At 47.0% G+C, this 112,275-nt stretch carries 124 protein-coding genes, 1 tRNA gene, 6 pseudogenes and 1 riboswitch; of the genes and pseudogenes, 10 read left to right on the forward strand and 121 right to left on the reverse strand.

All coding sequences use genetic code 11. The features are described from left to right. The 16 genes and pseudogenes from LKD71_RS04915 to LKD71_RS04995 all read right to left on the reverse strand — a co-directional run. The coding region (locus tag LKD71_RS04915; protein WP_227614692.1) for a transposase at window positions 1–114 on the reverse strand (114 nt) is incomplete at its 3' end. A gap of 310 nt (window positions 115–424) precedes the next feature. Then, a pseudogene (locus tag LKD71_RS18490) lies at window positions 425–1,173 on the reverse strand (MATE family efflux transporter); the annotation flags it as partial. A 22-nt stretch (window positions 1,174–1,195) separates the two neighbouring features. Beyond that, window positions 1,196–2,536: an MATE family efflux transporter gene (locus LKD71_RS04930; RefSeq protein ID WP_227614589.1), complete on the reverse strand. Its 1,341-nt coding sequence runs from the start codon at window positions 2,534–2,536 to the stop codon at window positions 1,196–1,198. A 58-nt stretch (window positions 2,537–2,594) separates the two neighbouring features. Beyond that, the gene (locus LKD71_RS04935) at window positions 2,595–3,116 is read right to left on the reverse strand and encodes a nitroreductase (RefSeq protein ID WP_227614590.1); all 522 of its coding nucleotides are present in this window, start codon (window positions 3,114–3,116) and stop codon (window positions 2,595–2,597) included. Window positions 3,117–3,614: 498 nt separating this feature from the next. Next, window positions 3,615–4,079, reverse strand: a pseudogene (locus LKD71_RS04940) (ParA family protein); the annotation flags it as partial. 101 nt (window positions 4,080–4,180) lie between these two features. Next, complete coding sequence (locus LKD71_RS04945; RefSeq protein ID WP_055055545.1) at window positions 4,181–4,339, reverse strand: rubredoxin; 159 nt, start codon at window positions 4,337–4,339, stop codon at window positions 4,181–4,183. Between the two features lie 162 nt (window positions 4,340–4,501). Beyond that, complete coding sequence (yaaA, locus tag LKD71_RS04950) at window positions 4,502–5,263, reverse strand: peroxide stress protein YaaA (protein ID WP_227614591.1); 762 nt, start codon at window positions 5,261–5,263, stop codon at window positions 4,502–4,504. After that, window positions 5,263–5,718 (reverse strand): thioredoxin-dependent thiol peroxidase, encoded by a 456-nt coding sequence (bcp, locus tag LKD71_RS04955; protein ID WP_215633475.1) that lies wholly within the window; start codon window positions 5,716–5,718, stop codon window positions 5,263–5,265. Before bcp ends, yaaA begins: the two co-directional genes overlap by 1 nt. A 3-nt stretch (window positions 5,719–5,721) precedes the next feature. Further along, complete coding sequence (locus tag LKD71_RS04960; protein WP_144124063.1) at window positions 5,722–5,934, reverse strand: DUF6219 family protein; 213 nt, start codon at window positions 5,932–5,934, stop codon at window positions 5,722–5,724. Between the two features lie 183 nt (window positions 5,935–6,117). Further along, the gene (locus LKD71_RS04965) at window positions 6,118–6,546 is read right to left on the reverse strand and encodes a hypothetical protein (protein WP_227614592.1); all 429 of its coding nucleotides are present in this window, start codon (window positions 6,544–6,546) and stop codon (window positions 6,118–6,120) included. Window positions 6,547–7,049: 503 nt separating this feature from the next. Next, window positions 7,050–7,421 (reverse strand): metal-dependent transcriptional regulator, encoded by a 372-nt coding sequence (locus tag LKD71_RS04970; protein ID WP_227614593.1) that lies wholly within the window; start codon window positions 7,419–7,421, stop codon window positions 7,050–7,052. 11 nt (window positions 7,422–7,432) lie between these two features. Beyond that, the gene (locus tag LKD71_RS04975) at window positions 7,433–9,169 is read right to left on the reverse strand and encodes an ABC transporter ATP-binding protein (protein WP_227614594.1); all 1,737 of its coding nucleotides are present in this window, start codon (window positions 9,167–9,169) and stop codon (window positions 7,433–7,435) included. 14 nt (window positions 9,170–9,183) lie between these two features. Continuing rightward, window positions 9,184–10,929: an ABC transporter ATP-binding protein gene (locus LKD71_RS04980; protein WP_227614595.1), complete on the reverse strand. Its 1,746-nt coding sequence runs from the start codon at window positions 10,927–10,929 to the stop codon at window positions 9,184–9,186. Beyond that, window positions 10,926–12,440, reverse strand: a complete 1,515-nt coding sequence (locus tag LKD71_RS04985; protein ID WP_227614596.1) for an ABC transporter ATP-binding protein — start codon at window positions 12,438–12,440, stop codon at window positions 10,926–10,928. Before LKD71_RS04985 ends, LKD71_RS04980 begins: the two co-directional genes overlap by 4 nt. Before the next feature lie 5 nt (window positions 12,441–12,445). Next, a complete protein-coding gene (locus tag LKD71_RS04990; protein ID WP_227614597.1) occupies window positions 12,446–13,183 on the reverse strand; it encodes an energy-coupling factor transporter transmembrane component T in 738 nt (245 codons plus the stop codon). After that, window positions 13,183–13,764, reverse strand: coding sequence for an MptD family putative ECF transporter S component (locus LKD71_RS04995; RefSeq protein ID WP_055194979.1), 582 nt, complete (start codon window positions 13,762–13,764; stop codon window positions 13,183–13,185). The genes LKD71_RS04990 and LKD71_RS04995 overlap by 1 nt, the downstream gene beginning before the upstream one ends. A 222-nt stretch (window positions 13,765–13,986) precedes the next feature. Here LKD71_RS04995 and LKD71_RS05000 point away from each other — a divergent pair, with 222 nt between their 5' ends. After that, window positions 13,987–14,727, forward strand: a complete 741-nt coding sequence (locus LKD71_RS05000) for a hypothetical protein (protein WP_227614698.1) — start codon at window positions 13,987–13,989, stop codon at window positions 14,725–14,727. Beyond that, window positions 14,724–14,951: a helix-turn-helix domain-containing protein gene (locus LKD71_RS05005; protein ID WP_255632940.1), complete on the forward strand. Its 228-nt coding sequence runs from the start codon at window positions 14,724–14,726 to the stop codon at window positions 14,949–14,951. Before LKD71_RS05000 ends, LKD71_RS05005 begins: the two co-directional genes overlap by 4 nt. A gap of 60 nt (window positions 14,952–15,011) precedes the next feature. Here the strand turns inward: LKD71_RS05005 and LKD71_RS05010 are convergent. Together LKD71_RS05010 and LKD71_RS05015 are read right to left on the reverse strand one after the other, a co-directional pair. After that, window positions 15,012–15,137, reverse strand: a pseudogene (locus tag LKD71_RS05010) (TnpV protein); the annotation flags it as partial. Between the two features lie 270 nt (window positions 15,138–15,407). Continuing rightward, complete coding sequence (locus LKD71_RS05015) at window positions 15,408–16,820, reverse strand: relaxase/mobilization nuclease domain-containing protein (RefSeq protein WP_227614598.1); 1,413 nt, start codon at window positions 16,818–16,820, stop codon at window positions 15,408–15,410. A 114-nt stretch (window positions 16,821–16,934) separates the two neighbouring features. Between LKD71_RS05015 and LKD71_RS05020 the strand changes: the two genes are divergently transcribed. Then, the gene (locus LKD71_RS05020; protein ID WP_227614599.1) at window positions 16,935–18,347 is read left to right on the forward strand and encodes an ATP-binding protein; all 1,413 of its coding nucleotides are present in this window, start codon (window positions 16,935–16,937) and stop codon (window positions 18,345–18,347) included. A 71-nt stretch (window positions 18,348–18,418) separates the two neighbouring features. Here LKD71_RS05020 and LKD71_RS05025 read toward each other — a convergent pair whose 3' ends face one another. The 25 genes and pseudogenes from LKD71_RS05025 to LKD71_RS05140 form a co-directional block, all read right to left on the reverse strand. Further along, window positions 18,419–18,730, reverse strand: a complete 312-nt coding sequence (locus tag LKD71_RS05025) for a CD1845 family protein (protein ID WP_331466388.1) — start codon at window positions 18,728–18,730, stop codon at window positions 18,419–18,421. A gap of 112 nt (window positions 18,731–18,842) precedes the next feature. After that, a pseudogene (locus LKD71_RS05030) lies at window positions 18,843–19,283 on the reverse strand (ParA family protein); the annotation flags it as partial. Window positions 19,284–19,812: 529 nt separating this feature from the next. Then, a complete protein-coding gene (gene rpsI / locus LKD71_RS05035) occupies window positions 19,813–20,202 on the reverse strand; it encodes a 30S ribosomal protein S9 (protein WP_227614600.1) in 390 nt (129 codons plus the stop codon). A 19-nt stretch (window positions 20,203–20,221) separates the two neighbouring features. Next, window positions 20,222–20,650 carry a 50S ribosomal protein L13 gene (gene rplM, locus LKD71_RS05040; protein WP_178046648.1) on the reverse strand — a complete coding sequence of 143 codons (429 nt, stop codon included), beginning with the start codon at window positions 20,648–20,650 and terminating at the stop codon, window positions 20,222–20,224. A gap of 379 nt (window positions 20,651–21,029) precedes the next feature. Next, window positions 21,030–21,953, reverse strand: coding sequence for an acyltransferase domain-containing protein (locus tag LKD71_RS05045; RefSeq protein ID WP_227614601.1), 924 nt, complete (start codon window positions 21,951–21,953; stop codon window positions 21,030–21,032). 108 nt (window positions 21,954–22,061) lie between these two features. Continuing rightward, entirely contained in the window at window positions 22,062–22,478 is a 417-nt protein-coding gene (locus LKD71_RS05050) for a DUF3887 domain-containing protein (RefSeq protein WP_227614602.1), read from the reverse strand. Further along, a complete protein-coding gene (locus tag LKD71_RS05055; RefSeq protein WP_227614603.1) occupies window positions 22,475–23,155 on the reverse strand; it encodes a YhfC family glutamic-type intramembrane protease in 681 nt (226 codons plus the stop codon). The genes LKD71_RS05050 and LKD71_RS05055 overlap by 4 nt, the downstream gene beginning before the upstream one ends. 4 nt (window positions 23,156–23,159) lie before the next feature. Continuing rightward, window positions 23,160–24,449 carry a sensor histidine kinase gene (locus tag LKD71_RS05060; RefSeq protein WP_227614604.1) on the reverse strand — a complete coding sequence of 430 codons (1,290 nt, stop codon included), beginning with the start codon at window positions 24,447–24,449 and terminating at the stop codon, window positions 23,160–23,162. 12 nt (window positions 24,450–24,461) lie between these two features. Next, window positions 24,462–25,157: a LytR/AlgR family response regulator transcription factor gene (locus LKD71_RS05065; RefSeq protein ID WP_227614605.1), complete on the reverse strand. Its 696-nt coding sequence runs from the start codon at window positions 25,155–25,157 to the stop codon at window positions 24,462–24,464. A gap of 147 nt (window positions 25,158–25,304) precedes the next feature. After that, complete coding sequence (gene truA / locus LKD71_RS05070; protein ID WP_227614606.1) at window positions 25,305–26,042, reverse strand: tRNA pseudouridine(38-40) synthase TruA; 738 nt, start codon at window positions 26,040–26,042, stop codon at window positions 25,305–25,307. Window positions 26,043–26,121: 79 nt separating this feature from the next. Further along, on the reverse strand, window positions 26,122–26,928 hold the full coding sequence (locus tag LKD71_RS05075; RefSeq protein ID WP_178046655.1) for an energy-coupling factor transporter transmembrane component T family protein: 807 nt from the start codon (window positions 26,926–26,928) through the stop codon (window positions 26,122–26,124). Next, window positions 26,925–27,827 carry an energy-coupling factor transporter ATPase gene (locus LKD71_RS05080; protein WP_227614607.1) on the reverse strand — a complete coding sequence of 301 codons (903 nt, stop codon included), beginning with the start codon at window positions 27,825–27,827 and terminating at the stop codon, window positions 26,925–26,927. Before LKD71_RS05080 ends, LKD71_RS05075 begins: the two co-directional genes overlap by 4 nt. Further along, window positions 27,803–28,663, reverse strand: coding sequence for an energy-coupling factor transporter ATPase (locus tag LKD71_RS05085; RefSeq protein WP_178046657.1), 861 nt, complete (start codon window positions 28,661–28,663; stop codon window positions 27,803–27,805). The genes LKD71_RS05080 and LKD71_RS05085 overlap by 25 nt, the downstream gene beginning before the upstream one ends. Window positions 28,664–28,925: 262 nt before the next feature. Then, window positions 28,926–29,957: a LacI family DNA-binding transcriptional regulator gene (locus LKD71_RS05090; protein ID WP_227614608.1), complete on the reverse strand. Its 1,032-nt coding sequence runs from the start codon at window positions 29,955–29,957 to the stop codon at window positions 28,926–28,928. Between the two features lie 135 nt (window positions 29,958–30,092). Next, complete coding sequence (gene malQ, locus LKD71_RS05095) at window positions 30,093–31,577, reverse strand: 4-alpha-glucanotransferase (protein WP_227614609.1); 1,485 nt, start codon at window positions 31,575–31,577, stop codon at window positions 30,093–30,095. Between the two features lie 85 nt (window positions 31,578–31,662). Continuing rightward, the gene (locus LKD71_RS05100) at window positions 31,663–32,502 is read right to left on the reverse strand and encodes a carbohydrate ABC transporter permease (protein ID WP_117767384.1); all 840 of its coding nucleotides are present in this window, start codon (window positions 32,500–32,502) and stop codon (window positions 31,663–31,665) included. Continuing rightward, on the reverse strand, window positions 32,502–33,344 hold the full coding sequence (locus LKD71_RS05105; protein ID WP_227614610.1) for a carbohydrate ABC transporter permease: 843 nt from the start codon (window positions 33,342–33,344) through the stop codon (window positions 32,502–32,504). Before LKD71_RS05105 ends, LKD71_RS05100 begins: the two co-directional genes overlap by 1 nt. Before the next feature lie 112 nt (window positions 33,345–33,456). Next, window positions 33,457–34,869: an ABC transporter substrate-binding protein gene (locus tag LKD71_RS05110; protein WP_227614695.1), complete on the reverse strand. Its 1,413-nt coding sequence runs from the start codon at window positions 34,867–34,869 to the stop codon at window positions 33,457–33,459. Window positions 34,870–35,390: 521 nt separating this feature from the next. Further along, a complete protein-coding gene (locus LKD71_RS05115; protein WP_227614611.1) occupies window positions 35,391–36,536 on the reverse strand; it encodes a 1-propanol dehydrogenase PduQ in 1,146 nt (381 codons plus the stop codon). 203 nt (window positions 36,537–36,739) lie between these two features. Beyond that, complete coding sequence (locus tag LKD71_RS05120) at window positions 36,740–37,051, reverse strand: hypothetical protein (RefSeq protein ID WP_178046664.1); 312 nt, start codon at window positions 37,049–37,051, stop codon at window positions 36,740–36,742. After that, on the reverse strand, window positions 37,038–37,829 hold the full coding sequence (locus LKD71_RS05125; protein WP_227614612.1) for a ParA family protein: 792 nt from the start codon (window positions 37,827–37,829) through the stop codon (window positions 37,038–37,040). Before LKD71_RS05125 ends, LKD71_RS05120 begins: the two co-directional genes overlap by 14 nt. Before the next feature lie 81 nt (window positions 37,830–37,910). Continuing rightward, window positions 37,911–38,612, reverse strand: a complete 702-nt coding sequence (locus LKD71_RS05130; RefSeq protein WP_227614613.1) for a GNAT family N-acetyltransferase — start codon at window positions 38,610–38,612, stop codon at window positions 37,911–37,913. Further along, window positions 38,609–38,920, reverse strand: a complete 312-nt coding sequence (locus LKD71_RS05135) for an Rpn family recombination-promoting nuclease/putative transposase (RefSeq protein WP_227614614.1) — start codon at window positions 38,918–38,920, stop codon at window positions 38,609–38,611. The genes LKD71_RS05130 and LKD71_RS05135 overlap by 4 nt, the downstream gene beginning before the upstream one ends. Beyond that, a complete protein-coding gene (locus tag LKD71_RS18115) occupies window positions 38,913–39,035 on the reverse strand; it encodes a hypothetical protein (RefSeq protein WP_255632938.1) in 123 nt (40 codons plus the stop codon). The genes LKD71_RS05135 and LKD71_RS18115 overlap by 8 nt, the downstream gene beginning before the upstream one ends. Window positions 39,036–39,465: 430 nt before the next feature. Further along, window positions 39,466–41,877: a glycoside hydrolase family 31 protein gene (locus tag LKD71_RS05140; RefSeq protein WP_227614615.1), complete on the reverse strand. Its 2,412-nt coding sequence runs from the start codon at window positions 41,875–41,877 to the stop codon at window positions 39,466–39,468. A 155-nt stretch (window positions 41,878–42,032) separates the two neighbouring features. Here LKD71_RS05140 and LKD71_RS05145 point away from each other — a divergent pair, with 155 nt between their 5' ends. Further along, a complete protein-coding gene (locus LKD71_RS05145) occupies window positions 42,033–42,560 on the forward strand; it encodes a peptidylprolyl isomerase (RefSeq protein WP_408610973.1) in 528 nt (175 codons plus the stop codon). Window positions 42,561–42,633: 73 nt separating this feature from the next. Here the strand turns inward: LKD71_RS05145 and LKD71_RS05150 are convergent, their stop codons facing one another. From LKD71_RS05150 to LKD71_RS05180, 7 genes are read right to left on the reverse strand one after another with little or no spacing between them, the layout of a single operon-like run. Then, complete coding sequence (locus LKD71_RS05150) at window positions 42,634–43,551, reverse strand: aldo/keto reductase (RefSeq protein WP_227614617.1); 918 nt, start codon at window positions 43,549–43,551, stop codon at window positions 42,634–42,636. An 18-nt stretch (window positions 43,552–43,569) separates the two neighbouring features. Continuing rightward, window positions 43,570–45,198, reverse strand: a complete 1,629-nt coding sequence (ptsP, locus tag LKD71_RS05155) for a phosphoenolpyruvate--protein phosphotransferase (RefSeq protein ID WP_227614618.1) — start codon at window positions 45,196–45,198, stop codon at window positions 43,570–43,572. Between the two features lie 22 nt (window positions 45,199–45,220). Further along, window positions 45,221–45,496: an HPr family phosphocarrier protein gene (locus tag LKD71_RS05160; protein WP_227614619.1), complete on the reverse strand. Its 276-nt coding sequence runs from the start codon at window positions 45,494–45,496 to the stop codon at window positions 45,221–45,223. A 5-nt stretch (window positions 45,497–45,501) separates the two neighbouring features. Further along, window positions 45,502–46,341 carry a deoxyribonuclease IV gene (locus tag LKD71_RS05165; RefSeq protein WP_178045243.1) on the reverse strand — a complete coding sequence of 280 codons (840 nt, stop codon included), beginning with the start codon at window positions 46,339–46,341 and terminating at the stop codon, window positions 45,502–45,504. A 15-nt stretch (window positions 46,342–46,356) separates the two neighbouring features. Beyond that, window positions 46,357–47,511 (reverse strand): hypothetical protein, encoded by a 1,155-nt coding sequence (locus tag LKD71_RS05170; protein ID WP_227614620.1) that lies wholly within the window; start codon window positions 47,509–47,511, stop codon window positions 46,357–46,359. Continuing rightward, complete coding sequence (locus LKD71_RS05175; RefSeq protein WP_227614621.1) at window positions 47,501–48,637, reverse strand: DUF58 domain-containing protein; 1,137 nt, start codon at window positions 48,635–48,637, stop codon at window positions 47,501–47,503. The genes LKD71_RS05170 and LKD71_RS05175 overlap by 11 nt, the downstream gene beginning before the upstream one ends. Further along, window positions 48,634–49,572, reverse strand: coding sequence for an AAA family ATPase (locus LKD71_RS05180; RefSeq protein WP_227614622.1), 939 nt, complete (start codon window positions 49,570–49,572; stop codon window positions 48,634–48,636). Before LKD71_RS05180 ends, LKD71_RS05175 begins: the two co-directional genes overlap by 4 nt. 352 nt (window positions 49,573–49,924) lie before the next feature. Between LKD71_RS05180 and LKD71_RS05185 the strand changes: the two genes are divergently transcribed. Then, window positions 49,925–50,524 carry an SGNH/GDSL hydrolase family protein gene (locus tag LKD71_RS05185; protein WP_227614623.1) on the forward strand — a complete coding sequence of 200 codons (600 nt, stop codon included), beginning with the start codon at window positions 49,925–49,927 and terminating at the stop codon, window positions 50,522–50,524. A gap of 280 nt (window positions 50,525–50,804) precedes the next feature. Here the strand turns inward: LKD71_RS05185 and LKD71_RS05190 are convergent, their stop codons facing one another. The 10 genes from LKD71_RS05190 to LKD71_RS05235 all read right to left on the reverse strand — a co-directional run bounded on the left by LKD71_RS05190 (window position 50,805) and on the right by LKD71_RS05235 (window position 61,819). Further along, window positions 50,805–51,485 (reverse strand): ABC transporter ATP-binding protein, encoded by a 681-nt coding sequence (locus LKD71_RS05190; RefSeq protein ID WP_227614624.1) that lies wholly within the window; start codon window positions 51,483–51,485, stop codon window positions 50,805–50,807. Further along, entirely contained in the window at window positions 51,457–52,425 is a 969-nt protein-coding gene (locus tag LKD71_RS05195) for an ABC transporter ATP-binding protein (RefSeq protein WP_227614625.1), read from the reverse strand. The genes LKD71_RS05190 and LKD71_RS05195 overlap by 29 nt, the downstream gene beginning before the upstream one ends. 1 nt (window position 52,426) lies before the next feature. Further along, the gene (locus LKD71_RS05200; RefSeq protein ID WP_227614626.1) at window positions 52,427–53,239 is read right to left on the reverse strand and encodes an ABC transporter permease; all 813 of its coding nucleotides are present in this window, start codon (window positions 53,237–53,239) and stop codon (window positions 52,427–52,429) included. Beyond that, window positions 53,232–54,224, reverse strand: a complete 993-nt coding sequence (locus LKD71_RS05205) for an ABC transporter permease (RefSeq protein ID WP_227614627.1) — start codon at window positions 54,222–54,224, stop codon at window positions 53,232–53,234. Before LKD71_RS05205 ends, LKD71_RS05200 begins: the two co-directional genes overlap by 8 nt. Before the next feature lie 114 nt (window positions 54,225–54,338). Continuing rightward, on the reverse strand, window positions 54,339–56,018 hold the full coding sequence (locus tag LKD71_RS05210) for an ABC transporter substrate-binding protein (protein WP_227614628.1): 1,680 nt from the start codon (window positions 56,016–56,018) through the stop codon (window positions 54,339–54,341). Window positions 56,019–56,331: 313 nt separating this feature from the next. Next, window positions 56,332–56,533: riboswitch (cobalamin riboswitch) on the reverse strand. A gap of 43 nt (window positions 56,534–56,576) precedes the next feature. After that, window positions 56,577–57,809 carry an MYG1 family protein gene (locus LKD71_RS05215; RefSeq protein WP_227614629.1) on the reverse strand — a complete coding sequence of 411 codons (1,233 nt, stop codon included), beginning with the start codon at window positions 57,807–57,809 and terminating at the stop codon, window positions 56,577–56,579. Window positions 57,810–57,871: 62 nt separating this feature from the next. Then, window positions 57,872–58,822 (reverse strand): PHP domain-containing protein, encoded by a 951-nt coding sequence (locus tag LKD71_RS05220; protein ID WP_227614630.1) that lies wholly within the window; start codon window positions 58,820–58,822, stop codon window positions 57,872–57,874. A gap of 29 nt (window positions 58,823–58,851) precedes the next feature. Then, window positions 58,852–59,064, reverse strand: a complete 213-nt coding sequence (locus tag LKD71_RS05225; RefSeq protein WP_117767407.1) for a hypothetical protein — start codon at window positions 59,062–59,064, stop codon at window positions 58,852–58,854. A 6-nt stretch (window positions 59,065–59,070) separates the two neighbouring features. Then, entirely contained in the window at window positions 59,071–59,616 is a 546-nt protein-coding gene (locus LKD71_RS05230; RefSeq protein ID WP_117767408.1) for an HAD family hydrolase, read from the reverse strand. Between the two features lie 151 nt (window positions 59,617–59,767). Next, window positions 59,768–61,819, reverse strand: a complete 2,052-nt coding sequence (locus LKD71_RS05235) for an ATP-binding protein (protein ID WP_227614631.1) — start codon at window positions 61,817–61,819, stop codon at window positions 59,768–59,770. A gap of 334 nt (window positions 61,820–62,153) precedes the next feature. On the opposite strand from LKD71_RS05235, the pseudogene LKD71_RS18495 reads away from it, so the two are divergent. Beyond that, a pseudogene (locus tag LKD71_RS18495) lies at window positions 62,154–63,827 on the forward strand (AAA family ATPase). Window positions 63,828–63,881: 54 nt separating this feature from the next. Here the strand turns inward: LKD71_RS18495 and LKD71_RS05245 are convergent. Beyond that, entirely contained in the window at window positions 63,882–64,097 is a 216-nt protein-coding gene (locus LKD71_RS05245; RefSeq protein WP_227614632.1) for a hypothetical protein, read from the reverse strand. Between the two features lie 338 nt (window positions 64,098–64,435). Between LKD71_RS05245 and LKD71_RS05250 the strand changes: the two genes are divergently transcribed. Beyond that, window positions 64,436–65,146 carry a hypothetical protein gene (locus LKD71_RS05250; RefSeq protein WP_227614633.1) on the forward strand — a complete coding sequence of 237 codons (711 nt, stop codon included), beginning with the start codon at window positions 64,436–64,438 and terminating at the stop codon, window positions 65,144–65,146. 58 nt (window positions 65,147–65,204) lie between these two features. Further along, a complete protein-coding gene (locus LKD71_RS05255) occupies window positions 65,205–65,987 on the forward strand; it encodes a metallophosphoesterase family protein (RefSeq protein ID WP_227614634.1) in 783 nt (260 codons plus the stop codon). Between the two features lie 111 nt (window positions 65,988–66,098). Here LKD71_RS05255 and LKD71_RS05260 read toward each other — a convergent pair. The 10 genes and pseudogenes from LKD71_RS05260 to LKD71_RS05305 all read right to left on the reverse strand — a co-directional run bounded on the left by LKD71_RS05260 (window position 66,099) and on the right by LKD71_RS05305 (window position 76,174). Further along, window positions 66,099–67,335 (reverse strand): annotated as a pseudogene (locus LKD71_RS05260) (IS256 family transposase). A gap of 91 nt (window positions 67,336–67,426) precedes the next feature. Beyond that, complete coding sequence (locus LKD71_RS05265) at window positions 67,427–68,647, reverse strand: PD-(D/E)XK nuclease family protein (RefSeq protein ID WP_227614635.1); 1,221 nt, start codon at window positions 68,645–68,647, stop codon at window positions 67,427–67,429. A gap of 395 nt (window positions 68,648–69,042) precedes the next feature. Beyond that, on the reverse strand, window positions 69,043–69,798 hold the full coding sequence (locus LKD71_RS05270) for a hypothetical protein (RefSeq protein WP_227614636.1): 756 nt from the start codon (window positions 69,796–69,798) through the stop codon (window positions 69,043–69,045). A gap of 21 nt (window positions 69,799–69,819) precedes the next feature. Beyond that, window positions 69,820–71,085 carry a transglutaminase domain-containing protein gene (locus tag LKD71_RS05275; RefSeq protein ID WP_227614637.1) on the reverse strand — a complete coding sequence of 422 codons (1,266 nt, stop codon included), beginning with the start codon at window positions 71,083–71,085 and terminating at the stop codon, window positions 69,820–69,822. Next, window positions 71,082–71,372: a helix-turn-helix domain-containing protein gene (locus LKD71_RS05280; RefSeq protein ID WP_227614638.1), complete on the reverse strand. Its 291-nt coding sequence runs from the start codon at window positions 71,370–71,372 to the stop codon at window positions 71,082–71,084. Before LKD71_RS05280 ends, LKD71_RS05275 begins: the two co-directional genes overlap by 4 nt. Before the next feature lie 383 nt (window positions 71,373–71,755). Continuing rightward, window positions 71,756–72,529, reverse strand: a complete 774-nt coding sequence (locus LKD71_RS05285) for a tRNA(His) guanylyltransferase Thg1 family protein (RefSeq protein WP_227614639.1) — start codon at window positions 72,527–72,529, stop codon at window positions 71,756–71,758. 26 nt (window positions 72,530–72,555) lie between these two features. After that, entirely contained in the window at window positions 72,556–73,398 is an 843-nt protein-coding gene (locus LKD71_RS05290; protein WP_227614640.1) for a TIGR02452 family protein, read from the reverse strand. Window positions 73,399–73,418: 20 nt separating this feature from the next. Then, window positions 73,419–74,234 (reverse strand): SPASM domain-containing protein, encoded by an 816-nt coding sequence (locus LKD71_RS05295; RefSeq protein ID WP_227614641.1) that lies wholly within the window; start codon window positions 74,232–74,234, stop codon window positions 73,419–73,421. Window positions 74,235–74,474: 240 nt separating this feature from the next. Beyond that, window positions 74,475–75,143, reverse strand: coding sequence for a hypothetical protein (locus LKD71_RS05300; RefSeq protein WP_227614642.1), 669 nt, complete (start codon window positions 75,141–75,143; stop codon window positions 74,475–74,477). Beyond that, window positions 75,140–76,174: a DNA polymerase beta superfamily protein gene (locus LKD71_RS05305; protein WP_227614643.1), complete on the reverse strand. Its 1,035-nt coding sequence runs from the start codon at window positions 76,172–76,174 to the stop codon at window positions 75,140–75,142. The genes LKD71_RS05300 and LKD71_RS05305 overlap by 4 nt, the downstream gene beginning before the upstream one ends. Before the next feature lie 148 nt (window positions 76,175–76,322). On the opposite strand from LKD71_RS05305, the gene LKD71_RS05310 reads away from it, so the two are divergent. Then, a complete protein-coding gene (locus LKD71_RS05310; RefSeq protein ID WP_227614644.1) occupies window positions 76,323–76,931 on the forward strand; it encodes a metallophosphoesterase in 609 nt (202 codons plus the stop codon). Window positions 76,932–76,983: 52 nt separating this feature from the next. Here LKD71_RS05310 and LKD71_RS05315 read toward each other — a convergent pair whose 3' ends face one another. The 42 genes from LKD71_RS05315 to LKD71_RS05515 form a co-directional block, all read right to left on the reverse strand. Next, entirely contained in the window at window positions 76,984–77,856 is an 873-nt protein-coding gene (locus tag LKD71_RS05315; RefSeq protein WP_227614645.1) for a metallophosphoesterase, read from the reverse strand. A gap of 446 nt (window positions 77,857–78,302) precedes the next feature. Further along, complete coding sequence (locus LKD71_RS05320) at window positions 78,303–78,728, reverse strand: hypothetical protein (protein ID WP_227614646.1); 426 nt, start codon at window positions 78,726–78,728, stop codon at window positions 78,303–78,305. A gap of 102 nt (window positions 78,729–78,830) precedes the next feature. Beyond that, entirely contained in the window at window positions 78,831–78,965 is a 135-nt protein-coding gene (locus tag LKD71_RS18120) for a hypothetical protein (RefSeq protein WP_255632939.1), read from the reverse strand. Window positions 78,966–78,977: 12 nt separating this feature from the next. Continuing rightward, window positions 78,978–79,196 (reverse strand): hypothetical protein, encoded by a 219-nt coding sequence (locus LKD71_RS05325; RefSeq protein WP_227614647.1) that lies wholly within the window; start codon window positions 79,194–79,196, stop codon window positions 78,978–78,980. A 443-nt stretch (window positions 79,197–79,639) separates the two neighbouring features. Further along, the gene (locus tag LKD71_RS05330) at window positions 79,640–79,924 is read right to left on the reverse strand and encodes a hypothetical protein (protein ID WP_227614648.1); all 285 of its coding nucleotides are present in this window, start codon (window positions 79,922–79,924) and stop codon (window positions 79,640–79,642) included. 272 nt (window positions 79,925–80,196) lie between these two features. Beyond that, a complete protein-coding gene (locus LKD71_RS05335; RefSeq protein ID WP_227614649.1) occupies window positions 80,197–80,331 on the reverse strand; it encodes a metallophosphoesterase in 135 nt (44 codons plus the stop codon). Between the two features lie 254 nt (window positions 80,332–80,585). After that, window positions 80,586–80,653 (reverse strand) — tRNA-Arg (locus LKD71_RS05340). Window positions 80,654–80,780: 127 nt separating this feature from the next. Next, window positions 80,781–81,443: a hypothetical protein gene (locus LKD71_RS05345; RefSeq protein WP_227614650.1), complete on the reverse strand. Its 663-nt coding sequence runs from the start codon at window positions 81,441–81,443 to the stop codon at window positions 80,781–80,783. A 13-nt stretch (window positions 81,444–81,456) separates the two neighbouring features. Next, window positions 81,457–82,128 carry a hypothetical protein gene (locus LKD71_RS05350; RefSeq protein ID WP_227614651.1) on the reverse strand — a complete coding sequence of 224 codons (672 nt, stop codon included), beginning with the start codon at window positions 82,126–82,128 and terminating at the stop codon, window positions 81,457–81,459. Window positions 82,129–82,281: 153 nt separating this feature from the next. After that, window positions 82,282–82,806, reverse strand: coding sequence for a bL17 family ribosomal protein (locus LKD71_RS05355; protein WP_227614652.1), 525 nt, complete (start codon window positions 82,804–82,806; stop codon window positions 82,282–82,284). Window positions 82,807–82,940: 134 nt separating this feature from the next. Then, window positions 82,941–83,900 carry a DNA-directed RNA polymerase subunit alpha gene (locus tag LKD71_RS05360; RefSeq protein WP_178045975.1) on the reverse strand — a complete coding sequence of 320 codons (960 nt, stop codon included), beginning with the start codon at window positions 83,898–83,900 and terminating at the stop codon, window positions 82,941–82,943. A gap of 122 nt (window positions 83,901–84,022) precedes the next feature. After that, entirely contained in the window at window positions 84,023–84,616 is a 594-nt protein-coding gene (gene rpsD, locus LKD71_RS05365; protein ID WP_178045976.1) for a 30S ribosomal protein S4, read from the reverse strand. Between the two features lie 18 nt (window positions 84,617–84,634). Continuing rightward, window positions 84,635–85,030 carry a 30S ribosomal protein S11 gene (rpsK, locus tag LKD71_RS05370; RefSeq protein WP_117767413.1) on the reverse strand — a complete coding sequence of 132 codons (396 nt, stop codon included), beginning with the start codon at window positions 85,028–85,030 and terminating at the stop codon, window positions 84,635–84,637. Between the two features lie 42 nt (window positions 85,031–85,072). Beyond that, window positions 85,073–85,441: a 30S ribosomal protein S13 gene (gene rpsM / locus LKD71_RS05375; RefSeq protein WP_178045977.1), complete on the reverse strand. Its 369-nt coding sequence runs from the start codon at window positions 85,439–85,441 to the stop codon at window positions 85,073–85,075. Window positions 85,442–85,762: 321 nt separating this feature from the next. Next, a complete protein-coding gene (gene rpmJ, locus LKD71_RS05380) occupies window positions 85,763–85,876 on the reverse strand; it encodes a 50S ribosomal protein L36 (RefSeq protein WP_003022746.1) in 114 nt (37 codons plus the stop codon). A gap of 204 nt (window positions 85,877–86,080) precedes the next feature. Continuing rightward, a complete protein-coding gene (gene infA / locus LKD71_RS05385) occupies window positions 86,081–86,299 on the reverse strand; it encodes a translation initiation factor IF-1 (protein ID WP_005428560.1) in 219 nt (72 codons plus the stop codon). 17 nt (window positions 86,300–86,316) lie between these two features. After that, window positions 86,317–86,571 (reverse strand): KOW domain-containing RNA-binding protein, encoded by a 255-nt coding sequence (locus LKD71_RS05390; protein ID WP_227614653.1) that lies wholly within the window; start codon window positions 86,569–86,571, stop codon window positions 86,317–86,319. A 14-nt stretch (window positions 86,572–86,585) separates the two neighbouring features. Beyond that, on the reverse strand, window positions 86,586–87,347 hold the full coding sequence (gene map / locus LKD71_RS05395) for a type I methionyl aminopeptidase (protein WP_227614654.1): 762 nt from the start codon (window positions 87,345–87,347) through the stop codon (window positions 86,586–86,588). Window positions 87,348–87,351: 4 nt separating this feature from the next. After that, the gene (locus LKD71_RS05400) at window positions 87,352–87,996 is read right to left on the reverse strand and encodes an adenylate kinase (protein WP_178045979.1); all 645 of its coding nucleotides are present in this window, start codon (window positions 87,994–87,996) and stop codon (window positions 87,352–87,354) included. 256 nt (window positions 87,997–88,252) lie between these two features. After that, window positions 88,253–89,602, reverse strand: coding sequence for a preprotein translocase subunit SecY (secY, locus tag LKD71_RS05405; protein WP_227614655.1), 1,350 nt, complete (start codon window positions 89,600–89,602; stop codon window positions 88,253–88,255). Further along, window positions 89,602–90,042, reverse strand: a complete 441-nt coding sequence (gene rplO / locus LKD71_RS05410; protein ID WP_227614656.1) for a 50S ribosomal protein L15 — start codon at window positions 90,040–90,042, stop codon at window positions 89,602–89,604. The genes secY and rplO overlap by 1 nt, the downstream gene beginning before the upstream one ends. 31 nt (window positions 90,043–90,073) lie before the next feature. Continuing rightward, window positions 90,074–90,256, reverse strand: a complete 183-nt coding sequence (gene rpmD / locus LKD71_RS05415) for a 50S ribosomal protein L30 (RefSeq protein ID WP_178045982.1) — start codon at window positions 90,254–90,256, stop codon at window positions 90,074–90,076. A gap of 14 nt (window positions 90,257–90,270) precedes the next feature. Beyond that, on the reverse strand, window positions 90,271–90,780 hold the full coding sequence (gene rpsE, locus LKD71_RS05420) for a 30S ribosomal protein S5 (RefSeq protein WP_178045983.1): 510 nt from the start codon (window positions 90,778–90,780) through the stop codon (window positions 90,271–90,273). Window positions 90,781–90,800: 20 nt separating this feature from the next. Next, window positions 90,801–91,169 carry a 50S ribosomal protein L18 gene (gene rplR, locus LKD71_RS05425; protein WP_178045984.1) on the reverse strand — a complete coding sequence of 123 codons (369 nt, stop codon included), beginning with the start codon at window positions 91,167–91,169 and terminating at the stop codon, window positions 90,801–90,803. A gap of 18 nt (window positions 91,170–91,187) precedes the next feature. Beyond that, window positions 91,188–91,727 (reverse strand): 50S ribosomal protein L6, encoded by a 540-nt coding sequence (gene rplF, locus LKD71_RS05430; protein ID WP_178045985.1) that lies wholly within the window; start codon window positions 91,725–91,727, stop codon window positions 91,188–91,190. A 106-nt stretch (window positions 91,728–91,833) separates the two neighbouring features. Then, the gene (gene rpsH / locus LKD71_RS05435) at window positions 91,834–92,235 is read right to left on the reverse strand and encodes a 30S ribosomal protein S8 (protein WP_178045986.1); all 402 of its coding nucleotides are present in this window, start codon (window positions 92,233–92,235) and stop codon (window positions 91,834–91,836) included. A gap of 316 nt (window positions 92,236–92,551) precedes the next feature. Continuing rightward, the gene (locus tag LKD71_RS05440) at window positions 92,552–92,737 is read right to left on the reverse strand and encodes a type Z 30S ribosomal protein S14 (RefSeq protein ID WP_075721580.1); all 186 of its coding nucleotides are present in this window, start codon (window positions 92,735–92,737) and stop codon (window positions 92,552–92,554) included. Between the two features lie 17 nt (window positions 92,738–92,754). Then, entirely contained in the window at window positions 92,755–93,297 is a 543-nt protein-coding gene (rplE, locus tag LKD71_RS05445) for a 50S ribosomal protein L5 (protein WP_178045987.1), read from the reverse strand. 23 nt (window positions 93,298–93,320) lie between these two features. Then, the gene (gene rplX, locus LKD71_RS05450) at window positions 93,321–93,620 is read right to left on the reverse strand and encodes a 50S ribosomal protein L24 (RefSeq protein WP_431835016.1); all 300 of its coding nucleotides are present in this window, start codon (window positions 93,618–93,620) and stop codon (window positions 93,321–93,323) included. A gap of 15 nt (window positions 93,621–93,635) precedes the next feature. After that, a complete protein-coding gene (gene rplN, locus LKD71_RS05455) occupies window positions 93,636–94,004 on the reverse strand; it encodes a 50S ribosomal protein L14 (protein WP_178045988.1) in 369 nt (122 codons plus the stop codon). Between the two features lie 17 nt (window positions 94,005–94,021). Next, window positions 94,022–94,276: a 30S ribosomal protein S17 gene (rpsQ, locus tag LKD71_RS05460; protein WP_117767426.1), complete on the reverse strand. Its 255-nt coding sequence runs from the start codon at window positions 94,274–94,276 to the stop codon at window positions 94,022–94,024. 26 nt (window positions 94,277–94,302) lie between these two features. Beyond that, the gene (gene rpmC, locus LKD71_RS05465; RefSeq protein ID WP_117767427.1) at window positions 94,303–94,503 is read right to left on the reverse strand and encodes a 50S ribosomal protein L29; all 201 of its coding nucleotides are present in this window, start codon (window positions 94,501–94,503) and stop codon (window positions 94,303–94,305) included. After that, a complete protein-coding gene (rplP, locus tag LKD71_RS05470; protein WP_117767428.1) occupies window positions 94,493–94,930 on the reverse strand; it encodes a 50S ribosomal protein L16 in 438 nt (145 codons plus the stop codon). Before rplP ends, rpmC begins: the two co-directional genes overlap by 11 nt. Then, window positions 94,930–95,586 (reverse strand): 30S ribosomal protein S3, encoded by a 657-nt coding sequence (rpsC, locus tag LKD71_RS05475; protein WP_178045989.1) that lies wholly within the window; start codon window positions 95,584–95,586, stop codon window positions 94,930–94,932. The genes rplP and rpsC overlap by 1 nt, the downstream gene beginning before the upstream one ends. A gap of 14 nt (window positions 95,587–95,600) precedes the next feature. Next, the gene (rplV, locus tag LKD71_RS05480; protein ID WP_178045990.1) at window positions 95,601–95,987 is read right to left on the reverse strand and encodes a 50S ribosomal protein L22; all 387 of its coding nucleotides are present in this window, start codon (window positions 95,985–95,987) and stop codon (window positions 95,601–95,603) included. 28 nt (window positions 95,988–96,015) lie between these two features. Further along, window positions 96,016–96,300: a 30S ribosomal protein S19 gene (gene rpsS / locus LKD71_RS05485; protein ID WP_117767431.1), complete on the reverse strand. Its 285-nt coding sequence runs from the start codon at window positions 96,298–96,300 to the stop codon at window positions 96,016–96,018. 34 nt (window positions 96,301–96,334) lie between these two features. Continuing rightward, entirely contained in the window at window positions 96,335–97,177 is an 843-nt protein-coding gene (gene rplB / locus LKD71_RS05490; RefSeq protein WP_178045991.1) for a 50S ribosomal protein L2, read from the reverse strand. A 65-nt stretch (window positions 97,178–97,242) separates the two neighbouring features. Next, window positions 97,243–97,542 carry a 50S ribosomal protein L23 gene (gene rplW, locus LKD71_RS05495; RefSeq protein ID WP_178045992.1) on the reverse strand — a complete coding sequence of 100 codons (300 nt, stop codon included), beginning with the start codon at window positions 97,540–97,542 and terminating at the stop codon, window positions 97,243–97,245. Continuing rightward, on the reverse strand, window positions 97,542–98,162 hold the full coding sequence (gene rplD, locus LKD71_RS05500) for a 50S ribosomal protein L4 (RefSeq protein WP_178045993.1): 621 nt from the start codon (window positions 98,160–98,162) through the stop codon (window positions 97,542–97,544). The genes rplW and rplD overlap by 1 nt, the downstream gene beginning before the upstream one ends. Window positions 98,163–98,192: 30 nt before the next feature. Further along, window positions 98,193–98,828 (reverse strand): 50S ribosomal protein L3, encoded by a 636-nt coding sequence (rplC, locus tag LKD71_RS05505; RefSeq protein ID WP_227614657.1) that lies wholly within the window; start codon window positions 98,826–98,828, stop codon window positions 98,193–98,195. 138 nt (window positions 98,829–98,966) lie between these two features. Then, window positions 98,967–99,287: a 30S ribosomal protein S10 gene (rpsJ, locus tag LKD71_RS05510; RefSeq protein ID WP_117767436.1), complete on the reverse strand. Its 321-nt coding sequence runs from the start codon at window positions 99,285–99,287 to the stop codon at window positions 98,967–98,969. Window positions 99,288–99,717: 430 nt separating this feature from the next. Beyond that, entirely contained in the window at window positions 99,718–101,280 is a 1,563-nt protein-coding gene (locus tag LKD71_RS05515; RefSeq protein ID WP_227614658.1) for a nitrite/sulfite reductase, read from the reverse strand. A 434-nt stretch (window positions 101,281–101,714) separates the two neighbouring features. Between LKD71_RS05515 and LKD71_RS05520 the strand changes: the two genes are divergently transcribed. Next, window positions 101,715–103,160, forward strand: a complete 1,446-nt coding sequence (locus tag LKD71_RS05520) for a hypothetical protein (protein WP_227614659.1) — start codon at window positions 101,715–101,717, stop codon at window positions 103,158–103,160. A gap of 50 nt (window positions 103,161–103,210) precedes the next feature. On the opposite strand, the gene LKD71_RS05525 is transcribed toward LKD71_RS05520, so the two are convergent. From LKD71_RS05525 to LKD71_RS05560, 8 genes are all read right to left on the reverse strand, one after another. Next, window positions 103,211–104,242 (reverse strand): transglutaminase domain-containing protein, encoded by a 1,032-nt coding sequence (locus LKD71_RS05525; protein ID WP_227614660.1) that lies wholly within the window; start codon window positions 104,240–104,242, stop codon window positions 103,211–103,213. A gap of 23 nt (window positions 104,243–104,265) precedes the next feature. Continuing rightward, window positions 104,266–105,279, reverse strand: a complete 1,014-nt coding sequence (locus tag LKD71_RS05530; protein WP_227614661.1) for a transglutaminase domain-containing protein — start codon at window positions 105,277–105,279, stop codon at window positions 104,266–104,268. 21 nt (window positions 105,280–105,300) lie between these two features. Then, window positions 105,301–106,224: an SH3 domain-containing protein gene (locus tag LKD71_RS05535; protein ID WP_227614662.1), complete on the reverse strand. Its 924-nt coding sequence runs from the start codon at window positions 106,222–106,224 to the stop codon at window positions 105,301–105,303. Then, window positions 106,221–107,621, reverse strand: coding sequence for an alginate O-acetyltransferase AlgX-related protein (locus LKD71_RS05540; RefSeq protein ID WP_227614663.1), 1,401 nt, complete (start codon window positions 107,619–107,621; stop codon window positions 106,221–106,223). Before LKD71_RS05540 ends, LKD71_RS05535 begins: the two co-directional genes overlap by 4 nt. Before the next feature lie 12 nt (window positions 107,622–107,633). Then, complete coding sequence (locus tag LKD71_RS05545; protein WP_227614664.1) at window positions 107,634–109,028, reverse strand: MBOAT family O-acyltransferase; 1,395 nt, start codon at window positions 109,026–109,028, stop codon at window positions 107,634–107,636. A 14-nt stretch (window positions 109,029–109,042) separates the two neighbouring features. Then, on the reverse strand, window positions 109,043–109,702 hold the full coding sequence (locus LKD71_RS05550) for a hypothetical protein (protein ID WP_227614665.1): 660 nt from the start codon (window positions 109,700–109,702) through the stop codon (window positions 109,043–109,045). A 27-nt stretch (window positions 109,703–109,729) separates the two neighbouring features. Next, window positions 109,730–110,638 carry a transglutaminase domain-containing protein gene (locus LKD71_RS05555; protein ID WP_227614666.1) on the reverse strand — a complete coding sequence of 303 codons (909 nt, stop codon included), beginning with the start codon at window positions 110,636–110,638 and terminating at the stop codon, window positions 109,730–109,732. A gap of 153 nt (window positions 110,639–110,791) precedes the next feature. Beyond that, a complete protein-coding gene (locus LKD71_RS05560) occupies window positions 110,792–112,204 on the reverse strand; it encodes an amidophosphoribosyltransferase (RefSeq protein ID WP_227614667.1) in 1,413 nt (470 codons plus the stop codon). Window positions 112,205–112,275 lie beyond the last annotated feature (71 nt).

Raw genomic sequence — 112,275 nt, forward strand, 5'->3', positions numbered from 1 at the left:
CTCTTTTGCTCTTTCGGATATTTTGCCATTCCGTACTTTTCTTCTGTATTTTATAACCATCACTAGGTGATAATATAGTAGAAATACTGAATGGGAATTATGATCCAATTCCATTGTGTTTATCACTCTTTTTCTTATATCGACTGATATGTATTTGCGAACTAATGTTCCTTTTCAGTATACTATATCAGGGGATAGAGAACAAGTGTTTCTTTTGTACTATAAGGACTTTTTTGAGCAGATATGCTCAGATGTGCAATTCATCTCACCACCTGAAGAGGTGGGAGAATTCTTGCTACATTTGTTAAAAGAATGAGTAAACATTTAGACATTGTTTGAACAAATCAATTTAAGAAGGACTACAAGCTGGCGATGAAACGTCATCTTGATATTGACCTTCTGGACAACATCATTCGCAAACTGGCAAGCAAGATGGGAACGCAAGATTCAAGGTTGCGGGAATGCCGATGAAGTACAGCTTTATTACCATCTTTTTGCTGAGCAAAATGTACTGCCTGCGGATATGCACGCGAATTGGCCGCACAAAATAAACGACCAGATAAATCGCAAGCGTCAAGGCCTGCCCGATGCCGGTTGCCAGCGCGGCGCCTTCGATTCCCATTTCAGGGAATGGACCATAGCCAAAAATCAAAACGGAGTCTAAGGCAATGTTTGTTATACACCCACACATCAAGCTGATCATGATTGTCTTCATGTTTCCTACAGTTTGGAATAGTTTCTCGAATGTAACATCAACAATGATAATCAATGTAAAATCGAACGCAATAACAGAATAGCGGACGCCAAGTTCAATCACTGTCTTGGATGAAGTGAACATTCCTAAAAAAAGCCGGCATCATTGTAATACAGCAGACTGTCATAACAACGCCGTGAATCATGGCAAGCACAAGTCCCTGCGTGGCAGCTTGATCTGCTTTTTTGTTATCTCCGGCGCCTAGATAGAAGGCGATCACTGCGTTGATTCCAACGCCAAATCCAATTCCAACAGCATTGATAAAATTTTGAACCGGGTAAACCAATGATAATGCCGTCATAGCTTCCTCGCTGATCTGCGCGACGAAAAGGCTGTCGATAATGTTGTATAGAGAAATTAACCAGCATGGATAAAATCAGCGGCAATACCGGTTTTTCTTTCATAAAAGTATCGTTCATCATTTCTCCTCCTTGGAACATGTTATAAGATATTTTTGTGGCGATGCCATGCCATTATTACGAGAGCAATGAGCATAGTGGCGGTTTCCGCAACAGGAAATGCAAGCCAGATTCCGTTCAGTTGGAATAATTTGTCCAGACACCATAAGGCAGGAACAAGGAAAAGCAGTTGTCTGCATAATTGAATCACTATACTGGAACCTACTTTTTCTGTCGCCTGAAAATAGGTGGAAATCATGGTAGAGAGACCGCAAAACAGATAGCTTGCCGCCATAATTCGCATAGCGGATATTCCAAAGGAGCGCATGGCTTCCGACGCTGTAAATAATTCCAAAAGCTGCGCCGGAAAGAAGTTGACGGTCAATGTTCCCAGTATCATCATACCGGAGACCAAAGCGGTTCCGTATCGGAAAGCGGAGTGCAGCCTATCTCTGTTTCCCGCACCGTAGTTAAACCGCATAATAGGCAAACAGCCCTGAATCAAGCCGTTTACTGTCATAACGATCAGTTGCTGCACTTTAAAATACGCACCGAAGAATGCAATCGCCGTATCGGAATACGCCACCAGAAACAGATTGACGAATGTCACCATAAACGAACTGAGGGCATTCATAATGAAAGATGGTAAGCCAAGGGCGAATATACGGGCAATCATCCACTTTTGTATATGAAATTCTTTGATCTTTATCCGCACTTTTTGCTTTTTGCCCAGCAGCAAGGCAAATGCCAAAATCATGGATAGCAAATAGCCCGCAACAGTAGCCACCGCAGCGCCACGGATTCCCATAGCTGGAAAAACACCAATACCGAAAATTAGGAGTGGGTCAAATACAAAATTAACGACCACTCCTGCAATCTGGAACCACATAGGAGCAATCATGTTCCCAGTAGCCTGTATCATCTTCTGGATTGCGATATGCACCATGTTGGGAATTTGCATGAACGAACATACGTTCATATAGGCAAGACTCAACTGATAAATTTCTTCATTATTGGTGAATGCCCCAAAGTAGGGTTTCATAATCAGTAATGACAGAAGATTGAGCAAAGCACCAATTCCAAAGGCCAGTAACAATCCATGTGTGACGGTAGTATTTGCCTCATCCTGCTTTTTCTCCCCAAGATACCCTGCAATCAGTACATTCACGCCAACGCCGATCCAGATAGATGTCGCATTCATCAAAGTTGTAATGGGAAACGACAGGGAAACCGCCGTCAAAGCATTTTCACTCAGCCGTGCTACAAACGCGCTGTCTATCAGATTATAGGAATATTGTAGAAACATGGAAATCAGCGGTGGTATCGACATTTGCCAGATGAGTTTTCCAACGGGCGCAACCGCCATTTTATTATTAGTCTGCATACTTTCCCTCTTCTCCACAAATTGTCCGGCGCAAAAAATTGCGCCGGACAGCGGGACATTAAATCCGAACAATATAGTTTTGTTTGCGTGCTGCGGGCTGACCGGCTTCCTGGGCCGGATAACCCAATGCAATCGCCCCGACGCCACGCAAGGTTTCCGGCAGCTTCCACTCTCGCAGGAGATCCTTGCCGCTTTCGCTGTCAAAAATCTCACGTTCCCGATGTACCCATACGGTTCCCAGGCCAAGGGCATGGGCAGCGAGCATCATATTTTCAAGGACGCAACTTCCGTCCTCAACATAAGTGCTTGCGGAGCCATCTGCCAAAACTAGGATCACGACAGGTGCGCCATAATAAGGGTCTGTGTTGCTCCCCATCACTTCTGCGTTTAGTTTTGCAATCTCCCGCCTATATTTGGGGTCTGTAATTGCAATGATGGTTGGAGATTGATGTCCTCCGCCAGTAGGAGCGTAAGTCCCTGCTTCCAGTACAGCCTCCAAAGCCTTGGAAGGGACAGGTTCCGATTTATATGCCCGTACACTACGGCGCGTCTTGATAAGAGACAAAAAATTTTTTTCCATACAGAATATAGTCCTCCATTCTGCTAATACTTCCGAGATACAGGCAACAAAAAAGCCACACAACTATCACAAGATAGCTGTGTGGCAAAAAGATGACCGAATCCGGAAAAGTCCACTAAAATTTTGCGTTTATTATTATAACGAACTTGAATGAGACTGTCAAGCATCAATCATTACGGAATTGTGGCGGCTACCTGTTGTTTTTTGTGTTACTTTATAGAAAAGCAAAAAAGGGCCGATAACCCGCGCAGCCTATTGGTCTGCGGATTATCGGCCCTGCGTCTATGCGTCCGGCACTCATATTATTATTTAATTTTAACCATGATAATCACCGGTTGCAGAATCCACTGCAACATAGGGGACAACCTTACCATCAATTTCTACATAGACCTGATATACACCATTACCTAAATCCTCGTAATGATCTGGTGTAACACCATAATTTTCCAGTAGACTTTTGTAAAGCGGACATTCGCAATCCGCTTCGCGATCTGTCAGTGGGATTTCCGTTCCAAAGACTTTGATTTTACTTCCATAGGTGTCCCGCAGCAAAGCAGCAATTTCTTTTGCAAAGTTGGTGCGGTTATCCACCACCGTCAGCAGGATACCGTCAATCTGGAGCTTTGGATTGATCTGCCGTTTCACCTTACTGACCGTAGATAGAAGCTGTTCCAGTCCTTTGGCGGGCAGATACTCTGCCTGAACGGGAATTATGATCCTGTTCGCAGCCGCCAGCGCATTGACCGTAAGCATCCCCAACGAGGGCTGACAGTCAATCAGGATGTGGGAATATTGTCCCTTCAGTGTGTCCGGATATTGCCGTAAAATCGTTTCACGGCTCATGGCGTTTACCAGAGAAACCTCCATACCGGAAAGCTGAATATCCGCAGGCATCAGATCAACGCCTTCTGCATGATGCAGAATACCTTCTCCGGGGCGTGAAAACGGCTCTCGTTTGGTCAAATGAGGTCAAACTATATCAGCCCGTTTAATCGGGTAGAAGGTAGATAATTATTTTATCTACCTCCTACCCGATTATCCATGCTTGGAAAAATATTACACTTCTATTCAACTTCTGAAAACTGATCTTTTCCAACATTACATAATGGACATTCGAAATCTTCCGGAACATCCTCCCACTTTGTTCCTGGTGCAATACCTCCTTCAGGATAACCTTTCTCTTCATCATATTCCCATCCACAAACATCACATACGTATTTCATGATTGATTCCTCCTTGTACAATTATTAATAAATAGCTCTTTACTGTTATATCCATAGGAATTATTCCCAATAAGAATTATATATTTTTATTCAAGTAATGTCAATAATTTTATAATAATAATTATTATTATTATAAAATTAGTACTCACAATAAGTCTACTTTTAACGAGTCATTGTTTCTATTTTGCGTTCAAAAATATATTCAGTTTCTGATGATAAATCCGGTCTGAACACATAACCAAGTCTTTTAAATTCCTTAATATCCTCCGGATTTTCAATACTGTTTTCAGCCATGAACCTAACCATTTCACCACGAGCCATCTTCGCATAGGTTCCTTTTGTCACCAGTTTATCTCCTGATAGCTCGCAAAATGAAATTGTAATATACTTATCCTTCAATGTCAGATACTTTTCTATAGATTTAGAATACTCTTTTGAAGCCAAATTAATTATAATCCTGCTACTGTCAATTACCGAGCGATATAACAAATCCCCCCAGTACTCATACAGATTTTTTGTTTCTCCTATTCCAACCTTCGCCTGCATTTCCAAACGATAAGGTGTTACACCATCCCTTGGTTTTAAGACACCATAAAATGCAGATAATATTCTCAAATGGTTTTGTACATACTCGAACTGACTGTCCTCAAACACGGAAGGAGCCATATATTGAAAAGCAATTCCTTCATATGATAAAACAGCTGGAGTAAGTAAATGGTAAAGATCCATGTTTTCCAATCTATTGAAGTTCTGTTCTGCAATTTTGTCATTACATTTCCAAATAGTCTTCAACTCTTCTTTTGACTTACTTTTCAACCACCTTTGTATCTCTGTTGTTTTATCAATAAATTCCGGCAATCCAACTGGTGTTATGCTGTCGGTATCTGTAATCATCTTTTTAGCAGGGGATAATATTATCTTCATTAATCTAATTCCTTAAGCATATTTTCAGGATCATCTGCTGCTTTGACTTTATCATTGGCTTTAATGATAACTCCTTGTTCATTGATAAGATATGTGGTTCTTACCACTCCCATAGAGACTTTACCATAATTTTTCTTTTCTTTCCATACATCATAAGCTTCAATAACTTTCCGCTCTGGATCTGCTAAAAGTGTAAATGTCAATCCATATTTTTCCTCAAATCTCTTATGCGAGAGTACAGAATCCTTACTGACTCCAAGAATAACTGCACCTTTTTCAGTAAACTGAGGGTATCGCTCAGAAAAGCCACATGCCTGTTTCGTACATCCTGCAGTATTATCCTTGGGATAGAAATATAATATTACTTTTTTCCCTGTATAATCTGATAATCTATGTGTTTTCCCATTTTGATCTGGCAGCTCAAAATCAGGCGCCTTACTTCCTACTTCCAGCATTATTTATTCCTCCTTCTCTATAACTTTCTCTTTTTTCACCTTTTCTTTCCTATTCCCGGCGATCATTTTATGACCTGTATATATCGCCATTATCATACATAGCATAGAACTCAAAGCAAAGTATTTGTGACTTGTTTTTAGCTTTTTATATCCAGTGTAAAAAGTCCCAAACATTGTGATTAATGCTCCTGCTGACCAATATTTATGTGCTTTCATGTGATTCCTCCATTTTTCAGTGTATTCAATTGTAATTATACTCTACCGCATTCCTATGTCAATTTTATAATAGATCCTTCCTATAAAATTTTTCAGAATATCAGAGGGTGATTAAAAACTATGTGTTGTTATTCTTTAATCTTTCTTTGAAAATCTGATAAAAGGTTTGCCTACAGGAAATTCTTACTCAATCTCTCGTCCATCTATATATAGTTGAAATTTATCAGGATTATTGACAACGTCATAGTCCTTTCCGTATTCTATAGGCCTATATTCGGCTGTCATTACCGACTCTCCTTCTTCAATATTCTCTTTCCATAAATAAATGTACATATCAAGGCTCGTCGCATATCCATGGTCTGTGGAAAATTTTGTCGAATGAAAAGAATTATCCTTGTACATCTGCAAAAGTTCTCTTGCAAACGCTTCTCTATCTTCAATATTTTCCCGGTTAGCGACCACGGTTATATTTTCATCACAATTTATGGAAAATGTTCCAACTACATCCGGTTCACCTTTCTTATGACCGGATTCAGATTTCATATAAATATTTTTTGCCGCAATTATCAAGATCACTGCTCCTGAGATCACTGCAATTATACTTCTCTTCATATTTCTATTCATTCCCTTCTAACTGTCCTACTGCATAATCTGTTACTTCCTTCAATGCCGATTTGTCTCCATTAAGTGTTCCTTTCTTTCGTTCTTGCTGCACAGATAGATTAACATCTTCAAATCCTGCATTTTGTCTATATCTGTTTTAAGAATTATATATAGTTCTTTAGAACTATCATTGGTATTTTATATATCTTAACTTCCACTTTTTTAACGACTCTTTTTCTTGACCTCTTTGTCTATTGTATCCTGGTTTGTCATATGTGATTACCTCCGATAGTAGTCGGTCCCTTGTGATGCCGTATGCTTTATGTGCGGTCTAGGATCCAACTAATTCTGGTTCCGGTTTTACAGAACCAGTTACTTAATCATTTATCATAAAAAGGCAAAAAAATAGAACGTATAGACTATTTCCATACGCTCTATCTCACATTTCATATTAAATTTTTGAATTCTACAAATCGGAATTGACATATCTCACTTAGATTGCTTATTCGGTTTTAGTTTTGCTCTTGTTCGCCTGCCTCTTTCAGCCGGTCAAAACTCTCATCGCTGATGATGTGTTCAATACGACAGGCATCGGCCTCCGCAGTTTTGGGGTCAACGCCTGCGGTGATAAGCTGCTCGGTAAAGAAGCAGTGACGCTCGTAGATTTTTTCGGCAACTTCCCGGCCAACATCGGTCAGATGGAGAAAGTGATCTTCGTCCATCATAAGAAAGCCGCCGTCCCGCAAGGTAGCCACTGCATGGCATACGCTGGGCTTTGACACCTCCATGTGCCGGGCCACATCTACGGAGCGCACCATAGCGCGTTTCTTTTGGAGAACAATGATGTTTTCCAGGTAGTCCTCCCCGGACGCATGAAGTTTCATCTGAACCTCCTTTACTGAGCCAGCTTCCAGCCGATGGCTTCCTGTCTGGCCGATACAAAATCGGCATACAGGCCCTTTTGCTGGATCAGCTCCGCATGAGTGCCGCGCTGGACGATATGAGCGTTGTCCAGTACAAGGATCTGATCGGCATTGCGGACGGTTTTCAGACGGTGGGCAATCATGATGATGGTCTTGTCATGGGTCAATGCCTCGATAGCCCGCTGCAATTCATCCTCATTCTCCGGGTCAACGCTGCTTGTTGCCTCGTCCAAAATGATGATAGGTGCGTCCTTCAGCATGGCGCGGGCGATGGAAATCCGCTGTTTCTCGCCGCCGGACAAAGTACCGCCTCCCTCGCCAATCACGGTGTCATAGCCATCCGGCAGGGCAGAAATAAAGTTATGGCAGCAAGCCTTTTTCGCCGCTTCAACCACTTGTTCATGGGTAGCATCCGGGCAGCCAAACTTGATATTGTTCTCAATCGTATCTGCAAATAGGTACACGCTCTGGAACACCATCGAAATATTCTTCATCAGGCTGTCCAGCTTGAAATCTCGTACATCCGTACCGCCTATGGTAATCTTCCCGGCATTCACATCCCAAAAACGGGCAATCAGGTTGCACATCGTTGTCTTTCCTGCTCCGGAAGGGCCGACAATGGCCGTAGTCGTTTTTTCGGTAATGGTAAAGCTGACCTGATCTAATATCTTACGGTCTGCGTAGGAAAAATCCACCTTGTTAAACACGATCTCGCTGGACTTCGGCGTAATATCAGCGCCTTTCTCGTCCATTACCGTCGTGTCATCAATGGAGTTTGCCGTATCCATCGAGGCCGCCAGCATTTGCAGCAAAGAGGCCATATTCCCGGCGTTCTCCAAATCGTTGAACACCATGAAAGAAGCAATCACCAAAATCAGACCGTAGGCCAGCGGCAGGGAGCCGTCCAGCCAGAACCAGACCGAGGCCAAAAGCAACAGGACGCTGAACACTCGGACAACAGCCTGTTTGATAGCGTCATAGGGAACGCTGGCCTTTGTCAATTTCAGGTTATCCCGGCAGCTCGCCTTAATTGCACTGCCGATAGACTGCGTGCTGTCCCGTTCCAGTCCAAATGCTTTGACAATCCCCATCCCCTGAATGTACTCCAACACAGACTCCACAAGGGACTCCTGTGTGTGCTGGCGTACACCGCTGAGCGCGGCTGATTTGCGAAGCGCCAGTTCCGCCGCCGCAAGGTAAATCAGGACACCGGCAGTGGCCACAAGACCGATCCGCCAGTCAAATACCAACAGGACGATGACGAGGGCAACCGAGTTGAAAAAACCGCCCAGCACCGACACCAGAACACGAGCTGCTGAGTTCTCTACATCGCCCAAAGTTGTTGTGACAATGGCGGTAATATTCCCGATACTATTCTTGTTGAAGTAGCCCATCGGGATGTAACGCAGCCGATCTCCGATGTGGATACGCTTTTCCGCCACCATGCAATAGCCGGTTTCCGTCTGCTCCATCGTGGAAAAATAGGTCGTGATGATACGCCCAATGAGGGAAACGGCCATAATTCCCAGCGAAATGCAGATAAACTTTCCGTCCCGGTTGTCAGATACTAACGCGCCGATCACTACAAAGAGGGCGGCAAACTGCATGGCTGAAAACAGCCCGGACAGGAATGAGAATAACAGGGATTTTTTTAGAAGCCCTTTTTTGCTGCCTGCAAAAGCAAATATTTTTTTCAATGTTCCATACATCTGACAACACCCCCTTACATCTGGTCTTTCGCGCCGATGTGCGCCTGCCACATATCCCGGTAGAGGGGGCAGGTTTCCAGCAGCTTCTCATGCGTACCCTGTGCGTGGATGGTTCCATCCTTCACCACAACGATGTTATCTGCGCCAACAATGGTAGACAACCGGTGTGCGATCACAATCAGGGTCTTGCCGACAGTTAAAGCGGAAATGGCTTTCTGCACCAGCGCCTCATTCTCTGGGTCGATATAGGCAGTTGCCTCGTCCAAAATGACAACCGGCGCATTTTTCAGCATGGCGCGGGCGATGGCAATCCGCTGGCGTTCACCGCCGGAAAGATGGGAACCGGCACTGCCGACAACCGTATCATAGCCATTATCCAGCTTGCGGATAAAGGCGTCGCAGCCGCTTTGTTTGGCTGCCTGCTCCACCTCTGCGTCCGTGGCACTGGGTCTTCCCATGCGGATATTCTCCCGGATACTGCGGTTAAACAGGTAGTTGTCCTGAGATACATAGGAAATCTGGTCTGCAATTTCAGACAGCGGCATATCCTTCAGCTCATGGCCGCCGAGGGTAATGCTGCCGGATGTAACATCCCAATACCCGGCAATCAGCTTTGCCATCGTAGACTTGCCGGAGCCGGACGGCCCTACCAGGGCGGTCATGGTTCCGGGGTGGATGGCGAGATTCACATCATGCAAAACCTCTGTTGTCCCGTCATAGGAAAACGACACAGACCTAAGAGAAATGCCGGTATTTTCCAGCTTGATCGGCGTTTCTTTATGGTTCAGTTCTTCGGCGTTCAGAAGCTGGCTGATTTCTTCCACATTTGTCCCCAGTACAGCCAAATCGTCCGTAAAGGTAAAGGCCGCAATAATCGGCCCAATCAGCCCCAGCGAGAAAATCACAATGGACAGGAAGGTGGAAAGCTCCAGACTGCCGGAGAGCCAGAATGCAAAACCGCAGGGCAGCACGCAGATCAGCACTGAGGGCAGGATGGCGTTGTAGGCGCTCATGGTTTTCTGGTTTTCCCGCATCCAGTCCACATAGTAGTTGGCGTTATAATTCACCGCGTCAGAATATTTTTTGTAGGAACCGGCGGACTGGCTGAACGCTTTTACCACCTCAATCCCGCCGATGTATTCTACAATGGCGTTTGCCATCTGCTTTCCCGCTTTAACCGCGCCCTCCCATTTGACGGGATAATTCTTCATACCGGCGGACATGACAGCAAGGCCCACCACCAACGTAACAAGGGACAGGAGTGCCATGCGCCAGTCCATAACGAACAGATATACGACAATCACCAAAGGCACCAGCACATTTGCGGTCATTTCCGGGAGCAGGTGTGCGAAGGTCGATTCCATGCCTTCAACCCGGTCAACAATCGTCATTTTGTACTGGCCGGACGGAGTATCTAAAATCGTCCCCATCGGGACACGAGCCAGCTTTGCGGTGATATTCTCCCGCAGATCACGCAGCGTGTAATAGGTCGCTGTGTGGGAAATCGTTGTAGAAAGACAGGAAAACAGCACCTTCCCAAAGTAGCCGCACAGTGCAATAATACCAGCGGTCACATAGCGGGAAAAATTCTGTTCCCCAGACAACATCATTGTGACAATATGCGCCACGCAGAAATAGGGCACCATCTGGCAGGCCACGCCTAATACCGCAAGGATAACACTGCCGATGAATTTCCCGTGATATGGCTTGCCCCATCCCCATAAGACGCCTATGGGCGACTCTTTCTTTTCCTCCTTCATTCTGTGGACACCTCCTTCTTCATATCACTCAGGAAAAACTTTAGCAGGCGTTTTCGGCCATCGCTGTCCTCTATGGAATAACTTTCCTGAATTTGCCCGTTTTCTAAGTGAAGGACATAATTGCAGCAGCGTAGAATAAATTCCGGGTCATGCGTTACCACAAGCGCAGTTCTTCCAGTATTTGCCACTTGATTGACAACATTAGCGACCTGCCTCATGTGAAATAGGTCAAGGCCGCTGGTCGGTTCATCAAATAAAATCAGAGGCCGTCCCGAAGCAATCGCAGAGGCAACCGCCACACGCTGCTTTTGACCGCCGGACAGCCCCATCGGGTGGCAGTCCTCAAAGGAAAGCAAGTCCATCTCCTGCAAGATTTCTCTTGCACTCTGCTTATCCTCGGTTCTCATACTGAGCAGAATTTCATCCAGAACACTTTCAGTAAAGAGCTGGTGGTTTACATCCTGCATGACCATATAGCAGAGTTTCAATCGTTCTTTTCTGGAATAGTTCTTGCTCTGATCCTGCACCGTTCCTTTGAAGTGCTTTTCCAACCCGCAGAGGCACCGGGCAAAGGTGGATTTTCCCGCACCATTATGTCCGATGATGGCCGTGGCGCTGCCGGATGGGAAAGAGGTTTCCGTTATATGCAAGGTTTCCGGCTCATGCTTATAGGCGAAGGACACATTCTTTATCGTCCAAACCGCCTCATTCATTCTCTGCGGCGTGCCTTCAACTTCTGAAAGCCCCGCAAGATCAAGAGGGCGCAATCCCATATCATCGCGCTGTCTTGCCGACAGGCCGCAAAATTCCTCTGCTGTATAATCACCTTCGATTTCTCCATCTTTCAGGTACAGGACACGGTCAAAGAGGCCGGACAGATAATACAGCCGATGTTCAGAGATGATAATGGTCTTTCCCTGCGATTTCAAAGTAAAGAGTAGCTGTCGAAAATCAGCGATAGCGTATGCGTCAAGGTTGGATGATGGCTCATCAAGCACATAAATATCCGGGTCAATCGCCGCTGCCGATCCGCAGGCGATTTTTTGCTTTTCACCGCCGGACAAAGAAAAAATACTTCTATCAAGCAGCGGCTCCAACTTTAGCTGTGCAGCTACACGCTTTACACGGTCACGCACAAGATCTTCCGCTATGCCGTGATTCTCTGGGCCGAAAGCCAGTTCGCTGGTCGTGTCCACATTGAAAAACTGAGAACGCGGATTTTGAAATACAGAACCGACTTTCAGAGAAATATCAAACAGTGACAGGTCACGGGTATCCTTTCCATCCAGATAGACGGAGCCGGTATAAGTCCCCTCATGATAATGGGGGATCAAGCCGTTAAACAACCGGGTCATGGTTGTTTTCCCACAGCCGGAAGTCCCGCAGAGCAGGACAAAAGAACCGTCCTCAATAGTGCAGGAAATATGTTTCAAAGCGCCACCGGCCTGCCTCTCACTGTCGGGAAGGGTACTGGCAGGATAAGAAAAGGACACATCTTGACATTCAATCATTTCCTTCACCCCCTTGCGGCAAGCACATAGATTTGCGCTGCAAATGCTCCCAGACAGATCAGCAGGAAAATAACATCCTGCACATGAAAACCCAGCTTACAGATATTCGTCCGTTTTACCGGGCCTCCCAATCCCCGCGTAAGGGCTGCCTGGGACAGTTCCTCTCCGATTTTGACGGAGCAGATCATCATGGGGACAATCCGATACTCTAAAATCGCACCGACTTTTCCACCACCAAAGCGGACGCCACGCATCCGCATGGCGTCCCCAATAGCGCTCCATTCTTCCGCAACCGTGGGAAAGAAGCGAAACATCACAGACATAGGAATGGTGATCTGCTGCGGCAGGTGGAGCCGTTCCATCGCCGCAACAAATTCGCTGACCGTGGTTGTAGTTACCACGAAATATCCCATGACCACGCTGGGGGTGAATCGCAGAAGAATACCAACGACGGCTACCGCGATGTAGTTTGCTACGCCGGTCAGTCGGGACAGGCCGAACATTTCCAGACACAGGCTGCCTCCGAAAATCAGGATATAGAGAACAGCACCTTTCCATTTTCTGGCTGCTGACAAAAGTAACAGAGGGATCGCCGCCAACACGATGATGTAATACTGCATGATACCTTCATACGAACCGCCTAAAATAAAGACAGCTATGGTAATCAGTACCGCCAGTTTTGTCCGGGGGTCTAATAAAATTCCGCCCTTGTTTTTTTGACTTGCAAGAAGTTCGCGGCTCATTATACAATTCCTGCCCGCTCAAAGTGCTTTTTGAAAATCTTCCGTCCGATCAGGCCGCCGACAAGACCACTGACGAAAGCAGCAATAAGCAGTACCGGCAAAATCCAGTCGGGCATATAAGCCATGAGCGTGTCGGCATATTCCTGACCGTAGCCGGGGAGCAGGCTCTGGTAGTAAGCGTCACGCGTCACAACGATGGGAATAAACGCCCCGATTACCCACATGGAAAAAACGCCGTGGATCAGCACTTCACGCTTGGCGTTCTTGTAGTCACAGGCTTTCATCATAAAATCGGAAATCAGCCCGAAAATCAGCCCGGTAGGGATGCACCACCAGCCCATGCCGGTCAGCAACATAATGATACCGAGCAGCACCCCGCAGATGGTAAGCATACCGAATTTTTTGATTTTGGAGAAGAACAACATCATCGGAATACCGCCCACAAGCGGCACGACCACGCTGATAAGCGGAATGAAAATCGGGATAAAACCGATGGACGCCGCAGCGAAAATGACGATAAAATAAATCGCCGTGAAAATACCGATATTGATGAGATCCTTTCCTTGCAATTTGTTGTTCATTGCGAAACCTCCTAACATGATTGCTTTCTCGGTTAGATCTCGCTAACCAATTCTAATGGTAGCACATATTCAATTATGTTTCTATGCACATATCAGTATTTTAGGCCCGTATAGCAAGGAGTTTTTTCGTTTTGCCAGCATATCCATTGACCGTGAATTTTCTCGCGGGTATAATAATATCAACGATTTTGCGTGATGAAAGGGGCGAAGCAGTTGCGTGATATGATATACAGCATTTTAGAAAACAGCGATACTGTTTCTGGTGTGACTTTGAAAAACAGTCCAAATAGCAGCACATTGCTTTTGGATCGGGCAGATGGCAAGGGACGCATGACATTCCATACGCTCTTTCCGGGGCTGACTTTGGCTTTTATTTTTGTAAATGCTCCCGTATGGCCGGAGTCGGATGAAAATTCAAATCTAAAGCCTTTGCTGATTAACTATTGCGTTTCAGGCAGAAGTGAATTGCTTCTGGATGACGGCTCTTACATTTACCTGAAGGAAAATGATTTTTGTGTCAGTGAACAGACCGCACAGAAAGAATATATCTTTCCTACGAAGCAGTATCAGGGGATAAAAATATATTTTGACCTGTCACTTCTTTTACAGTCCTGCGGTGAACTTTTGAAATCTTTTTCACTTGACCTCCCTACGCTGGAAAAAGTTATTGTGGCAACCATAAAACATATATCAACGAAGCGGACAGCGAGCTGGAAAATATATTTCAAAAACTCTGGCGGCTATCCGAAAGACCCTCGGCCTTCCATTTGCAAATCTATACTCTTGAACTTCTCCACCGGCTTCTTAACATGGAAATCCGGCCTCCGAAAACTTGCGGCTTCTACACGGAAACACAGGTTGAAATTGCAAAAAGGGCAGCGCAAATTCTCTCTGATGATCTTCGCCAGCACATTCCTGTACGGCAGATTGCAGAACGCTTTTCGGTCAGTGAAACCAGTCTGAAAAGCTATTTTAGAGGCGTATATGGACAGAATATATCCACCTGGCTGCGGGAAATCCGTATGAACGAAGCCGCAAGGCTTCTTTCGGACACAAAGCGTCCGATTGCCGAAATATCCGAACAGATTGGCTACTCTAATCAGGGAAAATTTGCAGCCGTGTTCAAAAAGCAGTTTGGTCTTTCTCCGCTGGAATACCGGCGGTCAAAGAATTTGGAAAACCGATAAGAACAAAGCCGGGATTTGACACTTGTCAGCAAAATCCCGGCCTTTCTTATGCCTAAAATCTCATGCGGAAATCAACTCTTGAAAAATTATTTCCTCCGCCTGCGCCTTCAGCGTGTTCATCAACCCCACCTATCGCATGGGGTCACGGGCTTTCAGTTCCTCGGTAACGCCCGCCGCCTCCATCATGCGGAATAGCGAGAACGGTGGTTATTCCGAAATTATTCTGATTCGGGATAATACTGGCAAGCAATGCCTGTGTTAATACACACAGGCCCGCAGGGAAGAAAATCCCTCCGTGATTTTCCTCTCCGCTTGCTTGTTGAGAGCAGCGCCCCCAAGCCCCTTTGAACACAGAATTCATTCTGTGGCTGCGCGGTCTCCGTTCCACTCCGGTCGGCACTAAGCGGACATCCCCCGGATGTCCAGTGCCTGCGAACGCTTTTGACCAGGACCAACTTACCGCTGGCCGTGGTCTTTTTCTTTTTCAACATCCTGTTCTACCTCCATTTTCAGCACTCGATCTACATTCGCTTTTGCAGTCAAAAGCTCCCTCATTTCTTCACGGGAGCGTCGATACTCGGAATAAGTCTTTTTCTTTTCTTCCAGCAATTTTGCGTACTCTGTCTGTAACTCTTTGACCTTTGGCAGCTTCTTGACGCCCATCTCATCAAAGGCATTCTTAGCAGCCTGGTGGAGCAGAATTTCTTCCTCATGTTCCTCCCGGAATTTCTTAGAGTAACCCGCCTTGCGGTATGCCACATAGATCTCACGGGTCTTGGCATAATTTACGATGTGAGTACGCAGAACAGCGATCTCTGCCATGCGCTTTTCAGCCGCTTTGATCTGCGCCGAAAGATCATTGTGATGTGCCGTGGCAGCCGCAGCCTTTTCTTCCAAAACCGCATACTCCAGCAGATTGTTCTCTGACAGGTAATTCATGGTCTGCGCCATTTGCTTCAGATTGAAAACTTTAGCACATCGCGCATAACCAGCACTTTTTCCAGCCTGCAATTTTGCCTGAATGTCCACCAGCAGATTAATCTTCGGCGGCTCTGCCTGTGTGACTGTTTTCTTTCGCGGGGTATGTGCTTTCTTCCCTAAGAGAACTGCCCGCAAATCTTCCAATCCATATCCTTCGCCCAGACTGTCCATACGGGCGGCTTTCTCCCAACCGGGGAGCTTCAAGCGATATGATTTCCTTCGTTTTGACACCTCACAGCCGGATTCTTGCAGCAGCTTCAGCAACGCCTCAAAGTCAGCAGGACTTTGTGATAATGCGTTGTCAATCGCCACACGAAGCAGCTCTCGGTGAGAGGGCTTTGCCTGATCGCCCAGCCATTTGTTATAGCTCTTTCCGTAAGGTTTCGGATTCTCTACAATGGACAGTCCATTCTCAATACAGATGGTGTCACTTAGCCGGCGAACCGCCTTGGTGCTGCCCCAAAAGTTTCGGAATTTCCGGTCATATTCTAAGCTGACCGATGACCAGATAATGTGATTATGAACGTGGGCTTTGTCTATATGAGTGCAGACCACAAAGGCATGATTGCCTTTAGTAAAACGCTTTGCAAATTCTACGCCCAGCCGGTTTGCTTCTTCCGGGGTAATCTCATCGGGGCGGAAGGACTGGCGCACATGATAGGCAATCACACCATCTGTACCACGCACTCGTCCGGTAGCGGCAATGTACTGCCGCTTTGCCAGAAGGAACTCCGCATCCGCAGTCCGGCTGTCACACGCATAACCGGTAATGAGTTTGCCGTTATCTGTTTTCTGTGGATTTGCTACATAGTCGATGACGTCACTGATCGCCCGACTCTCTGTGCGGCCTTTGCCGACATGAAGCGGCATGATTCTTGTAGTTGCCATAAAAAGCCCTCCTCTCAAAATATTTTCTCTGAACTCTTTGTGCCTATCGTTGAAATAAACTCTCCTTATGGGTATAATATAAAGAAACTACCAATACCTCAAAGGAGGGATTTTATGATAGAACAGCTCATTGCTGAAGCAACCGAATGTGATTTCAAAGTTGCACTTGAAATAAAGAAACCCAAAAGCTGGTTAAAAAGTGTCAGTGCCTTTTCTAATGGAATCGGCGGCACTCTGTTTTTCGGAATCTCTGATGACCGGAAACCTATTGGCTTGTTCGATGTTCAAAAGGATGCTGAGGCGATCAGCCGCTTAATCAAAGAACGAATCACACCATTACCTCAGTTTATCTTAAAACCATTACAGGAAGATGGTAAAAATCTATTAGCTCTGGAGGTTTCTCCCGGCCGCAGCACCCCATATTATTACAAGGCAGACGGCGTGATGGAAGCATATATCCGTGTTGGAAATGAAAGCGTAATTGCCCCTGATTACATTGTGAATGAATTGATCTTAAAGGGAACCAAGCAGTCCTTTGATACCCTAACAACAGACGCGGTAAAAAAGGATTACAGCTTTACACTTCTGGAAGCAACCTATCTGGAACGGACCGGTCTCCGCTTTGAGCCATCCGATTATGTTTCCTTTGGTTTGACTGATAAAAATGGACTCCTGACCAATGCCGGAAAACTCATGACTGATCAGCACACAGTCTATAACTCCCGTATGTTCTGTACCCGGTGGAATGGCTTGGAAAAAGGCTCTATCTTTGATGATGCATTGGACGATAAAGAATACGAAGGGAATCTGATTTATCTACTGAAAAGCGGCAGTGAATTTATTCGCAATAATTCCAAAGTCCGTTTTGTCAAAGAGGCACAGTATCGTGTAGACAAGCCGGATTATGCTGAACGAGCTGTGACAGAGGCTCTTGTCAATGCGCTTATCCATCGTGATTATATTGTGCTTGGCAGCGAAATCCATATTGATATGTTTGATGATCGGGTGGAAATCACATCTCCGGGCGGTATGTTTGGCGGCGGCTCAATTCAGGAATATGATATTTACAGTATCCGTTCCATGCGGCGAAACCCTGTGATTGCTGACCTGTTCCACCGCATGAAGTACATGGAACGCCGTGGAAGTGGCCTACGCAAAATCGTCAGTGAAACCGAAAAGCTGCCTGGATACACAGAGGCATATAAGCCCGAATTTTCCTCAACAGCGACAGATTTCAGAGTCATCTTGAAAAATGTAAACTACATCATGTGCGGTGCTTCCGCACATGATACAGCACATGATGCCGCACATGATACATCTGTGATCAGCAAGCAAAACTTGCTATTGGAATTTTGTGCAGACCCTAAAAGTCGAGATGAAATGCAAGCATATATTGATGTTTCCAGCCGTTCTCACTTCAGCAAATATTACCTCAAGCCTTTATTATCTTCTGGTAAACTTGAAATGATGTTTCCAGACAAACCCAAAAGCAAAAACCAGAAATACACTACCGTTCATTCCAAATAACCAAGAAGCAGGGCACTGGGTCTCATCTCCCATTGTCCTGCTTCTTTTCATTCCAGATTTATTCACATCATTTACCCATACATCCAATCCTGGATCGCAAATTTCAAATCCTGCACCTTACCCAACAACCAGATCGCAGCCAGCGGCAGCCCCATCGGACTAATCAAAAATGCCATCAACAACAAAATAAACCCGTTCTGCGGAGAATATGTAATCAACACTGCAACACCTAACAAAGCAAGAATCATGCTGATAAGCCCCAGAACCAGACCGGATACATAAACCAGGCCAAGACATATCCAGACAAAGAGTGTCAATGCGACAACAATTGGCGCAACGGCAATCATCAATAGTAGTTTCAAAATTTTTCGCGCAATCATCATTTCATCAGCTCCTCCTGCAAACGATCCACATATCTCTTACACAGAACCCTAATCTGTTTTTCATCATCTTCTGTCAGTTCACGCCTTCCCTGGGTCAGTTCAACTTCCATATAATCAGGATATGGGAATATTGTCCCTTCAGTGTGTCCAGATATTGCCGTAAAATCGTTTCACGGCTCATGGCGTTTACCAAAGAAACCTCCATACCGGAAAGCTGAATATCTGCAGGCATCAGGTCAACGCCTTCTGCATGATGCAGAATACCTTCTCCGGGGCGTATAGGCTGATCCATCAGAATTTTGCCCATTGCATCCGACAGTGTAAATGGCAGCTTGTCTGGTTGCGGATTTCCCAAGCTGATTGTCAGGCTTCCTTGCGGGTCCCCGTCGATCAGAAGCACTTTCTTTCCGGCCTGTGCCAGACCTATTCCCAAGTTCGCACAGGTTGTTGTTTTGCCAACGCTTCTCCGCTCCCGCTCCGGTCGGTGCTGAACATGTGCCACCGGCACATAGCACCCTTTCTTGTTGGCGATGGCGATGATTTGTGTGTTCATGACTTCACCTCATTTCTGATTGTTGCTGTTGTTTCTGGACGAGATAGCAATCTCGTTATCGCGGTATTCGCCAAATAGATATGCAAGCATATCTGCCCGGCTCATTACTCGCGTAAATAGAAAAAGCCGCCACTTCAAAATTGACAGTGAAGTGACGGCTCTTTCTATCGCCGGAATACGAGTTCCTGAAATGAAAAAAGCACCCAGCATTTATACTGTGTGCTACATCAAATTCATATTCAATTATTCAAATTAGCTCAAACTATGCCAAACTGCCACAGCCAAAAAACGAGGGGAAGGAGGGCTGAAAAGCACCCCAAAAATCGGCTCTCGGTTAACCACTTTGGGAACCACTTCCCCCTCTTTTTAGCCAGTTAACCACTTGCGGACCACTAAAAATTGGGTGAAAACGGCTCTCGTTTGGTCAAATGAGGTCAAACTTTTGTCACCCGTTTAGGTATAAGAAAACCCCGGAAAACCTTGATTTTCCGGGGTTTTGTAAACCTTTTGATATAGTCTGAGCAGTCGATTATCGCTTGCTGAACTGCGGAGCGCGACGAGCTGCTTTGAGACCGTATTTCTTTCTCTCTTTCATTCTCGGGTCACGAGTCAGGAAGCCTGCTTTTTTCAGAACGGGTCTGTAATCAGCGTCTGCCTGGCAGAGTGCTCTTGCGATACCATGACGGATAGCACCAGCCTGACCAGTTGTACCACCACCACGAACGTTTACAAGAACGTCGAATTTGTCAGCGGTCTCAGTTGCTGCCAGCGGCTGACGAACGATCAGTTTCAGGGTCTCAAGACCAAGATACTCATCGATATCTCTCTTGTTGATGGTTACTTTACCGGTTCCCGGTACTAAGTATACTCTTGCGATGGATTTTTTTCTTCTTCCAGTGCCGTAGAATTTATTAGCCATTGTTTCCCTTACCTCCTAATTAAAATGTTAATGTTTCCGGTTTCTGAGCCTGATGGTCGTGCTCAGCACCAGCATAAACATGAAGTTTGGTCATCATCTGTCTTCCCAGGGGGCCCTTCGGAAGCATGCCTTTAACAGCAAGCTCGATAACCTTCTCCGGTTTCTTGTTCAACATTTCTCTCAGAGTGGTCTCTTTCATTCCACCAACGTAATCAGAATGATGATAGTAAACTTTCTGATCCAGTTTCTTACCGGTTACTTTGATGTGCTCTGCATTGGTGATGATCACATAATCACCTGTATCTTCATGAGGGGTGAATACCGGTTTATTCTTTCCTCTCAGGATCTTTGCTACTTCAGAAGCCAGACGGCCTAAGGTCATGCCAGTAGCGTCTACTACATACCATTTTCTCTCAATCTTTGCTGGATTAGCCATAAATGTTTTCATGGATTTACCTCCTTGGAAATTTTCATTGCATTATAGTAAAACGCCATTACCGGGGCTTTGGCTTATGCGTTTACAAACTATGTCACAGTGATTTATTATATTATACGTTGCCACGCGTGTCAACCTTTTTTTGAAATTTTCTTTGCGGAATTTCGGGAGTTTTCCACATTTTCTGAAAAAAACCTTCCTTTTATCCACAGAAAAAAGGCATAAACACACAAACACTGTTATTATATCAGCTTTTTTCCACACGTCAAGCGAAAAATCCACATTTTCCACATTTTCTTCTAGTAATTTTACCCGTGTCTACGAGGATATCTTTCCCTTGCCTGCGAATGTCCCTTTCCTATGCTGTTCTGAACAGTCACGGAATCCCTCTTCATTCCGGACGGTACAGATAAACACCTCTGGCATAACCGGCCATATGACCATCCACCAGCCACTTTTTATACGCCCGCTCAAGACCGGTATTCTCCGGCAGGTTCTCAAAGCCCTTCTCTTCCGCTCCGTAGTAAATTCTCCAGAGATCTCCGTTGTCCTCGTTTGTCTCATAGACGTCGTAATCACTCAGGAAGGCGCGGATATTGGAGTGTTCCGGCAAGATCTCCTTATGTGCCGGGAAAAGCAGCCAGGAATTGCAGACAAAGACCAGCGGCTGATCCTGAAACTCTTCCCTATAAAATTCCGCCGCCTTTGCATAAGATGCCTTGAACGCCTCCGGATCCAACGGCCCGCAGGAAGGAATATGAACATTTATAACCGGACTGTCCTTATGAAGAATCAGGCCTTCTTTTTCATATTCGCTTCCGAAAGTGGTAAGCTCAAATTGCAGTCTTCCCAAAGCAAAGCGTTTCAGTCGGAACCACCAAGGGAACCATTCGATCACAAAGGTGCCCCAGATGCCATACATTTTGTGGCACTCCAGAAGTTTCCAGTGCATATCCGCCATGGAATCGTGGAAGATCTCCATGCTGATGCCCTGCTCCTCATAAAGTTCTCTGGTGCGTCTGCTGATTCCGATGATAAAAAGAAGCTCCAGCGTATATTTGGAGATTCCGTCTGTTCCATCCAAGGCCTCCAGAGTCGCCCAGAGTGTCTGATAATCCATAGCCGGATCTTTCCAGTAATTTTCTTCCCAAGTGCGGAAGATTGCATACAGGCGGTCATCCGCTCCGATGATCTCCAGAGCATCCTGCAGGCTTTCTGTGGCCTCTACAGGAAATTCATGCTCAGATGCAAAATCCTGCAGGTTTGCCTGCCAGTCTTTTAAAATCTCTTCTCTTGCTGTTTTGTAGACAGTCATATCTCCTTTTCCTCCAGATAAAAGTTTGGGGAGAAGCGCTCTTCTCCCCGTTTTCATGCTGTCTTTTATTATAGCTTATTTTGTACGGCCATACAACCGTAAACTCGTTTACTGGGCGACAAACTGTACTAGTTTCATGTCCTCGTCGTAGCCCACGGTATACTTGATTTCGCCCTCTGCATACTTGACCACATAGATCACAGCCGCATATTTCTGGCCGTCTTTTTCCTGACCCACAAAGGCGGTTTTTCCGAAGGATTCAAAGTCGCCTTTCTTCGCAAGCATATCCAGATAGGGCTGATACACATCTTCCGTGATGCTACTCTGCAGGGAAGCCGCAAAACGCGCTTTCCAGCCTTCAAAGTCATTGGATTCTGCCAGCTTGATATCGGCTTCCGCCTGGGTCTTCACGCCTTCCTCCGTAAAGCCATCGGGAAGCTTGCTGCTCTTGCTGCAGCCCACAGCCAGAAGGGCCATCAGCGCTGCCAGAACTAATAATTTCCAACCATATCTCTTTTTCATCATGATCTCTCCTCTCTCCGGACAAACCGGACAACCAATAATAATACTGCCACGGCTTCGATGGCCAGGAGTCCCTCCACGACAGCCAGATTTCCGATAACCAGCTGAAAATCCGTCAGTCCGTGAAGGAGCACCGCCAGAAGCCACCAGCGGGCCTTTTTTTCTTCTACTCCTTTGAAAATCAGGAAACTGAAGCCCACATGAAGCGTCATGGCAAAGAGCCGCTCCACGCCTCCCAGCAGGGTCCGGCCGCCGGCTGCGGTAAAATCAAAGTTTCCTGCCATAAGCCCGGATACCGCCACCCAGACTGCCTCCACACCGCCATGGCCAAGCCCCAGAGCCAGCGCATCCTTCCAGTCTAAGGCCCGCCGTCTTCGCTTCATCAGGCTGAACGCCGCCCAGCGCCCCGTCTCCTCAAAAAGCCCCGCCGTCAATCCCAGAAACCCATAGTAGAGCACCAGGCTCGTGTAGGGAAGAAGCATCAGCCACTCCCATTTTTTCCCGGCGTACTGTAAGAGCGGAATCCGGATCAGAAGCTGGGACACCGTAAAGGACAGAATCCCCGCAAAAAACATCCAGATTCTGCCGTCCCGCTTCCATAAATAATAAATACAGGCCGCCAGGGGAACGCCCAGCATCAGTAAGAAACCGACGACGTTCCCCAGTATATTTCCAATCATCCTCTCACCTCTTTTCCATAGGAAGCATCAGCCGCACCTGAAACTCTTCTTTCGTCTCCTCCGTTTTCATCGTGCCATGATACTTCTCCAGCGTATTGCGGACATTTCCAAGGCCAAGACCCATATGGCCTTCCTTTTTCTCCTGCTCCGGCTGGATGCTGTTTCGGATCTCGCCCACCCGGAACTCCCGGACCTCATCCAACTTGATGGAAAGCCTGCCGCCCTCTCCCGCCGCCTCTATGGCATTGTCCAGAAGATTGGCAAAAATCGTGGTAAGATCGATCTCCTTGATATCAGAAAGGTCGATGTCTCCCACCCGAACGGTCACCGTGATGCCCTTTGCCTCCGCCTCCCGGATTTTCTCATTCAGAATGATGTTGAGCATCTGATTTTCTGTGTAGCGCTTCTCTCCCAGCACATTTAACATATGGTAGAGATCCTTCACATAACGATCCCCGACCTCTGTTTTCTGGCCGGCGTAGAGATCCTCCACGGCCTGCAGATGATTTTTCATATCGTGAATCACCTTCCGGGACTCCCGGTATTTCCGGTCCAGCTCCTCATAATAATGGTAGCGGAGCTCATTTTCCCGCTGATAAAGCGCCAGCTCCTCCTCCAGCCGCCGGGAGCGGATGAGATGGGAAAGCAGATAGAAAAAGTACACGTTCATCAAAAGGACCGCCACGATATTGGCCGTCAGAAGCTCCATCCCGTAGAGCTGCAGGTAAACGCCGCTTATTTCCGTCAGAGAAGTAATATAAAAAAGACTGAACCCTGGCAGGATCAGGATAGATAAAAGCTGCTTTCCTGAAAGTCTCCCTTTGAGCTTTTTTCCCATAAAAAAGGTCAGAAGCCTGGTGCCGATAATCAGTAACAGACATTTCAAAAACACGGCGAGATTCCCATAGAGCAAAATGCTGCTAAATTCCAGTCGGACCGAAAGCCACATGGCCGCCAGGATTCCGCCCTGAATCGTCAGGAGCAGAAACACACCGTAAAGCCCGTCCAGCACCAGCGCTTTCGCCCTCCGGTGAAAACCGATGGCTCCCATCACCGGCACTCCGAAAATAATCACCAGAATCGACAACAGATTTCCCACAGCAGCCGGTATTCTGCCGTCCGCCCCCGTCAGAGCGGTTGCCGCAAAAAGTGCCGCATAATCCACAAAAAACAGGAGAAAATACCAGCCTTTTTTCAGATAAATCATCCTTTCATTGTGGGAAAGGAACTCATACTGGCAGACGCTTAATGTCAGAAATTCCAGCATAAGCAAAAAAAGATTCAACCAGGCCACTTTGCACCTCCTTCAGATCTGTTCTGACAGCCAGACCGCCAGCTCTTCCCGGAACACGGATGATTTCTTCTGGGAAAGCGGCACCAGACTGCCGTCCGACATCGTGATATCGTAGCCTTTCAGGTTCTTCACATGGAAAAAATTGACCACGAAGCTTTTGTGTGGCATGTAGAAACCATAGGGCGCCAGTCTTTTTTCCATGGCTCCAATGCTTTCCCGCAGCCAGAACTCTCCCGCCAGAGTTACAAGACGAACTTTCCGGTTCCGGTATTCCAAGTAGAGAATATCCCGGCTTCCGATTTTGCGAAAGCCAGTCTCCGTCTCAAAGCCCAGAAGAACGTCCACCTCTTCCTCCGTGTACTCCATGGCTTCCTTTAAAATCTGCCGTATTTTTTCCCCGTCCAGAGGCTTCACAAGGTAAGCGAAAGCGTGGACGGAAAAAGCGTACTCCCGGAAGTCATCGTAGGCCGTCACATAGATAATTTTCGCTTTTTTGTCTTTTTTCCGGAGGAGGCGGGCCGTCTCGATCCCGGAGATCCCTTTCATATCAATATCCAGGAAAATGACCGGAAAGCTTTCTTCCAGGCGGAGCAGCGCTTCTCCGCTTTCAAATTCCTGTATGGAAACCAGAAAGCCCGTCTCTTCGAGAAATTTTCGAAGCCGTTTCCGGTCCTCCCGACTGTCATCACAAATGGCTATGTTCAGCATGCTTTTTTCTCCTTCTGTTTTGACTGTCCTCAGTATAAACGGAACTCTCCCGCTTCGCAAGAGGTGTCGCACAAGGTACGGTTTTTCCGCCTGAAAGACAGAAAAAAACTGCAAAACCATTTCCATAGAAACAGCTTTGCAGCCTTTTTATACATATTCGATTTTCACCAGTGTCAGTCCTTCCGGGCGGGCCGTCTCTCCTGCCGCTCCCCGGTCTTTTGCTTCCAGGATCTTCGGAATATCCTCCGGCTCCAGAAAACCGCCGCCCACACGGATCAGGGTACCGGTGATGATCCGGACCATATTATAGAGAAAGCCGTTTCCCCGGATCCGGAGAGTGATCATATCGTCTTCCCGTTTCAGATCCAGCGAATATACGGTACGGACCGTATTGGTCACTTCCGGTTTTGCCGTGCAGAAGCTCTTGAAATCATGCTCGCCGACAAGATAGGATGCCGCTCTCTGCATTTTCTCCACATCCAGAGGATAATGATAAAAAAAGGAATAGAGACGCTTCGTCGGATCCGGGAATTTCCGGTTAAAGATCCGGTACTCATACGTTTTCACCGTATTGGCAAAGCGTGGATGAAATTCCATCGGAACCTCTGCGGATTCCTGAATACGGATATCTGCCGGCAAACGGGTATTCATGGCAAAAGAGATCCGATCCGCCGCCATCCGTGCGCTGGTATTGAACGCAGCCACATTTCCCAGGGCATGGACTCCCGCGTCCGTCCGGCTGGCTCCGGTGATACGAATTTCCTCACACAGCAGGTCCGAAAGATGTTTTTCCAGCACTTCCTGTACGCTGAGGCCGTTAGGCTGAACCTGCCAGCCGCAGTAATTGGTGCCGTCATAGGCCACCACGATCTTTACACGCTTCATATCCTGTCCTCATCTTTCCATAGTCATAACTTCCGTCCGCTGTGGGCAGCGGAGTATGGAACCGCCTTTTCCGGTCTGGTTAAAACGGTGCAAACTGTCCCACAAGGATCATAACTGCAAGATATCCCAGAAGCACTCCATAAGCCATCCGGTCTCTTTTCTGATAGATCAGAGGCTTCATTTTTGTTCTTCCTTCACCGCCACGGTAGCCTCTGGCTTCCATAGCCATGGCAAGATCATTGGCACGGCGGAACGCAGAGATAAAGAGCGGAACCAGTAAAGGAACCAGACTCTTGGCTTTCTGGATCAGATTTCCGGAGTCAAAATCCGCTCCTCTGGCTTCCTGCGCTTTCATGATCTTATCTGTTTCCTCCAGAAGGATCGGAATAAAACGAAGTGCGATCGACATGATCATGGAAACCTCATGGACCGGTACATGGAGTTTGTTCAGCGGCGCCAGACCTTTTTCCATACCGTCCGTCAGATGATTCGGTGTGGTGGTCAGTGTCATCACGGAAGAGCCCACGATCAGAAATGCCAGCCGGATCGCCATAAAAGCGGCCTGTTTTACACCTTCCACCGTAAGGGTCAGCTTCCAGATCCTGATAAGCGGCGTTCCCGGCGTGAGAAACATATTGAAGACCACGGTGATCAGAAGTAGTACCATGATCGCCTTTAAACCTTTTATCATAAAGCGGAAAGGCACTTTGGAAGCCTTGATCACAATGGTCAGGAAAACAGCTGCCACCAGATACATCAGAAAGGAACGGTGCAAAAACAGAGAAATGATAAAGGTCAGTGTTCCGACCAGCTTCACTCTGGGATCCAGCCGATGGATCACGGATTCTGCCGGATAATACTGTCCGATGGTGATATCACGGATCATAAAGCCGCCCCCTTTCCGGGATCTGTCTTCTCAGATACCATACTTTTTAACGGGAGCTTCAGGGCTTTTAGGATTGCTTCCTTCGCTTCTTCCACAGTCGTGGCATCTGTGTCTATATCCCAGCCCTTTTCTTTTAATGCATGGGTCACATAAGTGACCTGTGGTGCCGCCAGTCCCAGCTTTTCCAGCTCTTTATAATGAGAAAAAACTTCTTTTGGCGTTCCGTCAAACCGGACTTTTCCATCATCCATAACGATAAGCCTGTCCACATATTTGGCCACATCCTCCATACTGTGAGAAACCAGCACAACCGTGATCTTTCTCACCTGATGAAGTTCTGCCACCAGATCCAGGATTTCATCACGTCCTTTGGGATCCAGTCCTGCGGTTGGTTCATCCAGAACGATCACTTCCGGCTCCATCGCCAGAATTCCCGCAATAGCAACTCTTCTCTTCTGTCCTCCAGAAAGCTCAAACGGTGATTTTTTATAGAAATCCGGTCCAAGCCCTACATGCTCCAGAGCTTCTTTTGCGCGGGCTTCGATCTCTTCCTGAGGCAGTCCCAGATTTTTCGGTCCAAAGCAGACATCTGAAAAAACATCGATTTCAAAAAGCTGGTGCTCCGGGTACTGAAAAACCAGTCCCACCTTGCTTCTCAGCTTTTTCATATCATAATTTTCCTGATAAATATCTTCATTATTATAGTAAATCGTTCCGGAGGTTGCTTTTAAAAGACCGTTCAGATGCTGGATCAGTGTCGATTTTCCGGAGCCGGTATGTCCAATGACACCTAAAAACTGTCCGTCCGGAATCTCCAGCGTTACATCATCCAGCGCTTTTTTTTCAAAAGCCTCGCCTTCCCCGTATAAATGGCTTACATGTTCGATTTTAATTGACATAAATTATCCACCAATTCCTCAATGCTCAAAATGCCGGCAGGCAAATCCAGTCCGGCTTTCTTCAGTTCGTGGGCCAGAAGTGTCACCTGCGGAACATCCAGCCGGTATTTTTTCAACGTATCCACCTGAGAAAAAATCTCTCCCGGTGTTCCCTGCATGACAACTTTTCCATCGTCCATAACGATCACTTTGTCCGCATAAATGACCTCTTCCATATAGTGGGTGATAAGGATGACCGTCACATCCTCCACCATATTCAGGGCACGTACGGTACGGATGACATCTTTTCTTCCAACCGGATCCAGCATAGCCGTCGGCTCGTCAAGAACGATACATTTCGGATGCATGGCCACTACACCTGCGATTGCCACCCGCTGTTTCTGACCGCCGGAAAGCTTATTCGGTGAAGAATGGCGATACTCCCACATTCCTACTGACCGCAGACTCTCTTCCACCCGCTCCCAGATCTCTTTCGTGGGGATTCCCATGTTTTCCGGACCGAATCCTACATCTTCATCCACCACAGAACCAATGATCTGGTTGTCCGGATTCTGAAAAACCATACCGGCACTCTGACGGATATCCCAGACCTTTTCCGGATCCTTCGTATCCATTCCGTCCACATAAAGAGTTCCTTCCGTGGGGACCAGAAGAGCATTGATCTGTTTGGCCAGGGTTGATTTTCCGGAGCCATTGTGACCCAGAATTGCCACAAAATCACCCTTTTTTACATCCAGATCCACGCCGTCCACAGCCCGAAGCGTTTCTTCCACCTGTCCGTCTTCGCCGTAACGCTTGTACTCGTAGGCCAGTTTTACTGCTTTAATGATATTCATGTTTCCTCCTGGTTAAGAACACATCTGAATCGTTTTCGCGTCCGAGAGTCCTAAGGCTTCCCGGCGCACGGAACCTCTGTCCCTGCTTTGGACAAATGTTCCTTTTTGTATCCCGTCCATTTTATTTCATTTGACAGACCTTGTCAACGGCTCTGCTGAATGGTTTCCTAAAAAATGCATGTATGATTTCCATCTTCCAGCAAGACAGCAAAAAAGATCCCGGAAGTCTCCTTCTCAAACAGACTTTCCGGGATCTTTTCATTCACTTTCTCTTTTTTACCGATTCTCCGGGCACCAGCTCCCCGTCAAAGATCAGCTGCTGTACTTTGGTCTTTTTCTTGATACTGTCAAAAAGAAGCTTGATCGTCTCTTTTGCCATGATTTCCGCAGGCTGGCGGATCGTGGTAATGGCCGGATTATAATAAGCAGCCATCTCCGTTCCATCAAAGCCAGCTACCGAAATATCCTCCGGTACTTTTTTCCCGGCATCGATCAGGGCACGGACAGCTCCTATGGCCATGCTGTCAGAAAGGGCAAAAATCGCTGTACAGTCCACTCCTTCATCCAGAAGTTCTCTCGTCAGCTTATAACCGCTCTTTATGGAATAGGTATCCACTTCCGGATCCATATGGCGGATCCTGCTTTCCTCCACCGGAATCCGATGGCTCTCCAACGCCTTCTTATAACCGGCCAGACGGAGCGCACCGATACTCACATCATTTTCACTGGAACAAAGAATTGCGATCTTTTCATGTCCCTGTCGGATGAGATAATCCGTCATACGGAAGCTCTCCTCCACATCATTTACAGAGACAAAAGAATAATCATTCTTATATTCTTCTCCCAGAAGACTTACCGTACTTAAAACAAACGGCACCGGTATCTTTTTCAGCTGATCTTCAGAATGGGAGGCAAAACCGCCCAGGAATACAATTCCTCTCAGCCGTTTCTCTTTCTCCAGCTCCAGAGCCACTTCCGTCTCATCCTGCCACTCATCTACATGCTGAAGGACCAGCGTATATTTCTTCTTCTGGATCTCTTCTTCAAATACTTTGATCATGCTGTTGAAAAATGGATTGCTGATACCCTTGATCAAAATGGCAATGGCTCTGGCATCGGAACGTTTCAGATTACGGGCACTGTTGTTTGGAACATAATGGTTTTCCTTGATGACCTGCATGATCATTTCCTTTGTCTCCGGATTGATATCCGGATGATTGTTGATCGCGCGGGAAACCGTACTGACTCCCACGCCGCAGATCCGTGCCACATCCTTGATCGTAATACTCTCCATGCCTTCACCTCTTTTCCGTTTTTTCGTAACTGTTTTGCAGGGTCACAGTTCTATTTTCTTCTTATGCAGTCAAAGTCTCTGCCCGGCTTTTGTTCCAGCCGGACGGAGACTCTCTGTTAGTTGATTCTTATATTTTTATGCAAGACGACCGTAAAGCTTGGTCATCCGGCGGATTCTGGCTGTCAGTTCCGGAGTGATCTCTCCCTCCAGCATTCTCCATTTCCAGTTATTTCCCAGCGTGGACGGAGTGTTGATCCGTGCTTCTTTCCCCAGTCCAAGATAGTCCTGTACCGGAATGATCGCCGTATCAGCTACACTGGACAGAGCCGCACGGACAAACTCCATGGGGATCTCTTCTTCTTTTCTTCCATAAAGATTCAGATAATCATCCGCAAATTTCCGGTCCTGACCATTCAGCTCTTTGTACCAGCCGCTGACGGTTTCATTGTCATGCGTTCCTGTATAAACCACACAGTTTCTCGGATAAGTATGCGGCAGATAATCGCTCTCTTCTCTGGAATCAAAAGCAAACTCCAGCACCTTCATCCCCGGATAACCGGTATCTTTTACCAGCTGAAGAACCGTTGGTGTCAGAAATCCCAAATCCTCCGCAATAACGGGAACCTCTCCCAGTGCTTCTTTCAATGCATTGAAAAGATCGATACCCGGTCCCTTTTCCCAGTGCCCGAATTCTGCAGTCTCATCCCCGTAAGGAATGGAATAATACTCGTCAAAACCACGGAAATGATCGATACGTACGATATCATAGAGTTTAAAGCAGTACTCGATCCGGCGGATCCACCACTGATAACCTGTCTTTTTATGATATTCCCAATCATAAAGAGGATTGCCCCACAGCTGACCTGTAGCAGAAAAACCATCAGGCGGGCAGCCTGCCACAGCCTTCGGTTCGTTCTTCTCATCAAACTGGAACATCTCCGGTGCAGCCCAGGTGTCCGCACTGTCAAAAGCCACATAGATCGGAATGTCACCGATGATCTGAATTCCATTTTGGTTGGCGTAATCCTTCAGTGCTCCCCACTGGGTATAAAACTCATACTGCAGCCAGGTATAGAAGTCGATCTCCTCACGGCACAGCTCCCGGTAATGCTCCATGGCCTTCTCTTCCCGGTTCCGGATATCTTCATCCCACTGATTCCAGCTCACACTGTTGAAGTGGTTTTTTACAGCCATATAAAGAGCATATTCTCCGACCCACTCGCTGTTTTCTTTTTTGAATGTTTCAAAAGCTTCTTCCGGCTTTTCCAGACTGCGGGTATAAGCTTTTTTCAGCAGGGTAAAACGGGATCCGTACAGTTTTCCGTAATCAATATATCTGGGATCACTGCCGAAATCACAGGCATCACACTCTTCCTGCAGAAGCAGCCCTTCTTTGATCAGCTGATCCAGATCGATAAAATAAGGATTTCCAGCAAAGGTGGAAAATGACTGATACGGAGAATCCCCGTAACTGGTGGGTCCCAACGGCAGGATCTGCCAGTATTTCTGTCCGGCTTCCTTTAATGTGTCTACAAAACGATATGCGCTCTCTGAAAATGCTCCGATACCATAGGGAGACGGAAGGCTCGAAACAGGAAGCAACATTCCACATGCTCTCATAATTTATCCTCCAACTCTTTTTCCAAATTTTAAGTATACTCAAATCCTTTATCCTTTGCAAGGAAAAAATCCGTTCTGCAAAAAATCAGCCCTTTACAGCTCCTGCCACAACGCCTTCAATAATATATTTCTGGCAGAAAAGATAGAACACAATAATAGGGATGATCGCCAGAACCAGTACACCCATCATAGCTCCCATATCAACAGAACCGTAACCGCCTTTCAGATACTGGACAGCAATCGGAATGGTGGTATATTTTTTCAGATCCAGTACCAGATAAGGAAGCAGATAGTCATTCCAGATCCACATGGTCTGAAGGATCGCTACGGTCACGCAGGTCGGTTTCATGATCGGAAGTACCACTCCAAAGAAGGTCTGCAGCGGGTTGCAGCCATCGATCATAGCCGCTTCCTCGATCTCCAGCGGAATGGATTTGACAAAGCCGGTAAACATGAAGACCGCAAGACCGGCGCCAAAGCCAAGATAGATGATCCAGAGTCCCCAGGGAGTGTTCAGCTTCAGAGTGTTTGCCAGCTTTGACAGGGTAAACATCTCCATCTGGAACGGTACGATCATAGCAAACAGGCACAGATAATAAATTGCGCTGGTAACAATGCTTTTCACACGAACGATATACCAGGCACACATGGAGGTACACAGAAGGATCAGGAATACAGAACCAACGGTGATGACCAGGCTCCATTTGGCACCTTCAAAAAAGTTTGCCTGTTTGACGCCGCGGAAATAGTTGTCCAGTCCCACATACATTTTTCCACTGGGGATGGCAAAGGGTTTGCGGCTGATGTATGCCTTCTTCTTAAAGGAGTTCATCAGAACCAGCAGGATGGGGAACATATAGACTACGGAAATGATGCTGAAAATCGTTGTCAGCAGTGCACCGTGTTTCGTTTTTCTCTTTTCCATTACTGCTGAACCTCCTTTCTTCTGGTCAGATAGTTCTGTGTCAGGGCAATCGCTGCAACCAGAATGAAGAAGATCACTGCTTTCGCCTGGCCCACGCCTTCATAACCGGCTCTGCCGTAGAAGGTAGTGAAAATATTCAGTGCAAGCATCTCAGACATCTTGGACGGCTCACCATTGGTCAGCGCCAGGTTCTGGTCAAAGAGCTTGAAGGAGTTGGTCAGTGTCAGGAAGGTGCAGACGGTGATAGACGGCATTACCATGGGAATGGTAACACTCTTCAGGACCTGTCTTTTGGTGGCTCCATCGATCTCGGCTGCCTCGATCAGTTCTCCCGGGATATTCTGGATACCGGCAATGTAGATGATCATCATATAACCGATCTGCTGCCAGCACATCAGAATGACCAGTCCCCAGAAACCAAATGTGGAGGAATACGTCAGCGTACGGCTGAATTTCATCAGGATGCCGTTTAAGAGCAACTGCCAGATGTAACCAAGCACGATACCGCCGATCAGGTTCGGCATGAAAAATACGGTACGGAAAACGTTGGTTCCTTTGATGCCTTTGGTCAGAAGCAGTGCCACTGCAAACGCCAGTACATTGATCAGGATCACACTGACTACCGTAAAGGCTGCCGTATACCAGAATGCGTGTACAAAGGTGCTGTCTTTGAATACTTTGGCATAGTTGGAAAGTCCAATAAATTTTGCATCATTAACCGTTGTGAATTTACAGAAGGACAGGTATACACCTTCTGCAAATGGAATGATAAATCCCAGTGTAAATGCGATCATCGTAGGAAGCACGAAGATCGGAAAATATCTCTTGATTGCTTTTTCCATAATCTCACCTTTCCAGTCTTAAGGTTTTTGCCGGATAGGAAACCCGGGGAAGTTTCCTATCTAGCAAAAGAAAGGCAGGCGATCTCTCGCCCGCCCCTTTTTTCATTGCTGCTTATGCGGCCTCAGTTGCTGTCTCGGTCTCAGTTTCAGCGGCTTCGGTATCTGCCTCAGAAGCTGCTTCGGTATCTGCCTCAGAAGCTGCCTCGGTATCTGCCTCAGAAGCTGCCTCGGTAGCATCCTCTACTGCTCCCTCATTCTGCTCTGCATACTCGGTTGCCCAGCCGTCAACAAATGCGGTCTTCACTGCATCCCAGTCACCAGTTCCCTGTGCATACTCAAGAAGTGCACTACCTACGCCGTTTTTCCAGTTCTCAGACGGCATTGTGGTGAAGCACCATGCAACAGACTCTTTACCTGCATCGATGTACTCGTTTGCTGCGGTTACAAGCGGATTCTGTGCCTGATACTCTTCTGTGAAGGTATCAAACGGAGTTACAAAGCCCATATCCTGGGAGAGAGAGGTTCTTCCCTCATCGCTGCTGATTACCCAGTTCATGAAGTCCAGAGTTGCCTGAATGTCAGCCTCAGATGCCTTGTTGTTTACGCACCAGTAGTTCTCACTTCCGGTACACAGACCCTGATTCTCTTCTCCTTCTACACCAATGTAGATCGGAAGCATACCCAGATCTTCATCTGCTACTTCGTTATCTTTGATATCATTGTATGCCCAGGTACCATTCTGATAGAAGACAGCCTCGCCAAGTGCGAATTCGGAAGCTGCATCCTCACCAGTCTTGCTGGAAAGTACAGTCGGCTCACAGGTGGAATCTGTGATGTAAAGATCGAAGATCTGTTTGTAGTTGTCAAGGTAGGTTCCTTTGATCGCATCGGTAGAGTTGATGCCATCTGCCTTGTACTCATAGTAGATCGGCAGGTTTGCCAGATGTGTCTTGAATCTCCAGTCGGAAGAAGAATCAAAACCGGTAGAAGCGAAAGCTCCCTCGATTCCCAGATCATCTTTCTTTGCCTGGATATCATCTGCTACTGCTTTCAGAGTCTCAAAATTGTTGAGTTCATCAACAGAAGAGATCACTGCTCCGTCCGTTGCCATGTAATCATTCAGAAGCTTCTTGTTGTAGATCAGGCCGTAGGTCTCGATTACATAAGCGATACCCTGTACAGAACCGTCATCATTCTTCAGTGCGAAATCATCGCTCTTCAGATGTTTGTAAACCTCACTGTCTTTCAGGTCATAGCAGTAATCTTTCCAGGTAGCAAGACCAACAGGACCGTTTACCTGGAACAGGGTCGGTGCCTCTGCCTTTGCCATTTCAGATTTCAGAGTGGATTCATAGGTTCCGGAAGCTGCGGTAACTACGTCTACCTGTACGCCGGTCTCATCGGTGTATTTTGCTGCCAGATCTTCCCACTGTGTAGCCTGCTCGGGTTTGAAGTTCAGATAGTAAACCTTTCCGGTTTCCTCATCTGCAGATGCCAGTGTTGCCGGAACCATGCTCATTACCATGGCTGCTGAAAGTCCAAGTGCTGTGATTTTCTTTAAATTTTTCATTTTGAAATCCCTCTTTCTTTCATAATAAATGAATGGTTTGTGCCGACTGGAAACTTTCTGGTAACGTTGTCAGTAACGTTTCCGGTAACGTTTCCGGTTGATAGCTTTATACTAGCACCGATTAGGTAATTTGACAAGTGTTTTTTTTAAGTTTTTTATTTTTCATTCATTTTATCTAACTTTATTATATGCTTTTTGTGCAATTTTTATACTGGTGGGAATTTTTACTTTTTTTGTAGAAAAAATGCTTTGTGACTATTATGTGGATTGGAAAATCAAAAGATTTAGTAAGGTTTGCCCTGACTCCACATGGAGCCTGACAGAGTTTGGGATTCGGCATTGGTAGTGACTGATTGAAAAAAAGAGACTGTCCGAAGGGCTTTCGGCATAACAGAGAGTTCTATTGGATGTTGGAACTTTCTGATACAAAAAAACCTGACTGAACAGTGGGAGCTGTGCAGTCAGGTCTGATTTTCTTACCAGAGTCTTTCGTAGATTTCCATGATATCGTCTTTGGATGGCTGTCTCGGATTGGTCGGGGTGCAGGCGTCCTGAAGGGCTGCCTCCGCCATATCCGGGATGGCTTTGAAGTACTCGGCTCTTGTGCATTTTCCGGTCTGGGAAATGCTTAAGGGGATATCCATCTCGCGGAGCATGAACTGTACCCAGGCTACCAGGGCACGGATCGTGGTCACAGTGTTGAAGTTCTGTACGCCAAGAAGTCTTGCGATCGTGCAGTACTTCTCTACCTGGCGGGGATAGGTCTTCTGGCTACGGCTGTTCTTCGTGATCATGCTGTTGTACTCGATGATGTGCGGAAGCAGCATGGCGTTGGCTCTTCCATGAGCAATGTGGAAATGAGCTCCCAGCTGGTGAGCCAGGCTGTGGTTAATTCCAAGAGAAGCAGCGTTGAAGGAAAGGCCTGCCAGACAGGATGCAATGTGCATCTTCTTTCTCGCATGGGTATCGTTTCCATCCAGGTAAGCACGAAGAAGGAAGGTTCCGCAGATCTCAATGGCTTTCTCGGAAAGTGCTGCGGAGAACTCTGTGCTCTGCGTGCTGACATAAGCTTCCATCGCATGGGTGAAAACGTCCATTCCCGTATCAGCGGTGATTGCAGGCGGAACAGAACGGGTGAGCTCTGCATCCAGGATTGCCTCTGTAGGAAGGAGACTTTCAGAAACCAGTGGATATTTTCTCTGCTCCTGCGGATCGGAGATAACGGAGAAAGAAGTTACCTCAGAACCGGTTCCGCTGGTGGTCGGAACAGCGATAAGAGCGATATTATCAAGACCTCCTACGCGGGAAGCAAACTCACGGATGGCTTTGGCTGAGTCGATGGCGGAACCGCCGCCCACTGCCACGATAGCCTCAGGCTTATAATCCATGACTGCTTTCACTCCGGCTACCACTTTATCAATGGGTGGGTCCGGAACGACATCCTTAAATACTTCAAATTCAATCTTTGCCTCATCCAAGCGGCTGGTGATCATCATAACCATACCGCTCTGCACCACGAACGGATCTGTGATGATCATGACTTTTTTGTACGGTATCTGAGTCAGGCGGTCCAGCGCACCGTCGCCGTAGTAAATCTTGGTTTTAATGTCAAAACTATGCATACCTTTACCCCTTCTGCCATCCTTACGGTGGCCTTTGTATCTTGTTCCCCCATCCTTCTTCTTCTTCTGCATTGGAAGAAAGTGTTCGTTACATAATTAACATAAATTATACCATAGTTTGTTTTGAATCGCAAGGAATTTCACATAAAACAACGTGAAACAACGGCATATTTCTCTTAATTGAGAAAAAATCGCACATACTATTACAGAAGATAAACCGGAAGCTCTTTTGTAAAGGGGATGTGACGGTCGTTTTTCGCGGATTCTGCTGCTTTTTCCGGTTCTTCGGGCTTCGTTTCTGCTGCTTTCACCGGCTCTGCTGGTTCGGAAGCAGCTGTTTTTGCTGTGGCTGCTTTGGAAGCTGTTGTTTTCGCTGCCGCCGGCTTTCTCTTTCTCGTGGTTTTGGGCTTTGCCTCCTCGGCCTTCTCTTCTGCTGCAACTTTAGTTTCTTCTTTCTTCGGCTCTGTCTCGGCTGCTTTTGCCGCCCGTTTTAAACTTGCTTTACCTACTGCCATACTCCATTACCTCCCTGGCTAATTCCATATATTCGCCGGCACTTCTGCTGCTCTTTTTGAACTCCACCACCGGAGCACTGCTGTCCTGGGACCACTCAATTGAGCTGTCCACCCGGATGAAGGTATCAAAAAGATGAATATCCGGCATTTCTTTAAAAGTTTCCATAGTCTGCTTGAAATAATTTTTTCTCGTATCGACTTTCGTGAGAACCACGCCCATAACTGAAAGCTCCGGGGTAATCTGTTTCACATCATTGAGAAAGTCAAACATATTCGCCAATCCGAACATGCCCCAGGGGCTGGCTTCCACAGGAATGATGACCCGGTCCGAAGCGCAGAGAATATTCATGACCCAGCCGCCGAGGGTGGGCGGAGCATCAATGAGAATATAGTCGTAAACACCGGAATCCTTGATCTTCTGAAGACATTTCCGCAGGATAAATTCCCTCTGCCATTTCGTGAAAAGTTCATACTCGATGGAACTCATCAGCGTGGATGAGGGAATCAGATCCAGGTTCGGATAGACTGTGGGCACGATAAAATCCGTGAGATCCTGCTGTTTTCCAATGGCATAGTAGAGGTTCTTTTCCCCGGCTGCCATTTTCAGCACCTCATCCTCGGAAAAAAAGGAAAGGGACAGGTTCAGCTGCATATCCCCATCCACCAGAAGCACTTTTTTCCCCGCCATAGCCATGGCCGCTCCCACATTGGAACAGGTGGTGGATTTGCCGCTGCCGCCTTTGTTATTGGTAAAACAGATGGTCATTGTCTTGTCCATATGTACCTACTTCTTTCTGCTTTGTATATAGTAATCTGATTTTGATTATAACCGAAGATCCCGTCCTTTTTCAAGCAGTTTTCACAATTCTTCCAGTACTAATTGGAAATGTTCTGGATAAAGGTGACAGAGTTTTTCCGCGGTACGTCGAGAAGCAAGATTTTCCGGATGACAGAAAATAAAAGCCTTTATTTCTCCGGTGAGATCCTCCATCTCTTCCGACAGAAGTCCCACCGCCTCCGAAGCGATCCCCTGACGCCGGAAAGAAGGTGCCGTAAGATAGCCAAGCTCCAGCACCTGTTTTCCCTGATATTGCCGCTCCTGAAAGCCTGCCCAGGCTGCAAGCTCGCCCGTTTCTTTCCACAGAACCGAGTAAAAACCATAGCCATAAAAGCCATACCGGTTTCGAACATAGGCCTTCAGTTTTTCCCGCTGCTCCTCCTCAGAAAAAAGCTTTCCTTCTCCCTCAAAGAGCCAGCGCCTGGCTTCCTCATCCGTAAAAAATGCCAGCAGTTTTTCCACATCTTCTTCGGTACTCTCCCTGATTTTCAACTGCTCCGTCTCCCCGATGCACCAGGGAAGCCCATAATGCCGTTCATAGACCCTCTGAAAAAAGAGTTCGTCCAGCTCATCCAGGCTCTGCACTGTATAATCCGCCTCATAAACCGCCTCTGCCCCGGGGCGCTCGTAATAAACCACAGGGCGATTCTGGGCCGCGGCGGCTCTTACAAGGGCGGGGTCGTCGGTGAGAAGGACATTGGTTTTTGTGTCTGTTTTTTTCATGTGGGCTCCTGTCTTTTAATTTCCAGGATTTCTTCCAGCTCCTCCCCGGTCAGATCAGCAATTTCTTCCGGACTTTTTCCTTTTCGCAGCATATTGGTTATAATGCTTGTCACCTTTCTCATTTTTCTCGCCTTTTTGCCTTGCTCTTTGCCCTCAGCAAAGTCCTCTTCTCTCATCCCTTGCATCTGTGAATGATAGTCCCGGACTGCTTTTTCACGCGCTTCGTATTCCAGCCGCTTCTTTTCATCCACACTCATATGCTTCAGCATTTCATAGGCTTCTTCCATATAAGAATCTTTCTCAGGCATTTTTTTCAAATTCCCTCCTGCTCTTCGCTCCAAGGAAACGCATCCAGCGGATAATTCCTGCTTCGTCTTGCTCTTCCTTCGGCAGCTTTTCCAATTTCAGAACATGAATCTCCATAAGATCCGTATAGGCCTCCCCGGTGTCTTTATCACAGAAAATAATCTTTCGGAAAATGAATAAAATTCAGGATGCCTACTACGTTCTGACAGGATAGCGATACGGAGCGCTTTTCTTTTATAGTAGCATACTTTTTCCCTGTGGCAAAGAGATCCCTTTCTGTCAATGAAACAAATCTGACTGAGAAAATGTCCGTATCTTCTTCCTTATTCACTTGTATATTCATCGGATATTTTCTCAGGACTCTAAGGATTAGATATGTGTTTCCGATTGGGTTATTGGATATTTATAGATGCTATGAATTATATCAGAGTTTTTTTGCAAAGTTTTGTTTTATATCCTGTCCAAATATAGCAGTCTTCCCGCCTGCATGCAAGCCGGAAAACTGCTATATGGTTATTTAAAACGGTATTTCATTTTTCAGCGCAGACTACTCTGCCTGTGCAGTCAGCAATTCCATGATTGCTCCCTGGAGATCGTGGTCCAGGTTCATTCCCTGAAGCTCGGAAATCTTCTCCAGAATCGTGGTGTCCTTGCATATCACTTCATAGACTGCTGTTTTCAGATCAAACTCGATTTGTGCACTTTTCAGAATTTCAAAAATATGGCGCTTGGTCTGATTTCTGTACAGGCTGGTCTCCTCCGGCAGGCGGATCTGGATCTCGCCTTCTGCTGTGATGGCCGGAAGCTCAATAATGAGTTTTCCTTCCTCTGCCAGATAGCGATACGGAAGATCACAAGGAACACCATTAACAGATACCTGCACCGCTGCATCTTCCGGAAGCTCCAGAGCATTCCACTCAACGGTATAGGAACGTTTCTCCGGGATCAGCTCTTTTCTTCCTCTGACTGCTGAAATCGTGAATTTCTTTTCTTTTTCCCAATTCAGCGTGTACTCTGTCAGCGCACAGTCCCCATTCTGGTAAGCGGTCGTCTCGTTATCATCCTCATAAAGCGTAAAGGAACCGTCTGCTCCGCTGAAAATGCGAAGGTACAGTTTTTCCGGATTGGCAGCCGCTTCTTTGGAATCAATCTCTTCTGTCATCGGCACAATTCCGCCAGCCTTGACCAGAACCGGTATGGAATCCAGCGGACGATACATATCAAAAGTTCGTTCCTCCGACTGATAAACCACTCCTGTGAAAAAGTCAATAAAGGTCCCCTTCGGAAGCCAGGTGCTTGCCTTTCCCATATTCAGATTCTCAGCCATCGGCGCGGTGATCGGATTTACGAGCATCTCTGTACCATAATAATACTCATTTTTCACTTTTCCAAAAGCATTTCTCCAGCCATGCTCATAATGCAGCGGCAGAATCAGCGGAAGATCCTCTGCAAAAGCCCGGTGGTTCATGGTATACAGATACGGGATCAGCTTATGGCGGAGCCGTAAAAAGTTCTCCATGATCTCGCAGATATCTCTCCGATACTGCCAGGGCTCCTTTCCATTAAACTCGTTTTTCGTGGAATGGAGACGCATGATCGGAGAAAATACGCCCAGCTGATACCAGCGGCATTCCAGCTCATCATCCCGATAGCCAAAGTTATGGCCGCCAATGTCATGGCTCCACCAGCCATAACCAATATTGGAGGCTGTAGAAGTAAAGTAAGGCTGAAAATCCAAAGTTTCCCAGGTAATAAAGCTATCGCCGGAAAAGCCGATCGGATATCTGTGGGAGCCCGGGCCTGCATATCTTGAAAACGTCATGGGGCGTTTTTTCTTTTTCCCGCTGTCCAGGAAATGGAAATGGTTCAGCATCCACAGAGAATCCAGGCCCTCGATTTTCGTTCTCGTACCCTGCTGCCAGTCGATCCACCAGAAATCCACACCAAGCTCTTCATGGGGATAGCAGCCGTATTCAAAATAAATCTTCAGCGCTTTTTCATCTGTCACGTCAAAGGGCACCGGCTCTTCTTTTTCGGCAGAGACCCCCATCGCCTTTGCAGCTCCCTCATAGCAGTCCTCAAACCCGCGGATTCCATCGGCAGGATGAAGATTCAGCGTCACCCGCATTCCTTTTTCGTGGAGAGCGTCGATAAAACGTTTGGGATCCGGAAAGAGCTCCCGGTTCCAGGAAAAGCCGGTCCAGCCGCTTCCGTATTTGGGATCTATCTGAACCTTATGCCAGTCCATGTCAATGACTGCCACACTGAACGGAACATTTTCCTTCTCAAAACGCTTCATGAGCTTCAGATAGCTTTCTTCGCTGTATTCATAATAACGGCTCCACCAGTTTCCCAGAGCGAAACGCGGCAGCATAGGCGTTTTTCCGGTCAAGTGATAATAATCCCTCAGGCAGCCCTTTTCATCCGACTGATATCCGAAGAAATAGAAATCCAGCCCTTTCTCCGTCCGCGGGCAGACCCAGCCATTTTCATCCAGAAGCAGTGTGTTTGAATCATCCAGCACAGACCAGCCTTCCAGAGACATCAGGCCCAGTCCCAGCTCACAGCTTCCATTTACCATATCCAGCGTCCGGGCGGTTCCGAACAGATTGCCGGAATGTTCCGGATCTTTCCCGAAAAACCAGCTGCGCGCCTGATCTTTCCCGTAACCCTTGACCTCGATCGTAAGACCATTTGCTGAAAATTCCTTCTTGTCATAATGCAAATGCAGGAAGGAAGTCTCCAGCTCCAGCTCCTCTTCCGTCTCGTTCACTTCAAACTCCACCTTCGGAAAAGCGCGGTTCCAGACTACCTGAGAGGCCCGGTCCTCAAAATGACCAGTCTCATTGTACTCCAGACGGAGCAGCCGCTCTGTCAACACACTGATGCGGTAAGTAGTTCCCTGAATTATGGCAGTCGCAGCTGCCACAGGCTGTGTTTCGATTTTAGAAAACTCCATGATTTACCTCCTTTTCAAAAAAGCTATAGGATGTATTTGATTTTACTCTTTCACTGAACCGATGACAATACCAATAATGAAATATTTCTGTCCTGCCTTGCCATCTGTCCCAAAAAAGATTATAATAGCCAGAGAATACTGAACAAAAGGAGATTATGATTATGGCACAGAATCCGATCGTTACCATTACTATGGCAAATGGCGACGTTATGAAAGCGGAGCTTTATCCTGAGATTGCTCCCAACACCGTAAACAATTTCATCAGCCTGGTGAAAAAGGGCTTCTATGACGGCCTGATCTTCCACCGCGTCATCAGCGGTTTCATGATCCAGGGCGGCTGCCCGGATGGAACCGGCATGGGCGGCCCGGGCTACAGCATCAAAGGTGAGTTCGCCCAGAACGGCTTCAACAATTCCCTGAAGCATGAGGCAGGCGTTCTTTCCATGGCAAGAGCCATGCATCCCGACTCTGCCGGAAGCCAGTTCTTCATCATGCACAAGGCTGCTCCGCATCTGGATGGCGCTTATGCCGCTTTCGGAAAAATCACCGAGGGCATGGATGTCGTAAACAAGATCGCTGATACCGACACCGATTACAGCGACCGCCCGCTGGACGAGCAGAAGATCCAGTCCATGACCGTTGAAACCTTCGGCGTGGATTATCCGGAACCGGAGAAACGATAAGTTTCTGCATAGCAAAAGGCACATGAAAGTCCCTTTATAGCAGGGATTTCTCATGTGCCTTTTCTTTTATTTCTTACGGCAACATCTTCCCGGCGGCCAGATACAGCTCGTACCACTCTTCTCTCGTGAGCACGATATCTGCTGCTTTTGCCACATCAGACAGGCGTTTTTCATTCATGGTACCGACAATGGTCTGGATTCCGGCGGGGTGGCGGAGAATCCAGGCAACGGCGATGCCGTTTGGCGTGGTGTTGTATTTCTCAGCCAGGCGGTTCAGGACCTCGTTGAGCTTCGGATATTTTTCGCTTCCGATGAAGATTCCCTCAAACATGCCGTACTGGAAGGGTGACCATGCCTGGACCGTGATGTTTTTCAGGCGGCAGTATTCGAGAACGCTGCCGTCCCGGTTACAGCCCGCGTCGTTCTGGATATTGACGTTGAGGCCTGCGTCAATGGTGGGGCAATGAGCTACGGAAAACTGGATCTGGTTGACCTCAACCGCTCCTTTTGTGGCCTGATTCAAAAGCTCGATCTGCATGGGATTGTGGTTGCTCACACCGAAAGCCCGAACCTTTCCCTGGGTTTTCAGCGTATCGAAAGCCTCTGCCACCTCTTCCGGCTCCATGAGAGCGTCCGGACGATGAAGAAGCAGAAGATCCACATACTCGGTGTTCAGCCGTTTCAGGCTGCCGTCCACAGATTTCAGGATATGCTCCCTGGAAAAATCGTAGCAGATGCCCGGACGGATCGCGCATTTCGTCTGGATCACCACCTGTTCCCGGAGGGAAGGTGTCAGGATCTTTCCAAAGGCTGCTTCCGCCTCTCCTCCTGCATAAATATCCGCGTGATCGAAGAAATTGATGCCGTTTTCCAGAGCTGTGTCCACAATGGCCCGGACCTCATCGTCGGTCTTTCTCTGGGTCAGACGCATACAGCCTAAGCCCACTCTCGATACTTCTTTGACATTTTCACTGATCTTAAACGTTTTCATTCTGTAAAAATTCCTTTCTCAGTCTATATTTCTTATTTTTTCCCGCAAGGGCAGTACCCGGGAGGGCGGCACGGAAAGCTCATCCACGCCCACTTTTACAAAAAACTCCGTCAGCGACTCATCGCTTCCCAGATCTCCGCAGATTCCCACCGGGATCCCTGCTGCCCTGGCATTTTTCACCGTGTACTCGATGAGACGGAGTAATGCCGGATGATGCGAATCGAAATACTCCTCTGTCCTTGGATTTTCCCGGTCCACCGCCATAGTGTACTGGGAAAGATCGTTGGTTCCGATGCTGAAAAACTCTGCCTCCGCGGCCAGAAGATCGCTCAAAACCGCGGCCGCCGGAGTCTCAATCATGACACCCTGACGGACTTTTCCGCAGGGAATCCCGAAATCGGCAAGCTCCTCCTCCACTTCCTTTAAGAGGGCTTTGGCTCTCTTAAACTCCTCCACAGAAGTAATGAGCGGATAGAGAATCGAAACTTCACCGTAGGCTCCCGCCCGGAGAATGGCCCGAAGCTGCGTTTTGAAAAGCTCCTCTTTTTCCAGGGAAAGACGGATGCCCCGAAGACCCATAGCCGGATTGGTTTCCTGCTCCAGATGAAAAGGCTCTCCCTCCATATACGGCGCCCGCTTGTCCGCGCCAATGTCAATCGTCCGGATGACAACCGGTTTGCCAGCCATCATCTCCACCGCCAATCGATAGGTCTGGAACTGTTCTTCCTCCGTCGGGCAGTGATCCGCCTCCAGAAAAAGATACTCGCTCCGAAAAAGCCCGATGCCCTCGGCTCCGTTCTGCAGCGCCCCGGCCACATCCGAAACGCTGCCCACGTTGGCACAAAGCCGAACCCTTCGGCCGCTCTTTGTGACGGTTTCCTGGTCTTTGTACTCCGTGAGAAGCCGAATCCGTTCCTGCTCTTCCTTCTGAAGCTTTCGCATATTTTCCAGAGTTTCCTCGTCAGGATCCACATAGAGAAGACCGTTCACTCCGTCAAGGACAGCCATTTTGCCATCCCACTCTTCCCTCACCGGAACTCCTATGAGGGCCGGAAGATTCATGGTCCGGGCCAGAATCGCCGTGTGGGACTGGCTGGATCCCTGGCGGGTCACAAAACCCAGGACCTTGGACTTGTCCATCTGAACGGTCTCACTGGGAGCCAGATCCTCCGCCACCACAATCACCGGCTCTTTTCCCATCTTTTTTCGCTTTCGTCTGCCGCTCAGAATGCCGATAACCCGCTCGGAGATATCCTGCACATCAGCCGCTTTTGCCCGGAAATATTCATCCTCCATGCCGGAAAACATCCTCGCAAAATTGTCCCCGGTGGCAGCCACGGCATACTCGGCATTGACGCCCTGGGTCTCGATGATATTTTTCACAGAATCGCTGTAATCCCGGTCCTCCAGCATCAGCGCATGAGCCTCAAAAATCGCGGCGTTGATCTCGCCCAGCTCACGGACTGCTTTTTCCCGCAGACCATTCAGCTCCCGGACCGCCTCGTCCCGCGCGGCCTCGTAGCGTTTCCACTCTTTTTCTGTGTCCTCCACCCGGTATCTCTTGACACTCTGCTCTTCTTTCGTATAAAACCAGATCCGCCCGGCAGCGATCTTCTGCACGATGGCCCTGCCTTTGTACTGTTCCATAGCTCTCCCTTTCCTTTCCGGTTCAGAGGTAGGTTTCAAAGAAATATTTCAACTTTGCCAGCACTTCCTCGTCGTCGGCGCTGACGATGACCTCATCCCCCTGATGGATTCCAAGTCCCATGACTGCGATGAGTTTGCCCGCGTCGATGGACTTGTCCCCTTTGGTGATGGTCACGGCGCAATCCGCATCCCGCACCAGTTTGGACAGCATTCCGGCGGGTCTTGCGTGAAGTCCGGTCTCATCCTTGATTACATAACGAAATTCCAGCATTTTGTCCTCTTTGATTTCTTTTTCCATCTGTGTCAGTTCCTTTCTTCTGCAAATTTTCGCATCATCGCGATCTCTTTTGTCCAGCCTTCGTCATCGTTGGGCGTCTCCATGATAAAGGGCAGCCCCTGAAGCTTCGGATGTGAGGCGATCCTGCGGAAAGCCTCCAGGCCGATATGACCCTCGCCCAGCCTTGCATGCCGGTCTTTGTGCGCGCCAAGGGGATTCAGGCTGTCGTTGCTGTGAATGGCCTTGAGATAGTTCAGGCCAATGACCGCATCGAACTCCTCCAGCGCCTCATTGAAGTGATTCACAATATCATAGCCTCCGTCCCAGACGTGACAGGTATCAAGACAGACGCCCATTTTTTCTTTCAGCTCCACCCGGTCGAGGATCGCCCGGAGCTCCTCAAAGCTCCGGCCCACCTCAGTTCCTTTTCCCGCCATGGTCTCCAGAAGCACAGTGGTGGTCTGCTCGGTTTTCAGCGACTGGTTTAAAAGGTCGGCAATGAGCTCGATGCCTTTCTCCGCTCCCTGGCCCACATGGCTTCCGGGGTGAAAATTATAATAATTTCCCGGGATGTACTCCATCCGAACAAGATCCTCCTGGAAGGCCCGGAATGCAAAATCTCGGACCTCCTCTTTCGCCCCGCAGGGGTTCAGTGTATAGGGCGCATGGGCAACAATCTTTCCAAAATGATGCTTCGCCGCCAGTTCCCGAAACCTGGCCGCATCTGCGGGATCGATGGCCTTTGCATTTCCACCCCGGGGATTCCGGGTGAAAAAAGCAAAGGTATCCGCTCCCAGCTTCAGGGCATTTTTTCCCATGGCCTCAAAGCCTTTGGCCGATGAGAGATGACAGCCTGTATAGATCATAATAAAACCTCCTGTTTAACCGAGTTTTTTCAGATAAGCCGCATCTTCCGCCGTACATTCCGCCTTGCTGTAGCGTGCTTTCTCGTAGAGAAAATGGGCCGTTTCGTCAGCCACACCGGCATTTTTTTCCGCTTCCTCCGGGGTGTTTGTGTTCGCCGGAGTCTGGCCGGGACCTCCCAGCACCCATTTCCGGTAATATTTCCGGATCTGCTCCCCGGGAGTCTTTTTCCGGAAAAATTTAGGCAGGACAATTTTGGGAGGAGCCAGGCTCTCGGTCACATCTCCGCTCTCGGTCTTTTCCTCGGGAGTCCATTTTTCATAACGGTTCCGATAAGCTTTCAAAATCTTGTAGACCGTCAGTGTGACCAGCACGATAAGGCCTGTGATCAGCGCAATCGTCACCACATAATAAAGGATATTTTCCAAAGCGAGCATCCAGGCCGGAGGCTCGTAAGTCTCGTCGTCGCCGAGAAGCTCAGACATATCCATCTCCATGCCGCCAGAGGGCTCGAACTGCTCCATAGTAAAGCTGACATCCGGCATGTTCTCAGACTTGGTAAACTCCGGGTCTGCCGGAGCCTTCCAGTAAGCCACAATCATGACCAGGGTTAAAAGAATGCCGAAAAAGACCATGACGCGGCGGTTTCTTTTTTCCAGGCGCTGCTTCGGGAAACGGTGAAGCTTTTCATTTTCCTTTAGATAAATCAAAAGCCGCTCCCTGTTTCCGCTGAGAATCCTTAAGATAATGACCAAGGCCGCAAAAACGCAGGCCCGGCCCTTGATATAATCCCATTTTTCCACATGGGCGACAAGATAAGCGATTCCCGGCACCGCCAGCATCGGGAGCGCCGGTCCGCCCAGGAACAGGTAATCCCCCTTCCAGCGACCGTAAAAATAAGCTGCGCCGCCCAAAACGATGCCGCCGGTCAGGCAGGCCTTCTCGATGAGATCCCGGCCCGCCTCAAAACCAGCCACTCCAAAAGCTGCCCAGAGCAAAAGATAGAAAAGAATACTTTTTCTCCGCAGGGCCGCCTCATAGAGACAGAAAGCCGCCGCCATGGGCAGGAGAAGCCGCCAGAGAGAAAGCTCTCCCGGGCAGGAAAAAATGGGAAGGCTCATACAAATGCCACCGTAAAGGATCTCGTAGATCCGAAGTTCTTTATCCTTCATGCTCCACCTCCCATTTCAGGTAATCCACGCCGTGAATATTCGGGCCGGACCAGCCTTCCTTCTTATAGAAAACGCCCAGCCACAGGAAGCTCGCTCCCTTTGATGCCATTTTCCGGACGGCATCCTGGAGCGCTTCGCCCTGATTTTCTGTGATGAGGACCACTACCTGCTGGGTAGAGGTGAGCTCATGCTCCATCCTAAGCAACTCCACAGAGATAGGGCCGGGGCGCTTTTTCGCATTCAGATTCAGCCGGCTTAAGGAACGGTTGATCTTCTCGGTCTGGCCTCTTCCGCTGCCCTCCGGCACCTGAACCAGGCTGCCGGAAAGAAAATCCTCGCCGTTCGTGTAAAGAGATGCGGGAATGCCTTTTTTCAGGACGCTTCGCAAAAGAGACGCCGCCAGACGGATGGCTTCCTCGTGAATCTCCATATGTTTCCACATCGTCACATCCTCCACATCCACAAAGCAGGCCACCCGGGGCGAATATGTGGAATTCTGGAGATTTACCATAAGGTTTCCGGACCGGGCCGAAGCTTTCCAGTTGATGCGGTTCATTGGATCGGTGCCATCGTACTCCCGCATGCCCGCAAAAGCAAAGGGATCCTCCACCATGCCCCGTCTTCCCTCCAGCACTCCTCCCAGGCGGTGCATCGGCAGTTTCAGCCGGTCGATAGACACGTCGCCGGGATAAACGTAGAGAAAAGTGTCCTGCGGAATATCCTTGTAATAATTTTTCTCCATCTGGAGGCCTCCGGCGATGAGGTTGGCCTCATGGATATGATAATAGCCTCTCTTCCTGCATTTCAGCGGAATCGTACGGCTGATCTTCTGATAAAAAGATACAGAGAAAACGTCCCTTTTATACAGCTGGTCGGAAAGGGAGGCATTTTCCTCCTCGTCGATCCCAAGGCTTCGGTCCAGGAGAAATTCCACCTGGAGCATCGGTACCGGGAGCACTTTCCTGTTTTCGATGATTTCGGTGAGGGTGGCTTCCTCCCCCTCCCTGGCTGGGTGGGGCTGAAAATGGACTTCCACATGGAGATCCCTGCTCCAGAACCTCCGGTAGCCCCTTTCCAGAAGGAAGAGTAGAAGGAAAGCCGCCCCTAAGATAAGGATGAGTTTCATTTCTTCTTCCAGTCCTCCACAGGTACTTCCACTCGTTTTAAGATCTCCTCCATGACTCTCCGCTCCGCGTCGGTGTCACTGGCTCCCGCCAGCACCAGACGGTGAGCCAGCACCGGAACGGCCAGTGCCTTCACATCCTCTGGCACCACATAATCTCTGCCTTTGAGCCATGCATAAGCCCGGATTCCCTTAAAGAGGGCCAGCGTTCCTCTGGGGCTCACACCAGAGAGAAGCTCGCCGTCCTGACGGGAAGCCTCCGCGATATCCACCAGGTATTTTTTAATCTCGGGATGAACGTAAATTTTCCGGATTTCTTCCATGGCTTCGAGGATCTCCTCTCTCGTGCAGACCGGCTCCAGCGTTTTTAAAGGCTCCGCGAGCTGAAAACGGTCCAGAATCGCCAGCTCCTCCTCCTTGCTCGGAAAGCCCATGGAAAGCTTCATGAAGAAACGGTCCATCTGGGCCTCGGGAAGCGGAAACGTACCGGAGCTCTCGATCGGGTTCTGCGTCGCGATAACGAAAAAGACCTCATCCAGCTTTCTCGTCTCACCGTCGATTGTCACCTGACGCTCCTCCATACATTCCAGAAGGCTGGACTGAGTTCTCGGGGTGGCGCGGTTGATCTCATCCGCCAGAAGAATCTGGGTAAACACTGGCCCCTCCCGGAACTGGAATTCCCCTTCCTTCTGATTAAAATAGTGAAGTCCGGTCACATCCGAAGGGAGCAGGTCCGGAGTAAACTGCACCCGGCGGAACTCGCCGTTCATGGATTTCGCCAGGGATTTTGCCAGCACCGTCTTTCCCGTGCCCGGAAGATCCTCCAGCAGCACATGTCCCCCGGAAAGTAACGCCGTCAGGATCCTGTCCATAACCTCGTCCTTTCCGATGATAACCTTTTTCATATTTTCTTTGATACGCAGTATATTTTCTCTCATGGGTCTCCTATCTGCCGTTTTTCGGCTGTTGTATTCTCACATTCCAGTCCACCATTTTCAGCGCGGTACTCCCATTTCAGTCTGACTTCATGTGGAGGCAGGTCGGAAATTCTTGGTCTGTCAAAATCTGCGTTATGAGCAGAAATCCATTGTCTGAGCGAAGCGAATTATGGATTTCTGTGAATGTTTTTAGCAGATTATGACGGGCCTTAAAATTTCCCCCTGCCGCAACTGAAAGCCAGACCGGAATTGGAGCACCGTGCATCCTGCCTCATAATTAACTCTTCTCTTTCTCCCCAATTTCTGGTATGGTCATAGTGTACCATAAATTTGAATCAGAAGGAGAAATTTTATGAAAAATTTTGTTTTTTTAGGAGACAGCATTACAGATGCGGGTCGTCTGTGGCTCCCTGAATACAATGGCCTCGGAAACGGCTATGTGAAAATCCTGTCAGAAAAGCTCTCCGATAAATTTTCTGTCATCAACAAAGGCCACGGCAGCTTCACCCTCCCCTTTCTCCTGCGGAACCTGACCACCGACTGCCTCTCCCTCTCTCCCGCCGCCGTCTCCATCCTCATTGGCATCAACGACGTAGGTGTCGCCAAAAATACAGGAAAAAGCCTCCGGGCTCAGGAGTTCGCATCTAACTACGATACTCTGATCCGAAGGCTTCTTGAAGCTTCCATTCCTTCTGTTTTTCTGATGAGCCCCTTCCTTTTTTCCCGGCCCCAGGAATATTTAAACTGGCTCCCGGAACTCCGGGAAGCCGAACATACCATAGAAACTCTCGCCCGCCAGTATCAGCTCCCCTTCCTGCCCCTCCAGGACCGGATGCAGGAAGCCGAAAAATACGGTACAGACGCCCTCACTCCAGACGGAATCCATCTCACGGCTTTCGGGCATGAGCTGCTGGCGAAATGGTGGTTAGAAGCCTTTGCAGACTTTTACTGATTCTCTTCTGCGATCTTCAGGAAGGTAGCCGCATCGGCTCCCTTTTCCAGACTGAGAGAATAGGAATATCCGCCTCTCTGCCAGATCGCTAGGCGATAAATGCCATTTTCTCCTTTAACCGTGATTGAAAAGCTATCTTAACATATGCCAAGCAGGCCTGTATGTAACAAGTTCTCATTCGATCTTCTTTTTCAGTCTTATTGTAAGCTCGAAATAGCTTTTGGGCTGTAATCTTTCCCATTCTGTCATTTTTCCTACTGGGAAGTTCCGAGTGGTTCTCTTACATTTCTTTTTTCGTACAGATTCCTTCCCGGATCTCGTAGATCTCGTCGCAGACGGTCTTCGCCAGCACCTTGTTGTGGGTGATAAAAAGGTAGGCCGTCTCGTGCTCCTTCTGGTATTCCTGAAGGAAATGGACGATCTGGGCCTGGGAGATCACGTCCAGCATGCTGGTGGGTTCGTCCAGAATGATGAGTTCCGCCTCCAGCACCAGGACCCGCGCCAGGGCGGCTCGCTGAAGCTCGCCGCCGGAAAGCTCCAGCGGTGTCCGGTAGAGATGCTCCCGGTGAAGGCCAAACCGCTCAATATCCGCCAAAATTGCCTTCTCGCTGCTGTCCTTTTTCATGAGCTTATAGGGTTCCACCATACTCCGGATCAGAGGCAGCATCGGATTGAAGGAAACTTCCGGGTGCTGGAAAAGGATCTGGATCTTCTTCCGCAGCTCCCCTTTCAACGGATAGGAAAGGCGCTCTCCTTTGTAAAAAATTTCCCCGGAAGAGGCCTCGATCAGCCCCACGATCATCTGTCCCACGGTGGATTTTCCGCTGCCGCTGGGCCCCAGAAGGCCTACGGTCTTTCCCTCCGGAATTTCCACGCACACCTCTTTGGCCGCCCAGAAAACAGGCTCGCCTTTTTTCCGGCTCTTGTAAGCCTTAGAGAGCTTTTCCGTTGTCAGAAGCATGACACTCTCCCTCCTTTCCCGTATAAAGCCAGCAGCGTACCTGATGGCCCTCCACCTCCAGCATCGGAGGCGTCTCCTTGCATTTTTCCTTGCAGAACCGGCAGCGGGGCGCATATTTGCAGCCGCCCTCGGCGTAGTCCTCGTGGGCCATGGCAAAGCCCTCGGAAAAATGAAGGCCGTTTTCCGGCATCGCCGCGATCATATCCTGTGTGTAAGGGTGCAGTGGATGCTCCAGAAGTTCCTTCGCAGAGGCGTACTCCACCTGGTTGGAAGCGTACATGACGGAGATGCTGTCGCTGATCTCCCGGGCAAAATTCAGGTCATGGGTCACACAGAGCACAGCCTGGTCTTTCAGGCTGTGGAAAGCATCCACCACCATCTCGATGCGCTCCTCATCCAGTCCCTTGGTGGGCTCATCCGCCAGGATCATATCGGCTCCCGCGATGATGCCCATGGCGATCATGGCACGCTGCTTCATGCCGCCGCTGTAGGTGAAGGGATACTGAGCGGCCACCTCTTCCTCGTCACCGATGTGAAAACGCTTCATCAGCTTTACCGCCTCGGCGATGGCTTCTTTTTTTCCAATCTTCTGATGCTCGATCATGGGTTCCGCCACCTGAAAACCAACGGTCAGAAGAGGATTCAGGCCGTTTCCGCTTCCCTGGGGCACATAGGAAATTCTGGCTCCGCGGATCTTGTCCAGCTGGCGGCGCTTCATCCGGATCATGTCCTCCCCCTCGAAAAAGGCCTCGCCTGTGACGATGGCATTTTCCGGAAGGAGATGGAGGATTGCCAGAAGGAGAATACTCTTTCCGCTTCCGGTTTCACCGACGATGCAGACTTTTTCTTTTTTATTCACCGTCAGGCTCACATTTTCCACTGCCTGGACCCCATGGCCGGAGGCAAAACGCACGGACACATTTTTTACGTCAAGAAGCATCTTACTCTCCTCCCTTCTTAATCTTTCCATAGTAGCCGATGAGCATAAAGCCCAGCACGCAGACGCAGATGCAGACGATGGGCGGCACATACCACCAGTACTGTTTTTTCATGATGCTGTTCCGGAAAAAGGCATAGTGAAGAACGCTTCCCCAGCTCTTCTCTCCGAATTCTCCCAGTCCCAGGAAGCTCAAGCCCGCCTCCGTCATCATGGCACCGGAAATGGCCATGGCTCCTCTGGTCAGAATGATGTCCTTAATATTCGGCAGAATGTGTTTGAAAAGGATCACCGCCGGGTGAACGCCCATCGTCTTTTCGATCTTGATGAAAGGCAGTTCTTTCAGCTGCATGACCCGGGCTCTTAAGATTCGCGCCGTACCAGTCCAGGCCGTGATGCTGATCGCGATGATCAGGCTCCATTTGCCGGGATTCAGGTAGGCAATCAGAAGAACTGTCAGAGGAAGACTCGGCACCGCCATGGCAATATTTGTGATGGCCGTGATAATCTTGTCTGCCACTCCGCCGAAATAACCGGATACCAGCGCCAGCACCGTTCCCACACCGGTCACGATGAAAGCGGCAAAAATGCCGATATAGAGGGAAACTCTTGTGCCGTAAACCATCTCCGAGAAAATGTCCTGGCCCACATCGTTGGTTCCCAGAATGTGCTCTTTGCTGGGCGGCAGATAGGACGCGATCATCTCTTTCGGGTCATAAGGGGCAATCACCGGAGCGAAAACAGCGATGATCAGGAAAAAAAGAATGATCAGAAGGCCTGCCGTAGCCGCCGCATTCAGACGAATTTTCTTATGCATCCTGAATTCCCTCCTCTCTGATTCTCGGATCGATGGCCGCGTTGACAATATCGCTGATCAGGTTTGCAAAAACCACCAGGGCCGCAGACAGAAGGAAACAGAACTGGGCTGTGGGGAAATCCCGGTTGGACACGGCATTATACAGGATCGTTCCCATTCCCTTCCAGCCAAAAACGACCTCAATGATCATGGAGCCGGAAAGAATACCGCCGAACTGCATACAGAAGGAAGTCGCATAAGGAACCATCGCATTTTTCATCACATGACGGAAAAGGACTTTTCTGGAGGGAAGACCTTTGGACTCCGCCGTCATGATGTACTCCTCGCTCCGCACCTGGGAAACTGCGCTCTTCATCAGCATGAAATCACCGGAAGTCCGGTAAAGAATCATGATAATCAGCGGCAGGAACATATGCTGGAGGATGCTCTGCACCCTCGCCATTCCTTCGACGCCCGGGGAGACCATTCCGTTGATGGGAAAAAGCTTCATCCGGTAGGCAAAAAAGATCAGCAGGATCAGACAGAAACAGTTTGAGGGGACCGTATTCACGATCAAAAGAATAGGCGTCATAATCTTATCAAAGAGTTTTCCCGGCTTCCAGCCCGCAATAACTCCCAGAAGGGCTCCTAAAAGTCCGCCGATGATCCAGGTGGGAATCGACAGAAAAAGTGTCCATTTGCAGGCTTTGAGAACGTTGGAAACGACCGGTTTCTGGTTCGTATAAGAGGGACCGAAATCCATGGTCACAATGTTTTTCAGGTATTTTCCGTACTGCACCGGAAGGCTGTCATCCAGGCCGTACCTGGCAATGAGTTTGTTCAGGGTCTCCGGATCGTTATCCAGCAGATAATAGTATTCCTCCTGGCCCACCAGATGGATCACCGGATCTCCCGGCATGATATGTACCAGAAAAAAGCTGATGGTGATGATAACAAAGATCGTCACAAAGGCCGTCGCAATTTTCTGTGCGATATGACGGGTCATAAACGATTTCTCCTTTCACATGAATCAGGGCGTTCTGTGCTTTCGCTTTTTCCCACCCATACAGAAAAACCGCCGGAACCCGAAAGGATCCCGGCGGAAAACATTCGTTTGTGATTATTTTGCTGTCAGACGATACCAGGTTGTCGCATGAACAGCACCCCAGGAGGGATAATTTTCCCATCCGGTATATTTATCGGTGCGGTAGGGGAAGAATGCGGTCTCCCAGCACAGAGCCTCAGCAGACATGCTATCAGCCACATAGTTCTGCAGTTTCTTGCAGTTCTCGACGTACTGATCATCGTTGACAGCCTGAGTCATTGCATAATAGGTATCACGGAAGCTGTCATCGCGGATGGTTCCCCAGAGCCAGGAGCTCTCGCCGTCTCTCAGCTCGCCCATGAAGTAACGGAAAGCGGTGCTGTAGGAAGCCACTCCGGAAGTGGTCAGAGTGATGGAGATATCATAGTTTCCTTTGGTAACGGTATCTTCCCAAACTTCACTGTTGGAAAGGCTGTCGTTATCCACATGGTTCTTAATGCCAACTTTGTCCAGGCTGTTCATGATAACCTCTGCGATACGGTTTCTCATATCCATGGATTTGGAGCTGTACTGCGGGATCACAGTCAGATCCATCGGGCTTCCGTCCGGAAGCTCACGGTAACCGTCGCCGTCCACATCTTTGTAGCCAGCTTCATCCAGCATCTCGGCTGCCTTGTCAGCGTCAAATTCCAGAGAACCGATGCTCTCGTCGTATCCTTTGCAGGAAGGCGGAATCACACCTTTTCCCGGAACCTTTCCGTACTCGCCGTTGATGGTGGTTGCCAGCTGATTGTAATCGATTGCATAGGAAGCAGCCTCACGGAAAGCCTGATCATTTCCCGGAGCTCTGTCTTTACCATACTCCATCTGGTAGCAGCCGGTGAAATCGCTCTCGCCGAGGTCGAGATCCGGTGTGCCCTGAACGGTGTCGATGACGTCAGCGTCGATCGGGTTTGCATAGTTATACATGGTATCGATCTCGCCGTTCATCATAGCCATCATCAGAGTGGTCTCGTCAGAATAGCTCTGTACGGTTACTTTATCAACGGTGATCTCGCCTAAGAAATCGTTCTCCGGAACAGCCTCATAGTAGGAAACCTGTGCATCGGAATCGTAGGAAACCAGTTTGTAGGGGCCGCAGCCGATGGCTGCTTCCGGTCCGTCCAGAGTGGTCGGATCATCGATGCCTTCCCAGATATGCTTTGCGTATACGCAGGCATTGTTGTTGCAGGAAGAGTTGATCCAGTAGTAAGCATCCGGCTCGGAGAAGATCAGGGATGCGCTGTCATCGCCGGTTACTTTTACTTCTGTAAGATTCTGAAGGCTTCCGTTTTTCCTCACATCTCTCATATATTCAAAGGTGAATACCACATCATCCATGGTTACCGGCTCGCCGTCATGCCATACGGCATCCAGCGGAATGGTGAAATCGATCTGTTTTCCATCCTCGGAGATCTCAAAGGATTTCCAGAAATAGGGCTGCAGATTGTTGTTCTCATCGCGGTATACGAAGTCACCCTGGGTAAAGCCATTGTAGTTCATACGTCCGAAAGCGTCGGTCTGGGTCAGGGAGTTGAATACGTTCTGATCTGCGATGGTTCCAACGATCAGATTCTCTACATGGTTGCCAGTGCTCTCGCTGGCTGCCTCGGTCTCGGTCTCTGTGGATGTCTCTGCTGCAAATACGCTCTGTCCCGGCAGCATGGTCAGGCACATAGCCAGACTCAGCAGCAGACTTACGGTCTTCTTTTTCATTTGTTTCCTCCTTAAATGCTAGGTGTAGTAGGTACAAAATGCTTACCGGATTGCTCCGCTGCAAAGCAGCTCCCGCAATCCTCTCCCCGCCATTCGCATATCGCGAAGCTTCGCTCCGCTTTTATGCTCATGTCGGGCGGGTCTCAAGGTCTTGCGCACCTCTGTGCAAGCACAGGCGTGCAAGGACTTTTCGACCCTATAAGCACAAAAAAGTGCCTGGAAGAATTTTCCAGACACACAGAACCAAAAGAGACGTCAGATCGACCTTCATCCGCCTCTTTGGAACATGCATCAGTCTTCCATTGAAACGGATACATCTCAAAATCAAAGGGGAGGTCTTCTGGCTCGGGGTCAGCCTCCTGGTCTTCCTTCTCAGCTTTCGCCAATGGCTATTGACCATTCGTCACCCTTACAGCAGCAAGGACTGCCGCAGATTCACACTGCGTTCCCTTTTCCCTTCGATCTATTCACTTTTTTCCTTTCGCCGGAAAGACCGGCTCTGCTTTGTAGTATAGCACACAAAAAACAAAATGCAAGAACATTCTGTCATTTTATTTTTCATGAGCCAGAAGGTATTTTTATGAGTAATTTTCTTTCCTCTTTTTTAATCATCGTCAGCACCGGCACATGTTTTTTCCGCAGGGCATGGACGACCGGATAGGTGTAAAATACCTCCCCTTCCACATAGACCGCCTCGGGCTTTTCTTTCAGAATCGCCTTCACCTGGGCTTTAATCCGGTTCTTCCATTCCTGCTTTTCCATAGCCACTTCGGTGAAAATCCCATCTTCATTAAGTTCCGGAAGCTCCGGCAGCGCCATCCGGACAATCTTCACTCCCGTCAGACCCGGAAGCTTTTGAAGAAGTGCCTCCGCTTCCTCTCCTCCCCCAAAGTTTACGAGAACCGGAGCCTCGTGAAACTCCGCCAGGCTGATTTTTGCCGCCTGAACCGCCTCCTCCAGCGTCTCCGTGGTCATGAGAAAACCGCCTTTGTGACAGAACACTGCCCCTGCAATGCCGGAAGCTGCCTCCAACTCCTCATTTTCCAGGCCCAGCCATGCCGAAGGAAAACTGCACTTATAATTCAGGGAATATTCCCGTTTCTGAGGCTGGATGCAGTAGCCGCCCCGGTTGGAGGGAAAGATCACAAAAGCGATCTCCGTCTCGGAGAGATGCTTCTGGCAGGGCACAAATTCCGGCAGAATCAGAATCTGTCGATTCTCCGCGGGGATTTCTCCAGCTTTGATAGCCCGCTCCTGTTCCGCCAGGATCTCCTCCACCCGACGGTCCGCCCGCTCATTTCCGCGGCAGCGCTCAAATTTGTTTTCCAGGATCATCCCGGCCACGCTCACCGCCTGGAAAAAAGCCTCATCCGTGCCTCCCTCCGCGTCCCAGGCCGGATTGAAATTGCCAATGAGAGACGCCAGCTCATTTTTCTCCCCGGTGTTGTCATTATTGTCCAGAGGCTGAACGAAGGTCTCGTCAAAAGAAAGCGCCAGTTCTTCGCCTAAAATCTCCGCCCCCAGCGCCTCCCAGAGAAGGCCGAAGGCCGCGTAGGGCACGCCGTTTTCCCGAATCCGGCTGTCCTTCTGGTGATGGTCGTAAGCGCCTCTTCCGATGTCAAAAACAATGCCGTCAAAATCTTCCGGCACCTGATTTCCCCTGCTGATCTGAATCTCCGGGTTCAGGTACAGGAGAAGGGCCGCGGAAAACACGTCGTCCGCGTGAAATTTTCCCCCATGGGTGAAGGCTTTCGCGTCTTTTTTTCTGATCTCATTTAATAACTGATTCATGATCCATTCCTTCCATAGATAAGTTCAGGGACCCGGCGCATCTGCTCAGGTCCCTGTGTTTTTTATTTCAGATATACAGCGTTCGTTCCCGCAAATTTTCCTTTTCCGTCCCGGATCTGGATCCGCACCCAGGCATCCTTTCCGTTCAGCGGAAACTCTGCTTCCGTGATGGTCTCCCCTTTCGGAGCCAGTTTCTTGTAGCAGTCACGGCTGTCCGTCACCACAAAAATTTTCTCCACCGGAGAAGTTTTTACCTTCAGCACACCGTCCTCAATCTTCGCCTCGTGGATCTCTGGAGCCATGGAGAAATAGAAATTTCCCTCTTTCATGGCTTTGATCACAGCCTCATAGGTCAGTTCCGAGGCTTTGATCTGAATAAAGCCGCCGAAGGAATCGCACATGGAATCTGTCACAGGAAAAATGTTGTGGTTGTCGTCGGTAGCCACGGTGAAAAGCTTCTGCCCGCTCCGGAGCATCTCGTCGTAGCTCTGGGGATTAAAACCGTAGAGACCGTCGTGCTCGCAGCCATGGTTGTAGATCTCCATGGCCCAGAGTCCCTCGAAATCCTTGTAATCGTCATAATTCTGCAAAGACCAGTAGGGATGATTGTAGCAGCACAGGAAACCTGCCTCCGTCCGCTCCTTTATGTAAGCGTTCTGTCCGGCCATATCCTCGTAGACATAGGTCGGCAGCGGGAACTCTTTTCCCTCCTCCGGATGCTCGTCGTAGAAATTCAGATGATAGCATTTGGCATGAGGCCAGCCGCCGCATTTTTCCGGATTCTCGGAAACATCCACCTCAATACCTGCCAGCGCGATGAAATTTTCATCCGTCAGCTCCGGATGGTAGCCGTAGGTCCGGTGATCTGTGAACGCCACGATGGAATAGCCTCTTTTCTGGTACTCTTCCTTGATCTGTTCCTTGGTCAGTTTTCCATCGGAGATCACAGTATGGCAATGCAGATTTGCCTTGTAAAACTTACCCTCTCCCGGGAAAAAATCATAATCCTTCATTTACTTGCCCTCCATACATCAGGATGGGTCTATTGTACCACAGAATGAAGAGCTGCGGCATACTTTCTTTTCCGTTCTTCCATTTTTCCTTCCTGGAAAAAATCTCCTCTTTTGCAGTAACGGTTGATGGGTTCATGGGAAAACATATACAGCCGGTTGACTTTTTCCCCGAGAAGGCCCTCGGGATCGTCAATGACCGGTGCTCCGGGCCAGATTGCCGCCCTTCTTAAATAATCTTCCATCCGTTATCACCAGCCTAACTGCTTCTTATTCTCCATCTGCTTATCCAGCATCTCGATGAGTGCCGGGATCTCACTGGGATCACAGACCACATAATCCGGCGTTTCCTCCTCATTTTCCGGCTTCATCCGGTACCGGGGACTGTAACCTGCCAGCACAGAAGTAATTCCCATTCGGTTGGCTCCGACGATATCACGCTCCAGGTTATTTCCAATCATAATTATATACTTTTTGTCCGCCTCTTCAAGGTTCATTTTCTCCATGGCCGTCTTAAACATTTCTCCGGCTGGTTTGCAGACACCTACAGTCTCAGAGATTGCGCGCACCTCGAAATAAGTCTCCATCTCGTGCTGCTGATAAATATTATCAAAGGATTCCACCAGGCCGTCCGCCACCAGAGCCACCCGGAAACCCGCATTTTTCAGCTGAAAAAGGACTTCTTTGATTCCCGTAAAAAATTCTGCGTGATCTACAACGTCACCTTTTATTCTCACCTCGGTGGATTCATCCACCAGCGTATCTCCACTGTCCAGAAAAATAATCGCATTTCTCATGATTTTTTACTCCTTTCTTTCTGTTATTATAACAGGCCTACGGGGCTTTTTTCTATACATGAATATGCCGGATTTATATATTTTTGTAACCTTCCATTTCAAAAAAAGACCATGTCCCCGGATCTCTTCTGATCTGAAAACATGGTCTTTTCTATAATAACGCCAATTCCAGCTCTTCCAGCATGGTTTCCACCTTGAAGGGTTTGGCGATATGGCCGTTCATTCCCGCTGCCAGAGCTTTCTTCCGGTCCTCGTCAAAAGCGTTGGCCGTCATGGCCAGGATGGGAATCTTTCCTCTTGTTCCGGGCAGGTTCCGGATCGCCTTTGTCGCCTCGTAGCCGTTCATTTTCGGCATCTGGATATCCATGAGAACTGCGTCATAATAATCCTCCGGCTTCTTTTTCAGAGTTTCCACACATTCCTCGCCGTCTCTGGTCCACTCTGCCTGAAGGCCACATTCCTCCAGAAGCGTCACTGCAATCTCCGCGTTAAGCTCGTTGTCCTCAGCTATCAGAATCCGTTTCCCCTTCAGCATTTCCGCAAGATCTGCCCTTCCATTCTCTTTCTCACGCTCGGGATCCGGTCCATCTGCCAGAGCAAACGGAAGCCGTATGATAATCTTCGTGCCGGCTCCAACCTGGCTTTCCACCTCGATAGAACCATCCATAAGCTCCGTCAGGGCTTTCACGATGGGAAGCCCCAGGCCGGTTCCCGTCACCTTGCTCTCCGTACTGGTTCGTTCGCGGGTAAACTCTTCAAAAATGTGAGGCAGGTACTCCTCACTCATTCCGATGCCTGTATCTGTAATCTCAAAACGGTAGGAACCCCAGCCTTCTTTTTTGCAGGGCTCTTCCTGGATCCACACAGAAACACTGCCGCCCTCCGGCGTATACTTGATGGAATTACTCACAACATTCAGAAGAATCTCCCGCACTTTGGTCCGGTCGCAGCGCACATATTCATGCTCCACCTGAAGCTCGCAGCGGTAAGTCAGTCCTTTTTTGCTGACCGCCGGCTCAAAAACTGCATTCAGCGCTTCCTTCAGCTCCTCAAAATAGCCCACTTCCCTTTTCAGTGTGGCTTTGCCGCTCTCGATTCTGGCCATCTCCAGCACATAGTTGATGAGAGACAGAAGAAAGGAACTTGAAGAACGGATCTTCTGGATATAATCCCTGGCCCGCTCTTTTTCATCCATATGTTTTTCCAGCAATTCAGAAAAACCGATGATCGCATTCATGGGCGTCCGGATATCATGGCTCATATTGAAGAGGAAGCGCGTTTTTGCCTCATTGGCCAGCTGTGCTTCTTTCGCCGCTTTTTCCAGCTCCTCCGCATGCACCTGGTCCCTGTAACGCCGCAGCTCAAACTGCCAGTAACCCAGCGTCACGAGAATGGTCAGCGCAATTACCAGAAAATACCCTCCCGCCGCCTGCGTCGTTGACACCCAGCCGCCCTGAGGGACAATCTCAAAATACCAGGTATCGTTAGGTACCTCACAGGCTACCTCCATCGTATTCTCAAGACCTCCGTCCTGACACTGAGCGATGGAAAACCGCTCCCCGGTAGACATGGTCCGCTTCCAGATCCGGTAGTGGTAGCCCACATCCTCCAGTTTATCCAGCTCAATCTCATCGATGAAGTTTTCCCAGTTGATAACCAGGAGAGAAAAACCCCAGAAGGTCTCCTTCCCCTCTTTCATGAAATAGATCGGATTGAAGAGCAGCATTCCGGTTCCGCCCTGCTTCAGCTCAAAAGGTCCTGCAATCGTGTACTCTTTGCTGTCCCTGGCCAGTCTGGCCTCCATTCTACGCTCCGGATTTTCCAGCATATCAAGACCCATGGCCGCCTCATTTCCCTCCAGGGGATAGATCTGGTTGATGATACCGTCCTTTGCCATCTCGTATGCCTCAATAACCTCGTTTTCATTCTGCATCAGAGCTGCTAACTGGTTAAATTGCTCATCCGTTATATCATGCCCGGACTCCATAACATTTTTCATCAGATCCGATTCCACGAGATATTTATTCAGCTGGGATTCCACCATATTCACGGTGGATTCTGCCGTATAGGCTGCCTTCAGTCTCGCCTGTTTTTCCTGACTCTGATTGAGCAGAAAAACGCAGCCCATCGTCACCAGAAGCGTCGCAAAAAAGACTGCCACCGCCCGCAGCTTCATGGTCTTTTGTTTCATTTTTTTCTCCATACCATGAACTCCTTATCAGAAAGAATAGGTATTCTTTCCATGATACAAAAGCCGGATCGTATTATAAATTCCCTTATCAATATCAACGCTGCTCTTACCAATTGCTGTCAGAGTGCTTTCCATTGCCATTGTCTAACCTCTCTTTTGTTTGCTTTCCCTTGCTTTTTTACCAGCCCATTATAACGCGGAGGCGGGGGATTTTCAACAAAGGAATGGAGATTGGGCAATTTGTTCTTTCTGTACTTTATGCTCAAAAAATCTTCTTTCTTGCAAAGTCTCATATTTCATGATATGATTATTTATAAAGTTCTGTTTTTCAGGAAAGAAGGATTCTATGAATAAAAGAAACATTCCTGTGGGTGTATCTGATTTTTCAGAGATACGCCAGAACGACTACTATTATGTGGATAAATCAGAGCTGATTCGTGAACTTTTAAAAACTTCCATAGCTAAAGTTACGCTTATCACCCGTCCCCGCCGTTTTGGCAAAACACTTGCCATGAGTATGCTTGCAAACTTTTTTGATATACGCCAGAAGAATGAATCTCTGTTTCAGGGACTTGCCGTCTCATCCGATTCCTCTTTCTGCAAAGAGTGGATGAATCAGTGGCCTGTTGTCTTTCTCTCCTTAAAAAATATTGACGGACTGACTTTTTCTACCGCCTACCAGCAGTTAGCCTATGAGATCGGACTTCTTTTTGAAAAACACAAGTACCTTCTGACTGATGAAAAAATAGGCCCTGCTGAAAAAGAACTTTTTGAACGGCTGAAAAATCGCTCAGCCAGTGAAGTGGAAGTTTCCCGTTCCCTTCAGTTCCTTTTGCAGCTTATGACATAGCATTATGGAAAAAGCGCAATTCTTCTTCTGGACGAATACGATGTACCGCTTGCCAAGGCCAGCAGCAATGGATATTATAAAGAAATGCTCGAGATCATTCGTGCCATAATGATTACCGCTTTAAAAGATAATCCCAGCCTTTGTTTCGCTGTCATTACAGGCTGTCTTCGGATTTCAAAAGAAAGCATCTTTACTGGAACCAATAACTTCGTCTCCGATACCATTACAGATTCCCATCTGGATGAATACTTCGGTTTCACTCAGAAGGATGTAGATCAGCTTCTTGCCGACACGGACGCTCAGGATCATGCTGATGACATAAAAAACTGGTATGACGGGTATCATTTCGGAGATTTCGATGTCTACTGCCCCTGGGACGTCATGAATTATCTGCGCGATCTTCAACGAAATCCCAAAGCCCTGCCTTCGAGCTACTGGAAAAACACCAGCGATAATGCCATCATCCGCTCTTTTATCGACTATGCCGGTTCCAGTATTACCCGGAAACTGGAGACCTTGCTTTCCGGCGGTTATATCATACAGGAAATCAACGAAAATCTCACTTATGATTACCTCCATTCTTCTGAGGAGAATCTCTGGAGTGTTCTTTACCTGACCGGTTATCTGACCTGCCTCAAAGATGACACGCTTTCTCTCCCTGCCCGTTCCATCGCTCTTGTCATTCCCAATGCAGAGATCCGTGAAATATTTGAAACCACGATCATTCAATGGTTTGATGACAGCGCCCGGAGCTGGAACCGAAAGCCTCTATTTAATGCCATCTGGGCAAAAAACTGTGCTGCTGCCACCGAAGAAATGAACCGTCTTCTCAGAAAAACCATCAGCTATCACGATTATAAAGAAGACTTCTACCATGCTTTTCTGGCAGGCATTTTTGCCGGAGCCGGATATACCGTAGAATCCAACCGGGAACACGGTGAAGGCCGCAGTGAGGTCGTCGTCTATGATTCGGAAAATGGCCACGTTGCCGTTTTTGAAATCAAATACGCACAAACCTCAGCTTCTCTTCCCACCGCCTGCGAAGCGGCTTTAACCCAAATTGCCACCCGCATGTATGCTCAGGAATTTGAGGACAATTACGACCAGATTTACTGCTATGGGATCGCATTCTTTAAGAAACGATGTCTGATTGAGATAGGAGCAAAATAAGCAAAAACCAGGCTGGGACAGCTTTTTGCAAGTCGAACCAACCTGGTTTTCTTTTCATTTTCTGTTTAATCCTTTTTCCACGATCTCATCCATATTCAGAAGAAAATCCTCAGCGCTTATAAACAGGCTGCCTTCTTTTTGCAAATCCCCTTCCGTATCGATGATAACCCTATTATTAACGATCGCCGTATCTATGTAAGCCAAAGGGTCATTTACATCTTTTAACGGCATGGCTTTACAAATACTGTCCACCTCCAGATAATCAGCCAAAGAAACTCCGGATAGTCTTCGCACCTCGGGATAATTGAAAAACGGAATCTTATCTATATACATTCTATGAAATAACGCGTCCCTGGCCGAAGCATACAGTCTCACAAAATCCGAACTGCTTACTACAACTTTGAATCCATTATTGATATATCTGTCATAAAGGAAACAGCTTCCACCAATAATTTGTGTAAACACCGTTTTCTTCCATATTTGTCCCTCCCTTTACTGTTTTTTCTTAGCATAACATAGCGGCGGCGGAATGTCATTTAACCAGGAGTTCAATGACATTCCAGCCTCTTTCTGATAAGATAAAGGTAAAGCAAAGGGGGAAGCCATAAATGAAAATACGGACAGATTTCGTGACAAACAGCAGCAGTTCTTCTTTTATTTTTAAGGAGTTCAACTCGGAAAAAATCAAACAGGCGGTAGAACACAGGCTCGCGCTTTCTTCAGAAGAATGTGAGAAACCCTGGCATCCATATCTCAGAGAACTGGCCTCTTCTATGGCAGGACGACGCTTCCGGGAATATCCTCTCCGTGATCTGATGGAAGTTTATTCCTGGTACTGTAATGAGGTGATCAGCAAATGGCTCGGAGTCAAAATGTGGAAAGACTGGGACGATTATGACCGCTGGAACGCAGAACTGGAACAGGCTCTTTCCGAAAAAGTGTACCTGAGCAGCAGCGATGAAAAATGGAACTCCCTGTTTATTCTGGATCTCTATGAAGATTATTTGTACAAAACCGATCAATGGAATACCGATGAAAAAAGCATGGAGGTGTCCCTGAAGATTTTAAACGCTCAGGTTAAGGACTATCTGCAATCCTGGGAATGCGAAGGCAGTATTCTTCAGGTTTTCTATATGAATAACCTGGACGAGCTTCTGAAGGGTGCAAAGCGCTTTGAGGGAAAAGAACTTGCCGATGTGATGGAATACTTTTTTGGCGCTCAGTATTTGTATTTCGATGAAACGGAAACTCATTATCTGATCTCCGAAGCGTTAGAAGAAGCCGGACTCTGTTTATATTCCTGCTGCCATATGGGATAAGCGATACAGATTTCGTAAGTTGTGTTGTATCATCTATAAGAAAGGGGTGAAGTGAAACATGATTTATATTACCGGTGATACCCATGCGGATTTCAGCCGCTTTACAAAAAGGCAGCGTTGTCGGCTTCCATTTGAACTGACCGAAAAAGACATCGTCATTGTCTGCGGTGATTTTGGACTACTCTGGGAGCGAAATGACAAAACACTGAAGTATAACCTAGACTGGATGTCAAGATTGCCATTCAAAATTCTCTGGGTATCCGGAAACCACGAAAATTATGATATGCTGGAAGACTACCAGCTGGAAGAATGGCACGGAGGGAAGGTCCGACATATCCTTCGCGATCAGATCATTTATCTGGAACGGGGGCAGGTGTTTAAAATAGAAGGCAAGAAGTTTTTCACCTTTGGCGGGGCCTCCAGCCACGATATTCAGGGCGGAGTCCTTGATCCTCATGATCCCGACTATGCCAAAAAACGGATCGCCGCAAACAAAGCCCGCCTGCCCTATCGCATCAAAGGAATCTCCTGGTGGGAACAGGAACTGCCCACAGAAGAAGAAATGCAGGAAGGCATTCGGAATCTTGAGAAAGTGAACTATAAGGTTGATTATGTGATAACCCACTGCCTGGCATCCAGCGTACAGGGGAAATTGGAACGGTATTTTGGCAGCGGCGATTTTATCCATTCATATAAGGAAGATATTCTGACCGAGTATTTCGATCGGCTGGAGCAGAAGCTGCAGTATAAATACTGGTACTGCGGGCATTATCACCTGGATATGGAGGTTGATGAAAGGCATGGGGTAGTGTATGAGGGGATTGGGGCGGTGAAGTTGTAAAAAATTGAGCTTACAGTTTGAGCTTTTCACCCTTGTTTTATATATAACAGTTGTTGAATGGCATGTCAAGAGCAGGCGATTTTCCGCCTGTCTTAATCGTCGGTTTACTCGTTATTCTGGAAGACGACCTTCGTACATAATACTCAGTTCGCCATATACCTGCGCCCAGTTTCGAATCGTACTGGTCCATTTTTTCGTAGCCTCAAAAGTGGCCAGGTACAGCGCTTTTAAAAGGGCCGTATCGCTTGGGAATACGCTTCTCTGCCCATTCAGCTTCCGGTAGGTGGAATTCAGGGATTCAATCGCATTGGTGGTATAAATCACCGTTCTGACCGTTGTTGAAAACTTGAAAATTGGAGAGATGGCATCCCAGTTATCCTTCCAGCGTTTCATGGAATTCGGATATTTGGGAGACCATTTTTCAGTTACACGATCTAAAACTGCCAGCGCTTTCTTTTCATCTGCGGCCTGATAAATGGTCTTCAGATCCGCTGCAAATGCTTTTCTGTCCTTGTCAGGGACATATTTCAGTGTGTTTCTTACCTGGTGTACGATACAGCGCTGATACTCGGTTTTTGGAAAAGCAGCAGCGATTGCTTCTTTGATGCCGGTTAAACCATCTGCACAGATGATTAATACATCTTTGACACCCCGGTTTTTCAGTTCGTTCATAACGGAAAGCCAGTATTTTGCGCTTTCGTTGTCGCCAACGCTGATGGTCAGAACCTCTTTCCTTCCGTGTTGATTCCAAGAATCACATAAGCTGCAAGCTTTCGGATCACACCATTATCTCTTACGGAATAGTGAATTGCGTCGATGTAGAGAATGGGATAGACTTCGTCCAACGGCCGGTTCTGCCAGTCTTCGATCTGTGGCAGGATTTTATCGGTTACATCGGAAATAAAACTCTCCGAGGTCTCAAAGCCATAAATATCTTCGATGGTTTCGGAAATCTGTCGGGTAGTCATTCCTTTGGCATACATGGAAATGATCTTCTGATCAATATCAGAAATATCTTTCTGACGTTTTTTCACCACCTGTGGTTCAAATGTTGATTTTCGGTCCTGCGGCACTTCGATTTCCATCGATTCATATCGGCTGTTGACCTGTTTGCGCTTATACCCATTGCGGTAATCATCATTATCCGAACGTTCTGATTTTTCATGCCGAGATGATCGTCCATTTCCGCTTCCATCATTTCCTTAATGGTACCGCCTAAAAGATCCTTGAGCGCATCCTGGATGTCTTCAGCAGACTGGATATCATACTCTTCCAGGAGCTGATGGATGATGTTTCGTTTTCCTTCGGTCATTTGTACTCGATGTACCGGTTTCTTTTGTCTTGCCATAATAAAAGGTCCTCCTAATGATATTTATTGTATCATAGAAGAACCTTCCAAACATTATTTTACAGAAAAAGTTTCATACTCTCAAAAAATCTTAAAGTAGAGGTAAGATTTCATCTATTATTTTTCCTTCTGCTTCTGGGATTCCTGCGTATAATAATGTCAACTTATATGCTGATTTTCCCCCATTTTCACTCTTCGACTTAAGTGCTCTTTCAACCGCTACTTCTGCCTTCCACAATGAATCAAATTCCTCTGGCAATGGATCAACTTCCTGTGAACCATCATAATCTCCCATATAATATCCTGCACGAAATTTGCAATTTTCATCAAGTTTTACAATGCAAGTTGCGGAGTCATGTTTATGTTTAGGTTTATATTTATATATTAATTCTGTCTTATTAGGTATAATATAATTATAATACAACAGCGCCTCTAATAATTTGCGACCTTTTAATTTTATTTTTTCGAAATCCGGTTTTATGATACTTTTCCCTAAGGATTCCAATATAACATTATTAATATACTTTCCTTTCTTATTAAAAAAATCAGAAATACCAGACCCATTATTTATACTATTTTCTCTGATATCGTTTCGAATCATCTCTATTATTTTTTTATGTTTTTCATAAATTTTAGAAGACACTTCTTTTTCAGTGTTTGCCAATCTTGTTTCCATAAATGGATTTGAAATATCTAATGCATACTGCTCTAACACTTTTTCCGTATCTTCTAATTTTAACTTTTTGCAGTATTCATATGCCGGTTTTATTACTTCATCAAATAACTCCTGATATGTAATAGAAATAAATTCCTTATTTTCTACTCTTGTTTTTGAGGATGCCTTTAAAAGAACATAACATTTTTGTCTATCTTTATACTTTTCTTCACAATACTCATAATAAGTATCTGATTGCGGTTTTCCATCATTCCTAGTTTCATCCGCTTTGATTTTATTTTCTATAACCAATACTACAGAGTCATTTTTTCCAAAAATATCTATACGCCCACCAGGAACTTTATACTCTGTTTCAAACCTCATATCAGCAATATCTTTTCTTTCAATCTTAAGATTTTCTCTCTTACTTTCAACTAATTCTAAAAATTTCTCTAAAGCAAATTTGCCTAATTTGTGATTCTCCGTAGGATCAAGAAGCCAACTTACAAAACTACTATGCCACTCCTCTCTTCTCTTATCTCCCATAATAGTAAATGGGTTGGGTGTATTATATTTTTGCATTAATGCTTTGAAATCTTCATCATTCTCTAATGCTTCCAGCAGTTCTTTTACTTCCAAATTCATCTCTTCTGACATATTCAGACCTCCGCACACTTAATTTACATATTTAAATCATTCTAACTTTTAAAGCAACACACCCAAATTGTTTAATCCAAATACATTTTCACACTTTCATTTTTTGATATTATAACATATTTTTATATATTTTCATATATTTTTTGCAAGTATTTTAACATTTCTGTGACGATTCCCTATCACTCTATTCCACTGTTGAATTTTAAAGAAATTACCTAATACTCCTGCACCATTAATCACCTAGCCTTTTCCTAGAGTTGATGTCTCCCCTCCTGCAGTCGTGACAGTGCTACGCTCTCTTTCTACACGGGGAAAGCGGACTGGTGATTCCGCTTTTCCCCGTTCATCTATTTATTCAGTTTTTTCAGACGCCCGATGTATTTTAAACTGCTGTTTTACTTACAATTGATGCTGATGATATAGGAGCGATTGTATATGCTCTTTCCTTTCTTCGCCGCGTATTCCACGCAAAGAACGGTATTCTTTTTGATAACAAGCGTTCCGCCATTTTTCACTTTTTTTGCCGTATTCCAGACTGGTCCTACTTCCTCGCCTTTGTAGTTATAGCGAATACTTACGATCTTATAATCAGATGGAAGAGTAAATTTAATTCTTGCCTTTTTCTGTGTGGTCGTCATTTTTAAATAGCCGGCGTACTGAGAACGATTCAGCTTGCGTGTGATATCCAGATTTCCGATTTTGGCGCTTTTTACAAAATCCGGACGGAAAACCACGGTACAGGAAAGTCTGTAGCTCTTTTTATTCTGTTTTACATTGAAGCTAATTACCGCTTTTTCTCCATTTTTCAACGTTTTTGCAGTATAATTCAGCTCCAGAAAAATCTTCTTTTGGGTCGAATCAGCATAAGCGCTGATATGGGAATTGCTCGATTTTACATTACTGATTACCGCTTTGGAAGAAACATTCTTCACACTGATCTCATTAGTGCCCAGTAAATCATAGACAACGTATCTTTCCTGAGTCAACGGATTCTTCATATTTTGTTTCTGATAATAAACTGTTTTCGTTTTCTCACAGGAAGGTCTCGCCGCTGCCAGCGTCTTCATTCCTCCCAGATGCAGTCCCGCAAGCAGAAGCAGTGCCCACACGCATACCTTTAAGAGCTTCGATGTTTTTAACGCAGTTTTCATAATGATCCTCTCCTTTTCTTTTTACTTGCTTTTATAATCAGCCGTACATTCGGGCAGTCCGGCATGATTCCAGTCCATACCTGTTCTGTTTTTATAGGTATTTCCACTCAGCAGGAAGTAGCCTCCCTGCGGATCCACAATGTACCATTTTCCATCCACACGAACCTCATTCCACTGATGGCTCGGATTCGCGGAACTGGAGTTGGCATGTACATAATAGCAGCTGATGCCAATACCGTCGCAGAGCGCTTTCATCGCCCGGGCAAAACCGGAGCACTGAGCTTCCCCGTATACAAGAGCTCCCCAGGCCGTGTTGGCTCCGTTATACTGCCAGCCGCCCCAGGCATATCCGCAGGTATAACGCAGATACTGATAAGCGGTCAGCACCTTTTCGTACTCGCTCATTCCTTTCTTGATAAAGTTCGCTTTGAAGGCCTGGACTACCCGGCGAACTTCATTAAGTTCAGAAGCAGAAAGTTTGGATCCATAAACAGAACTGCCAGGATTATTGTACTCTCCGGCAATACTCGGTGTATTCAGCCGGACTACATATTTGTCTTTTGTAGTGACAATGATGGCTTTCTTTCCCACATAGCGATAAGGTCGGATCTGATAAAAATAGCTCTTTCCAAACTGTACATTTTTATCGACAAAGGTGTTGTTTGTGTCGCCAAGCACTTTCGCTATTCTGGTCCATTTTCCATTCGGCGTTTTCCGGTAAACCAGATAACCTTCTGCGTGTTCTGACCTCTGCCAGGCAAGATCCACCTGATTGGAATTGTTGACATAACCTCGAACGATATAAGCTTCGTTTAAAGCGGTAAGAACTGCTTTCGGCTCTGAAAGCTTTCCCGCATTTTTCGTATATTTATCGTACAGCCGTACTTTGTAATAATAACGTTTATTAAAACGAAGTGAAGTATCTTCAAAAGTGTAAAGGTTCTTGTTTTTGGAGCAGACCACCTTTTTCTTTGCACACTGTGTCATATAATCGCCGCCATTATAGCTGACCCATTGTGTCACATAATCAAGATAGTCAATCAGCTGATATTTGCCGTTCTTTGAAGTGGAGCGGTAAATCCGAATCTGGTATGTATCGTAGCCCGATGGAATGTTGACTGCAAACTGCACCGTATTCCATGAGACACTTTTGATCGTCTTTATCTTAAGTGTCGGCAGATTTGATGATGCATGAACCGGCGCTCCCGTCATACACAGAAGCATAAGAACCATAGTAAGCATGATTCGACACCAACATTTTCTTGCTCCCTTTGCTTTTTCTCTCATCTTAACTCCTCCTTCTGGCTCTGTTTTTCTCCCTGCTTTGGCTTGATTCCGTCTTTTTTAATGAAATCTTCCATAGGAATATCAAAGACGCTGCTCATTTTGAAAAGACTGTCTATGCTTGGAATCCCTCTTCCAGAACGCCATTTATAAATAGCCTGTGTAGAATCAAATCCCAGTAATTCCTTCAAATCAGCGACTGTTAAGGCTTCATTTTTCATGAACTGTCTGATGTTCTCTTTTACAGTTTCAGTATCAATTTCCTGACAATCGTTTGCTGATTTTTTCATCAGTAATTTATCTCCTTTCCAATGTTATTAGCTTTTCCTATGCTCTGCAGATTTTTAATAGGAATTACATTTATCCTGGACTATCTCTATTATACCTTACTGGAAAACCAAGCACTACAGTCGGAACCTCAAAATTTTGCTTCCAGATCAAATTTTTTTTGCTCTTTGGTTAAAAAATTATACCTCGTTGATTAAAAATTAATCTCATTGATTAAATTTACATATCACATCAGAACCAAAAAGTAAACCCTTTTATCCTATAAATTTTAACAATTTATCAACTTATTTTTATTTGTTATCATAGAAATAACTGACAATATAAAAATACATATTTTCTTATAAACTGGATTTTTCTATGACAAAGAAAAGAGGCGAAAAGATTACTACGCAACCGTTTCACCAACATAAATCAGTTTTTCAATATAGCTCCTGTTTTCTCCAGTAAAAACAGGAATCTCTTTATCAATGATCCAGCGATTTCTGGAAATGCCATCTTCTCCCTGATATTCCTCTTTTCTGCAGCAGCTTCCTCTTTTCTGCTGCACAGAGAAATTATTCCAGTTTATCCCTTTCTGAAGCATCAGCATATCCTGGATCTCACTGCAGGATCTATTCTGTAGCTCTCTGTGAGAGAAATTTGCCTGTCCTACCATCTGGATGGAATTTCTGGTTGCATCAGCCTGTCTCCAGTAGAGATAGTTTGCAACCTCTTCTTTGGCCAGATTGAAAGCTCTGCAGTCAAACTGGGCAAAACCAGCCTTCTCACAATACACGGCATCCCTTTCTCTTGCTGCCAGCCGGGTGAACGCTCTATTAAACGCCATTGTAGCCATAGATGCTGCAATGGACACGATCTTCTGAATCTCATTGTCAAACCAGGAAGATGCCGTAAATTTCTTATAATCAACCAGAACCAGACTGATCTCGTCTGACTGTGTGTAGCCCAAAACACAGCCCTGAATGTTCTCACATAAATATTTCATCGTCTCCTGCATTGCTGCCATCAAAAGCTCGTCAAAAGGTCGTTTAAAGCCCCGCGTATAAGTATGGAACGATCTTCCGTCAATCCTTAAAATGACCGGCATTCTGCTCATAAGCGTCCCTTTTGACACTGACTCATATTTCTTCATACGCTTTGATAAATCTGAGCTATCCATGATTTCACTTTCTCCATTCTGTCATTTTACAATCGCCCCAGAACGCTCTGAAATACCCGGTAATTCTCATCATCCTGCGGGGAACAGTATATTGCGAATTCAATGGTTTCAAATTTCATCCGGTATTCCTGCACTGCCGCTCTCATTGCCTGCGCTACGGTCAACGGCGGATTGCAAAATGCTCCGCAGCCGAAGGCTCCAAGGATCACAACTTCATTTCCCTTTGCCGCTGCGATTTCCAGCACACGACGCATCCTTTTCTCATGCAGTACCTGCAGATCCTTCCTGCTGATATTCACAGCCGTATTGCCATCCCCGGAGTTCATTCCATTGCTGGGATTTTTCCGCAGATTCGGAGCCGCACAGGTCAGCACGTTCACAGAATACCAATTCTTTTCCGGCAGCAGTTTCGGATAACTGGTATCTGATTTAAAAACGAGGACTCCCGGCGTATAAATACAGTCATCCTTGTGCAACGGATCCTGCTGCCGCCGATTGGGGCCGTAAAACTTATTCCACACCCACGGTTCTTTCAGATTCGGATAAAGCGTCGAGCAACGGCAGATAGCCTCTTCCTGAGCGGATGATCCTTTGGTTACGCCGCCTCCGGGATTTGTAGCCGACGCAAAGTTTAAGATACAGACCTGTTTTTCCGCATAGGCCGCCGCTGCCTCCAGCGTCCGCTTTTTGCTCACGATAATTCTGGCCGACTTTTCATAAACCCGCCCGGCATCAGCCATAATCTGACCGTCACCGGCAAAAAACTCCTGTTTTTCATTAGAACCTTTAACTGCAGAAACCAGCCTTGGATTACTGCCGTACATACGCTGTGAATCCTCAAAAATTTCAATATTTTCTTGTCGTCCCATGATTTATTTATACCTTCCTTTCACCGTACACTGCACAACACAATTTCCGGGCAGATCGGGCAGCCTCCCATGCAGTTGCTTCTATGTTCGCATTCTGGACATGCATTTTTCAAATGACTGCGAAAATCATCAAATGCCTTACTGAACCAGGCCTCCTGTATTGTCGAACTTCTCAAGTCCACACTCCACTGTTGTTTTTGATTGTCAAAGCTGCATGGCATCATTTTCAGATCCGATGAGATATAGGCGGACCATCTGCCTCCCTCACAGGTATCCATAGATCTGGAAGCAAATGACGAACTGCCTAACAGCGCCGGAACGGTGCAGGAATCAAAGCCGATTTTAAACAGAAACTGCTTTCTCTCAATACACTCCAAAAATCTTTTCAGATCGGGATTTTCTTTTCTTATTATCTGCGTATCACTCCCCAAACCTACCGGTTTATGCAATAAAAAGACAACTGCGTTAATCCCTTTTGGAAACTTGTCTCTCTCCAGCAGATCAATGGCTTCTTTTATGCTGTCTTTCATCAAAACATAATGAATATTGGTCTTAACGCCTGCTTCCAGTAAGAGTGATATCGCCTTTAACGTATACGGACTTCTGTACCAGCTCACCGCTACCGCTCCGCAATATTTCTTGCATATCGCCGCTGTCTCTTTCGTCATTCCCAATCCGGAGGTGGTAAAATTGGGGACAATCTCTGCATCCCTGCATATTTTCAGAATTTCTTCAAAGGCTTCGTGCTGATCCGGATCTCCACATCCGCCAAGAGCTACCTGATAGGTATTTTCCCTGCATTCGGATATGATTCTTCTAAAATCCTCTACCCTCATATTGGCATCCGCACGATTTAACCCATTTTGATAACACTGAATACCAGACTGCAGACACAGACCCGACTGCCCATGCCTGCAATGGCCCATAATACCAATGTCCAAAAGTTCCGGGAAACTTGCCATAAATGGATCATCTTCCGTCTCTTTTCCATCGACCAATATTCCCGTTCTATAATAAGCTCCCGTTCTGCTATCAAAACAGGACACAAAAGTTTTCTCTTTTCTGATTCTCATCTTTTATCCCATATGTTCGCAGGAATATAAACATAATCCTGCTTTTTCTAACGCTTCACGGATAAGACTATAAGTTTCATCCTCATAAAAATATAAATACTGCGCTCCAAACAAATATTCCATTACCTCCGGGAGCTCTTTCCCCTCAAATTGTTTCGCTCCTTCCAGAAGTTCTTCTATATTATTTGTGTAAAAAACCTGCAAAATGTCACTGTCAAAATCCCACGATTGTATATATTCCCGGGCCTGACTATTTAAAAGGTCAACTGTCACTTCTATGTCTTTCGGCCACACGCCATCTATATTTTCTAAATAATTTTTATACATGTCTAAAACAAACATGGCATTCCATTTTTCACCATTGCCGCTTATATATACTTTTTGTGAAAGTTCTGTTTCCCAATCTTTCCCTTCGAGCCATTTACTTATCACATCCCACCGATACCAGGAATAAACTTTCATCAGATCCCAAAGCGGGTATTCACAAAATCGTTTTCCCACTATATAAGGGATCATTTCTCTGGCTTTCTCATAGTATATTCTCTTCCACTTATCTTTAGGTAAAGGCGAGAGCCTGTGTTCTATCGCCTGCTTTATTTTGTCAGGATTGTATTCTTTAAAAATAAATGATGAACTGCTGCTATTCGTTACAAAATCTGTTCTTATCTTCATTTATAAATTTCTCCCTTTATAACTCTCTCGTTGATATCAGCCTGAAACTCCTCAATCCGTTTATAATCCGGGAGTTCCGGGAGCGCGGTGTGTGTTTTGGCATATTCGAAGCGCTTGTCATATTCGTCGAGAATCTCATAAAATTTCGGGATGGGCTGTCTGTTTTCATTTAAAAATTCACCATTTCGGATTTTCATGAGGAGATCGTGCTCTTCTGTGCGGCAGGTGATGATTTCCTCCTTTTCCAGAATATCAATACACATCATATAGAGCCGCAGCGTGTGCGCCATATGCTTGCCCAGTTTATTGTGCGTCATTGCAGTCTTATTTCTCTTTCCGATCTTGTTGTAGCTGCTGACAATGGATTTCATGTCGTTCCACATATTGGCATAGTCCCGCAATGGATAATGCTTCAGATGAACATCCATAAAGATCTCCTTCTCCATCTCAGGCCTCGACGAATCATCCAGATACAGGCGGATGGATTCTTCTGGGCAGGTCAGATAGCGTTCCCGGAATGTGAAGAAAGCATTTTCAATAGAATTTAAAATATGCCGTTCATATTCTGCCTGGCTGGTCAGACGGGCAGACTTGTTTTCCAGACGCCGAAGCTGCGCCTGCCCATAGTTTCCGAAAGAGTGGATGCAGAGTTTAGACAGAAACATTTTTCGGTTGGCCAGAAGTTCTTTCCCGATTTCTGACAAATAAAGATACTGTTCCGGTCTGCAGCCGAGCTGTTCGACTGTATTCGGATTGGCTTTGGTCAGCAATTCGATGATTTTGTTAAAAGAATAAATCGCTGTATCGGTAGGAAGATCCGTAATCGTCTGAAAATCTTTTCCGAGAAGGATCTCCTGCTTGCCGTTCAGCGTAATCCCTCGAATATCCAGGTCACTGTCTTCTTTTTCCATACCGTATGCATGGCTTCCGCCAAGGGTAAGCAGAATGATATTTTTGCCAAGCCGGGGATCCTTCCGCAGAAAATCGTAAGGAGTATCCGCTACGACAGCTTTGATTTGTTCTATATTCATATTGGCCCTCCTCTTTTTTAAAAAATAATCTGTTTTTATAGTATCAAAAAGGAAACAAATTGTCATTGAACCCGTAGTTAACTGACAAAAATAAACTGCTGTGGTATACTAAAACCAGCAATAAAATATAACAAAGGAGGCTGCAATCGTGGCAAACAGGTATATTTCCGATCTACACTTTTTTCATAAAAATGTAACGGCTATGGGCAGCAATTTTGACAACCGTCCGTTTCAGGATATCGAAGAAATGCATGAGGGAATCCGAAAACGCTGGAATCAGGAAGTGGCTCCGAAAGATGACGTCTATGTACTGGGGGACCTGATCTGGAATCTGAGAAACGGCAACCGGGAAGCTGCAAAAGAGCTGCTGGATTCCCTGAATGGGAAGCTGCATCTGATCCTTGGGAATCATGACCGGACTGCTGACCCGCTGTTCGATGAATGTTTCGAAGAAGTAACTCCCTACAAGAGACTTACAGAGCTGTTGGACGAACAGAAACGTACCGTCATTCTCAGCCATTATTATATGCCCTTTTATGAACACCACATGCACGGAGCGATTCTGCTTCACGGCCATTCCCATCGAAGCCAGGAGGCCGATCTTGAACGTAAGATTACCGCAGAATTGCAGGCAAAGGGGATGGCTCTCCAGATTTATAACGTTGGCTGTATGTATCCGTACATCGACTATACTCCGAGAACCTTGCAGCAAATCATGGATGGATATGAGCGGTGGCAGAAAGAATGTGTAAAATAGTTTCTTTATCCGAAAAGGTCTTCGTATACTTTCTGCTGCTGGAAGCCGTTTTTCAGAAGTTTTTCATATTCTGTAAATGCGGATTTTCAACTGTTTCCCATTGGCTGCAGTACTCTTCTGCCACTTTTTTCGCCTCTTTTTCTGAAATTCCATTCTGGCAGGCAAACTGCTCTTCCAGTGTGCGCGGATAAATTTCTTCCAGCGTTTCAAGACAGATGGCACACAGCATACATGGATAGGGAAGCTTCCGCGAATCATTTTTTCCAATAAAACAGCCTCCGTCCACATTTATATCATTTCGCAGATAACCGATCATTCCCCGGCGTCTCTTGTCAGAATCCATATACTGATACAGTCCGCTCACGGTTGGCGTATGGCCATGAACAATAATAATATCTTTCTGTCGGTTTACATCGTGTGAACGCCACCAGAGATTTCTTTCTCTTCGCTCCTCTTCATTCACCGTTGGTTCAAAGGTATCTGAAGCGTGTACAATATCAAACTTTACGCCATTATCCATTTCCACTTCAATTCTGAGCGGCAATTTCCCCAGAAACTCCATAACCGGGTCCAGCTTTTCAGGGGCAAGCGCATCATGTGAACGCATTACCATATCAAAGTCATAGTATGTATTTGGTTCCTTTTTCTGATGATCGCTCTGATACCAGAGTCTCCATTCCCGGTACCACTCCAAAACCATTTCTTCATGATTTCCCAGGACACTCTGATATTTCCCGCCCGGCCTTATGTGTTCCATAGCCCAGCCAAGCATCTCCCAAACTTCAGGCCCCCGATCCAGAAAATCACCTGTCAGAATGATGGTTGCCTCCGGATCTCTCTTTTCTATCTTTTCTTTCAGCAAAAGGAAGTCTTCATAACACCCATGTACATCCCCAATAACATAATGTTTCCCTTTTTCCTGCATGTTGTTCTCCTTGATTCCAGGTATTTATTCTATAAAAAAATGTCGGCAAATTCCCGACATTTCTCTATTGCCTACAGCACAGCCATGAGGCAGCTTCCGGACAACCGGTTTTGCACCTTACCTTTTTTCATGGATTTCAGTGCTATTTTGCACCTACAGAAAATAGCTTTGTTGCAAAAATTCAATGATTCTGTAAAAATACGAAAAAAGTTCATTCCCCATTTTTCAATAATCTACGCCCGTTAACCTCGCATGGTGCCGGATTTGAACCGGCGACTTCCAGAGCAACAATCTGATCCGCTAACCAACTGCGGCAACCATTGAGTTTTGTCATGGTAGCATCATCGACGCTTTAAAATTTTATCTCATAAAATGAGCAAGTGCAGCCTTGACCCCGCTGCTGGGGAAACCGGGTTTGAAGTTTTCGTACTGCAGGCAAATCATATTTAAATTTCAATAAAAGTCGTTGCGTTTGAGACTTTAAGCTGCGTATCCAGTTCGCTCAGAAGTGTATTCCGCTTTACTTCATTCTCATCTATGAGTGTCTTGATATCCAAAGGATCTACCAGTTCCATGGTATTTTCTTTCCGAAAATCATTTACTGCATCCAGCGAATTGTCACCTTTTCCTTTGCTGTCCTTTCCCAGAATGCTCAGCCGAACGGCATCCGCCCGTTCTTCCAGCTGCAGATTCATATTTTTAATCTGCTGCACACTCCTTGTATACTCCTGGTCCATTTTCCGTTCCATATTAACTTCAAAAAGGCTATTCTGATAAGCGCTCTTCCCTCTCAGTCTGTTCCGGAGAGAAACCGCTCCTGTAACCGTAAAGTCACCCGCCTGGGTATGAATTTTTACTTTTGCATTTGACACTATGATTGTCTCTTCAATCTGATAGTATCTTTTTATCTTTTCCTGGATCTTTTCAAACACTTCCTGAGCATTCCGGCTAAACTCCGTTTCGTTCAGCTTTCTTTACTGAGTCTTCTCTTCCCGCTCGCAAATTGTATCTGCAAAACAAAACTTAGCTTCCTGAATAAGGCGACAAATTTCATCTTGCAATGTTTCTTTCTCCGTGAGCGCCTGCGTTATCAACATTTTCTCTCCCATTATTTTCCCTCCTCACACCTCAACGTAAGTAAGCGCATTGGAAACAAGAATTGCTTCATCCAGCTTCTGAAAAAGTGTATTCATATCCTGAAACTGCTGATAACCGCTTTTCACTTTTGCAATGTACTTTCCTTTTTCCTGGCGCAGATTAAAAACATTTTCTTCATTCGGTCTTATCACATCCACAAAAGAAATTTTTCCAATTTTATCTGTAATCTTTTTTGCCAGCAAATCTCTCTCGTCCAATGCCCTCTGCCACAAGGATCTTTCTTGCCATGACGATACCTCCTTTTATCTTACATATTCTCCTGATTTTTGTCTCTATTATATAAGATTTCAGCAGCCTTGTCATTGAACCTGTAGTTTACAGATTTATAATATTAATACTTTATAAATTGAACAACTATTTCTTTTGAACTATTAGCCGACTTGGCATTCTTGCTCTCACTGCAAACGTAAATGTGTCAAAAATTTTTTCTAAACTGCGCTATCTTGTACAGTTCTTGCAGGTATTTTGTGATTCACAAAAAATTCCCATGCACCAAATATATCTTCCTGCATGAAATCAAAAATTAGCAAGAACACATTCATTTGGATCATGAGAATTTTTCTCATCCTTTAAAACAAATTTTTTCAAATCAATATTAGTTTTTTCAGACAGCCGCCTTATTGCTTCAGCAAACATTTGGCACATCAGATCCGTCTAACTCATCTTCATCAATATCCTCATAATAATTGGCAAGCGCCTCCTCACGAGAAATTGTAATTCCACCAACTTGTTTAAAGAAATTCACCAACGCTCCAGCCAAATCAACTGTCGCACCACTTTCTTCCACATAAAGCCGCCCGTTGCAGTGGGGGCAGTAAATTGACTTCGTCGCAATCCGTTTTACATCCTCTCTTCCCATATTGGGATTTTCGACCATTTTTTTGCAAATCGGGCATCTATATCGCCACATAATTATCCCTCCTAGTATAGTTGACTTTTTCCTGTAACAGTACCTTCCGATAAACGTTTGCCTGTTACATTCCATTTATTATCCTCAGCATCATAGCTGGTCTCAGCCTTCCATCCTCCATTTCAAAGGCTCAGACCGACCATGATATACTATTTACTCTTTTATATTAATTCATACAATGCACATCTAATTACTTTCTTTCTCAATATTATTTAAAAATAATTTCTTATCACTAAATACAACAATTTAGCTCAGCCAAGCATCTCCCCAACCTAAGGCTCCCGATCCAAAAAATCACCTGTCAGAATGATGGTTGCCTCCGGATCTATCCTTTCTTTCAGCAAAAGGAAGTCTTCATAACACCCATGTACGTCCCCGATGACATAGTGTTTCCCTTTTTCCTGCATGTTGTTCTCCTTGATTCCAGGTATTTATTCTATAAAAAAATGTCGGCAAATTTCCGGCATTTCTTTATTGCCTACAGCACAGCCATGAGGCAGCTTCCGGACAACCGGTTTTGCTCCTTACCTTTTTTCATGGATTTCAGTGCTATTTTGCACCTATAGAAAGCAGCTTTGTTGCAAAAATTCAATGATTCTATAAAAATACGAAAAAAGCTCATTCCCCATTTTTCAATAATCTACACCTGTTAACTTCTCGCATGGTGCCGGATTCGAACCGGCGACTTCCAGATCCGAGGTCTGATCCTCTATCCAGCTGAGGTACCCACTGAGTTTTGTCATGATAGCGTCATCTGCGCTTAAAAATTTTCTCTCATAAAATGAGCAAGTGCAGCCTTAACCCCGCTGCGGGGGAAACCGGGTTTGAAGTTTTCGTACTGCAGGCAAAACACTACTTAAATTTCAATAAAAGTTGTTGCGTTCGAGACTTTAAGCCGCGTATCCAGTTCGCTCAGAAGTGCGTTCCGCTTTGCTTCATTCTCATCTATAAGTGTCTTGATATCCAAAGGATCTACCAGCTCCATGGTATTTTCTTTCCGGAAATCATTTACTGAATCCAGCGAATTGTCACCTTTCCCCTTGCTGTCCTTTCCCAGAATGCTCAACCGGATTGCATCCGCCCGTTCTTCCAGCTGCAGATTCATATTTTTAATCTGCTGCACACTTCTTGTATACTCCTGGTCCATTTTCCGTTCCATATTAACTTCAAAAAGGCTATTCTGATAAGTGCTCTTCCCTCTCAGCCTGTTCCGGAGAGAAACCGCTCCTGCAACCGTAAAGTCCCCCACCTGGGTATGAATTTTTACTTTTGCATTTGACACTATGATTGCCTCTTCAATCTGATAGTATCTTTTTATCTTTTCCTGGATCTTTTCAAACAATTCCTGAGCATTCCGACTAAACTCCGTTTCGTTCAGCTTTCTTTGCTGAGTCTTCTCTTCCCGCTCGCAAATTGTATCTGCAAAACAAAACTTAGATTCCTGAATAAGACGGCAAATTTCATCTTGCAATGTTTCTTTCTCCGTGAGCGCCTGCGTTATCAGCATTTTCTCTCCCATTATTTTTCCCTCCTCACACCTCAACGTAAGTAAGCGCATTGGAAACCTTAATCTTCATATCCAGTTCTTTCAAAAGCTTCTTCTGCTGTTTCTTCATTTCTTCCAGCCTGTTCTTCAAATCCAGTGGATCTACAACTCTTACGCTGTTTTCATGAACATACTGTTTGAGAAAATCCTCTGTATTTTTGTTCTCCGCTGCAGGTGTTGTCGAATTTCCATCCATCTGCTTCCGCATCATATCCGCTCTTCTCTGAAGATTTTCATTTTCCTGTTTAGCCTGCAAGACCGCATTTGTATACTGCTGCTCAAGCTCATTCAGAAACTGCATCCCAAAATCCTTTTTCCCGGTACCAGAAAGCTTCTCTGTTTCCTTCATCCTGCTTCTAAGCAAAATCGCATTGGCAACGGTCATTTCACCGTTTTCCGTACGGATCACCGTATTCGCATTGGAAACAAGAATTGCTTCATCCAGCTTCTGAAAGAGTGTAATCATATCCTGAAGCTGCTGGTAGCCGCTTTTCACTTTTGCAATGTACTTTCCTTTTTCCTGGCGCAAATTAAAAACATTTTCTTCATTCGGTCTTATCACATCCACAAAAGAAATTTTTCCAATTTTATCTGAAATCTTTTTTGCCAGCAAATCTCTCTCGTCCAATGCTTCTGCCACAAGGATCTTTCTTGCCATGACGATACCTCCTTCTATCTTACATATTCTCCTGATTTCTGTCTCTATTATATAAGATCTCAGCGGCCTTGTCATTGAACCCGTAGTTTAGCGGGCATAAAAAAAGACCCTACAGAAAAATCTGTAAGGTCCATTTTTTTAATCAATCTCAGATTAAACCAGCTCCAGAACAACTTCCATAGCTGCGTCACCTTTACGGAGACCAATCTTAACGATTCTGGTATAACCACCGTTGCGGTTAGCGTATTTCGGAGCGATCTCGTTGAAGAGTTTATCAGTAAGATCGATCTCTTTTGCTTTTTTGCCCTCAGCCGGTACCTCTTTTACAGGGTACAGAACTTTAGCCATCTGACGACGAGCGTGCAGTTTGGAAGGAGCATCCTTCTTGATCTCTTTCTGAACTTCATCGTAAACGGTAGTTTTCTTTCCGTTAACAACCTCTTTTACTCTCTTGCCGTCTTTGTCCTTGCGGGCAACTTTAGCGGTAACGGTAACGGTCTCGAAGTTGTCTTTCTCGCGTACTGCCATAGCGATCAGGCCTTCAGCGACCTTGCGGATCTCTTTTGCCTTTGCCTCGGTAGTAACGATTTTGCCGTGCTGAATCAGAGCGGTAACCTGGCTTCTGATCAGTGCTTTTCTCTGGTCTGCAGTTCTGCTAAGTTTTCTATAACCTGCCATTATTCTTTTCCTCCATTTGTGGAACACCAGTTAATGCTCTTCGGTCTTACTTAAAAGGTGCTGTCTCGTCCATTCATGTTAATAGTTACGGGAAAGCCCGGTAGAGAGCTCTCTCGTACAGTAGCTGCGATCGATCACTCGTCGCTGGGGTTGAGCTGTAAGCCTAACTCCTTCAGTTTGCCTAAAACTTCTTCCAGGGACTTGCGGCCCAGGTTACGAACCTTCATCATATCCTCGGAAGTTCTGTTGCAGAGCTCCTCAACGGTGTTGATGCCGGCACGTTTCAGGCAGTTATAAGAACGAACGGAAAGTTCCAGCTCGTCGATGTTCATCTCCAGAACCTTTTCCTTCTCGTTGTCTTCTTTTTCAATCATGACCTCTGCGGATTTTGCATTCTCGGAAAGGTCGATAAAGAGATTCAGGTGTGCGCTGAGTACCTTAGCAGCAAGGCTGACTGCCTCGTCCGGACCCAGGGTTCCATTGGTCCATACGTCCAGTGTCAGTTTATCATAATCGGTAACCTGACCTACACGGGTATTCTCCACCTTCAGGTTGACACGCTCAACGGGAGTGTAGATAGAATCTACAGCAATAACGCCGATGGGCATATCATCTGTTTTGCCTTTCTCAGCACTTACATAGCCACGGCCTTTGGTGATAGTCAGCTCCATGTACAGCTTGCTGTCAGCTCCGCCATTCAGGGTAGCAATCACCTGATCCGGATTCATAATCTCGATATCCTGATCAGCCTGTATGTCAGCTCCGGTCACAGTACCTTCGCCGTCAAACTCGATGTAAGCAACTTTCGGCTCATTGGTCTCACTGGAATTTTTGATTGCCAGTGATTTGATATTCATAATAATTTCAGTGACATCTTCTTTTACGCCCGGAATAGAACTGAATTCATGCAGGACGCCTTCGATTTTAACCTGGCTGACAGCCGCGCCCGGAAGGGAGGACAGCATAATTCTGCGAAGAGAATTGCCCAGGGTGGTACCATAACCTCTTTCCAGAGGTTCCACAACGAATCTTCCGTACTTCTTGTCTTCTGAAATCTCAGCTATCTCAATTTTTGGTTTGTTGAAATCGAACATAAGCCCCTCCTTTTTTGGGTTTTAGAATCATGAGGGTGATCCCGAAGGAAACCTCAAGCGTGCCTGAAAAACAGACACGCTCGGAAGTTTTCCAGGATTCTGATACGAAAATGCGCTGTTAATTATTTAGAATACAGCTCGACGATCAGCATCTCATTTACCGGAACGTCGATCACTTCTCTGGACGGAAGCTCTTTAACAACACCTTTCAGGTTCTCCTGATCAGACTCAAGCCATTCCGGAACCAGTCTTCCGCCGGTTACTTCCAGAATGTCTTTGTATCTCTGCATGCTCTTAACTTTCTCTTTGATCTCGATGGTGTCACCAGCTTTAACAAGGTAAGACGGGATGTTTACCTGTTTGCCGTTAACAAGTACATGCTTGTGATCAACGATCTGACGTGCTTCCTGTCTTGTACGAGCGAAGCCCAGACGGAAGATTACGTTGTCCAGACGGCTCTCCAGAATGGTCATCAGGTTGGTACCAGTCATACCCGGCATTCTCTCAGCCTTCTCATAATAGTTGTGGAAGGGTTTCTCCAGAACACCATAGATGAATTTTGCTTTCTGTTTCTCACGAAGCTGCAGACCGTACTCACTTACTTTGCGGTTTGCTCTTTTCAGCTCTCTCGTGGATTTTTTATCAATTCCTAAATAGATCGGATCCAGGCCGAGGGATCTACATCTTTTCAGTACAGGAACTCTATTAACTGCCATCTCTCATTTACCTCCTAATTAGACTCTTCTACGTTTCGGCGGGCGACAACCGTTGTGCGGTACAGGGGTTACGTCACGGATGCTGGTTACTTCCAGACCGCATGCCTGCAGTGCACGGATAGCAGCCTCACGTCCTGAACCCGGACCCTTTACAAAAACGTCAACAGTCTTTAAACCATGAATCAGAGCTGCTTTGGTAGCAGTCTCGGCAGCCATCTGTGCTGCATACGGAGTAGATTTCCTTGAACCTTTAAATCCCAGACCACCGGCACTTGCCCAAGATAAAGCATTTCCCTCAGCATCCGTCAGGGTAACGATGGTGTTATTGAAGGAAGACTGGATATGTGCCTGTCCGCGTTCAACGTTTTTCTTTACGCGCTTTTTTGTCACTTTTTTGGTAACTTTTTTAGCCATTTTTAAACTAACCTACTTTCTCAAATATTCAACGATGGTTTATTATTTCTTCTTGTTAGCAACAGTTCTCTTCGGACCTTTTCTGGTACGAGCGTTTGTCTTGGTCTTCTGGCCACGAACCGGAAGTCCTTTTCTATGACGAACACCTCTGTAGCATCCGATTTCCTGCAGTCTCTTGATGTTCATTGCGATCTCACGACGAAGGTCACCCTCAACGGTAACGGTCTCGTCGATTGCATCACGAATACGTCCTACTTCTTCATCGGTCAGATCTCTGACACGGGTATCCGGATTGACATTTGCCTTCTCCAGAATTTTTACGGAACTTGCTCTACCGATACCGTAGATATAAGTTAATCCGATCTCTACACGTTTTTCTCTTGGTAAGTCTACACCAGCAATACGAGCCATGTAACATTTCCTCCATTAATATTTGATATCGTCTTAAATTGAGGCGGTGTGGATTCTTCGATCCCACAGCCCAGCACAGCGAAGCCATGCCTTTCCGTACACTCGAACTTATTTGCGAGGCGCTTTGCAGCTCTCTTCGTTCAACTGCCGACCCGGTACAAGTCGGGAGCGGTGGGCTAACCGCAGCGTCCGGTATTGTAAGCAATATACGGTGAAACAAGTCCACTTTCTATTGTTATCAGTGTTTCCACGCCTCCTGGCGTTTCGCACTGCAGCCGCTCTTCATTGTTTGGAAAATCTCAGTATAAAGTGTGAATAAAATCAACCCTGACGCTGTTTGTGCTTCGGATTCTCACAGATAATACGGATACTTCCCTTTCTCTTGATGACTTTGCATTTCTCGCAAATCGGTTTTACTGAAGATCTAACTTTCATGATGGTCCTCCTTTCCACCTTGTCGTGAACATTTGGGCATAAAAAAAATAAGCCCTTTGCACAGTTCGTGAATGAGTATAACACCTTACCTAATAAAAAGCAAGCTTTTTTTCGTTTTTTCTTGTTCACTTTTGGGGATTTTTTTAAAAAACCGCACTCCAGACGATTTTCACTCGCCTGAAGTACGGTTTCCTTTGATTTGGCTTATTTATCTCTCCAAATGATGCGTCCCTTGGACAGATCATACGGGGACAGCTCGATGGTTACTTTGTCGCCGGGAAGAATACGGATGAAATTCATCCGAAGCTTTCCGCTGATGTGAGCCAGAACGACGTGTTTGTTCTCCAGCTCTACTTTGAACATGGCGTTGGGTAATTTTTCCAGAACTGTTCCTTCTACTTCAATAACATCTGCTTTTGACATCTGCCTTAAAAAACCTCCTATAACTCTTTCCTGAGATATTGTTTGATGATTCGCTTGACCGCTTCATTGGTGAGCGGTTCCGGCGCCTCCACGGCGCCTTTCTTGATGACCTGAATGTGTTTCCGGTTCTTCCGTTTTGGTGAAGCTGTATCTTTCAGTTTTCCATCGGAAAGCCAGACGAATTTCTCGTCCGCTTTCACGATGTAATAGAGGCTGCCTTTGTCATGACCGGCCAGGGAATAGGCCAGCATGCCCGGTCTGATCTCTTCCATATCAAGACCTGCCATTATACATGACCCAGAGTCAGGATATCCGGTTCGCCCTCTTCGTTGATGAGAATCGTATTCTCATAGTGAGCGGACAGGCTTCCGTCCTCAGTCACAACGGTCCAGTCGTCGTCCAGCCACTCGACATCCGGGCGGCCGATGTTGATCATGGGCTCGATGGCCAGGGTCATTCCCGGCATCAGACGGATACCTTTTCTCTTCTGACGGAAGTTCGGGATCTGGGGATCCTCATGAAGAGCATGGCCGATTCCATGGCCGACAAGCTCCTCTACGATGCCGTAGCCAAAGGGCTCTACATAGTCTGCAATAGCGTTGGAAATATCAAACAGATGATTGCCTGCTACTGCTTTCTTGATTCCCTCGAAGAAACTCTGACGGGTCACGTCAATGAGCTTCTGTGCCTCGGGAGTGATCTGGCCTACCGCATGGGTTCTGGCTGCATCGGAATGCATGCCCTTGTAGATCAGGCCAGCGTCGATGCTGACGATATCACCCTCCTGAAGGATCTTGTGCTTGTTGGGGATGGAATGAACTACTTCGTCATTTACGGAAATACAAAAGGATGCCGGATAACCGTTATAATTCAGGAAATTCGGGATGCATCCAAGGCTGCGAATCGTCTTCTCTCCCAGATGGTCAAGTTCCCAAGTGGAGATGCCCGGCCGAATCGCCTCCTCCAGTTCTTTGTGAACAATCTCGAGGAGTCTTCCGGCTTCTCTCATTAACTCAATTTCTTTCGCAGATTTAATTGTTACTGACATATGATCATTCTCCTAAAATATTGACAATTGCCTGGAATACGTCTTTCATATCAACGGTTCCATCCACGTTTTTCAGAATGCCGGCTTTCTCATAATAATCGATCAGCGGCTGTGTCTGCTCATGATAAACATTCAGACGCTTCTGAACAGTCTCGGGCTTGTCATCATCACGAAGAACCAGATGCTCACCACAGGTGTCACAAATATCCTCTGCCTTCGGTGCATTGTAAACCACATGATAGGTAGCGCCGCAGCCTACGCAGGCTCTTCTGCCGCCCATACGGTGAACAATGTTCTCATCCGGTACATCTACATTGATGGCATAATCCATCTTCTGGCCAAGCTTATCAAGAGCTGTGGTCAGGCACTCTGCCTGGGGAATCGTTCTCGGAAATCCGTCCAGTACATAACCATTGGCACAATCCGGCTGCTGAATACGATCAACTACGAGATCACAGGTCAGTTCGTCCGGCACCAGTGCGCCCTGATCCATATAAGTTTTCGCTTTCTTTCCAAGCTCGGTTCCGTTCTTGATGTTTGCGCGGAAAATATCGCCTGTGGAAATATGCGGAATTCCGTATTTCTCAGCAATCTTCTTGGCCTGAGTTCCTTTTCCAGCCCCCGGTGCTCCTAACATAATAATTTTCATACTCTTGCCCCACCTTTCTTCTTCATGAAACTGTTCTTTTATGGCGCAAAACAAAGATGTGTATCCTTGTAATCCCCCATACACATCTTTTTGATGTTCATTCGGAACAGCCTATTCAGTTGGATTATATCATATATTTTAAAAGTAGTACAGGAAAAAATCCGCATAATCCGGCTTCTTCCTGAGATTTTTCCCCAGAAAAAAGACAAGTGCACGCCCCTCCCCCGCAAAACTGCGAAAGACGGAGCGTACACCATCAATCTCCCAGGAAACCTCTGTAATTGCGGACGAGCATCTGGGACTCGATCTGTTTCAGAGTCTCAAGGATAACGCCTACAATAATGATCAGAGAAGTACCGCCGAAGGATACGCTGGCTCCGAACACACCATTGAATACAAGCGGAATGGTCACAACGATGATCAGACCGATCGCACCGATAAAGATGATGTAGTTCAGGATCTTGTTCAGGTAATCCTGAGTCGGCTTACCGGGACGGATACCCGGGATAAATCCACCCTGCTTCTTCATGTTGTCCGCTACCTCAATCGGATTGAAGGTAATGGAGGTATAGAAGTAAGCAAAGAATACATTCAGTACCACATACAGCACGAAACCAAGTGTGTATACCGGCTGATTCAGATTAAACCAGCTGCCCTGATTCAGGCCAGTGATAATCTTGCTGCCGATTCCGGTGCCGCCGGTTTTTCCCATAAAGGAAGCAACCATGGTGGGCATGGACATCAGGGAAGATGCGAAGATGACCGGAATAACGCCGGCAGTATTGACTTTCAGAGGAATGAAGCTGCTCTGTCCGCCAACCATCTTGCGGCCCTGCATTTTCTTGGAATACTGTACAGGAATCTTTCTGGTTGCATCATTCAGGACAATAACCAGAACGATTGTTACCAGAATAACGGCAATGATGATCACAGCTGCCAGCGCACCTTTTGCAACAGTCTGACCATCCTTGAAGACGAAAATCTCAAAGAGGCTATTCATATCGCTGGGGATACGGGAAAGAATGTTGATCATCAGGACGATGGAAGTACCATTGCCTACGCCCTTTTCTGTGATACGCTCACCAATCCACATCAGGAAGGTAGAACCGGCAGTCAGAGCTGCCACAACAGTGATCACGGCACCCGCTTTGGTGATGAAGGTAGCGCTGGAGGAAGACATTGCAGGGATCAGACCCTGGTTTCCAAATCCAATCGCCATAGCTGTACCCTCGATGAGAGCCAGACCAACGGTCACATAACGGGTGATAGCAGTCAGTTTCTTTCTTCCATCCTCTCCGTCGCGCTGCATTTCCTCAAGCTGGGGAATTGCAATGGTCAGAAGCTGGATGATAATCGAAGATGTAATGTACGGTGTGATACTCAGAGCCAGAATAGACATCTGCTCAAAAGAACCTCCCGTGAAGGCATTGAAAAAGTTGAATGCCTCAGCACTCTGCTTTGCGAACCAGCTGGAAAAGTAGGTTCGATCAACGCCCGGGCAGGGCAGCTGGGATCCAAGACGGATCACCAGCAGCATCATGAAGGTAAAGAACAACCGCTGCCTAAGGTCTTTCACCTTTAAGGCGTTACGCAGTGTTGCTAACATTAGATCACCTCTGCTTTTCCACCAAGAGCCTCGATCTTAGCCTTTGCACTCGCGCTGAATGCGTTAGCTTTTACTGTCAGCTTCTTTGTCAGTTCGCCATTTCCGAGGATCTTCACACCATCTTTCGGGTTTTTGATAACACCGGCTTCGATGAGAGTCTCAACGGTAACCTCTGTATCGTTATCGAATCTCTCAAGAGCACTGATATTGATTGCCTCAATATCCAGTGTATTTCTGTTGGTGAATCCTCTCTTCGGAAGACGTCTGTACAAAGGCATCTGACCACCTTCGAAACCGGTACGCGGAGCGCCGGAACGAGCTTTCTGTCCTTTATGTCCTTTACCAGCAGTCTTGCCATTTCCTGAAGCATGACCGCGGCCTCTTCTGAAGTTATCACTGTGCTTGGAACCTGCAGCAGGCTGTAAGTTGGATAATTCCATGATGACACCTCCTTATATCAAATAATTGTTATTAGATCTCTTCTACTTTTACTAAATGTCTAACCTGAGCAATCATACCTTTGGTAGCAGCATTGTTCGGCAGCTCTACGGATTTGTTGAGTTTCTTGAGTCCAAGAGCCTCAACGGTAGCGCGATGCTTCGGGATGGCACCGATGGTTGATTTTACTAAGGTGATTTTTAACTTATCTGCCATTTTTGAAGACCTCCTTAAGCAAGAATCTCTTCTACAGATTTACCACGGAGTTTTGCAACCTCCTCCGGGGATTTCATCTGTTTCAGACCATTGATGGTTGCCAGAACAACGTTCTGTTTGTTTCTGGATCCCAGGCATTTGGTACGGATGTTCTTAATACCAGCCATCTCCAGTACGCTACGAGCCGGGCCACCGGAGATGATACCGGTACCTTCGGGAGCTCTCTTCAGAAGAACGGATGCGCTTCCGAATACTCCAGTCCAGTCGTGGGGTACAGAATTGTTTGCATCAAGCTCAACCTTGATCAGTTTCTTGGTTGCATCCTCTTTACCTTTGCGGATTGCTTCCGGAATCTCGGTAGCTTTTCCAAGGCCAACACCAACGTGACCGTTACCATCGCCTACAACTACCAGAGCAGTGAAACGCATGGTACGTCCGCCTTTAACAGTTTTGGATACACGTTTGATTGATACTACTTTATCATTTAATTCAAGCTGACTAGCATCAATAATTTCATGCCTCATGTGTTCTTTTCCTCCTTGTCTTAGAATTCCAGACCAGCTTCACGAGCTGCCTCAGCTAATGCTTTCACTTTACCCTGATAAATGAAGCCGCCTCTATCAAAGACAACGGTGTTGATACCCTTTTCCAGAGCTTTCTTAGCGATTACGGTTCCTAATTTTGCTGCAGCTTCAACGTTGTTGGTTTTCTCAAGACCGTCTTTAACATCCTTCTGAAGGGTGCAAGCGGAAACCAGAGTCTTTCCAACAGTATCGTCGATAATCTGAGCATACATATGATTGTTGCTTCTAAACACAGCTAATCTCGGTCTCTCGGTTGTGCCGCTGAAACGATTGCGGATTTTGCGGTGCTTATTTTCACGAACTTTAGTTCTAGATTCTTTGCTAACCATTTTCACACTCTCCTTAGATTATTTCTTACCAGTCTTACCAACTTTACGTCTGATAACCTCATCAGCATATTTGATTCCTTTGCCCTTGTAGGGTTCCGGAGCTCTCTTCTCTCTGATCTCGGCTGCGTACTGGCCAACTTTTTCTTTGCTGATACCTTTAACGATGATCTTGTTGCCTTCTACAACGGTCTCGATGTCAGCAGGATCTTCCATATCTACGGAGTGGGAATATCCCAGGGACAGAACCAGTTTCTTACCCTGTTTTGCTGCTTTGTAACCTACACCATTAACCTCAAGGGTTTTCTGGTAGCCTTCGCTTACACCAACAACCATGTTGTGGATCAGTGTTCTGGTCAGGCCGTGCAGGGATTTCATCTTCTTCAGATCATTCGGACGGGTAACTACTACATGGCCATCCTCAACCTTAATGGTCATCTCTGCCGGAAGAACTCTCTCGAGAGTACCTTTAGCGCCTTTAACGGTAACTTTGTTGCCCTCAGCAACCTCAACAGTAACACCTGCCGGGATGACAACGGGCTGTCTTCCAATTCGTGACATGTTATATGTCCTCCTATAACTTAGATTTTCGGAGAAAGCCGAAGCTTTCTCTGTTTTCAGTTTCTATTGTCAAGCTTCAAAAGAAGCCTGCTTTCGTCAGCGTTGATTACCAAACGAATGCCAGAACCTCGCCGCCGATCTGAAGCTTACGAGCCTCTTTGTCGGTGATAACGCCCTGGTTGGTAGAAAGGATAGCTACGCCAAGACCGCCAAGTACTTTCGGCAGGTTCTCTTTGTCAGCGTATACACGCAGACCCGGTTTGGAAATTCTCTTCAGGCCGGTGATGATCTTCTCATTCTTATCTGCACCGTATTTCAGCTCGATGTGGATAGTTTTGAATACGCCATCCTCGATAATGTCATATTTCTTAATGTAACCCTCATCCAGAAGGATATTGGCGATTGCAATTTTCATTTTGGATGCCGGTACATCTACAGTATCATGTTTCGCAGTGTTAGCGTTACGGATTCTTGTAAGCATATCTGCAATCGGATCACTCATGTTCATTGAGTTTTGCCTCCTTTACGTTAAATATATGGAATAATGGATATTTGAAGTTGAATTCAAGTGGTGTGAGTGGCATCTCGAAGCCTGACAGCTTCTCGATGTGAAAGGGTTCGCTGATATCCAAAGGCAAGAACCACAAAAATGGCGGCTGGCCAAAGAAGAAATCAGGACGCATGTCGGCAAGTGTGAATACTCACACTTGCTGTCGCAGTAAATCCGTCATAGCTTCAAAAGCCTGCGAGCAGTCTTTTGAAACTCTGTCGTTTTTCCTGCCGACATGCTGGTTGGGGATGGGAACCCTTTTGCTCTCCCCTGCTTACCAGCTGGCTTTCTTTACGCCCGGGATCTGGCCTTTGTATGCCAGCTCACGGAAGCAGATTCTGCAAATTCCATATTTTCTCAGGTATGCATGCGGACGACCGCAGATTCTGCAGCGATTGTACTCTCTGGTGGAGAATTTCTGCTTACGCTGCTGTTTGATTTTCATTGACGTTTTAGCCATGAAATTGTCCCTCCTAATTATTTAGCAAACGGCATATTGAACTGTGCCAGTAATTCACGAGCTTCTTCATCGGTCTTAGCGGTGGTAACGAAGATGATATCCATACCTCTTACCTTGTCAACCTTATCGTACTCGATTTCCGGGAAGATCAGCTGCTCTTTGATACCAAGAGCGTAGTTTCCACGGCCGTCAAATGCGTTCGGATTAACACCTCTGAAGTCACGAACTCGCGGCAGTGCTAAGTTAATTAAGCGATCTGCGAACTCATACATTCTGTCGCCACGCAGAGTAACTTTGCATCCGATCGGCATACCCTCTCTGATTTTGAAGTTAGCCACGGATTTCTTTGCTCTTGTTACAACTGCTTTCTGGCCTGTGATGATTTCCATATCTTTAATGGCGGTCTCTAAAGCTTTGGCATTCTCTTTTGCTTCACCAACACCCATGTTGATTACGATCTTGTCCAGCTTCGGAACTTCCATGATGTTTTTGTACTCGAATTTCTTTTTCAGAGCTTCTACGATCTCGCTCTGATACTGCTCTTTCAGTCTGCTACTCAACTTGTGCAACCTCCTCTCTTAAATTAGTCGATAACTTCGCCGGTTGCCTTCGCAACACGAACCTTCTTGTCGCCTTCCATCTTGAAGCCAACGCGGGTAGCTTTGCCTTTTACAACAAGCATAACGTTGGATGCATCGATGGGAGCCTCTTTGTTTACGATACCGCCCTGCTGGTTAGCAGCGGAGGGTTTCGTATGTTTGGTTACCATGTTGACGCCCTCAACCAGAACTTTACCGTCTTTAACAGCGAGGACTTTGCCTTCTTTGTCTTTATCTTTACCAGCGATTACCTTTACGGTGTCGCCCTTTTTGATTTTCATCATTTTACCGGCACCTCCTTATAATACTTCCGGAGCCAGGGAAGCAATTTTCATAAACTGCTTATCACGAAGCTCTCTGGCTACTGGCCCAAAAATACGGGTTCCTCTCGGAGTCTTATCATCCTTGATAATTACAGCAGCATTTTCATCGAAACGAATATAAGAACCGTCTTTACGACGAGTGCCATTTACGGTACGAACAACTACGGCTTTCACTACGTCGCCTTTTTTTACAACGCCGCCTGGTGTTGCATCTTTAACAGAAGCTACGATGATGTCTCCTACACTTGCATATCTTCTGGTAGAACCACCCATAACACGGATGCAAAGAAGCTCTTTGGCACCAGTATTATCAGCAACTTTCAGTCTTGTCTCCTGCTGGATCATGCTGAATACCTCCTAAATTATTTAACCTTCTCAACGACTTCCACAAGTCTCCATCTCTTATCCTTGGAGAGCGGTCTTGTTTCCATAACTTTTACGGTATCACCTTTGCGGCATTCGTTGTTCTCGTCATGTGCTTTCAGTTTATAAGTTCTCTTTACAATTTTCTTGTAAAGCGGATGTTTTACATGGTCTTCTACAGCAACCACGATGGTTTTATCCATCTTATCGCTGACAACTTTACCGGTACGAACTTTTCTCAGATTACGTTCCACAGTAGTACTCCTTTCTATTCAACCGATTACTCAGCCTTCTCGGTGATGATGGTCTGAATTCTTGCGATATTCTTGCGAACCTCTTTGATTCTGCTTGTGTTGTCAAGCTGATTGGTCGCATTCTGGAATCTCAGGTTGAAGAGTTCCTTTTTAGCAGCTACTAATTCTTCATTTAATTCTGCAGCTGATTTTGCCTTTAAATCTTCTACATACTTATTAATTTTCACTGTTATCACCGCCTTCTAAGTCTGCACGAGAAACGATTTTACATTTGCAGGGTAACTTGTGCATAGCAAGACGCAGAGCCTCACGAGCAACATCTTCGGGTACGCCAGCCAGCTCGAACAGTACGCGTCCGGGTTTTACTACTGCTACCCAGTACTCCAGAGTACCTTTACCGGAACCCATTCGAGTCTCAGCGGGTTTTGCGGTTACAGGTTTATCCGGGAAAATTTTGATCCAAACTTTACCACCACGTTTGATATAACGGGTCATAGCCACACGGGCTGCCTCGATCTGATTGGATTTAATCCAGCAGGGTTCGGTTGCAACTAAACCATATTCACCATTGGAGATGGTGTTTCCTCTAAGCGCTTTTCCGGCCATGGAGCCACGGAACTGTTTACGGCGCTTTACTCTCTTCGGCATTAACATTATTTATCGCTCCCTTCCTTATGTGCTTTTGTCGGAAGAACCTCGCCTTTGTAGATCCAAACTTTAACACCAAGTTTTCCGTATGTGGTGTCAGCCTCGGCGAAGCCATAGTCAATATCTGCTCTTAATGTCTGCAGGGGAATGGTTCCCTCGCTGTAGAACTCGGTACGCGCAATATCTGCACCGCCCACACGTCCGGCAACAGCGGTCTTGATACCTTTGATGCCAGATTTCATGGAACGACCCATGCAGGATTTCATAGCACGACGGAAGGAAACACGGTTTTCCAGCTGGAGTGCGATGTTCTCTGCTACAAGCTGAGCATCACGATCCGGTCTCTTCACTTCCTTGATGTCTACTACAATTTTCTTGGAAGTCAGTTTCTGAACTTCTGCTTTTACTTTTTCGATTTCTGCGCCGCCTTTACCGATTACAACGCCCGGTTTTGCGGTGTAGATGATAACCTTTACTCTGTCGGAAGCTCTTTCAATCTCGATACGGGAAACTCCGGCACTATATAATCTCTTCTTCAGGTATGTTCTGATGTTGTAATCCTCAACAAGATTGTCAGCGAAGTCAGCTTCTGCATACCATTTAGAATCCCAGTCCTTAATAACGCCGACTCTCAGGCCGTGCGGATTAACTTTCTGTCCCATGCTTTACCTCCTAATTATCTCTCATTCAGCACAACGGTGATGTGGCTCATTCTCTTTTCGATTCTGTAAGCTCTACCCTGTGCTCTCGGTCTGATTCTCTTCATGGTCGGTCCCTGGTTTGCGTAGCACTCCTCTACATAAAGATTATCAACATTCATTCCATTATTGTTTTCAGCGTTTGCGATTGCTGATTTCAGTAATTTTTCAACTAAGGTGGAAGCATATCTCGGATTGTACATAACAATACCAAGAGCAGTCTTCACGTCCTTACCTCTGATGGCATCTAATACGAAGCATGCTTTCTGAACAGATACGCGAGCGTAAGATAAAGTAGCTGACGGTCTGGTATCCTTCTTTGCATTTCTTTCACGTTTAATCTGACTTCTATGTCCCTTTGCCATTGATGTAACCTCCTTTCAAAAGTACGAATTATTTACGAACGCCGGACTTCTTCTCGTCTTTACCGTGACCTCTGTAGGTTCTGGTAGCAACGAACTCACCCAGTTTATGTCCAACCATATCCTCGGTTACATAAACGGGCACATGTTTTCTGCCGTCGTGAACTGCGATTGTATGTCCAACCATCTGCGGGAAAATAGTGGAACGGCGGGACCAGGTTTTGATAACCTGTTTGTTACCTGCAGCGTTCATAGCATCTACTTTTTTCAGTAAGCTTTCATCGGCAAATGGTCCTTTTTTCAGTGAACGAGCCATGAGTGTTAACCTCCTTGTTTACTATCCTTGTTAATTAGTTGATTGCCTTGCCGTCGCGTCTTCTTACAATCATCTTATTAGATTTCTTGTTTTTCTTTCTGGTCTTCAGGCCAAGAGCAGGTTTGCCCCACGGTGTGCAGGGACCCGGACGTCCGATACCAGTCTTTCCTTCTCCACCACCATGCGGATGGTCGTTCGGGTTCATTACGGAACCACGGACAGTCGGTCTGATACCCATGTGACGTTTTCTACCAGCTTTACCGATGTTGATCAGATTGTGCTCAGCGTTGCCAACCACACCCACGGTTGCTCTACAAATAATCGGAACCATTCTCATCTCACCAGAGGGAAGACGAAGAGTTGCGTATTTACCTTCTTTAGCCATCAGCTGTGCGCCGTTTCCAGCAGAACGAACAAGCTGTCCGCCTTTGCCCGGATAAAGCTCAACGTTGTGAACCATGGTACCTACTGCAATCTCGGAAAGGGGCAGGCAGTTACCGACTCTAACCTCGGCTTCCGGTCCATTCATAACCTTCATGCCAACCTTCAGTCCCTCGGGAGCAAGGATATATGCTTTCTCACCATCTGCGTAGCAGATCAGTGCGATGTTTGCTGTTCTGTTCGGATCGTACTCGATTCCAACTACAGTTGCGGGGATTCCATCTTTTCTTCTCTTGAAGTCGATGATTCTGTATTTCTTTCTGCTTCCACCGCCCTGGTGTCTTACAGTGATTTTACCCTGATTGTTACGTCCAGCGTTTTTCTGGAGAGATACAAGCAGGCTTTTCTCCGGTGTAGTCTTTGTGATTTCAGAGAAATCGGAACCGGTCATATGTCTTCTGGAAGGGGTATATGGATTATATACTTTAATTCCCATTGTTGTTTCTCCTTTCGATGTTTATCATCATGCTATCGAAGCAGCATATAGATTAAGGACAAAGATTAAAGTCCTTCGAAGATCTCGATATCCTTGCTGTCAGCAGTAAGGGTAACGATTGCTTTCTTGGTCTTGGAAGTCTTGCCAACTACCATTCCACGGCGACGGTTCTTTCCGTCCTGGTTCATGGTATTTACGCTTTTAACTTTTGTTCCCTCGAACATTTTTTCAACGGCTTCCTTGATCTGATTCTTAGTAGCATCGGTATGAACCAGGAAAGTGTATTTTTTCTCAGCCATAGCGTTCATGCTTTTCTCGGTAACAACCGGTTTCAGGATGACATCATAGTACTTTACGTCTGCCATTATGCGTACACCTCCTCGATTGCTGCTACAGCGTCCTTGGTCAGGACTACGGTATTGTATTTCATTACATCGTATACGTTAATGGTGTTTACCAGAGCGGTCTTTACATCCGGGATATTTCTTGCGGAAAGAACCACGTTTGCATCGTTCTCTTTGGTAACTACCAGAGCTTTGTTCACGTTCAGGCTGTTCAGTACGTTCTGCATAGCCTTTGTTTTCGGAGCATCCATGGTCAGCTGATCCAGTACGATGAGCTTGTTAGCCTGTACACGGCTGGTCAGAGCGGACTTCAGAGCTGCTCTCTTTTCTTTTTTGTTCATTTTGAAAGAATAGTCTCTCGGAACCGGTGCGAATACCATTCCGCCGCCTGTCCACTGCGGAGCTCTTGTTGAACCCTGTCTTGCATGACCGGTTCCTTTCTGTCTCCAGGGCTTTCTTCCGCCGCCAGATACTTCAGAACGGGTTTTGGCCTTCTGTGTACCCTGACGATTATTTGCAAGCTGGTTTACAACTGCCATGTGTACGAGGTGCTCGTTGATCTCTACACCAAATACAGCATCGTTCAGTTCGATGGTACCAACTTCTTTACCTTCCATATTGTAAACGGTTACGTTTGCCATTCTGTTGTTCCTCCTTTCCTAAAAAGTGCCTTATTTACCGGACTTAACGGTCTCTTTAACAGTTACTAATGCTTTCTTCGGTCCCGGTACGGCACCTTTCACTAAGAGAAGATTGTTTTCTACGTCAACTTTTACGATCTCCAGGTTCTGAACAGTGATCTGTTTGTGACCCATGTGACCCGGCATTCCTTTTCCTTTGAAAACTTTGGACGGATCGGAGCAAGCGCCGTTGGAACCCTGATGACGATGGAATTTGGAACCATGAGCCATCGGACCTCTGTGCTGTCCGTTTTTCTTGATTGCGCCCTGGAAGCCTTTACCTTTGGAGATTGCAGTAGCGTCGATCTTGTCACCAGCGGTGAAGATGTCTGCTTTGATCTCCTGAGCAACTGCGTACTCCTCTGCGTTTTCAAATTTGAACTCTCTTACATATCTCTTGTAAGACACGCCAGCCTTGTCAAAGTGGCCTTTCATCGGTTTGTTGATGAGTTTCTCTCTCTTGTCAACAAAACCTACCTGTACTGCTTTGTAACCGTCGTTGTCTTCGGTTTTCACCTGAGTTACTACACAGGGACCAGCCTGAAGTACGGTTACCGGGGTTAATACTCCGTCTTCGTTGAAGATCTGAGTCATTCCGACTTTTGTAGCTAAGATCGCTTTCTTCATTCTTTTTACCTCCTGTTTTTCTACAGCGGATCACAGTTTGTGATCATCCTAGTCAAACAGTCAATATAAGTGGAACTTGACGTTACTTCTATATCAACCTTTTAGGATTCGCTCTAATTAAAGAATTGTGTTGGCTTATCAGCCTTTTGCTTTCATCTTGATGTCAACATAGACACCAGCGGGCATTTCCAGTCTGGACAGTGCATCTACTGTCTTCTGGGTCGGAGCGGTGATATCGATCAGTCTCTTGTGAGTTCTCTGCTCAAACTGTTCTCTGGAATCTTTGTACTTATGAACGGCACGAAGAATGGTTACTACCTCTTTCTTAGTGGGAAGGGGAACCGGTCCGCTCACCTGTGCTCCATTTTTCTTTACAGTTTCAATGATTTTTTTAGCAGATGCATCGATTAACTGATGATCATACGCTTTGAGAGTGATTCTCATTACCTGACTTGCCATAAAAAAAGTCGCCTCCTTATTCGCACTTTTAATGAGTACGACAAGCGGTGACTGTACACGCTCCCGGGTGTTTCACGAACATTCCGGGTTGTTTTCCATCAAGGCCTGGTGTGTTTCAGGCTCCCGAACACAATTATGTTCCTTTTCTGTGATGGTCAGTTTTAGTACAGTGACTTGTCGCCAGTTTTTAAACTTGACATTCGCTCCACGGAAAACCTGCGGATACCCGCAGCAACCTCACGTTTCAACGCTATCAAGGTCACAACAGTTTGTATTATAATGGAAACGGTTCCAAAATGCAAGAGGTTTTTTCAAATTTTTTTAATTTTTTTCTAATTTTCTTTTTCAGGGCATTTTTCCAGGAAAAATGCCGGTCCGGCGGAGCTTTTTCCACCGGATCGGCACAGTTTCTTCCTTATATAATAGGTTCTTATCTGAGATAAAGTGCTGCCACAGCTTCGATGCCGCCCGGATGTTTCTCATTCCAGGTATTGAAATCCTCTCCGCTCTCAGCAACAGCTTTGCCTAAAGCCACAAGAAATTCCGGAATATCGGCCTCAGCCATGGTTCCAGCCTCGTGGCCCATGGTCTCCTCTTCCTGGCGCTCACAGCCGTTGATATAGAGGACAAAGCCGGATTCCAGTTTTCCATCCACCTTTACGGAAGCGCCGCGGAAGCCCAGAGCGCCTGTCTGGTGGGTACCACAGGAGGAAGGACAGCCGGAGATATGGATCTGGGGCAGGGTTCCGTCGGGAAGACCAGCTTCCTTTACCCGCTCCACACAGGCCCGCAGAAGTCCCTGGGAATCCCGAAGTCCCACCTGGCAGACGGAAGCGCCGATGCAGCTGACAGAGGTTTCAAAAAGACTCTGAGCCATATCTTTCTGAATGATCGTGTTGAGACGCTCTGCCTCCGCTCCGGTCAGATTGATGATGTAGGCTGTCTCATAGGGTGCCAGCCGAAGCTCCACTCCCTCGATCTCTTCCATGGCGTCTGCGAGCTCACAGAAGACTGCCGGGTCCGGCATACCGCCGATCGGATGCCAGGCCAGGGCATAGAGACCTTCCTGTTTCTGCTCAATGGCGTTGCTGCCGGTGAAAACGGTTTCATCGCCTGTTTTCCTGCTGTTTTCCGTGGAAGCTTCTTTAAGATCTTTCAGCTTCAGGTCTTCGCCGGAGGCACAGACCTCTTTTAATTTTTCCTGAAAAGCTTCCTTATATTTCTCCGGACTGCCTAAAGACTCCTGCATATAGCGGGTTCTCGCCTTGCCGCGGTTCTCGTAGTTTCCGTAGGTGCGGAAGGTCAGCCACATAGCCCTGATATAAAAGAGGATATCATCCGGCTCCACGGCCTCCGCCACTTTCACACCAAACCGGGGATTGTTTCCCAGGCCGCCGGCGCTGTAGACATCAAATTTTCCGTCTTCCCTGGCCGCAAAGCCCAGATCACGGTAGGTAGCATGGGTGAGGTTCGCCGGTGAGCTGGAAAAGCCGACTTTCAGCTTTCTCGGCATCTTCTCCGCCTTAATAAAATGCATCAGATAATCACCTGCGGCTTTGGCATAAGGCTGAACGTTGAAATATTCGCCTTTCTCCACGCCGGCCAGCGGGGAGCACATAATATTCCGGGGGAAATCTCCGCCTCCGCCCATGGTGACGATCCCCGCATCCAGGGCTTTCTCCATAATCTCACAGACAGCCGTCTCATTCAGATCATGAAGCTGGATGGACTGACAGGTGGTAAAATGCATCCTTTTCACCTGGTATTCCCGGATCATTTTTGCGATAAAACATACTTTTTCTCTGGGAACGACTCCCGCCGTCATACGGAGACGAAGCATACTGGCTTTTCCATCCTTCTGGGCATAGCTTCCATAAAGACCGGAGAAGCCCTTGTAATCATTTTTCTTCAGCTCGCCTTTGTAAAAGGCCGCTGTTTTTTCCCGGAAAGCAGGAAGGTCCTGCTTCCACTCCTGTGGATCTATCGGTTTCATGAGGTACTTCCTTTCCTTTAATTACACGGATTGTTCCGTGCTTCGCACTCTCACAATCCTTCCTGAAATTAAGTATAACATAAAAGGAGCCAGGGAACAATGAAAAAGCCTTCTGTTCCCCGGCGAATTTTCGTATTTTAAAGGAAAGGCATGCCCCTGTCCCAGGATCAGCTTCCATATTCCACCCGACGGGTTGGGAAGGAGGGGTGCCGGATGAAAACGGACAGAGGCATGCAGTTGACACCAGAATTATTTTACACTATTTTTTCCGCTTTGGTATGTTTAGACATAAATTTAGACATTTTTTCACTTTGACTCTGTATCACTTGACATTCTCTTTTCCCGGTCATACAATATTTTATATTTGCGTAACTGTTCACTACTTTCATAGTTATATTTGCACTTTACATTTTTTTGCAAAGGAGGACCTTCCATTGTCCGATTTTTCCGATCTTCTGGATCATGCTATTGCCCGTTCCAATCTCTCCATGCTCGAACTGCAGGAAGCCAGCGGCATTCCGATCAGCTATCTTTACAAGCTCCGCAAGGGAGTACGTTTTACGAAAAAATATACCCCCAACGTTCTGTCCCTGATCTACGCTCTCCAGTGCCCCAAGGCCGAAGAAGCCCGGCTGCTTCAGGAGTTCCAGATCGAAACCATCGGAAAAGAAACTTTCCGTTGTCTCCATTCCATCCGCGACATCATCGCTTCCATCGGCCCCAGGGATCTCCGGGAGTTTCCGCCGGTTTCTTCAGAAACCCATGATTTTTCCTCTTCTGCTCGTCTCTCCGGCGAGCTGGAGATCAATGCCTGTTTAAGGAAACTTCTCCTGGAGCAGGCGGCTCAGAAGGAAAAAGGCTCTGTGCTGATGCTGGGAGGCGAGCAGCATTCTTTCTTAAAAGAAACCATTCCGCCGATCCTCCACAATTCCGACGTGCAGGTGAGGCATCTCTTCCGTCTCGACAGCCATACCTACCCGGAAAGCGAATCCCACAATCTGGAGACCTTAAAGCCCATTCTCCGATACTTTTTCTGTGGTTTTGGTTATCATCCGAAATATATCTATACTTACAATGACAGTTATGACCGCAGGATTACGATTTTCGATACGCTGCTCATTTTCGGCCACAAGATTGCCATCGCCATGACCGGCGAGGATCATGCTCTGGTGCTGACCAGTCCGGATGAAATCGCTTTCTTCGAGGCGCGTTTTCAGGATCTCTACAACTCCGGTCAGACTCTTATGACTTCCATTTCCGGGCTTATGGGTCTGCAGAACGCTTTTATGGATGCAGAAGCCACGGTGAAAAATTATACTTACTATTCCCTTGAAAATTCCTTCTGTTCCCTTTCCTTCCTGAGCAAGGATATGCTCTTTGCCCATCTGGCAGTACGGGATGAGGAGACAGAGCAGCTTCTGGCTGATTTTCTCAGACGCTCCGAATATCTTCTGGAGCAGAAGCGTGTTTTCTATTACACGAAGGATTCCGTCCGCCAGTTTCTCGCCGACGGAAAGCTCGAATACCTTCCACAGGATCTCTACACGCCTCTGAATCCCCAGGAACGGCTGCTGGTGCTCCGGCGTCTCTTGAACCGCTGCACCCATCCCACCAGGAATCTGGAATATCATCTGATTTTGGACAACGCTTTCCCCATTCATCCCAATGCCATGATCGATGCCCTCTCCAAGAGCGCCAACTTCGTGGGTTACTATAACAACGACGATGTCTTTGAAACCTACCGCATTAAAGAGCCCAACCTCTCCAAATGGATCTATTTCTTTCTGGAGTCCCTGGCCTCCAGCGACTGGATATATAGCAATGAAGAACAGGCAGCGTTTCTGGAGGATGAGATTCAGAAGTTTTCACAGGAACATTAAAAAGGACCGGAAATCTTGTAATTTTGTCAAGGTTTCCGATCCTTCTCTATTTAAAGCGTATCATAGCCAGTAACCTGGCAGCTTAAGGGGTAGCCGCCGCTTCCGCAAACATAAGCGGAACCGGCGAAGGCCAGCTCGGTATCGTAATAAGCACCGTCCACAATGGTCCAGCAATGGCGGGTGAAGCCGTCTGCGGCCCCGTCACGGCTGCCGTGGATACGGCCGCGGACCAGAGTGACATCGCAGCCTGCGGCGTTGGTCAGATGTGCGAAGGCTGCTGCGAAGTTGTAACAGTTTCCCATACGGGTCGTCAGCATCTCATAAGCGTAGTCCACATCCCAGCCGTCGTAGTAGCTGTAGTTTCTCCAGGTCATATAGCTGAAATTGCTGTGGCTTACCATATAATTATAGCAGGCCTGGATCTTATCAGAACGGCTCATGGAGTCGTTGGTGATCTGGCTTAAGATCTCCTGGCATTTGAGCTCCAGAAGCTCGGATCTGCTCAGAGGTGCCTCTCCGTTGGCGCTGATCGTTGTCCCGTTGATGGTACGGTTTTTGATCATCTCACCGGTTTTCGGACTGAAATAGTATTTCTTTCCGTCGATGATCTGCCAGCCGGTCAGCATCTCTCCGCGGTAGGAGAAATAGTACTGTTTTTTTCCGATGGTCTGGATTCCCGGCAGGGCCCGGCCCCGCTTACTGAAATAAAACTGCTTCTTATTGATCTTCTGCCAGCCGGTGAGGAACTGCCCTCTTCTGTCAGCAAAATAGACGATCGAGCCTTTGCGGATAAAGCGGCTGGTCATGAGACGGCCCCGTGCATCAAAGCAGTAAATTTTTCCGTTGATGCCGATGATCGCATCTTTCACCATCTTGCCTTTGGAATTAAACCAGTACTTATATCCCTTATAAGTGACCCAGCGGTTGATACGGGGACTGACCTGAGCCACTCCCCCTAAATTGTCAGAAGTGCTTACTGTCTTTAAGCTTTCCACAGAATCAGCTGCCGCCACGGGGGCTGCAACTGAACCTGCCAGCAGAACAACTGCACTTATGAAAGCCAGTGCTCTTGTTTGCTTCATCTTTTGTTCTCTCCTTATTTCTCTTAAAGTGCTACATGAAGGATTGGATGGAGCTCATAGACTCCGTAGGGAGCTCCATAATATTTATTATAATTCTTCGCCTCCGCAAAGAGCGGATCGTAAACCAGACCGTTGATCTCCGCCCAGCTGTGAGCCAGGCCCCAGGTGCCGTCGGAATCCGTGCAGACATAGATATTTGTATAGCCGATGGCCTTTGCCAGATAAGCAAAAGCGCAAGCATCGGACTCACAGTTTCCACCGCCCAGCAGGAAATGATCATTGGCATAAAGTGCCGGCCATCCCGGCTCGTTGACAAATTTCCGTCTCATGACGTAGGGCTTCTTGATGACCCAGTCAAAGCAGGCTTTCAGCTTCTGCTCCTGCGTCATGCTGGAATTGGTGATCTCCGCAGCGATCTTTTTTGCCCGCTCCAGAGTCTCGATATCCTGCACCTTCACGTCGCTGAGTTTCTTGCCGTCACCGTCATAGTAGAGATTTCCGTTCTGAGTGGCGACTTTTTTCATCTCCAGTCTTCCCCGGTCAGAGAGGTAATAGGTGGTGTTGCCCACAGTCTGGGTTCCGGTGAGAAGAATACCCTTCTGACTGAAAAGATAGGCCTTGCCGTTGATGGTCTGAAGTCCTTTTCTAAGCGCTCCGTCATTTCCGAAGTAGGCAAGTCCGTAAGGGAACTGCTGCCAGCCTTTTCTTGCGCTTCCGTCTGCTTTCAGAAAATAAAATTTTCCATCTACGCACACAAAGCAGTTCTTTTTGATCGTTCCCCAGTGATCTGCCCGGTATTTTTTCCCTTTATAAAAGACCCAGGAATCCTTTACCAGCTTTCCTCTCTGATTGAAATAGCAGGTCTTGTTCTTGATTCTGACAAAACCTTTTGCAATTTTTCCATTCTTATAATAATAGGCGACGCCATTTGAGGCTTTCTGCCAGCCCTCTTTTTTTGTCTCTGCGGCAGAAACCGGAAGACTCAGAAGAAGGCAGATCAGCAGGGCAAAAAACCCAATCTTTCTCTTTTTCATCATGTTCCCTCTTTTCCAGAAGTCTTAGTATTCTTCTCTTGCGGTGCTTCCGTCGGAGTAGATGATCTCGTAGTAGCCGTGGCCGCTTCCGTCGCAGTCGTCATAAGCCTGACGGCTCACCTCGTATTTACCCTGGGGAGCTGCTGCGCTCTGGCCGGAAGAAGCCTGGGATGCTGCCTGCTGGGCTGCAGCTGCTGCCGCCTGAGCCTCCGCTGCTGCCTGGGCCTGAGCTGCCTCCTCGGCTTTCACTGCGGCATCTGCGCTCTCTTTATCCTTGCTTAAGAAAGAACGGGCAATATAGCCGGTGGTCTCACCCATCACAACCTTATACCACTTGGGAGCAGCTCCGGTCACAGTCACTTCCTGGCCTAAGGATGCCACAGCCAGGGCCTCGGAATCGCCGTTGGCCTCTGCCCGGACATAAACGTCATTTACCACATACATGGTCACTTCTTTGTCAAACTCCACCTCGTCTGCGGTCTCGGCGGCCTCTTTGTCCTTGCCCTCCGCATTCTTGTACTCGATGTAAAGGAAACCATTATCCTTTACCAGTACGGGATCAGTCATGGCTGTCACATCCGCATCCGCGAAAACATGAACCTCTCCGTCCTCGCCAGTCAGTGTAAGTCCTGTAACGGTGCCTTCGCTCTCCGCTTCGGTCTCAGTCTCTGCGGTCTCGGTCTCTTCCTCTGCTGCGCCGACAACGGCCTCTTTTACGACATAGCCGGACTCATTTTTCAGAGTCACGATGGTCTCGCCGTCTTTTTTCACTTCCACATCGGGAGCGGCCTCGGTCTCAGCTTCGGTTTCCTCTGTCTCTGTCTCCAGCTCGGTGCTGACGGTCTCTGTTTCCGTCTCCGTCTCTGCCGCTGATACGGCGGGCGCTGTCATTCCAAGGACGGACACGACTGCCAGTCCCAGCATTGCTTTTACTGCCTGTCTTTTCATTGTGTGATCTCCTCCGTTATTTCATTATCATATATTTTTTCAAGCGTTTCTCCGCGGTCCGTGAGGATTTCCACCCGGTCCCCCGCCCCGGAAAGCTTATCCGTGGAAAGATAGAGCGTGAAGGCAGTATCGCTGCCCTCCTCACTTCTCGGGAACGCTTCATAAACCATCTGTCCGTTGATACGCAGATAAATTTTGGAATCCCAGTCCAGATACTGAGGATCTATCTTTCCTGTAATCTGGAAAAAGAGTCCCTGGCGGCGCATCGCGAGATTCTCTGCTCCGTCCGCTGCCACCTCGTCCTCCTCTTTGTCAAGAAGTGTGAGGCTTCCTTCCAGCACCGGCGGATTTTTCGCCATCTCCGGCAGGAAACGCTCGGCCCGCTCCACCACGACGGTGTCCGCGTTCTGGGTATCTACGTCGCTCAGCTGATAGGGAACGCCCCTGGAAAAATAGGCGTTGGCGTAGGCATCCGCAAAAAAGGGAAGCAGGGTATTTCCAAAGGAATCCCGGTACATCACGAGGCTGCCTTCCTTCACCGGATTCACTGTCGTGATCTTCGGATCGAAATTGCTCTCCACCTCGCCCACATAGGCAAAGGTCGTTGTCTTGTCGTAATAGACCTCGTCCTCCGGTGTCAGGGCTTTGGGATAAAGCATCTTGTCGAGATCGCCGATATGATCGGTCCGGACCTCATAAGCTTCGTCCTTGTAAGAATCGTGCATTTTCACCAGATCCGTCATGATCGCATCTGCCGCGAGAGACGCTCCCTTGTTGTTCCAGTGGGAGTCCCGCTCGTGGTAAAGCACCTCGTCCTGAGCCTCAAAAAGACTTTTGAGATCCGTATAATTGACCCCTTCCTTTTCCAGAATCGGTGTCAGCCGGGCCAGATTGTTGACCTCGGTGACTTTCAGGGAATCGTAATAGGGCATGTGTTCCCCGTAGAGAGAGTTCTTATTCGGGGCCACGGTAAAGAGGAATTTTTTTCCCCGGGCCGTGAAATTTTTCTGCATCATGGAAAGGGTGTGGGCCACGTTGAAAAGCCCCCGGTCCGAAAGCTGGTTGATTCCCAGATAATCGTCGAGGGAATCCTTATAATAGAGCCAGCCATCGGTTCCCTGAATCACGCCGGAAGCCGTGGACACCTGAAAGATTTTGCCGTTCACCAGGGCATTTGCCGTCACCAGTTCATTCCGGAAGGCAAAATGATCCTGAAAGTAGTCTCCCGCGTCGGAGAGCCAGTTTACGTTCAGCCCTTCCTCGGTCTTCAGGGCCGGAAAAGCGCTGAGAGTCCGGTTTTCCGAGGAAGCCTCCTCTTTGGTCAGCCCCATGCCGACAAGAGGCGTCAGGCAGACGCCGAAAAACAGGACACTGTATGCCAATTTCCATTTTTTCATCGTCTCTGCCTCCTAAAACCGAAAATAAATAAAGGGATTGTAAGTGCCGCTGGCAAGACTCAGCATCGAGAGAGCCAGAAGCACCAGACTGCCGATGGCTGTCACCGCCTCGTAAGCACCGGATTTTTTCACCAGGTTCTTCACCGGACAGCAGGCCACGATGCCCACTGCCAGAGTCACGAAATAAAGCGGAGTCAGTTGCTCCAGTGCCAATGACATGGCCGCGGGGTTTGCATTAAAGCCGGTAAACATCGTTTTTACCCAGGCCACTCCCTGACTCATCGTGTCCGCCCGGAAGAAAACAAAGCCGATCAGAACTACCAGCAGAGCGTAAATGTGCTGGAAAACGCTTTTTACCCTGCCGCCCTTTTCCCGGATAGCCGGAACGAACTCCTCCAGCATCAGGAAACAGCCGTGGTACAGACCCCAGAAAAGGAAGGTCACGTTGGCTCCGTGCCAGATACCGGTGCAGAGGAAGACGATAAATTTGTTGATAACCGTCCGCACTTTGCCCTTCCGGTTGCCGCCCAACGGAATGTAGAGGTATTCCTGGAACCAGCCCGAGAGGGACATATGCCATCTGCGCCAGAATTCCCGGATGCTTCCGGAAATATAGGGATAATTAAAGTTCTCCTTAAAGTGGAAGCCAAACATCTCTCCGAGGCCAATGGCCATATCGCTGTAGCCGCTGAAATCAAAGTAAATCTGCAGCATATAGGAGATGGCTCCGATCCAGGCTGCCGCCGCGTTAAGCCCCGAGATATCCGCTGCAAAAAGCGTGTCTGCCACGAGGCCGACGGTGTTGGAAATCAGCACCTTTTTGGAGAGACCGGCAATAAAACGGCGAATTCCGTTCATGACGCCGTCCACCGTCTGAGTCCGATTCTCGATCTCCTGGGCGATATCGTGGTATTTCACGATGGGGCCGGCGATGAGCTGCGGGAAGAAGGAAATGTAGAGAAGCACTTTTCCGAAATTCTTCTGGGGCTCAGTCACGCCCCGGTAAACGTCGATGACGTAGGACATGGCCTGGAAGGTGAAAAAGGAAATTCCGATGGGAAGCCGGATGGCCGGCACCGGAACCGCCGTGCCAAAAATGGCGTTGAAGGACTCTGCCAGGAAGCCGGTGTATTTAAAGAGCACCAGCACACCCAGATTCAGAATCACGTTGATGGTCATGACCGCTTTTTTCCCGGAGGGCTTTTTCTCAATGAGAAGGGCCGAGAGGTAATTGACAAAAGCGGAGGCGATCATCAGAAGTACATAGACCGGTTCTCCATAGGCATAAAACACCAGGCTTGCCAGAAGGAGCATCCAGTTCTTTGCCCGGATTCCCGGAAGAATCAGGTGAAGCAGGAAAACCACGGGCAGAAAGATACACAAAAATACCATGGAACTGAAAACCATTGCTTCTGTACTCCTTATTTCGCGATGAGGCCGAAGAAGATTTCGCTTCCGTCCGTATTCTCATGAGCGGAGATCTGGAAATTCTTGTAGGTGTAAACGATATCGTAGCCGTCACCGTAGCAGCCTTCCAGTCTCTGCACCTTCAGAGGTTTCAGGCCGATGTTCTTAAGAATCCTTTTTAAGGTGGCGGTACTCTCTCCGTATTTGCAGGCAGCCCGGAGCTTTGCGCTGATGCTGGTGTTGAGCTTGCCGGTCTGGGAAGAAAATACATAGAAGCGGTTGTTGACCACATAGGTGCCTTTCAGCATCGCGCCCACCCGGTCAAAGCCGTAGTAAGCACCGCTGATTCTTTTTACTGCGGGAACTAATGCGCCATACTGTCTGGTTCCGGCGTAGGCGGCTCCGGTGGGTCCAAAGTAGGCTTTATAGGTTTTTCCGTACCATTTTACCCATCTCCATCTATTTTTCAGCTTCACGCCGTTCACATAGTAATAGAATTTTCCGCTCTCATATTTGAAGCCTTTTTTCCTGGCTGCGTTCTGGAGCGTGTTTTCACTGGAAGCGACTGCTTTTGCAGCGGTATTGTCCGCCGGAGCTGCTGCTCCTGCTGCCACCGGCGCCTGAAGAGCCAACGTGCAGGCGAGAAGAGCTGTCATTGCTTTGTTATTTCTCATATCTCAGATTCCTTTCTTCTCTTAAACTCAGATTTTGACTTCCACATAGGTGGGATTTCCAGTGCCGTTAGCTCCTTTGTAGAGCTTGCCGACCATGGAGCTGCGTTTCTGTTTGTAGAAGGATTTGCCCTTGGCGGCAGGATTTTTAATTCCCTGCGGGTTATTTTTTGCGGCCATAGCAAGATTTGGATCAAATGTATACCAGGTCTTGCCAATCTGCACCTCGCACCAGGCATGTGGTTGAGTCTCATTAGATTTTTCTTTGAAAACATTCGTGCTTCCCATGCCGATTCTCACTGGAAGCCCGGTCACACGTTTCACCAGATAAGCATAAGTAGCTGCAAAGCTGTAACAGTTTCCAGCATATTTTCCTTGATCCGTTCGCACCGTAAGCATTTTCCCTGCATAGGAAATATCCCAGCCTTTCTGTGATGCTGTAGGAAACTCTTCCCGGCGATATGCACAAGAATTTCTCATATAATTATAAATCTTCAACATTGCCGTATTACTTCCAGTTTTATAAGTAATACGCAGTTTCCTGATAAGGCTGTCAGCAGCTGTGATGAGCGTCTTATCTGCGCTCTTCGTGTACTTCGCCTGCATCACTCCTCTGACATTGAAATAATAGGTCTTGTATCCGGTCCTTTCCTTAATGGTATACCAGCCTGTCTTGGCTGCTCCGTCTGCTCCCAGATAATACTTCTTTCCGCTCACTCTTACCCAGCGGTTTTTCAGCATGGTTCCATTGCTGTAGTAATAATATTTACCACCCTTAGGTACCAGCCCGGTGGTCTTTTTGGCTGTAGCCGTAGAAAGGCTCTCTGCTGCTGCCGTGGTCTCCGGCTCCTCTGCCGCCTGGGCCAGGATACCGCTTCCCTGAGGCACGGTTAAAACTGCTGCCATAAGAAGTGCTGCCATTCTCTTGCTGTTGTTCATAGAATACTCTCTCCTCTCATATTACTCCGGCAGACTGCTGTCTGCACATTCTTTTTTATTATACCATTTTCTTTCATGGCAGTTCAACCAAAAATAGCGATAAAAAACCGGCCCATGAAATTATATATCCATGAACCGGTTCTCTTACTGTTTTTATTCTCTTCCGTCCCAGCAATAGGTACAGAGTTTGCATTTGGGAAGTCCGATGGACTCCACCAGGTCGTCCAGACGATGGAAACGAAGGGAAGTGAAATTCAGTCTCTTGCGGATCTCCTCCACCATCTCCGCGTAATTCTGGCTGTCGGGATCTGCATAATTCTGAAGCACCTCGTCACTTGGGTTGGCTCCCTCTCTCTCCTGAATGATCCGTCTCGTGATCAGATCCAGCTCTGAGGAAGAACGGGAGAAATTCAGGAATTTACAGCCGTATACCAGCGGCGGGCAGGCTGGACGGATATGTACTTCCTTGGCTCCGCTGTGGTAGAGGAACTCGGTGGTTTCCCGAAGCTGGGTTCCGCGGACGATGGAATCATCGATGAGAAGCAGCTTTTTGTCCCGGATCAGGCCGTCCACGGGAATCAGTTTCATCTTCGCGATGAGGTTTCTCTGGCTCTGGGTCGTCGGCATGAAGGAGCGGGGCCAGGTCGGTGTGTATTTGATAAAAGGACGGGCAAAAGGAATGCCGGACTCGTTGGCATAACCGACGGCATGGGCAATACCGGAATCCGGAACGCCGGCCACACTGTCGGGATGCACGTTGTCCTTATCCCGTCTGGCCAGCATGCGGCCGCAGGCATAACGCATCTCCTCTACGTTTACCCCTTCATAGGTGGATGTGGGATAGCCATAGTAAACCCACAGGAAGGAACAGATCTTCATCTCTTCACCCGGCTCGCTGACGGTCTCGACGCCTTCCGGAGTCATGTAGACGATCTCCGCAGGCCCCAGGTCCTTCAGATGATCATATCCCAGGTTCAGATAAGCGAAGCTCTCAAAGGAAGCACAGTAGGCTCCTTCTTTTTTGCCCAGGATCACCGGCGTACGGCCCAGACGGTCTCTGGAACAGTAAACTCCTTTGTCCGTCATGACCAGAACAGTCATGGAACCGTTTATCATCTCCTGAACAAACTTCAGGCCTTCCACGATCGATTCTTTCTGATTGATCAGCGCTGCCACGATCTCTGTCTGATTGATATTTCCGTTGCTCATCTCCAAAAAATGGCTGAAACCTTTTTCAAAACATTCCTGCATCAGTTCCTCGGCATTGTTAATCTTGCCGACGCAGGTAATTGCGAAGCTTCCCAGATGGGAATGTACCAGAAGAGGCTGGGGATCAAAGTCTGAAATGCAGCCGATTCCGATGTTTCCATCCAGTTCTTCCACATCCCGCTCAAATTTCGTACGGAAAGGGGAATTCTGAATGTTGTGGATTGCCCGGTTGAAGCCTTCCGGTCCGTGAACCGCCATACCGGCTCTTCTCGTACCCAGGTGTGAATGATAGTCAGTTCCGAAAAACAGGTCAAGTACACAATTTTCTTTTGAAGCTACTGCAAAAAATCCACCCATGATCAAATCTCCTTTGTCTGTCTTGGTGTGAAACACTATAAAAACTCTTTAAGGATAGCAATAAACCATTG

Source organism: Fusicatenibacter faecihominis, assembly GCF_020686945.1.
Classification (GTDB): Bacteria; Bacillota; Clostridia; order Lachnospirales; family Lachnospiraceae; genus Limivivens; species Limivivens faecihominis.

Excerpts from the sequence above, each read along its gene's own strand:
- LKD71_RS04930 (WP_227614589.1), bottom strand. The coding sequence starts at position 2,536 with ATGCAGACTAATAATAAAATGGCGGTTGCGCCCGTTGGAAAACTCATC.
- LKD71_RS04935 (WP_227614590.1), bottom strand. The coding sequence starts at position 3,116 with ATGGAAAAAAATTTTTTGTCTCTTATCAAGACGCGCCGTAGTGTACGG.
- LKD71_RS04945 (WP_055055545.1), bottom strand. The coding sequence starts at position 4,339 with ATGAAATACGTATGTGATGTTTGTGGATGGGAATATGATGAAGAGAAA.
- yaaA (WP_227614591.1), bottom strand. The coding sequence starts at position 5,263 with ATGAAGATAATATTATCCCCTGCTAAAAAGATGATTACAGATACCGAC.
- bcp (WP_215633475.1), bottom strand. The coding sequence starts at position 5,718 with ATGCTGGAAGTAGGAAGTAAGGCGCCTGATTTTGAGCTGCCAGATCAA.
- LKD71_RS04960 (WP_144124063.1), bottom strand. The coding sequence starts at position 5,934 with ATGAAAGCACATAAATATTGGTCAGCAGGAGCATTAATCACAATGTTT.
- LKD71_RS04965 (WP_227614592.1), bottom strand. The coding sequence starts at position 6,546 with ATGAAGAGAAGTATAATTGCAGTGATCTCAGGAGCAGTGATCTTGATA.
- LKD71_RS04970 (WP_227614593.1), bottom strand. The coding sequence starts at position 7,421 with ATGAAACTTCATGCGTCCGGGGAGGACTACCTGGAAAACATCATTGTT.
- LKD71_RS04975 (WP_227614594.1), bottom strand. The coding sequence starts at position 9,169 with ATGTATGGAACATTGAAAAAAATATTTGCTTTTGCAGGCAGCAAAAAA.
- LKD71_RS04980 (WP_227614595.1), bottom strand. The coding sequence starts at position 10,929 with ATGAAGGAGGAAAAGAAAGAGTCGCCCATAGGCGTCTTATGGGGATGG.
- LKD71_RS04985 (WP_227614596.1), bottom strand. The coding sequence starts at position 12,440 with ATGATTGAATGTCAAGATGTGTCCTTTTCTTATCCTGCCAGTACCCTT.
- LKD71_RS04990 (WP_227614597.1), bottom strand. The coding sequence starts at position 13,183 with ATGAGCCGCGAACTTCTTGCAAGTCAAAAAAACAAGGGCGGAATTTTA.
- LKD71_RS04995 (WP_055194979.1), bottom strand. The coding sequence starts at position 13,764 with ATGAACAACAAATTGCAAGGAAAGGATCTCATCAATATCGGTATTTTC.
- LKD71_RS05000 (WP_227614698.1), top strand. The coding sequence starts at position 13,987 with ATGATATACAGCATTTTAGAAAACAGCGATACTGTTTCTGGTGTGACT.
- LKD71_RS05015 (WP_227614598.1), bottom strand. The coding sequence starts at position 16,820 with ATGGCAACTACAAGAATCATGCCGCTTCATGTCGGCAAAGGCCGCACA.
- LKD71_RS05020 (WP_227614599.1), top strand. The coding sequence starts at position 16,935 with ATGATAGAACAGCTCATTGCTGAAGCAACCGAATGTGATTTCAAAGTT.
- LKD71_RS05025 (WP_331466388.1), bottom strand. The coding sequence starts at position 18,730 with ATGATGATTGCGCGAAAAATTTTGAAACTACTATTGATGATTGCCGTT.
- rpsI (WP_227614600.1), bottom strand. The coding sequence starts at position 20,202 with ATGGCTAATAAATTCTACGGCACTGGAAGAAGAAAAAAATCCATCGCA.
- rplM (WP_178046648.1), bottom strand. The coding sequence starts at position 20,650 with ATGAAAACATTTATGGCTAATCCAGCAAAGATTGAGAGAAAATGGTAT.
- LKD71_RS05045 (WP_227614601.1), bottom strand. The coding sequence starts at position 21,953 with ATGACTGTCTACAAAACAGCAAGAGAAGAGATTTTAAAAGACTGGCAG.
- LKD71_RS05050 (WP_227614602.1), bottom strand. The coding sequence starts at position 22,478 with ATGATGAAAAAGAGATATGGTTGGAAATTATTAGTTCTGGCAGCGCTG.
- LKD71_RS05055 (WP_227614603.1), bottom strand. The coding sequence starts at position 23,155 with ATGATTGGAAATATACTGGGGAACGTCGTCGGTTTCTTACTGATGCTG.
- LKD71_RS05065 (WP_227614605.1), bottom strand. The coding sequence starts at position 25,157 with ATGCTGAACATAGCCATTTGTGATGACAGTCGGGAGGACCGGAAACGG.
- truA (WP_227614606.1), bottom strand. The coding sequence starts at position 26,042 with ATGAAGCGTGTAAAGATCGTGGTGGCCTATGACGGCACCAATTACTGC.
- LKD71_RS05075 (WP_178046655.1), bottom strand. The coding sequence starts at position 26,928 with ATGATCCGTGATATCACCATCGGACAGTATTATCCGGCAGAATCCGTG.
- LKD71_RS05080 (WP_227614607.1), bottom strand. The coding sequence starts at position 27,827 with ATGTCAATTAAAATCGAACATGTAAGCCATTTATACGGGGAAGGCGAG.
- LKD71_RS05085 (WP_178046657.1), bottom strand. The coding sequence starts at position 28,663 with ATGAATATCATTAAAGCAGTAAAACTGGCCTACGAGTACAAGCGTTAC.
- LKD71_RS05090 (WP_227614608.1), bottom strand. The coding sequence starts at position 29,957 with ATGGAGAGTATTACGATCAAGGATGTGGCACGGATCTGCGGCGTGGGA.
- malQ (WP_227614609.1), bottom strand. The coding sequence starts at position 31,577 with ATGAGAGCATGTGGAATGTTGCTTCCTGTTTCGAGCCTTCCGTCTCCC.
- LKD71_RS05100 (WP_117767384.1), bottom strand. The coding sequence starts at position 32,502 with ATGGAAAAGAGAAAAACGAAACACGGTGCACTGCTGACAACGATTTTC.
- LKD71_RS05105 (WP_227614610.1), bottom strand. The coding sequence starts at position 33,344 with ATGGAAAAAGCAATCAAGAGATATTTTCCGATCTTCGTGCTTCCTACG.
- LKD71_RS05110 (WP_227614695.1), bottom strand. The coding sequence starts at position 34,869 with ATGGTAATGAGCATGGTTCCGGCAACACTGGCATCTGCAGATGAGGAA.
- LKD71_RS05115 (WP_227614611.1), bottom strand. The coding sequence starts at position 36,536 with ATGCATAGTTTTGACATTAAAACCAAGATTTACTACGGCGACGGTGCG.
- LKD71_RS05120 (WP_178046664.1), bottom strand. The coding sequence starts at position 37,051 with ATGGCAGTAGGTAAAGCAAGTTTAAAACGGGCGGCAAAAGCAGCCGAG.
- LKD71_RS05125 (WP_227614612.1), bottom strand. The coding sequence starts at position 37,829 with ATGGACAAGACAATGACCATCTGTTTTACCAATAACAAAGGCGGCAGC.
- LKD71_RS05130 (WP_227614613.1), bottom strand. The coding sequence starts at position 38,612 with ATGAAAAAAACAGACACAAAAACCAATGTCCTTCTCACCGACGACCCC.
- LKD71_RS05135 (WP_227614614.1), bottom strand. The coding sequence starts at position 38,920 with ATGCCTGAGAAAGATTCTTATATGGAAGAAGCCTATGAAATGCTGAAG.
- LKD71_RS18115 (WP_255632938.1), bottom strand. The coding sequence starts at position 39,035 with ATGGAGATTCATGTTCTGAAATTGGAAAAGCTGCCGAAGGAAGAGCAA.
- LKD71_RS05140 (WP_227614615.1), bottom strand. The coding sequence starts at position 41,877 with ATGGAGTTTTCTAAAATCGAAACACAGCCTGTGGCAGCTGCGACTGCC.
- LKD71_RS05145 (WP_408610973.1), top strand. The coding sequence starts at position 42,033 with ATGATTATGGCACAGAATCCGATCGTTACCATTACTATGGCAAATGGC.
- LKD71_RS05150 (WP_227614617.1), bottom strand. The coding sequence starts at position 43,551 with ATGAAAACGTTTAAGATCAGTGAAAATGTCAAAGAAGTATCGAGAGTG.
- ptsP (WP_227614618.1), bottom strand. The coding sequence starts at position 45,198 with ATGGAACAGTACAAAGGCAGGGCCATCGTGCAGAAGATCGCTGCCGGG.
- LKD71_RS05160 (WP_227614619.1), bottom strand. The coding sequence starts at position 45,496 with ATGGAAAAAGAAATCAAAGAGGACAAAATGCTGGAATTTCGTTATGTA.
- LKD71_RS05165 (WP_178045243.1), bottom strand. The coding sequence starts at position 46,341 with ATGATCTATACAGGCTGTCATCTCTCATCGGCCAAAGGCTTTGAGGCC.
- LKD71_RS05170 (WP_227614620.1), bottom strand. The coding sequence starts at position 47,511 with ATGAAGGATAAAGAACTTCGGATCTACGAGATCCTTTACGGTGGCATT.
- LKD71_RS05175 (WP_227614621.1), bottom strand. The coding sequence starts at position 48,637 with ATGAAACTCATCCTTATCTTAGGGGCGGCTTTCCTTCTACTCTTCCTT.
- LKD71_RS05180 (WP_227614622.1), bottom strand. The coding sequence starts at position 49,572 with ATGAGAGAAAATATACTGCGTATCAAAGAAAATATGAAAAAGGTTATC.
- LKD71_RS05185 (WP_227614623.1), top strand. The coding sequence starts at position 49,925 with ATGAAAAATTTTGTTTTTTTAGGAGACAGCATTACAGATGCGGGTCGT.
- LKD71_RS05190 (WP_227614624.1), bottom strand. The coding sequence starts at position 51,485 with ATGCTTCTGACAACGGAAAAGCTCTCTAAGGCTTACAAGAGCCGGAAA.
- LKD71_RS05195 (WP_227614625.1), bottom strand. The coding sequence starts at position 52,425 with ATGCTTCTTGACGTAAAAAATGTGTCCGTGCGTTTTGCCTCCGGCCAT.
- LKD71_RS05200 (WP_227614626.1), bottom strand. The coding sequence starts at position 53,239 with ATGCATAAGAAAATTCGTCTGAATGCGGCGGCTACGGCAGGCCTTCTG.
- LKD71_RS05205 (WP_227614627.1), bottom strand. The coding sequence starts at position 54,224 with ATGACCCGTCATATCGCACAGAAAATTGCGACGGCCTTTGTGACGATC.
- LKD71_RS05210 (WP_227614628.1), bottom strand. The coding sequence starts at position 56,018 with ATGAAAAAGAAGACCGTAAGTCTGCTGCTGAGTCTGGCTATGTGCCTG.
- LKD71_RS05215 (WP_227614629.1), bottom strand. The coding sequence starts at position 57,809 with ATGAATCAGTTATTAAATGAGATCAGAAAAAAAGACGCGAAAGCCTTC.
- LKD71_RS05220 (WP_227614630.1), bottom strand. The coding sequence starts at position 58,822 with ATGAAGGATTATGATTTTTTCCCGGGAGAGGGTAAGTTTTACAAGGCA.
- LKD71_RS05225 (WP_117767407.1), bottom strand. The coding sequence starts at position 59,064 with ATGGAAGATTATTTAAGAAGGGCGGCAATCTGGCCCGGAGCACCGGTC.
- LKD71_RS05230 (WP_117767408.1), bottom strand. The coding sequence starts at position 59,616 with ATGAGAAATGCGATTATTTTTCTGGACAGTGGAGATACGCTGGTGGAT.
- LKD71_RS05235 (WP_227614631.1), bottom strand. The coding sequence starts at position 61,819 with ATGGAGAAAAAAATGAAACAAAAGACCATGAAGCTGCGGGCGGTGGCA.
- LKD71_RS05250 (WP_227614633.1), top strand. The coding sequence starts at position 64,436 with ATGAAAATACGGACAGATTTCGTGACAAACAGCAGCAGTTCTTCTTTT.
- LKD71_RS05255 (WP_227614634.1), top strand. The coding sequence starts at position 65,205 with ATGATTTATATTACCGGTGATACCCATGCGGATTTCAGCCGCTTTACA.
- LKD71_RS05265 (WP_227614635.1), bottom strand. The coding sequence starts at position 68,647 with ATGTCAGAAGAGATGAATTTGGAAGTAAAAGAACTGCTGGAAGCATTA.
- LKD71_RS05270 (WP_227614636.1), bottom strand. The coding sequence starts at position 69,798 with ATGAAAACTGCGTTAAAAACATCGAAGCTCTTAAAGGTATGCGTGTGG.
- LKD71_RS05275 (WP_227614637.1), bottom strand. The coding sequence starts at position 71,085 with ATGAGAGAAAAAGCAAAGGGAGCAAGAAAATGTTGGTGTCGAATCATG.
- LKD71_RS05280 (WP_227614638.1), bottom strand. The coding sequence starts at position 71,372 with ATGAAAAAATCAGCAAACGATTGTCAGGAAATTGATACTGAAACTGTA.
- LKD71_RS05285 (WP_227614639.1), bottom strand. The coding sequence starts at position 72,529 with ATGGATAGCTCAGATTTATCAAAGCGTATGAAGAAATATGAGTCAGTG.
- LKD71_RS05290 (WP_227614640.1), bottom strand. The coding sequence starts at position 73,398 with ATGGGACGACAAGAAAATATTGAAATTTTTGAGGATTCACAGCGTATG.
- LKD71_RS05295 (WP_227614641.1), bottom strand. The coding sequence starts at position 74,234 with ATGAGGGTAGAGGATTTTAGAAGAATCATATCCGAATGCAGGGAAAAT.
- LKD71_RS05300 (WP_227614642.1), bottom strand. The coding sequence starts at position 75,143 with ATGAAGATAAGAACAGATTTTGTAACGAATAGCAGCAGTTCATCATTT.
- LKD71_RS05305 (WP_227614643.1), bottom strand. The coding sequence starts at position 76,174 with ATGAATATAGAACAAATCAAAGCTGTCGTAGCGGATACTCCTTACGAT.
- LKD71_RS05315 (WP_227614645.1), bottom strand. The coding sequence starts at position 77,856 with ATGCAGGAAAAAGGGAAACATTATGTTATTGGGGATGTACATGGGTGT.
- LKD71_RS18120 (WP_255632939.1), bottom strand. The coding sequence starts at position 78,965 with ATGGGAGAGAAAATGTTGATAACGCAGGCGCTCACGGAGAAAGAAACA.
- LKD71_RS05330 (WP_227614648.1), bottom strand. The coding sequence starts at position 79,924 with ATGTGGCGATATAGATGCCCGATTTGCAAAAAAATGGTCGAAAATCCC.
- LKD71_RS05335 (WP_227614649.1), bottom strand. The coding sequence starts at position 80,331 with ATGCAGGAAAAAGGGAAACACTATGTCATCGGGGACGTACATGGGTGT.
- LKD71_RS05345 (WP_227614650.1), bottom strand. The coding sequence starts at position 81,443 with ATGGGAGAGAAAATGCTGATAACGCAGGCGCTCACGGAGAAAGAAACA.
- LKD71_RS05350 (WP_227614651.1), bottom strand. The coding sequence starts at position 82,128 with ATGGCAAGAAAGATCCTTGTGGCAGAAGCATTGGACGAGAGAGATTTG.
- LKD71_RS05355 (WP_227614652.1), bottom strand. The coding sequence starts at position 82,806 with ATGGCAGGTTATAGAAAACTTAGCAGAACTGCAGACCAGAGAAAAGCA.
- LKD71_RS05360 (WP_178045975.1), bottom strand. The coding sequence starts at position 83,900 with ATGTTCGATTTCAACAAACCAAAAATTGAGATAGCTGAGATTTCAGAA.
- rpsD (WP_178045976.1), bottom strand. The coding sequence starts at position 84,616 with ATGGCAGTTAATAGAGTTCCTGTACTGAAAAGATGTAGATCCCTCGGC.
- rpsK (WP_117767413.1), bottom strand. The coding sequence starts at position 85,030 with ATGGCTAAAAAAGTTACCAAAAAAGTGACAAAAAAGCGCGTAAAGAAA.
- rpsM (WP_178045977.1), bottom strand. The coding sequence starts at position 85,441 with ATGGCTCGTATTGCTGGTGTAGACTTACCAAGAGAAAAACGTGTAGAG.
- rpmJ (WP_003022746.1), bottom strand. The coding sequence starts at position 85,876 with ATGAAAGTTAGATCTTCAGTAAAACCGATTTGCGAGAAATGCAAAGTC.
- infA (WP_005428560.1), bottom strand. The coding sequence starts at position 86,299 with ATGTCAAAAGCAGATGTTATTGAAGTAGAAGGAACAGTTCTGGAAAAA.
- LKD71_RS05390 (WP_227614653.1), bottom strand. The coding sequence starts at position 86,571 with ATGGAAGAGATCAGACCGGGCATGCTGGCCTATTCCCTGGCCGGTCAT.
- map (WP_227614654.1), bottom strand. The coding sequence starts at position 87,347 with ATGTCAGTAACAATTAAATCTGCGAAAGAAATTGAGTTAATGAGAGAA.
- LKD71_RS05400 (WP_178045979.1), bottom strand. The coding sequence starts at position 87,996 with ATGAAAATTATTATGTTAGGAGCACCGGGGGCTGGAAAAGGAACTCAG.
- secY (WP_227614655.1), bottom strand. The coding sequence starts at position 89,602 with ATGTTAGCAACACTGCGTAACGCCTTAAAGGTGAAAGACCTTAGGCAG.
- rplO (WP_227614656.1), bottom strand. The coding sequence starts at position 90,042 with ATGGAATTATCCAACTTACAGCCTGCTGCAGGTTCCAAGCACAGTGAT.
- rpmD (WP_178045982.1), bottom strand. The coding sequence starts at position 90,256 with ATGGCAGATAAGTTAAAAATCACCTTAGTAAAATCAACCATCGGTGCC.
- rpsE (WP_178045983.1), bottom strand. The coding sequence starts at position 90,780 with ATGAGGCATGAAATTATTGATGCTAGTCAGCTTGAATTAAATGATAAA.
- rplR (WP_178045984.1), bottom strand. The coding sequence starts at position 91,169 with ATGGTTAGCAAAGAATCTAGAACTAAAGTTCGTGAAAATAAGCACCGC.
- rplF (WP_178045985.1), bottom strand. The coding sequence starts at position 91,727 with ATGTCACGAATTGGAAGACAGCCCGTTGTCATCCCGGCAGGTGTTACT.
- rpsH (WP_178045986.1), bottom strand. The coding sequence starts at position 92,235 with ATGAACATGAGTGATCCGATTGCAGATATGCTTACAAGAATCCGTAAC.
- LKD71_RS05440 (WP_075721580.1), bottom strand. The coding sequence starts at position 92,737 with ATGGCTAAAACGTCAATGAAAATCAAACAGCAGCGTAAGCAGAAATTC.
- rplX (WP_431835016.1), bottom strand. The coding sequence starts at position 93,620 with ATGATGAAAATCAAAAAGGGCGACACCGTAAAGGTAATCGCTGGTAAA.
- rplN (WP_178045988.1), bottom strand. The coding sequence starts at position 94,004 with ATGATCCAGCAGGAGACAAGACTGAAAGTTGCTGATAATACTGGTGCC.
- rplP (WP_117767428.1), bottom strand. The coding sequence starts at position 94,930 with ATGTTAATGCCGAAGAGAGTAAAGCGCCGTAAACAGTTCCGTGGCTCC.
- rpsC (WP_178045989.1), bottom strand. The coding sequence starts at position 95,586 with ATGGGACAGAAAGTTAATCCGCACGGCCTGAGAGTCGGCGTTATTAAG.
- rplV (WP_178045990.1), bottom strand. The coding sequence starts at position 95,987 with ATGGCAAAGGGACATAGAAGTCAGATTAAACGTGAAAGAAATGCAAAG.
- rpsS (WP_117767431.1), bottom strand. The coding sequence starts at position 96,300 with ATGGCTCGTTCACTGAAAAAAGGACCATTTGCCGATGAAAGCTTACTG.
- rplB (WP_178045991.1), bottom strand. The coding sequence starts at position 97,177 with ATGGGAATTAAAGTATATAATCCATATACCCCTTCCAGAAGACATATG.
- rplW (WP_178045992.1), bottom strand. The coding sequence starts at position 97,542 with ATGGCAGACGTAAAGTACTATGATGTCATCCTGAAACCGGTTGTTACC.
- rplD (WP_178045993.1), bottom strand. The coding sequence starts at position 98,162 with ATGGCAAACGTAACCGTTTACAATATGGAAGGTAAAGAAGTTGGTACC.
- rplC (WP_227614657.1), bottom strand. The coding sequence starts at position 98,828 with ATGAAGAAAGCGATCTTAGCTACAAAAGTCGGAATGACTCAGATCTTC.
- rpsJ (WP_117767436.1), bottom strand. The coding sequence starts at position 99,287 with ATGGCAAGTCAGGTAATGAGAATCACTCTCAAAGCGTATGATCATCAG.
- LKD71_RS05515 (WP_227614658.1), bottom strand. The coding sequence starts at position 101,280 with ATGAAACCGATAGATCCACAGGAGTGGAAGCAGGACCTTCCTGCTTTC.
- LKD71_RS05525 (WP_227614660.1), bottom strand. The coding sequence starts at position 104,242 with ATGAAGCAAACAAGAGCACTGGCTTTCATAAGTGCAGTTGTTCTGCTG.
- LKD71_RS05530 (WP_227614661.1), bottom strand. The coding sequence starts at position 105,279 with ATGATGAAAAAGAGAAAGATTGGGTTTTTTGCCCTGCTGATCTGCCTT.
- LKD71_RS05535 (WP_227614662.1), bottom strand. The coding sequence starts at position 106,224 with ATGAAAAGACAGGCAGTAAAAGCAATGCTGGGACTGGCAGTCGTGTCC.
- LKD71_RS05540 (WP_227614663.1), bottom strand. The coding sequence starts at position 107,621 with ATGAAAAAATGGAAATTGGCATACAGTGTCCTGTTTTTCGGCGTCTGC.
- LKD71_RS05545 (WP_227614664.1), bottom strand. The coding sequence starts at position 109,028 with ATGGTTTTCAGTTCCATGGTATTTTTGTGTATCTTTCTGCCCGTGGTT.
- LKD71_RS05550 (WP_227614665.1), bottom strand. The coding sequence starts at position 109,702 with ATGAGAAATAACAAAGCAATGACAGCTCTTCTCGCCTGCACGTTGGCT.
- LKD71_RS05555 (WP_227614666.1), bottom strand. The coding sequence starts at position 110,638 with ATGAACAACAGCAAGAGAATGGCAGCACTTCTTATGGCAGCAGTTTTA.
- LKD71_RS05560 (WP_227614667.1), bottom strand. The coding sequence starts at position 112,204 with ATGGGTGGATTTTTTGCAGTAGCTTCAAAAGAAAATTGTGTACTTGAC.